Source organism: Streptomyces sp. EDA2-14 (assembly GCF_054963755.1).
This window is the reverse complement of sequence record NZ_JBUEGE010000004.1, coordinates 113,944-222,131: the sequence shown is the minus strand read 5'-3', so window position 1 is coordinate 222,131 and position 108,188 is coordinate 113,944. Positions and strand designations below refer to the sequence as shown.

108 protein-coding genes, 1 pseudogene and 1 riboswitch (2 of these 110 only partly in view) are annotated in these 108,188 nt (G+C 71.9%); of the genes and pseudogenes, 62 read left to right on the top strand and 47 right to left on the bottom strand.

Going from position 1 to position 108,188, the window contains the following annotated elements; translation table 11 throughout:
• From ACY34M_RS13940 to ACY34M_RS13930, 3 genes are all read left to right on the top strand, one after another.
• Nucleotides 1-116: the 3' portion of an ABC transporter substrate-binding protein gene (locus tag ACY34M_RS13940; protein WP_462717925.1), read on the top strand. It extends 943 nt beyond the left edge of the window; only the last 116 of its 1,059 coding nucleotides appear in the window; its start codon lies off the left edge, out of view; the stop codon is at nucleotides 114-116.
• Between the two features lie 4 nt (nucleotides 117-120).
• Nucleotides 121-1,290, top strand: a complete 1,170-nt coding sequence (locus ACY34M_RS13935) for an LLM class flavin-dependent oxidoreductase (protein ID WP_462717924.1) — start codon at nucleotides 121-123, stop codon at nucleotides 1,288-1,290.
• Nucleotides 1,291-1,351: 61 nt separating this feature from the next.
• Nucleotides 1,352-2,482, top strand: coding sequence for an NAD(P)-binding domain-containing protein (locus tag ACY34M_RS13930; protein WP_462718239.1), 1,131 nt, complete (start codon nucleotides 1,352-1,354; stop codon nucleotides 2,480-2,482).
• A 30-nt stretch (nucleotides 2,483-2,512) separates the two neighbouring features.
• Here ACY34M_RS13930 and mltG read toward each other — a convergent pair whose 3' ends face one another.
• Both mltG and ACY34M_RS13920 read right to left on the bottom strand, forming a co-directional pair.
• A complete protein-coding gene (gene mltG, locus ACY34M_RS13925) occupies nucleotides 2,513-3,346 on the bottom strand; it encodes an endolytic transglycosylase MltG (protein WP_462717923.1) in 834 nt (277 codons plus the stop codon).
• A 131-nt stretch (nucleotides 3,347-3,477) separates the two neighbouring features.
• The gene (locus tag ACY34M_RS13920; RefSeq protein ID WP_462717922.1) at nucleotides 3,478-5,292 is read right to left on the bottom strand and encodes an ABC transporter ATP-binding protein; all 1,815 of its coding nucleotides are present in this window, start codon (nucleotides 5,290-5,292) and stop codon (nucleotides 3,478-3,480) included.
• Nucleotides 5,293-5,430: 138 nt separating this feature from the next.
• Here ACY34M_RS13920 and ACY34M_RS13915 point away from each other — a divergent pair, with 138 nt between their 5' ends.
• A complete protein-coding gene (locus tag ACY34M_RS13915) occupies nucleotides 5,431-5,874 on the top strand; it encodes a MarR family winged helix-turn-helix transcriptional regulator (RefSeq protein ID WP_462717921.1) in 444 nt (147 codons plus the stop codon).
• A gap of 19 nt (nucleotides 5,875-5,893) precedes the next feature.
• On the top strand, nucleotides 5,894-8,812 hold the full coding sequence (locus ACY34M_RS13910) for an FAD-binding and (Fe-S)-binding domain-containing protein (RefSeq protein WP_462717920.1): 2,919 nt from the start codon (nucleotides 5,894-5,896) through the stop codon (nucleotides 8,810-8,812).
• A gap of 21 nt (nucleotides 8,813-8,833) precedes the next feature.
• Here ACY34M_RS13910 and ACY34M_RS13905 read toward each other — a convergent pair whose 3' ends face one another.
• The gene (locus ACY34M_RS13905) at nucleotides 8,834-9,589 is read right to left on the bottom strand and encodes a L,D-transpeptidase family protein (RefSeq protein WP_462717919.1); all 756 of its coding nucleotides are present in this window, start codon (nucleotides 9,587-9,589) and stop codon (nucleotides 8,834-8,836) included.
• A gap of 190 nt (nucleotides 9,590-9,779) precedes the next feature.
• On the opposite strand from ACY34M_RS13905, the gene ACY34M_RS13900 reads away from it, so the two are divergent.
• Together ACY34M_RS13900 and ACY34M_RS13895 are read left to right on the top strand one after the other, a co-directional pair.
• Nucleotides 9,780-11,660, top strand: a complete 1,881-nt coding sequence (locus ACY34M_RS13900) for an ABC transporter transmembrane domain-containing protein (protein WP_462717918.1) — start codon at nucleotides 9,780-9,782, stop codon at nucleotides 11,658-11,660.
• Nucleotides 11,657-13,456, top strand: a complete 1,800-nt coding sequence (locus tag ACY34M_RS13895) for an ABC transporter ATP-binding protein (RefSeq protein ID WP_462717917.1) — start codon at nucleotides 11,657-11,659, stop codon at nucleotides 13,454-13,456. Before ACY34M_RS13900 ends, ACY34M_RS13895 begins: the two co-directional genes overlap by 4 nt.
• Before the next feature lie 59 nt (nucleotides 13,457-13,515).
• Here ACY34M_RS13895 and ACY34M_RS13890 read toward each other — a convergent pair whose 3' ends face one another.
• Entirely contained in the window at nucleotides 13,516-14,064 is a 549-nt protein-coding gene (locus ACY34M_RS13890; protein ID WP_462717916.1) for a COG4315 family predicted lipoprotein, read from the bottom strand.
• A gap of 120 nt (nucleotides 14,065-14,184) precedes the next feature.
• Here ACY34M_RS13890 and ACY34M_RS13885 point away from each other — a divergent pair, with 120 nt between their 5' ends.
• Nucleotides 14,185-14,778, top strand: a complete 594-nt coding sequence (locus ACY34M_RS13885; protein ID WP_462717915.1) for an RNA polymerase sigma factor — start codon at nucleotides 14,185-14,187, stop codon at nucleotides 14,776-14,778.
• Complete coding sequence (locus ACY34M_RS13880; RefSeq protein ID WP_462717914.1) at nucleotides 14,759-15,412, top strand: cupin domain-containing protein; 654 nt, start codon at nucleotides 14,759-14,761, stop codon at nucleotides 15,410-15,412. The genes ACY34M_RS13885 and ACY34M_RS13880 overlap by 20 nt, the downstream gene beginning before the upstream one ends.
• A gap of 29 nt (nucleotides 15,413-15,441) precedes the next feature.
• Here the strand turns inward: ACY34M_RS13880 and ACY34M_RS13875 are convergent, their stop codons facing one another.
• Entirely contained in the window at nucleotides 15,442-16,236 is a 795-nt protein-coding gene (locus ACY34M_RS13875) for a metal-dependent hydrolase (protein WP_462717913.1), read from the bottom strand.
• A 193-nt stretch (nucleotides 16,237-16,429) separates the two neighbouring features.
• On the opposite strand from ACY34M_RS13875, the gene ACY34M_RS13870 reads away from it, so the two are divergent.
• Both ACY34M_RS13870 and ACY34M_RS13865 read left to right on the top strand, forming a co-directional pair.
• Nucleotides 16,430-18,943, top strand: a complete 2,514-nt coding sequence (locus ACY34M_RS13870) for a DEAD/DEAH box helicase (protein ID WP_462717912.1) — start codon at nucleotides 16,430-16,432, stop codon at nucleotides 18,941-18,943.
• An 82-nt stretch (nucleotides 18,944-19,025) separates the two neighbouring features.
• Nucleotides 19,026-19,898, top strand: a complete 873-nt coding sequence (locus ACY34M_RS13865) for an acyl-CoA thioesterase (RefSeq protein WP_462717911.1) — start codon at nucleotides 19,026-19,028, stop codon at nucleotides 19,896-19,898.
• A gap of 51 nt (nucleotides 19,899-19,949) precedes the next feature.
• On the opposite strand, the gene ACY34M_RS13860 is transcribed toward ACY34M_RS13865, so the two are convergent.
• The gene (locus ACY34M_RS13860) at nucleotides 19,950-20,861 is read right to left on the bottom strand and encodes a DUF6397 family protein (RefSeq protein ID WP_462717910.1); all 912 of its coding nucleotides are present in this window, start codon (nucleotides 20,859-20,861) and stop codon (nucleotides 19,950-19,952) included.
• Between the two features lie 176 nt (nucleotides 20,862-21,037).
• Nucleotides 21,038-21,454, bottom strand: coding sequence for a roadblock/LC7 domain-containing protein (locus tag ACY34M_RS13855; RefSeq protein ID WP_462717909.1), 417 nt, complete (start codon nucleotides 21,452-21,454; stop codon nucleotides 21,038-21,040).
• Between the two features lie 119 nt (nucleotides 21,455-21,573).
• Between ACY34M_RS13855 and ACY34M_RS13850 the strand changes: the two genes are divergently transcribed.
• A complete protein-coding gene (locus tag ACY34M_RS13850; RefSeq protein ID WP_462717908.1) occupies nucleotides 21,574-22,002 on the top strand; it encodes a PPOX class F420-dependent oxidoreductase in 429 nt (142 codons plus the stop codon).
• 13 nt (nucleotides 22,003-22,015) lie between these two features.
• Here the strand turns inward: ACY34M_RS13850 and ACY34M_RS13845 are convergent, their stop codons facing one another.
• The 5 genes from ACY34M_RS13845 to ACY34M_RS13825 all read right to left on the bottom strand — a co-directional run bounded on the left by ACY34M_RS13845 (nucleotide 22,016) and on the right by ACY34M_RS13825 (nucleotide 26,860).
• Entirely contained in the window at nucleotides 22,016-22,624 is a 609-nt protein-coding gene (locus tag ACY34M_RS13845) for a GTP-binding protein (protein WP_462717907.1), read from the bottom strand.
• Nucleotides 22,605-22,949 (bottom strand): DUF742 domain-containing protein, encoded by a 345-nt coding sequence (locus tag ACY34M_RS13840; protein ID WP_462718238.1) that lies wholly within the window; start codon nucleotides 22,947-22,949, stop codon nucleotides 22,605-22,607. Before ACY34M_RS13840 ends, ACY34M_RS13845 begins: the two co-directional genes overlap by 20 nt.
• A 68-nt stretch (nucleotides 22,950-23,017) precedes the next feature.
• Complete coding sequence (locus ACY34M_RS13835; protein ID WP_462717906.1) at nucleotides 23,018-23,458, bottom strand: roadblock/LC7 domain-containing protein; 441 nt, start codon at nucleotides 23,456-23,458, stop codon at nucleotides 23,018-23,020.
• Nucleotides 23,455-26,019, bottom strand: coding sequence for a nitrate- and nitrite sensing domain-containing protein (locus tag ACY34M_RS13830; RefSeq protein WP_462717905.1), 2,565 nt, complete (start codon nucleotides 26,017-26,019; stop codon nucleotides 23,455-23,457). Before ACY34M_RS13830 ends, ACY34M_RS13835 begins: the two co-directional genes overlap by 4 nt.
• 67 nt (nucleotides 26,020-26,086) lie before the next feature.
• Nucleotides 26,087-26,860 carry an MHYT domain-containing protein gene (locus ACY34M_RS13825; protein WP_462717904.1) on the bottom strand — a complete coding sequence of 258 codons (774 nt, stop codon included), beginning with the start codon at nucleotides 26,858-26,860 and terminating at the stop codon, nucleotides 26,087-26,089.
• A 241-nt stretch (nucleotides 26,861-27,101) separates the two neighbouring features.
• Between ACY34M_RS13825 and ACY34M_RS13820 the strand changes: the two genes are divergently transcribed.
• Together ACY34M_RS13820 and ACY34M_RS13815 are read left to right on the top strand one after the other, a co-directional pair.
• Entirely contained in the window at nucleotides 27,102-27,701 is a 600-nt protein-coding gene (locus ACY34M_RS13820; RefSeq protein ID WP_462717903.1) for a class I SAM-dependent methyltransferase, read from the top strand.
• 109 nt (nucleotides 27,702-27,810) lie between these two features.
• Nucleotides 27,811-28,038, top strand: a complete 228-nt coding sequence (locus tag ACY34M_RS13815; RefSeq protein WP_462717902.1) for a hypothetical protein — start codon at nucleotides 27,811-27,813, stop codon at nucleotides 28,036-28,038.
• Nucleotides 28,039-28,087: 49 nt separating this feature from the next.
• Here the strand turns inward: ACY34M_RS13815 and ACY34M_RS13810 are convergent, their stop codons facing one another.
• Complete coding sequence (locus ACY34M_RS13810) at nucleotides 28,088-28,840, bottom strand: alpha/beta fold hydrolase (RefSeq protein ID WP_462717901.1); 753 nt, start codon at nucleotides 28,838-28,840, stop codon at nucleotides 28,088-28,090.
• 112 nt (nucleotides 28,841-28,952) lie between these two features.
• Here ACY34M_RS13810 and ACY34M_RS13805 point away from each other — a divergent pair, with 112 nt between their 5' ends.
• The 3 genes from ACY34M_RS13805 (at nucleotide 28,953) to ACY34M_RS13795 (ending at nucleotide 30,923) form a co-directional block, all read left to right on the top strand.
• Nucleotides 28,953-29,486 (top strand): PadR family transcriptional regulator, encoded by a 534-nt coding sequence (locus ACY34M_RS13805; protein ID WP_462717900.1) that lies wholly within the window; start codon nucleotides 28,953-28,955, stop codon nucleotides 29,484-29,486.
• 100 nt (nucleotides 29,487-29,586) lie between these two features.
• On the top strand, nucleotides 29,587-29,892 hold the full coding sequence (locus ACY34M_RS13800; RefSeq protein ID WP_462717899.1) for a hypothetical protein: 306 nt from the start codon (nucleotides 29,587-29,589) through the stop codon (nucleotides 29,890-29,892).
• A gap of 179 nt (nucleotides 29,893-30,071) precedes the next feature.
• Nucleotides 30,072-30,923 carry a hypothetical protein gene (locus tag ACY34M_RS13795; RefSeq protein ID WP_462717898.1) on the top strand — a complete coding sequence of 284 codons (852 nt, stop codon included), beginning with the start codon at nucleotides 30,072-30,074 and terminating at the stop codon, nucleotides 30,921-30,923.
• An 83-nt stretch (nucleotides 30,924-31,006) separates the two neighbouring features.
• Here ACY34M_RS13795 and ACY34M_RS13790 read toward each other — a convergent pair whose 3' ends face one another.
• Complete coding sequence (locus ACY34M_RS13790; protein WP_462717897.1) at nucleotides 31,007-31,189, bottom strand: hypothetical protein; 183 nt, start codon at nucleotides 31,187-31,189, stop codon at nucleotides 31,007-31,009.
• Between the two features lie 146 nt (nucleotides 31,190-31,335).
• Entirely contained in the window at nucleotides 31,336-32,391 is a 1,056-nt protein-coding gene (locus ACY34M_RS13785; protein ID WP_462717896.1) for a fatty acid desaturase family protein, read from the bottom strand.
• A 343-nt stretch (nucleotides 32,392-32,734) separates the two neighbouring features.
• On the opposite strand from ACY34M_RS13785, the gene ACY34M_RS13780 reads away from it, so the two are divergent.
• Together ACY34M_RS13780 and ACY34M_RS13775 are read left to right on the top strand one after the other, a co-directional pair.
• Nucleotides 32,735-35,536: a DEAD/DEAH box helicase gene (locus ACY34M_RS13780; protein WP_462717895.1), complete on the top strand. Its 2,802-nt coding sequence runs from the start codon at nucleotides 32,735-32,737 to the stop codon at nucleotides 35,534-35,536.
• On the top strand, nucleotides 35,533-36,825 hold the full coding sequence (locus tag ACY34M_RS13775; protein WP_462717894.1) for an SWIM zinc finger family protein: 1,293 nt from the start codon (nucleotides 35,533-35,535) through the stop codon (nucleotides 36,823-36,825). The genes ACY34M_RS13780 and ACY34M_RS13775 overlap by 4 nt, the downstream gene beginning before the upstream one ends.
• Before the next feature lie 13 nt (nucleotides 36,826-36,838).
• Here ACY34M_RS13775 and ACY34M_RS13770 read toward each other — a convergent pair whose 3' ends face one another.
• The gene (locus ACY34M_RS13770) at nucleotides 36,839-38,065 is read right to left on the bottom strand and encodes an acyl-CoA dehydrogenase family protein (protein WP_462717893.1); all 1,227 of its coding nucleotides are present in this window, start codon (nucleotides 38,063-38,065) and stop codon (nucleotides 36,839-36,841) included.
• Nucleotides 38,066-38,232: 167 nt separating this feature from the next.
• Between ACY34M_RS13770 and ACY34M_RS13765 the strand changes: the two genes are divergently transcribed.
• A complete protein-coding gene (locus ACY34M_RS13765; protein WP_462717892.1) occupies nucleotides 38,233-38,886 on the top strand; it encodes a TetR family transcriptional regulator in 654 nt (217 codons plus the stop codon).
• A 68-nt stretch (nucleotides 38,887-38,954) separates the two neighbouring features.
• On the opposite strand, the gene def is transcribed toward ACY34M_RS13765, so the two are convergent.
• Nucleotides 38,955-39,494: a peptide deformylase gene (def, locus tag ACY34M_RS13760; protein ID WP_462717891.1), complete on the bottom strand. Its 540-nt coding sequence runs from the start codon at nucleotides 39,492-39,494 to the stop codon at nucleotides 38,955-38,957.
• Nucleotides 39,495-39,635: 141 nt separating this feature from the next.
• Here def and ACY34M_RS13755 point away from each other — a divergent pair, with 141 nt between their 5' ends.
• The 5 genes from ACY34M_RS13755 (at nucleotide 39,636) to ACY34M_RS13735 (ending at nucleotide 44,175) form a co-directional block, all read left to right on the top strand.
• Nucleotides 39,636-40,874 carry a MurT ligase domain-containing protein gene (locus ACY34M_RS13755; protein WP_462717890.1) on the top strand — a complete coding sequence of 413 codons (1,239 nt, stop codon included), beginning with the start codon at nucleotides 39,636-39,638 and terminating at the stop codon, nucleotides 40,872-40,874.
• A 36-nt stretch (nucleotides 40,875-40,910) separates the two neighbouring features.
• Nucleotides 40,911-41,642, top strand: coding sequence for a type 1 glutamine amidotransferase (locus ACY34M_RS13750; RefSeq protein WP_462717889.1), 732 nt, complete (start codon nucleotides 40,911-40,913; stop codon nucleotides 41,640-41,642).
• 179 nt (nucleotides 41,643-41,821) lie between these two features.
• The gene (locus ACY34M_RS13745) at nucleotides 41,822-42,847 is read left to right on the top strand and encodes a 6-phosphofructokinase (RefSeq protein ID WP_462717888.1); all 1,026 of its coding nucleotides are present in this window, start codon (nucleotides 41,822-41,824) and stop codon (nucleotides 42,845-42,847) included.
• A 112-nt stretch (nucleotides 42,848-42,959) separates the two neighbouring features.
• Entirely contained in the window at nucleotides 42,960-43,913 is a 954-nt protein-coding gene (locus ACY34M_RS13740) for a cytochrome c oxidase assembly protein (RefSeq protein WP_462717887.1), read from the top strand.
• A gap of 103 nt (nucleotides 43,914-44,016) precedes the next feature.
• A complete protein-coding gene (locus tag ACY34M_RS13735) occupies nucleotides 44,017-44,175 on the top strand; it encodes a hypothetical protein (RefSeq protein ID WP_326020160.1) in 159 nt (52 codons plus the stop codon).
• A gap of 19 nt (nucleotides 44,176-44,194) precedes the next feature.
• On the opposite strand, the gene ACY34M_RS13730 is transcribed toward ACY34M_RS13735, so the two are convergent.
• The gene (locus tag ACY34M_RS13730; RefSeq protein WP_462717886.1) at nucleotides 44,195-44,590 is read right to left on the bottom strand and encodes an SSI family serine proteinase inhibitor; all 396 of its coding nucleotides are present in this window, start codon (nucleotides 44,588-44,590) and stop codon (nucleotides 44,195-44,197) included.
• Nucleotides 44,591-44,809: 219 nt separating this feature from the next.
• Between ACY34M_RS13730 and ACY34M_RS13725 the strand changes: the two genes are divergently transcribed.
• Together ACY34M_RS13725 and ACY34M_RS13720 are read left to right on the top strand one after the other, a co-directional pair.
• A complete protein-coding gene (locus ACY34M_RS13725; RefSeq protein ID WP_462717885.1) occupies nucleotides 44,810-45,526 on the top strand; it encodes a lysophospholipid acyltransferase family protein in 717 nt (238 codons plus the stop codon).
• 75 nt (nucleotides 45,527-45,601) lie between these two features.
• Nucleotides 45,602-46,636, top strand: coding sequence for an NAD-dependent epimerase/dehydratase family protein (locus ACY34M_RS13720; protein ID WP_462717884.1), 1,035 nt, complete (start codon nucleotides 45,602-45,604; stop codon nucleotides 46,634-46,636).
• A 15-nt stretch (nucleotides 46,637-46,651) separates the two neighbouring features.
• Here ACY34M_RS13720 and ACY34M_RS13715 read toward each other — a convergent pair whose 3' ends face one another.
• The 8 genes from ACY34M_RS13715 to ACY34M_RS13680 form a co-directional block, all read right to left on the bottom strand.
• Complete coding sequence (locus tag ACY34M_RS13715) at nucleotides 46,652-48,283, bottom strand: alpha/beta hydrolase (protein ID WP_462718237.1); 1,632 nt, start codon at nucleotides 48,281-48,283, stop codon at nucleotides 46,652-46,654.
• Nucleotides 48,284-48,413: 130 nt separating this feature from the next.
• Nucleotides 48,414-49,178, bottom strand: a complete 765-nt coding sequence (locus ACY34M_RS13710; protein ID WP_462717883.1) for an urease accessory protein UreD — start codon at nucleotides 49,176-49,178, stop codon at nucleotides 48,414-48,416.
• Nucleotides 49,175-49,852: an urease accessory protein UreG gene (gene ureG, locus ACY34M_RS13705; protein WP_356383195.1), complete on the bottom strand. Its 678-nt coding sequence runs from the start codon at nucleotides 49,850-49,852 to the stop codon at nucleotides 49,175-49,177. The genes ACY34M_RS13710 and ureG overlap by 4 nt, the downstream gene beginning before the upstream one ends.
• Nucleotides 49,853-49,975: 123 nt before the next feature.
• A complete protein-coding gene (locus tag ACY34M_RS13700; RefSeq protein WP_462717882.1) occupies nucleotides 49,976-50,650 on the bottom strand; it encodes an urease accessory protein UreF in 675 nt (224 codons plus the stop codon).
• A gap of 31 nt (nucleotides 50,651-50,681) precedes the next feature.
• Nucleotides 50,682-52,403, bottom strand: coding sequence for an urease subunit alpha (locus tag ACY34M_RS13695; RefSeq protein WP_462717881.1), 1,722 nt, complete (start codon nucleotides 52,401-52,403; stop codon nucleotides 50,682-50,684).
• Nucleotides 52,396-52,707, bottom strand: a complete 312-nt coding sequence (locus ACY34M_RS13690; RefSeq protein WP_462717880.1) for an urease subunit beta — start codon at nucleotides 52,705-52,707, stop codon at nucleotides 52,396-52,398. The genes ACY34M_RS13695 and ACY34M_RS13690 overlap by 8 nt, the downstream gene beginning before the upstream one ends.
• 16 nt (nucleotides 52,708-52,723) lie before the next feature.
• The gene (locus ACY34M_RS13685; protein WP_326020178.1) at nucleotides 52,724-53,026 is read right to left on the bottom strand and encodes an urease subunit gamma; all 303 of its coding nucleotides are present in this window, start codon (nucleotides 53,024-53,026) and stop codon (nucleotides 52,724-52,726) included.
• A gap of 213 nt (nucleotides 53,027-53,239) precedes the next feature.
• Complete coding sequence (locus tag ACY34M_RS13680) at nucleotides 53,240-53,530, bottom strand: type II toxin-antitoxin system Phd/YefM family antitoxin (RefSeq protein WP_462717879.1); 291 nt, start codon at nucleotides 53,528-53,530, stop codon at nucleotides 53,240-53,242.
• An 86-nt stretch (nucleotides 53,531-53,616) separates the two neighbouring features.
• Here ACY34M_RS13680 and ACY34M_RS13675 point away from each other — a divergent pair, with 86 nt between their 5' ends.
• The 4 genes from ACY34M_RS13675 to ACY34M_RS13660 all read left to right on the top strand — a co-directional run bounded on the left by ACY34M_RS13675 (nucleotide 53,617) and on the right by ACY34M_RS13660 (nucleotide 56,136).
• Entirely contained in the window at nucleotides 53,617-54,252 is a 636-nt protein-coding gene (locus ACY34M_RS13675; protein ID WP_462717878.1) for an ATP-dependent Clp protease proteolytic subunit, read from the top strand.
• A gap of 7 nt (nucleotides 54,253-54,259) precedes the next feature.
• Nucleotides 54,260-54,568, top strand: coding sequence for a hypothetical protein (locus ACY34M_RS13670; protein WP_462717877.1), 309 nt, complete (start codon nucleotides 54,260-54,262; stop codon nucleotides 54,566-54,568).
• 437 nt (nucleotides 54,569-55,005) lie between these two features.
• Nucleotides 55,006-55,137, top strand: a riboswitch (cyclic di-AMP (ydaO/yuaA leader).
• Nucleotides 55,138-55,140: 3 nt separating this feature from the next.
• The gene (locus ACY34M_RS13665; protein WP_462717876.1) at nucleotides 55,141-55,614 is read left to right on the top strand and encodes a C40 family peptidase; all 474 of its coding nucleotides are present in this window, start codon (nucleotides 55,141-55,143) and stop codon (nucleotides 55,612-55,614) included.
• Between the two features lie 48 nt (nucleotides 55,615-55,662).
• On the top strand, nucleotides 55,663-56,136 hold the full coding sequence (locus ACY34M_RS13660) for a DUF6328 family protein (RefSeq protein WP_462717875.1): 474 nt from the start codon (nucleotides 55,663-55,665) through the stop codon (nucleotides 56,134-56,136).
• A 7-nt stretch (nucleotides 56,137-56,143) separates the two neighbouring features.
• Here ACY34M_RS13660 and ACY34M_RS13655 read toward each other — a convergent pair whose 3' ends face one another.
• Complete coding sequence (locus ACY34M_RS13655) at nucleotides 56,144-56,602, bottom strand: ATP-binding protein (protein WP_462717874.1); 459 nt, start codon at nucleotides 56,600-56,602, stop codon at nucleotides 56,144-56,146.
• 285 nt (nucleotides 56,603-56,887) lie between these two features.
• On the opposite strand from ACY34M_RS13655, the gene ACY34M_RS13650 reads away from it, so the two are divergent.
• Complete coding sequence (locus ACY34M_RS13650; protein WP_462717873.1) at nucleotides 56,888-57,739, top strand: helix-turn-helix domain-containing protein; 852 nt, start codon at nucleotides 56,888-56,890, stop codon at nucleotides 57,737-57,739.
• A 50-nt stretch (nucleotides 57,740-57,789) separates the two neighbouring features.
• Nucleotides 57,790-58,032: a DUF397 domain-containing protein gene (locus ACY34M_RS13645; protein ID WP_462717872.1), complete on the top strand. Its 243-nt coding sequence runs from the start codon at nucleotides 57,790-57,792 to the stop codon at nucleotides 58,030-58,032.
• Here the strand turns inward: ACY34M_RS13645 and ACY34M_RS13640 are convergent.
• A complete protein-coding gene (locus ACY34M_RS13640) occupies nucleotides 58,016-59,185 on the bottom strand; it encodes an 8-amino-7-oxononanoate synthase (RefSeq protein ID WP_462717871.1) in 1,170 nt (389 codons plus the stop codon). The two genes, ACY34M_RS13645 and ACY34M_RS13640, sit on opposite strands and share 17 nt — an antisense overlap.
• A 155-nt stretch (nucleotides 59,186-59,340) precedes the next feature.
• Between ACY34M_RS13640 and bioB the strand changes: the two genes are divergently transcribed.
• From bioB to ACY34M_RS13620, 4 genes are all read left to right on the top strand, one after another.
• The gene (gene bioB, locus ACY34M_RS13635) at nucleotides 59,341-60,504 is read left to right on the top strand and encodes a biotin synthase BioB (RefSeq protein ID WP_462717870.1); all 1,164 of its coding nucleotides are present in this window, start codon (nucleotides 59,341-59,343) and stop codon (nucleotides 60,502-60,504) included.
• The gene (locus tag ACY34M_RS13630) at nucleotides 60,497-61,783 is read left to right on the top strand and encodes an adenosylmethionine--8-amino-7-oxononanoate transaminase (RefSeq protein ID WP_462717869.1); all 1,287 of its coding nucleotides are present in this window, start codon (nucleotides 60,497-60,499) and stop codon (nucleotides 61,781-61,783) included. The genes bioB and ACY34M_RS13630 overlap by 8 nt, the downstream gene beginning before the upstream one ends.
• 8 nt (nucleotides 61,784-61,791) lie before the next feature.
• Complete coding sequence (gene bioD, locus ACY34M_RS13625; protein WP_462717868.1) at nucleotides 61,792-62,514, top strand: dethiobiotin synthase; 723 nt, start codon at nucleotides 61,792-61,794, stop codon at nucleotides 62,512-62,514.
• Nucleotides 62,515-62,677: 163 nt separating this feature from the next.
• A complete protein-coding gene (locus ACY34M_RS13620; protein ID WP_462717867.1) occupies nucleotides 62,678-63,322 on the top strand; it encodes a class I SAM-dependent methyltransferase in 645 nt (214 codons plus the stop codon).
• Nucleotides 63,323-63,340: 18 nt separating this feature from the next.
• On the opposite strand, the gene ACY34M_RS13615 is transcribed toward ACY34M_RS13620, so the two are convergent.
• On the bottom strand, nucleotides 63,341-63,679 hold the full coding sequence (locus tag ACY34M_RS13615; RefSeq protein ID WP_462718236.1) for a fic family toxin-antitoxin system, toxin component: 339 nt from the start codon (nucleotides 63,677-63,679) through the stop codon (nucleotides 63,341-63,343).
• Nucleotides 63,680-63,731: 52 nt separating this feature from the next.
• Complete coding sequence (locus tag ACY34M_RS13610) at nucleotides 63,732-63,971, bottom strand: toxin-antitoxin system HicB family antitoxin (protein WP_462717866.1); 240 nt, start codon at nucleotides 63,969-63,971, stop codon at nucleotides 63,732-63,734.
• Between the two features lie 174 nt (nucleotides 63,972-64,145).
• Between ACY34M_RS13610 and ACY34M_RS13605 the strand changes: the two genes are divergently transcribed.
• The 3 genes from ACY34M_RS13605 to ACY34M_RS13595 are packed head-to-tail and all read left to right on the top strand — an operon-like array spanning nucleotide 64,146 to nucleotide 68,447.
• Nucleotides 64,146-64,937, top strand: a complete 792-nt coding sequence (locus ACY34M_RS13605) for an ABC transporter ATP-binding protein (RefSeq protein WP_462717865.1) — start codon at nucleotides 64,146-64,148, stop codon at nucleotides 64,935-64,937.
• A gap of 2 nt (nucleotides 64,938-64,939) precedes the next feature.
• Nucleotides 64,940-67,504, top strand: a complete 2,565-nt coding sequence (locus tag ACY34M_RS13600; RefSeq protein WP_462717864.1) for an ABC transporter permease — start codon at nucleotides 64,940-64,942, stop codon at nucleotides 67,502-67,504.
• A 52-nt stretch (nucleotides 67,505-67,556) separates the two neighbouring features.
• A complete protein-coding gene (locus ACY34M_RS13595) occupies nucleotides 67,557-68,447 on the top strand; it encodes an LLM class F420-dependent oxidoreductase (RefSeq protein WP_462717863.1) in 891 nt (296 codons plus the stop codon).
• Between the two features lie 21 nt (nucleotides 68,448-68,468).
• Here the strand turns inward: ACY34M_RS13595 and ACY34M_RS13590 are convergent, their stop codons facing one another.
• A complete protein-coding gene (locus ACY34M_RS13590; RefSeq protein ID WP_462717862.1) occupies nucleotides 68,469-68,888 on the bottom strand; it encodes a GNAT family N-acetyltransferase in 420 nt (139 codons plus the stop codon).
• Nucleotides 68,889-69,026: 138 nt separating this feature from the next.
• Nucleotides 69,027-70,256: a serine hydrolase domain-containing protein gene (locus ACY34M_RS13585; RefSeq protein WP_462717861.1), complete on the bottom strand. Its 1,230-nt coding sequence runs from the start codon at nucleotides 70,254-70,256 to the stop codon at nucleotides 69,027-69,029.
• 219 nt (nucleotides 70,257-70,475) lie between these two features.
• On the opposite strand from ACY34M_RS13585, the gene ACY34M_RS13580 reads away from it, so the two are divergent.
• From ACY34M_RS13580 to ACY34M_RS13565, 4 genes are all read left to right on the top strand, one after another.
• Complete coding sequence (locus tag ACY34M_RS13580) at nucleotides 70,476-71,360, top strand: LysR family transcriptional regulator (protein WP_462717860.1); 885 nt, start codon at nucleotides 70,476-70,478, stop codon at nucleotides 71,358-71,360.
• 200 nt (nucleotides 71,361-71,560) lie between these two features.
• Entirely contained in the window at nucleotides 71,561-73,027 is a 1,467-nt protein-coding gene (locus tag ACY34M_RS13575) for a hemolysin family protein (RefSeq protein ID WP_462717859.1), read from the top strand.
• Nucleotides 73,024-74,037, top strand: a complete 1,014-nt coding sequence (locus ACY34M_RS13570) for a hemolysin family protein (protein WP_462717858.1) — start codon at nucleotides 73,024-73,026, stop codon at nucleotides 74,035-74,037. Before ACY34M_RS13575 ends, ACY34M_RS13570 begins: the two co-directional genes overlap by 4 nt.
• A gap of 35 nt (nucleotides 74,038-74,072) precedes the next feature.
• Nucleotides 74,073-75,785 carry an ABC-F family ATP-binding cassette domain-containing protein gene (locus ACY34M_RS13565; protein WP_462717857.1) on the top strand — a complete coding sequence of 571 codons (1,713 nt, stop codon included), beginning with the start codon at nucleotides 74,073-74,075 and terminating at the stop codon, nucleotides 75,783-75,785.
• On the opposite strand, the gene ACY34M_RS13560 is transcribed toward ACY34M_RS13565, so the two are convergent.
• Nucleotides 75,749-76,027, bottom strand: coding sequence for a holin (locus tag ACY34M_RS13560; protein ID WP_462717856.1), 279 nt, complete (start codon nucleotides 76,025-76,027; stop codon nucleotides 75,749-75,751). The two genes, ACY34M_RS13565 and ACY34M_RS13560, sit on opposite strands and share 37 nt — an antisense overlap.
• Nucleotides 76,028-76,138: 111 nt before the next feature.
• On the opposite strand from ACY34M_RS13560, the gene ACY34M_RS13555 reads away from it, so the two are divergent.
• The gene (locus tag ACY34M_RS13555; RefSeq protein WP_462717855.1) at nucleotides 76,139-76,933 is read left to right on the top strand and encodes an SGNH/GDSL hydrolase family protein; all 795 of its coding nucleotides are present in this window, start codon (nucleotides 76,139-76,141) and stop codon (nucleotides 76,931-76,933) included.
• Between the two features lie 61 nt (nucleotides 76,934-76,994).
• On the opposite strand, the gene ACY34M_RS13550 is transcribed toward ACY34M_RS13555, so the two are convergent.
• Both ACY34M_RS13550 and ACY34M_RS13545 read right to left on the bottom strand, forming a co-directional pair.
• Nucleotides 76,995-77,408: a 2-keto-4-pentenoate hydratase gene (locus tag ACY34M_RS13550; protein WP_462718235.1), complete on the bottom strand. Its 414-nt coding sequence runs from the start codon at nucleotides 77,406-77,408 to the stop codon at nucleotides 76,995-76,997.
• A gap of 42 nt (nucleotides 77,409-77,450) precedes the next feature.
• Nucleotides 77,451-78,374 carry an NADP-dependent oxidoreductase gene (locus ACY34M_RS13545; RefSeq protein ID WP_462717854.1) on the bottom strand — a complete coding sequence of 308 codons (924 nt, stop codon included), beginning with the start codon at nucleotides 78,372-78,374 and terminating at the stop codon, nucleotides 77,451-77,453.
• Nucleotides 78,375-78,507: 133 nt separating this feature from the next.
• On the opposite strand from ACY34M_RS13545, the gene ACY34M_RS13540 reads away from it, so the two are divergent.
• On the top strand, nucleotides 78,508-79,335 hold the full coding sequence (locus ACY34M_RS13540) for an aldo/keto reductase (RefSeq protein ID WP_462717853.1): 828 nt from the start codon (nucleotides 78,508-78,510) through the stop codon (nucleotides 79,333-79,335).
• 34 nt (nucleotides 79,336-79,369) lie between these two features.
• Entirely contained in the window at nucleotides 79,370-80,377 is a 1,008-nt protein-coding gene (locus tag ACY34M_RS13535; RefSeq protein WP_462717852.1) for a TIGR03571 family LLM class oxidoreductase, read from the top strand.
• Nucleotide 80,378: 1 nt separating this feature from the next.
• Here the strand turns inward: ACY34M_RS13535 and ACY34M_RS13530 are convergent, their stop codons facing one another.
• Nucleotides 80,379-81,869: a long-chain-fatty-acid--CoA ligase gene (locus ACY34M_RS13530; RefSeq protein ID WP_462717851.1), complete on the bottom strand. Its 1,491-nt coding sequence runs from the start codon at nucleotides 81,867-81,869 to the stop codon at nucleotides 80,379-80,381.
• 196 nt (nucleotides 81,870-82,065) lie between these two features.
• Between ACY34M_RS13530 and ACY34M_RS13525 the strand changes: the two genes are divergently transcribed.
• The 6 genes from ACY34M_RS13525 to ACY34M_RS13500 all read left to right on the top strand — a co-directional run bounded on the left by ACY34M_RS13525 (nucleotide 82,066) and on the right by ACY34M_RS13500 (nucleotide 87,975).
• Entirely contained in the window at nucleotides 82,066-83,088 is a 1,023-nt protein-coding gene (locus ACY34M_RS13525; protein ID WP_462717850.1) for an AraC family transcriptional regulator, read from the top strand.
• Between the two features lie 93 nt (nucleotides 83,089-83,181).
• The gene (locus ACY34M_RS13520) at nucleotides 83,182-84,252 is read left to right on the top strand and encodes a beta-keto acid cleavage family enzyme (RefSeq protein ID WP_462717849.1); all 1,071 of its coding nucleotides are present in this window, start codon (nucleotides 83,182-83,184) and stop codon (nucleotides 84,250-84,252) included.
• Nucleotides 84,252-85,223 carry a quinone oxidoreductase family protein gene (locus tag ACY34M_RS13515; protein WP_462717848.1) on the top strand — a complete coding sequence of 324 codons (972 nt, stop codon included), beginning with the start codon at nucleotides 84,252-84,254 and terminating at the stop codon, nucleotides 85,221-85,223. Before ACY34M_RS13520 ends, ACY34M_RS13515 begins: the two co-directional genes overlap by 1 nt.
• A 15-nt stretch (nucleotides 85,224-85,238) precedes the next feature.
• The gene (locus ACY34M_RS13510) at nucleotides 85,239-86,111 is read left to right on the top strand and encodes a TauD/TfdA dioxygenase family protein (RefSeq protein ID WP_462717847.1); all 873 of its coding nucleotides are present in this window, start codon (nucleotides 85,239-85,241) and stop codon (nucleotides 86,109-86,111) included.
• Nucleotides 86,111-87,397 (top strand): MFS transporter, encoded by a 1,287-nt coding sequence (locus ACY34M_RS13505; protein WP_462717846.1) that lies wholly within the window; start codon nucleotides 86,111-86,113, stop codon nucleotides 87,395-87,397. Before ACY34M_RS13510 ends, ACY34M_RS13505 begins: the two co-directional genes overlap by 1 nt.
• On the top strand, nucleotides 87,394-87,975 hold the full coding sequence (locus tag ACY34M_RS13500; protein ID WP_462717845.1) for an RBBP9/YdeN family alpha/beta hydrolase: 582 nt from the start codon (nucleotides 87,394-87,396) through the stop codon (nucleotides 87,973-87,975). The genes ACY34M_RS13505 and ACY34M_RS13500 overlap by 4 nt, the downstream gene beginning before the upstream one ends.
• Before the next feature lie 6 nt (nucleotides 87,976-87,981).
• Here the strand turns inward: ACY34M_RS13500 and ACY34M_RS13495 are convergent, their stop codons facing one another.
• From ACY34M_RS13495 to ACY34M_RS13475, 5 genes are all read right to left on the bottom strand, one after another.
• On the bottom strand, nucleotides 87,982-89,334 hold the full coding sequence (locus ACY34M_RS13495; protein ID WP_462717844.1) for an MFS transporter: 1,353 nt from the start codon (nucleotides 89,332-89,334) through the stop codon (nucleotides 87,982-87,984).
• Between the two features lie 343 nt (nucleotides 89,335-89,677).
• Nucleotides 89,678-90,997, bottom strand: coding sequence for a histidinol dehydrogenase (hisD, locus tag ACY34M_RS13490; RefSeq protein WP_462717843.1), 1,320 nt, complete (start codon nucleotides 90,995-90,997; stop codon nucleotides 89,678-89,680).
• Between the two features lie 137 nt (nucleotides 90,998-91,134).
• Nucleotides 91,135-92,142 (bottom strand): LacI family DNA-binding transcriptional regulator, encoded by a 1,008-nt coding sequence (locus ACY34M_RS13485; RefSeq protein ID WP_462717842.1) that lies wholly within the window; start codon nucleotides 92,140-92,142, stop codon nucleotides 91,135-91,137.
• A gap of 92 nt (nucleotides 92,143-92,234) precedes the next feature.
• On the bottom strand, nucleotides 92,235-92,654 hold the full coding sequence (locus ACY34M_RS13480; RefSeq protein ID WP_462717841.1) for an SRPBCC family protein: 420 nt from the start codon (nucleotides 92,652-92,654) through the stop codon (nucleotides 92,235-92,237).
• Nucleotides 92,655-92,689: 35 nt separating this feature from the next.
• The gene (locus ACY34M_RS13475; RefSeq protein WP_462717840.1) at nucleotides 92,690-93,700 is read right to left on the bottom strand and encodes an aldo/keto reductase; all 1,011 of its coding nucleotides are present in this window, start codon (nucleotides 93,698-93,700) and stop codon (nucleotides 92,690-92,692) included.
• Nucleotides 93,701-93,882: 182 nt separating this feature from the next.
• Here ACY34M_RS13475 and ACY34M_RS13470 point away from each other — a divergent pair, with 182 nt between their 5' ends.
• From ACY34M_RS13470 to ACY34M_RS13455, 4 genes are all read left to right on the top strand, one after another.
• Nucleotides 93,883-94,824: a LysR substrate-binding domain-containing protein gene (locus ACY34M_RS13470; RefSeq protein ID WP_462717839.1), complete on the top strand. Its 942-nt coding sequence runs from the start codon at nucleotides 93,883-93,885 to the stop codon at nucleotides 94,822-94,824.
• Nucleotides 94,825-94,927: 103 nt separating this feature from the next.
• Nucleotides 94,928-96,367, top strand: coding sequence for an adenylosuccinate lyase (gene purB, locus ACY34M_RS13465; protein ID WP_462717838.1), 1,440 nt, complete (start codon nucleotides 94,928-94,930; stop codon nucleotides 96,365-96,367).
• Entirely contained in the window at nucleotides 96,364-96,915 is a 552-nt protein-coding gene (gene mug, locus ACY34M_RS13460; RefSeq protein WP_462718234.1) for a G/U mismatch-specific DNA glycosylase, read from the top strand. Before purB ends, mug begins: the two co-directional genes overlap by 4 nt.
• Nucleotides 96,916-97,003: 88 nt before the next feature.
• On the top strand, nucleotides 97,004-98,029 hold the full coding sequence (locus tag ACY34M_RS13455; protein WP_462717837.1) for a bile acid:sodium symporter family protein: 1,026 nt from the start codon (nucleotides 97,004-97,006) through the stop codon (nucleotides 98,027-98,029).
• Between the two features lies 1 nt (nucleotide 98,030).
• Here ACY34M_RS13455 and ACY34M_RS13450 read toward each other — a convergent pair whose 3' ends face one another.
• From ACY34M_RS13450 to ACY34M_RS13440, 3 genes are all read right to left on the bottom strand, one after another.
• Nucleotides 98,031-98,828, bottom strand: a complete 798-nt coding sequence (locus tag ACY34M_RS13450) for an SAM-dependent methyltransferase (protein ID WP_462717836.1) — start codon at nucleotides 98,826-98,828, stop codon at nucleotides 98,031-98,033.
• An 86-nt stretch (nucleotides 98,829-98,914) separates the two neighbouring features.
• The gene (locus tag ACY34M_RS13445) at nucleotides 98,915-99,655 is read right to left on the bottom strand and encodes an ABC transporter permease (protein WP_462718233.1); all 741 of its coding nucleotides are present in this window, start codon (nucleotides 99,653-99,655) and stop codon (nucleotides 98,915-98,917) included.
• On the bottom strand, nucleotides 99,652-100,575 hold the full coding sequence (locus ACY34M_RS13440; protein ID WP_462717835.1) for an ABC transporter ATP-binding protein: 924 nt from the start codon (nucleotides 100,573-100,575) through the stop codon (nucleotides 99,652-99,654). The genes ACY34M_RS13445 and ACY34M_RS13440 overlap by 4 nt, the downstream gene beginning before the upstream one ends.
• Before the next feature lie 108 nt (nucleotides 100,576-100,683).
• Between ACY34M_RS13440 and ACY34M_RS13435 the strand changes: the two genes are divergently transcribed.
• From ACY34M_RS13435 to ACY34M_RS13425, 3 genes are all read left to right on the top strand, one after another.
• Entirely contained in the window at nucleotides 100,684-101,901 is a 1,218-nt protein-coding gene (locus ACY34M_RS13435; RefSeq protein WP_462717834.1) for a sensor histidine kinase, read from the top strand.
• Nucleotides 101,902-101,915: 14 nt separating this feature from the next.
• Nucleotides 101,916-102,566 carry a response regulator gene (locus tag ACY34M_RS13430; protein WP_462717833.1) on the top strand — a complete coding sequence of 217 codons (651 nt, stop codon included), beginning with the start codon at nucleotides 101,916-101,918 and terminating at the stop codon, nucleotides 102,564-102,566.
• Nucleotides 102,567-102,660: 94 nt separating this feature from the next.
• Nucleotides 102,661-103,839: an ROK family protein gene (locus ACY34M_RS13425; RefSeq protein WP_462717832.1), complete on the top strand. Its 1,179-nt coding sequence runs from the start codon at nucleotides 102,661-102,663 to the stop codon at nucleotides 103,837-103,839.
• 47 nt (nucleotides 103,840-103,886) lie between these two features.
• On the opposite strand, the gene ACY34M_RS13420 is transcribed toward ACY34M_RS13425, so the two are convergent.
• Nucleotides 103,887-104,648 carry a GntR family transcriptional regulator gene (locus ACY34M_RS13420; RefSeq protein ID WP_462717831.1) on the bottom strand — a complete coding sequence of 254 codons (762 nt, stop codon included), beginning with the start codon at nucleotides 104,646-104,648 and terminating at the stop codon, nucleotides 103,887-103,889.
• 215 nt (nucleotides 104,649-104,863) lie between these two features.
• Nucleotides 104,864-105,694 (bottom strand): RNA polymerase sigma factor SigJ, encoded by an 831-nt coding sequence (gene sigJ, locus ACY34M_RS13415; protein WP_462718232.1) that lies wholly within the window; start codon nucleotides 105,692-105,694, stop codon nucleotides 104,864-104,866.
• A gap of 203 nt (nucleotides 105,695-105,897) precedes the next feature.
• Between sigJ and ACY34M_RS13410 the strand changes: the two genes are divergently transcribed.
• Entirely contained in the window at nucleotides 105,898-106,728 is an 831-nt protein-coding gene (locus ACY34M_RS13410; protein WP_462717830.1) for an alpha/beta fold hydrolase, read from the top strand.
• Nucleotides 106,729-106,821: 93 nt separating this feature from the next.
• Here ACY34M_RS13410 and ACY34M_RS13405 read toward each other — a convergent pair.
• Nucleotides 106,822-107,610: pseudogene (locus ACY34M_RS13405) on the bottom strand (EamA family transporter); the annotation flags it as partial.
• Between the two features lie 114 nt (nucleotides 107,611-107,724).
• Here ACY34M_RS13405 and pdxR point away from each other — a divergent pair.
• On the top strand, nucleotides 107,725-108,188 hold the start of the coding sequence (pdxR, locus tag ACY34M_RS13400) for a MocR-like pyridoxine biosynthesis transcription factor PdxR (RefSeq protein ID WP_462717829.1). It continues 976 nt past the right edge of the window; only the first 464 of its 1,440 coding nucleotides appear in the window; its start codon is at nucleotides 107,725-107,727; the stop codon falls past the right edge of the window.

Genomic DNA, 108,188 nt, shown 5'->3' with positions numbered 1-108,188 from the left:
CGAAGCTGAAGCTGATTCCGCGCGAGGTCGACTTCTCGAAGTACGTCGACACGCGCTTCAACGGCCAGTTGCCGCCCTCCACCACCGCCCCGCGGACGTACGGCAAGGAGTCCTGACCTCATGAACGTATCCCTGCACTGGTTCCTGCCGACGGGCGGCGACGGACGCACCCTCGTCGATCGGCACGCGTTCAGCGGAGGGGCGCTGGAGCGCTCGTCGGCCGGGCCGATCGCCGGAGTGCGCGCGCCCGACCTCGACTATCTCGTGCAGATCGCCAAGGCTGCCGAGCAGTTGGGGTTCGAGGCCGTGCTCACGCCCACCGGGACGTGGTGCGAGGACGCGTGGCTGACGACGGTCGCGCTCGCCCAGCACACCGAGCGCCTGAAGTTCCTCGTGGCGTTCCGGCCGGGGGTGATCTCGCCGACGCTCGCGGCGCAGATGGCGTCGACGTATCAGCGGCTCACGAACGGGCGGCTCCTGCTCAATGTCGTCACCGGCGGTGACTCCGCCGAGCAGCGGCGCTTCGGAGACCACCTCGACCACGACCACCGGTACGCGCGCACCGACGAGTTCCTTTCCGTGGTGCGGGGTGTGTGGGGCGGCAGTGCGCGGGAGCCGTTCGACTTCGCCGGGGAGCACTACCGGGTCGACGGTGGCTACACGGCGCTTCCGCCCGACCCCCTGCCCGAGGTCTTCTTCGGTGGCTCGTCGGCGGCCGCGGGGCCGGTGGCGGCGCGGCACTCGGACGTGTATCTGACGTGGGGCGAGCCGCCGCAGCAGGTGAAGGAGAAGATCGACTGGATCCGCTCGCTCGCCGAGCGGGAGGGGCGCACCGTGCGGTTCGGGATCCGGCTGCACACGATCTCGCGCGACTCGGCGCGCGATGCGTGGGCCACCGCGGACCGGCTGCTCGACGATCTCTCACCCGAGACGGTCGCCGCCGCGCAGGCCGCGCTCGCCCGCAGCGAATCGGTCGGGCAGCAGCGGATGCTGGCGCTGCACGGCGGCGACCGGGAGGGCCTGGAGATCTCGCCCAATCTGTGGGCCGGGGTCGGCCTGGTGCGCGGTGGTGCCGGGACGGCGCTCGTCGGCAGCCACGCCGACGTCGCCGACCGGATCGAGGAGTACCACTCGCTGGGCATCGAGCACTTCGTGCTCTCCGGATATCCGCATCTGGAGGAGGCGTACTGGTTCGGGGAGGGTGTCATTCCCGAACTGGCCGCGCGTGGGCTCGTCGAGCCGGCGGGCCGCAGGACCGGTGTGCCGCTGTCGGTCGCGGGCGGGCGCTGACCCGATCCGTACGGGCGGGAAGATCTCGCTCCCCGATGGAGTTAGTAGAAACGTGAACGACATCGGGGTACGAGACACCGCCCACGCCACCGACGCACGCGTGGACGCACGCGAGGGCGTGCGCGAGGTCGACGTGGTGGTCGTCGGCGCCGGACAGGCCGGTCTTTCCGCCGCCTACCACCTGCGCCGTGTGGGATTCGAACCGGAACGCGACTTCGTCGTCCTCGACCACGCGCCCCGCCCCGGCGGCGCCTGGCAGTTCCGGTGGCCCTCGCTCACGTACGGCAAGGTCCACGGGATGCACTCGCTGCCCGGCATGGAGCTGACCGGCGCCGACCCCGCACGCCCTTCGTCGGAGGTCGTCTCCGGGTACTTCACCGATTACGAGGAGCGCTTCGGCCTGCGCGTACGGCGCCCGGTCGACGTGCGGACGGTGCGCGAGGGGGCGGAGGGCCGGCTGCTCGTCGAGACCTCGGACGGGGTCTGGTCCACACGCGCCCTGATCAACGCGACCGGCACCTGGGACCGGCCGTTCTGGCCGCGCTATCCGGGACAGGAGACCTTCCGCGGGCGGCAGTTGCACACCGCGCAGTACCAGGGGCCCGAGGAGTTCGCCGGTCAGCGCGTCGTGGTGGTCGGCGGCGGGGCGTCCGGGACACAGCACCTGATGGAGATCGCCCCGTACGCCGCCTCGACGACCTGGGTGACGCGCCGGCCGCCCGTCTTCCGTGACGGCCCCTTCGGCGAGGAGCAGGGACGGGCCGCCGTGGCGCTGGTCGAGGATCGGGTACGTCAGGGGCTCGCGCCGCTGAGCGTGGTGTCGGTGACCGGGCTTCCGCTGAACGACGCGGTGCGGGCGGCCCGCGCGAACGGTGTCCTCGACCGGCACCCCATGTTCGACCGGATCACACCGACCGGCGTGGCCTGGGACGACGGGCACGAGGTGGCGGCCAATGCGATCCTCTGGGCCACCGGGTTCCGCGCCTCGATCGAACATCTGGCGCCGCTGAAGCTGCGGGAGCCGGGCGGCGGAATCCGCCTGGAGGGCACGCGCGCGGCGCTCGATCCCCGCATCCACCTGGTCGGCTACGGCCCGTCGGCGAGCACGATCGGCGCAAACCGCGCGGGCCGCGCCGCGGTACGGGACATTCAGCGCCTGCTGGGGCGGCGGACGGTCCCTGTCGTGGCCTGAGCCTCCCGGGCGCGGCGGCGGCCCGCCCGCTCAGCCGTCCTTCTTGGCCTCCGCCTGGTTCTTGTTGAACTCCGACACATTCTTCTCCTGCTGGCTCAGGTCCGCCGTGAAGCGCGTGTCCCCCGGCTTGACCGTCACGAAGTACAGCCAGTCGCCCGGCGCGGGACGGGTCGCCGCGCGCATCGCCTGCTCCCCCGGATTGCCGATCGGGGTGGGCGGCAGCCCCTTGCGCGCGTAGGTGTTGTACGGGCTGTTGGTCTTGGTGTCGGCGTGGGTGGTGTCCAACGTGGAGCGGCCGAGCGCGTAGTTGATGGTGGAGTCCATCTGCAGCGCCATGCCGTGGTCCAGCCGGTTGTAGATGACGCGGGCGACCTTGCCCATGTCCTCCTTGTTGTCCGCCTCGGCCTGGACGATGCTCGCGATGATGACGCGCTGGTACGGGTTCACGGCGTTGCGCTCGGCGCCCGCGGTGGTGCCGCTGCCGCCGAACCTCTTGTCGGCCGTCTCGACCATGTACGACAGCACCGACTGCGGAGTCGCGTCGTCGTCCAGGGGATACGTCGCGGGGAACAGATAGCCCTCGGCATTGGCACCGGCCTCGCCCGGCAGCTTGAGGTGCGCCTTGGGTGCGGCCTTCTTCGTGGTGCCGGCCGGTACGTCGAGCGCCTTGTCGACGGCCTCGTACACCTGGCCCGAACGCCAGCCCTCCGGAATGGTCAGAGCCCGGTCCGCCCCGTCCTCGCCCGCCAGTGCCAGCGGCACCGCGACGGCGGTTGCCGCCACGACCGCACCGGTCGCCGTCATGGCGACGCGTCCTCTGCGCGTGAGTCGCATCGTGCTCCGTCGCGGAGTCTGGGTCTGCATGCGGGAACGGTAACCCCTGCCTCAGATCATTCCAGACATATCTCCGCTCACTCCGGCTTCCCTCACCGTCTCTCTTCCCACTGTTCGCGCAGGCGTCATGGTGGGGCCGCCCGGCGCCCTGCCTCCGCAGGTCAGGCCGCCGCCTCCACGCGCGCGTCCCGCTGCACCAGTGACGCGTAGCGGCCCTGCCGGTCGAGCAGTTCCTCGTGCGTGCCGCGCTCGGCTATGCGGCCGGAGTCCAGGACCACGATCTGGTCGGCGCCGCGGACCGTGGAGAGGCGGTGCGCGATCGTGAGCGTCGTGCGGTTGGCCGAGAGCGCGTCGATGGCTTCCTGCACGGCGTGCTCGGTACGGGTGTCGAGTGCGCTGGTCGCCTCGTCGAGGATGAGCACCGGCGGGTCCCGCAGGATGGTGCGGGCTATGGCCAGGCGCTGCTTCTCGCCTCCGGAGAAGCGGTGTCCGCGCTCGCCGACCACGGTGTCGTAGCCGTCCGGCAGGGAGGCTATGTGCTCGTGGATCTGGGCCGCGCGGGCCGCCGCGTACAGCTCCTCGTCGGTGGCCTCGGGCTTGGCGAACCGGAGGTTCTCGGCGACCGAGGCGTGGAAGAGGTACGTCTCCTGAGAGACGACGCCGATCGCGCGCGCGAGGGTGTCGAAGTCCAGGTCCCTGACGTCGACCCCGTCGAGGGTGACGCGCCCGCCCGTGACGTCGTAGAGCCGCGGCACGAGGTAGCTGAGCGTGGATTTTCCGGAGCCGGTGGGGCCGACGACGGCGAGGCTGCCGCCCGCGGGGACGGTGACGTCGATGCCGTCGAGGATCGCGTCGTGCCGCTCGTCGTCGGTGTCGTAGCGGAACTCGACGTTCTCGAAGCGGACCTCGCCCTTGACGGTGTCGAGGCGGACCGCGTCCTCGCGCTCGGTGATGTCGACCGGCAGGTCCAGGTACTCGAAGATGCGCTGGAACAGGGCGAGCGAGGTCTGGATCTGCACGCCGGTCTGCAGCAGGCTCACGGTCGGCCGGAACAGCCCCTGCTGCAGCGAGACGAACGCGACGAGCGTGCCGATGGAGACGGTGGGGCCGCCGAACTGGAGGGCGATGCCGGCAGCCCAGTAGATGACCGCGGGCATGGCGGCCATGACGATGCTGATGACGGCCATCCGCCAGCGCCCCGCCATGTTCGACCTGACCTCCAGGCCGACCAGCTCGTCCGACTCGTCGGCGAAGGACTTGGTGAGGGAGTCGGCGCGGCCCATGGTGCGGCCGAGCAGGATGCCGCTGACGGAGAGCGACTCGGTGACCGTGGCGGCCATCGCGGCCATCTGCTTCTGGCGCTGCGTGGCGATCTTTTTGCGCTCGCGGCCGACCCGGCGGCTGATCCACACGAAGACCGGCAGCAGAAGCAGGGAGACGATCGTGAGGCGCCAGTCGAGGGCGACCATCGCGACGATCGTGGCGACGACGCTCGTCAGGTTCGAGACGAGGGACGTCGCGGTGGAGGTCACGGTCGCCTGCATGCCGCCGATGTCGTTGGCGATGCGGGACTGGACCTCGCCGGTGCGGGTCTTGGTGAAGAAGGCGAGGGACATGCTCTGCAGCCGCCCGTACACGGCGGTGCGCAGGTCGTGCATGACGCGCTGGCCGACGGTCGTCGAGATGAGCGTCTGCAGGACGCCGAAGACACTCGTCACGACGGCGCTGACGATCATGCCGAGGGCGAGCAGGCTGAGCAGCCCGGTGCGGCCCTGCGGGATGGCGACGTCGAGGATCTCCTTGAGCAGGAACGGTGTCGCTACCGTGACCAGGGACGCGGCGCAGACCAGCAGCCCGACGAGGGCGAGTCGGCCGCGGTAGGGACGGAACAGGGACAGGATGCGTCGGATCTGCCGCGGCTGACCCGATGCACGGGCATCGGGAGGCGGAGTCCAGGGGATTTCTTCGCGGGGCATGGGCCTCCTAGGCATGGGGAGAGCCCGGCGTGCGCATCTCGCCGGGTACCGGCGGGGCAGCAGTCGAGCTCGACACGAGGAGCATAGTGCATTGTTACCTCTATTCACAATGCACGAGGTCCTGCTAATGTTCCCGGCATGAAGACACCGGACGCCGACGGTTTCCTCGCCGAGCAGTTGCTGCGACTGACCCGCCGCCTGCACCGCATCCAGCGGCGCCAGCTGGAGCCGGTCGGGATCACTCCAGCGCAGTCCCGCCTGCTGCGCACGCTGGTGCACTACGAGACGCCGCCGCGCATGGCCGATCTGGCGCAGCGCCTCGAGGTGGTCCCGCGCGCCGTGACGACGACGGTGGACGGCCTGGAGGCGGCCGATCTGGTGCGCCGCGCGCCCGATCCCACCAACCGCCGGGTCATCCGGATCGAGCTCACCGACAAGGGCCGGGCCGCCCTGCGGGAGCTGCGCAGCGCGCGCCGCGCGGCGGCAGAGGAGATCCTGGCACCGTTGGACGCGAAGCAGCGCGCGGAGCTGACGGTCTTGCTGAACGCGCTGTTCGAGTCGCCGCGCACACCGGAGTGCTGACCGCGATCAAGGAGAGGCCATGCCGCTGCTGGAGCCGAAGCCGGAAGCCCTGCGCCCCGGAGCCCGCTCGTCGGGTCCCGCGCCCGACCGGGTCGCGGACCGGCAGGCCGGCGGCACGCCCGAGCCGCTGCGCTCGGAGCTGACGCGACTGCTCGGCGCGGACAAGGTGCTCACCAAGATCTCGGACCTGGTGCGCTACGCGTCGGACGCCAGCCCGTACCGCTTCGTCCCGCAGGTCGTGGTGGTGGCGGAGGACATCGACGACGTGTCGGCCGTGCTCTCGTACGCGCACGGCAAGGGCCGCGAGGTCGTCTTCCGCGCGGCGGGCACGTCGCTGAATGGGCAGGCGCAGGGTGAGGACATCCTCGTCGACGTCCGGAAGTTCTGGGCGGGCATCGAGGTGCTCGGCGACGGCTCGCGCGCGCGGATCGGCCCCGGCACGACGATCGTGCGGGCGAACGCCACGCTCGCGCGGCACGGGCGCGTGCTCGGCCCCGACCCCGCCAGCGCGATCGCCTGCACGGTGGGCGGCGTGGTGGCGAACAACGCGTCGGGGATGACGGCTGGCACGACCCGGAACTCGTACAGGACGGTCTCCTCGCTGACCTTCGTGCTGCCGTCCGGCACGGTCGTCGACACGGCGGACCCGCGCGCGGACGAGGATCTCGCACATGCCGAACCGGCGCTCTGCGAGGGCCTGTTGGCGATCAAGCGGGAGATCGAGGAGGACGCCGAGCTCACGCGCAGGATCCGCGCCAAGTACGAGATCAAGAACACGAACGGGTACCGGCTCGACGCCTTCCTCGACAGCGACACCCCGGCGCAGATCCTGCGCGGACTGATGGTGGGCTCGGAGGGCACCTTCGGGTTCATCTCCGAAGTCGTCTACGACACTCTGCCGCTGGACCGGAAGGTGTCGACCGCGCTGCTGTTCTTCCCCTCGCTGCCCGCGGCGGCAGCGGCGGTGCCCGTCTTCAACGAGGCGGGGGCGCTGGCCGTGGAGCTGATGGACGGCAATACGCTGCGCGCCTCGGTCAGCGTGCAGGGCGTGCCGCAGGACTGGGCGGAGCTGCCCAAGGAGGCGACGGCGCTGCTCGTGGAGTTCCGCGCCCCGGACGAGGCTGCGCAGGGGGCCTACGAGGCGGCGGCCGCGAAGGCCCTCGAGGGTCTCGAACTCGTGGCGCCGGTCGCCTCGGTGACCAATGAGTTCACGCGCGACGCGAAGACGATCGCGGGCTACTGGAAGGCACGCAAGGCGTTCGTGACGGCGGTCGGTGGCTCGCGCCCTTCGGGCACGACACTGATCACGGAGGACTTCGCGGTGCCGCCCTCGCGTCTCGCGGAGGCGTGCGAGGAACTGCTCGACCTCCAGACGCGGCACGGTTTCGACGCGGCGGTGGCGGGTCATGCCGCCCACGGCAATCTGCACTTCCTGCTGGCGTTCGACGCGGCGCAGCCCGAGGACGTGGAGCGGTACGCGGCATTCATGGACGAGTTCTGCCGCCTCACGGTCGACCGGTTCGACGGGTCCCTGAAGGCGGAGCATGCGACGGGCCGCAACATCGCCCCGTTCCTGGAGCTGGAATGGGGCCCGCGGGCCACGGAGTTGATGTGGCGCACGAAGCAGGTCATCGACCCCGACGGGGTGCTCGCCCCGCGCATCGTGCTCGACCGCGACCCGAAGGCCCATCTGCGGGGCCTCAAGACGATCCCCAAGGTGGAGTTGATCGCCGACCCGTGCATCGAGTGCGGCTTCTGCGAACCCACCTGCCCCAGCGAGGACTTGACGACCACACCGCGCCAGCGGATCGTGCTGCGCCGCGAGATGATGCGCCAGCCGTCCGGCTCGCCGGTCGAGGACGAGCTGATCGACGCCTACGGGTACGACGCCGTGGACACCTGCGCCGGTGACTCCACGTGCAAGCTGGCCTGCCCGGTCGGCATCGACACCGGGGCGTTCATGAAGGGCTTCCGGCACGCCCGGCACTCGCCGCGCGAGGAGCGGACGGCGGCGCTGGTCGCGAAGAACTTCAAGGCGGTGGAGGCCTCGGCGCGGCTCGCCGTGGCGGCGGCCGAGAAGATCGGCGACCGTCTCCTCACGTCCGTGACGGACGCCGCGCGCAAGGCGGTCAGGCCGGATCTGGTGCCCGAGTGGCTGCCCGAGATCCCTGCCGCGGCGGCCCGGAAGCTACCGCGCACCGCGCGCGTGGGTGCCACGGCCGTCTACTACCCGGCGTGCGTGAACCGCATCTTCGGCACCCCCGGCGACGTATCGCTGCCCGAGGCCGTCGTCGCGGTTTCCGCGCGCGCGGGCAAGCCGGTGTGGATTCCGGACAATGTGGCCGGGACGTGCTGCGCCACCATCTGGCACTCCAAGGGCTACGACGAGGGCAACAAGGTGATGGCGAACCGGATCGTCGAGGCCGCCTGGGCCTGGACCGGAGGCGGCCGGATCCCCCTCGTAGTGGACGCCTCCTCGTGCACGCTGGGCATCGCGCACGAGGTCGTGCCGTATCTCACCGACGACAACCGGGAGTTGCACGCGGAGCTGACCATCGTGGACTCCCTCGTGTGGGCGGCGGAGGAGCTGCTGCCGCGGCTCACCATCGAGCGCACGATCGGCTCCGCGGTACTGCACCCGACGTGCTCCATGGAACACCTGGGCGACGTGGCGCAGTTGAGGGCCGTCGCCGAGGCCTGCGCCGACGAGGTGGAGATCCCGGACGACGCGGGCTGCTGCGGATTCGCGGGCGACCGCGGCATGCTCCACAAGGAGTTGACCGAGTCCGCCACGGCGAAGGAGGCCGCGGCGGTCACCTCGCGCGCGTACGACGCCCATCTGTCGGCGAACCGGATGTGCGAGGTCGGCATGGACCATGCGACGGGCCGCTCGTACTACTCGGTGCTCGTGGAGCTGGAGCGGGCCACCAGGCGATAGGACGTCGCGGGGAGGCCGGGCTCAGGCCGCCTTGAGTTCGGCCTTGTCGCCCATGACGACCACCGGGTGCTGCTTCGGGTCGAGCGTCTTGAGCAGATACTCCATGTCCACCTTCGACTGGCTCACGCACCCAGAGGTGCCGCTGCCGTGGTCCATGTGCAGCCAGATGCTGCCGCCCTTGGACTGGCCCTGCGGTCGGGTCGGGTCGTTGGGCGGGGTGCCCTTGGCGCGGTTGTAGTCGATGGCGATGACGTAGTCGAAGTCGTGCCAGTGCGACTTCGCCCAGTAGTGCGGGGCCTGGATCGAGGCCGTCTGCGTGTACGGCAGCTTCGCGCCCGGATCGGCGAGAACACCACCGGCGTCGCTGAGCGTGAAGACACCGACGGGGCTGCGCTTGTCGCCCTCGTGGTGGCTGGTCGTCCAGCCCTTCTTGCCGTTGTGCCCGGACCAAGCGCGCTGCTTCTTCCAGGTGTCGCCGCTCTTGGTGTAGAGCGCGATGCTGGAGCCCGTGGCGTCCTTGTCGTCCCCGTACACGGCGAGGACCTGCCGGGCGTTCGCCGGGATCTGCTTCTGGTAGCGGTCGCCCACGCCCGGGATGCGCTTGAGGTCCACCGCGCGCGCCTCTGCGCCCCGGGACTCGCCTCCCGAGGCGTTCGCCCCCGCCGTGGACTTCTGCCCGCTGTCGCCGCCGTCGGCGCCACAGGCGGCCACCGTCGTCAGCAGGACACCGCAGGCCGCCATCGCGACGCCCACCCTGATCGCACCCGCACTACGCATGCGTTCCATGGTCGCACCCCGGCCCGCGAAACTCGGGATCGACCCTGACCACCTCGGACAATCCCGGCCGATTCTTTGCCCGGCACCGGAAAACCGTTTGCCTCGGCTCGGTACGGGACGCGAACCTTTCACGGTTTGCTGCCCTTGAGTCCGCTTCTTCGATCCACCCCGCTTCGAGTCCTGGGACGTCATGCAGATCTCCGACCTTCCGTATCCAGACCCCGGTGTGCCGGACGCACGCTCCGGCCCCCGGTTCCTGCTCTGGCTCGGCCGGAACCAGCTCGGTGGTCAGGCCAAGTCCCTTGTCTGGGGCCTGATCCACTTCACTTCCGTCGCCGGTCTCGCGTACGGCGTCGGGTACGCGGTGCAGGCCGTCGTCGACCGCTCCGGCGCGGGTCTCGCCAAGGCCGCCGCGCTGATCCTGCTGCTCGGCGTCGGCGTCGCGGTCGGCGACACGATGCTGCACCGCACGTCCGTGACGAACTGGATCACCGCCGCCGCCCGCGTTCAGCAGCTCCTCGCCCGCAAGACGGCGGCGCTCGGTGCCGCCCTGACCCGGCGGGTCGCCGCGGGCGAGGTCGTCGCGGTGTCCACCGGCGACGTCGAGAAGATCGGCTGGTTCGTCGAGGCACTCTCCCGGTTCACCGCCGCCGCGCTCACCGTAGTCATCGCCTCCGTGGGGCTCCTGATCTACCAGCCCGCGCTCGGCGTCGTCGTCGCGCTCGGCATGCCGGTCCTGGCCCTCGCCGTACTGCCGCTGCTCCCCCGCGCCACCCGGCGCGCGGACCACCAGCGGGAGAAGGCGGGCCATGCCACCGAACTCGCCTCGGACACCGTCGCAGGACTCCGCGTCCTGCGCGGCATCGGCGGCGAGGAACTGTTCCTCGACCGCTACCGTCGCGCCTCGCAGGACGTGCGCCGGGCAGCCGTGCGCAGCGCGCGCATGTGGTCGCTGATCTCCGCGATCCAGGTCCTCCTTCCGGGCCTGCTGACGATCGTGCTCGTCTGGTACGGCGTCCACCTCGCCAGCGAGGGCCGGATCACCGTCGGTGAACTGGTCACCGTGTACAGCGGCGTGATGCTCCTCAACTACCCGCTGCGGCACTTCGAGGAGATCGCCATGGCGTACTCGTTCTCCCGGCCGTCCGCACAGCGCGCCTCCAGGGTGCTGTCCCTGGAGCGCGTCACCGAACCGGACGGCGGACTGCGCGACGCCAAGGCGCCGACCGGTGACGTGTACGACCCGGCGACCGGTCTGCTGGCCCCGGCGGGGCTGCTCACCGCCGTGGTGTGCGGGGACCCGGACCTGGCGGGGCGGCTCGCCGACCGGCTCGGTGGGCATCCCGCCTCCGGCTCCGACGAGGCGGGCGAGGCGGCGCCGTCGGTACTGCTCGACGGTGTGCCGCTCGACGAACTGCCCCTGGACGTGGCGCGGACGGCCGTGCTCATCCAGGACAAGGACCCGGTGCTGCTGTCGGGCACGCTCGCCGAACTCCTCGACGTACCGTCCTCCGGAGCCGTCGCACCCGAGGACGCGCTGGCCGCGGCCCAGTGCTCCGACGTGCTCGACGCCCTCACCCAGGCCGCGCTGGACGACGACCCGACGACCGCCCGCATCACCGAACGCGGCCGATCCCTCTCCGGCGGCCAGCGCCAGCGACTCGCCCTGGCCCGGTCCCTGGTCACCGACCCCGAGACGCTGGTGCTCGACGAGCCGACGTCCGCCGTCGACTCGCACACCGAGGCCCGTATCGCCCAGGGCGTGCGCACGCTGCGGCGTGGCCGCACGACGGTGGTGCTGACCTCTTCGCCGCTGGTCCTCGACCGCGCCGACCGCGTGGTGTTCGTCCACGAGGGCGAGGTCGCCGCGGTCGGCGAGCACCGCGAACTGGTGCGTACCGAACCCCGGTACCGCGCGGTCGTCACCCGCGAGACCGACGAGGAGAAGGACTCCCCCGGCGCCGCGTCGCTGCCGGGCAAGAAGGGCCGGCACACCGGCACCGGCACTGGCACTGGCACTGGCACTGGCACTGGCACCGGCATCGAGATCGACATCGAGGAGACGGCATGATCGGCGTAGCGCCCCCGGCCTACGATCCGGCGGCCCCCACCACGGCGAACACCCTGCCGGTCGGCGCCCCGGCCACGGTCCGCGCCTATGTGCGCGAGCTGTACCAGCGCCACCGGCGCGAGTTCCTGCTGCTCATCGGCGTGAACACGGTCGCCGTCGTCGCGTCGATGGCCGGCCCCTATCTGCTCGGCGGCCTGGTGCAGGACGTCTCCGAGAAGCCGGGCGGCGCCGGCGCGCTGGAGGGGACCGAACTGGCCCGCACCATCGGCCTGTTCGCGCTGGCCCTGGTGGTCCAGGCCGTGTTCATCCGGCAGGTGCGGCTGCGCGGGGCGATGCTCGGCGAGCGGATGCTGGCGGATCTGCGGGAGGACTTCCTGGTGCGCTCCGTGGGTCTGCCGCCGGGCGTACTGGAGCGGGCCGGCACGGGCGACCTGCTGTCGCGGATCACCACGGACATCGACCGGCTCGCGAACGCGATGCGGGAAGCCGTGCCCCAGCTGTCCATCGGTGTCGTCTGGGTGGCGCTGCTCATCGGTGGACTCGCGGTGACCGCGCCGCCGCTGGCGCCCGCACTGCTCGTCGCGGTGCCGGTCCTGGTGCTCGGCTGTCGCTGGTACTTCAAGCGGGCGCCGTCGGCGTACCGCTCGGAGGCCGCCGGGTACGCGGCCGTCGCCGCCGCGCTCGCCGAGACCGTGGACGCCGGGCGCACCGTCGAGGCGCATCGGCTCGGCGCCCGTCGCGTCGAGCTGTCGGACCGGCGCGTCAAAGAGTGGACCGCTTGGGAGCGCTACACGCTTTACCTGCGCTCCATGTTCTTCCCCGCGATCAACGCCGTGCACGTGCTCGTGCTGCTGTCGGTCCTGGTGATCGGTGGGGTCTTCGTCCTCAAGGGCTGGATCGGCGTGGGGCAGCTGACCACGAGTGCGCTCATCGCGCAGATGCTGGTGGACCCGATCGGCCTGATCCTGCGCTGGTACGACGAGTTGCAGGTCGCGCAGGTGTCGCTGGCCCGGCTCGTCGGTGTGCGGGACATCGAGCCGGACGCGGGCGACGCCTCCGTGCGGCCCGACGGCCGTAATGTCCAGGCGGACTCGGTGCACTTCGGCTACCGCGAGGGCGTCGACGTGCTGCGCAAGGTGTCGCTGGAGGTCGCGCCCGGCACCCGGCTCGCCCTGGTCGGCCCTTCGGGTGCGGGCAAGTCGACGCTCGGGCGGCTGCTCGCCGGGATCTACGCGCCGCGCACCGGGCAGGTCACGCTCGGCGGCGCGGAGCTGTCCCGGATGCAGGCCGAGCGCGTGCGCTCCCATGTGGCCCTGGTCAACCAGGAGCACCACGTCTTCGTGGGCTCGCTGCGCGACAACCTCCGCCTCGCCCGCACCGGCGCCGAGGACGCGGAGCTGTGGGCCGCCCTCGGCGCGGTCGACGCGGACGGCTGGGCCCGTGGGCTCTCCGGCGGCCTCGACACGGAGGTCGGCTCCGGCGGCGTCGCCCTGACTCCGGCGCAGGCCCAGCAGATCGCGCTGGCCCGCCTGGTCCTGGCCGACCCGCACACGCTGGTCCTGGACGAGGCGACCTCGCTGCTCGACCCGCGGGCGGCCCGCAACCTGGAGCGCTCGCTCGGCCGGGTCCTCGACGGCCGCACCGTCGTGGCCATCGCGCACCGGCTGCACACCGCGCACGACGCGGACGTGATCGCCGTGGTGGAGGAGGGCCGGATCCGCGAGCTCGGCAGTCACGACGACCTGGTCGCGGCCGACGGCGCGTACGCGGCGCTGTGGCGGTCCTGGCACGGCTGACGCGAGGGCGGCGGCGGTCGGGGGCCCTCCCTTGCGGGTGGTTCCCGACCGGCGGCGCCTCAGTACCCGGAGCCACCGCTGCCCTCGTCGCCCTCCTCCCCGCCGCCTCCGGGTGCGGCCTTCTTGATCGCCTTGCCGTGCGGGTCCACGACGTACCAGATCGTGTCGATGCCCTGGCCCTTCGTGTCCCCCGCCTTGTGGTCGTCGGCGTAGTAGTAGAGCGGGTGTCCGGCATACGTCGCCTGCGCCGTGCCGCTGCCCTGCGTCGTCGCGATGAGGTTCGCCTCGACCCCGGCGCCCGCCTTCGGCCTGCCTTCCATGTGCGGCCACTCCTTGATGCACTCCGCGCCGCACTTCATGGAATTGCTGTTCCTGCCGTCGCTGGTGAACAGGTACAGCGTGCGTCCCCTGCCGTCGACAAGGATCTTGCCCATCGGGGAGTCGCTGGTCGTGAGCGTCGCGGAGCCCTTGGCCGCGGGCGTGCCGCCACTCGTGCCACCGGTTGAGCTGCCGCCACTGCCGCCACCCCCGCCACCGCCTCCGCAGCCGGCCAGCGCGGTAGCCGCCACGAGCGCGCACCCGGCCACGGCGATCCTGATTTTCTTCATGGTCGTTCCGTCCCTTCTCGCGGAGGTTGTACGGCCGGAGGACACCGAGGGATTGTGCCGTCCGACGGAACGCGGATGCCGTGGTCAATCTCTTCACCTCTTTCGTGCGTACAAGGGGGCGTGGAACTGTTCTCGCGTGCGGACCGCGCCGACGACGCGTCGCTCGTCGCGGGGTTCGCCCTGGGTGACGAGCAGGCGTCCGTCGCCTTCGTGCGCCGTTTCCAGGACGCGGTGTACGGGCTCGCGCTGTCGGTCACCCGGGACTCGGGGCTCGCGGAGGATGTGAGTCAGGAGGTGTTCGTGCGGGCCTGGCGGGCCGCGGGCAGCTACGACGCCCGCCGGGCCTCGGCTCGCACCTGGCTGCTGACGATCACGCGCAACGCCGCCATCGACTCGGTGCGCGCCCGCAGGCCCGTGCCGGTCCTGTCCGAGACGCTGGAGCGGCTGCTCGACGTGACGCTGCAGAGCGAGAGCCCGGAACGCCTCGCGCTGGTCTCGCTGGAGAGCGACCGCGCCGTCCGTCGGCTGCGCGCGCTGCCGGTCGAGCAGGCCCGCGCGGTCGCCCTGGCGGTGCTCGGCGGATGCACGGCGCAGGAAGTGGGTCGGCACGAGGGCATCCCGCTCGGCACCGCGAAGTCCCGGATCCGGACCGGTCTGCGGAGGCTGCGTGAGGCGTCGAAGGAGGAGAGCCGCGATGGCACGCCACCCCGATGAGGACGAGCTGGTCGCCCTCGCTCTCGGCACGCTCCCCGGAGGGCAGAACGCCCCTCTGCGCCACCTCTCCCTGTGCCCGGGCTGCCGCGCCACGTACGACGACCTGGCCTCGGCCGTCGACAGCGTGCTGCCCGCGGCGCCCGCGTTCGCCGCCCCCGCCGGGTTCGACGCACGAGTCCTGGAACGCCTCGACGTACGCCGTCCCGCGCGGCGCCGTGTGCTGCGGCGGCCGGCCCTGCTCGTCGCCGCGGCCGCGCTCGCGGGCGTGTGCGCGGGCGGCGTCGGCGCCACGGTCCTCGGCCGTCTCGGCCAGGGGGACCCGCCCTCGGTCACCGCCAGCGAGTACGGCGCGGAGCTCGTCACCGGCTCCGGTGCGACGGTGGGCACGGTCGAGCCCAGCCGGGTGGGCGACCGCAGCGTGGTGGTTTTGCAGATCGCGGAGGGTGGCCGGGGCGGCTACTACACGTGCCGGCTCCTGCTGAAGGACGGCACCGTCCGGGACGCCGGCCGCTGGTGGCTGCCGGAGTCCGGGCGGGCCACCTGGATCGCCCATGGCGCGGCCCGTTCGATCGACCGGGTCGACCTGGTGGACGCCGCCGGCCGCGTCTGGTCGTCCGCGGACCTGGACGGCTGACGCCCGCCCGTGGGCGGGCCGCCGCTTCGTCAGATGAAGTTCAGCGCGGCCGCGCAGCCCACGCCGCCGGCCAGCATGAAGACCGGCATGAGGACCTTCAGCTCGATCCAGCTGCCGGCCCGGAACCGCATCGGCTTCGGCGGTCCGAGCGGGTACCAGCGCTTGCGGCCGATCGGGATGGGCCACAGGATCGGGCAGCCCGAGACGGTGAGCGCGTCCCCGATGTCGTGCACCAGCGCGCCGAGCACGATCGGCAGGCCCAGCCACAGGTACTCCTGGCCGGGGTCCGTGAACAGCCAGTCCGAGCCGCTGCCCGGCTGGTCCAGGATGCCCGCGAGGATCCATGCGCTGGTGGCCGCGAGCAGCCATACGAGGAGGTCGCTGCTGTGACCGCGGGCCGCCCGCCACAGCAGGCCCTCGATGGCGAGCACCATGTGCACGAAGAGGATCCCGAGGACGGCCCAGCGGCCGCCGAAGATCGCCAGGGCCGAGGTGCCCGCCCCGATGAGGACCGCCCACACCCACGTGTGGGTGAGCGTGCGGTGACCGCCCGAGCGCCGGGGGTCGCCCTGCATGCGGGTCGCCTTGTAGACGGCGTACGAGAGTTTGTCGACGATCTCGCAGAGCCCGCGGGAGATCGGGCCGAAGGCGCCCGAGATGGTCGCGGACTTGTGGTCGAGGTCGGGGGCGAGTGCGGCGCCCGCACAGATCAGTGCTCCGACGAGGAGGACCGGCCACGGCATCGGGTACCCGGCCGCCGTCGTCGCCGCCCCCACCCCCAGCCAGGCCGCCGCTCCTGACAGCGAGTGTGCCGGTCCCATCATGGCTGTGATCCGCCCCTGTTTCTGTTGTGCCGGCCGCGCGCGATGTGCCGACATGTTCCTTGGTGCCGCGTCGAGTTGCCCCGGCAGGGCCGCGCGCTTCCTGACGCCCCGTCGACGGACCAGCGTAGCCTTCGTGATCTTCGCTCCGACATCCGATTGCCGGATCGGGACGGAAGGCAGGCAAGATGGTGCTGTGACCCTTATCGATCAGCTCCCGCAGACCGCCGACCCGGACACCCTCTACGACGCTTTCGAGTCGTGGGCCGAGGAGCGTGGGCTCACCCTCTATCCCCACCAGGAGGAGGCGCTGATCGAGGCGGTGTCGGGCGCGAACGTGATCGTTTCGACGCCGACCGGGTCCGGCAAGTCCATGATCGCCGCCGGTGCGCACTTCGCCGCGCTCGCGCGGGACGAGGTCACGTTCTACACGGCGCCGATCAAGGCGCTGGTGTCCGAGAAGTTCTTCGAGCTGTGCAAGCTCTTCGGTACGGAGAACGTCGGCATGCTGACCGGCGACGCGTCCGTGAACGCGGACGCGCCCGTCATCTGCTGCACCGCCGAGGTCCTCGCCTCCATCGCGCTGCGCGACGGAGCGCAGGCCGACATCGGCCAGGTCGTGATGGACGAGTTCCACTTCTACGCGGAGGGGGACCGCGGCTGGGCCTGGCAGATTCCGCTGCTGGAGCTGCCGCAGGCGCAGTTCATCCTGATGTCGGCGACGCTCGGCGACGTCTCCATGTTCGAGAAGGACCTCACGCGTCGCACCGGCAGGACCACGTCGGTGGTCCGCTCGGCGACGCGCCCCGTTCCGCTCTCCTACGAGTACCGGGTCACGCCGCTCACGGAGACGCTGACGGAGCTGCTGGACACGAAGCAGGCGCCCGTCTACATCGTGCACTTCACGCAGGCGCAGGCCGTCGAGCGCGCGCAGGCGCTGATGAGCATCAACATGTGCACGCGCGCGGAGAAGGACCAGATCGCCGAGCTGATCGGCAATTTCCGGTTCACCACCAAGTTCGGCCGCAACCTGTCGCGTTACGTGCGACACGGCATCGGTGTGCACCACGCCGGCATGCTGCCGAAGTACCGCCGTCTCGTGGAGAAGCTCGCCCAGGCGGGTCTGTTGAAGGTCATCTGCGGCACGGACACGCTGGGCGTCGGCGTCAACGTGCCCATCCGTACGGTCCTTTTCACGGCCCTCACCAAGTACGACGGCACGCGCGTGCGGACGCTGCGCGCGCGGGAGTTCCACCAGATCGCGGGCCGCGCGGGACGCGCCGGGTTCGACACGGCGGGCTTCGTCGTGGCGCAGGCACCCGAGCACGTCATCGAGAACGAGAAGGCCCTCGCGAAGGCGGGTGACGACGCCAAGAAGCGCCGCAAGGTCGTCCGCAAGAAGGCTCCCGAGGGCTTCGTCGCCTGGACGGAGAACACCTTCGAGAAGCTGATCGGCTCCGACCCGGAGCCGCTCACCTCCCGCTTCCGCGTGACGCACACGATGCTGCTGTCGGTCATCGCGCGTCCGGGCAACGCCTTCGAGGCGATGCGGCATCTCCTGGAGGACAACCACGAGCCGCGCAAGGCGCAGCTGCGGCACATCCGCAGGGCCATCGCGATCTACCGCTCGCTCCTGGACGGCGGCATCGTCGAGAAGCTGGACGAGCCGGACGCCACGGGCCGTATCGTGCGCCTCACGGTCGACCTGCAGCAGGACTTCGCGCTGAACCAGCCGCTGTCGACGTTCGCCCTCGCCGCGTTCGACCTGCTCGACAAGGAGTCGCCCTCGTACGCCCTCGACATGGTGTCCGTCGTGGAGTCCACGCTCGACGACCCGCGGCAGATTCTGCACGCCCAGCAGAACAAGGCGCGCGGCGAGGCCGTCGCGGCGATGAAGGCGGACGGGGTCGAGTACGAGGACCGCATGGAGCGCCTCCAGGACATCAGTTACCCCAAGCCCATGGAGGAGCTGCTCTTCCACGCCTACGACACGTACCGGCAGAGCCACCCGTGGGTCGGCGACCACCCGCTGTCGCCGAAGTCCGTGATCCGCGACATGTACGAGCGGGCCATGTCCTTCACGGAGTTCGTGTCCTTCTACGAGCTGGCCCGCACCGAGGGCATCGTCCTGCGCTACCTGGCGAGCGCGTACAAGACGCTCGACCACACGGTGCCGGACGACCTGAAGTCGGAGGACCTGGAGGACCTCATCGCCTGGCTGGGCGAGATGGTGCGCCAGGTCGACTCCAGCCTCCTGGACGAGTGGGAGCAGCTCGCCAACCCGGCGGAGATGACCGCCGAGGAGGCCCAGGAGAAGGCCGACCAGGTCAAGCCGGTCACGGCGAACGCGCGCGCCTTCCGGGTCCTCGTCCGCAACGCCATGTTCCGCCGCGTGGAACTGGCGGCGCTCGACAACGTCGAGGAACTCGGCGAGCTGGACGGCGACTCGGGCTGGGACGCGGACGCCTGGGGCGACGCGATGGACAAGTACTGGGACGAGTACGAGGACCTGGGCACGGGCCCCGACGCGCGCGGCCCCAAGCTGCTCATGATCGAGGAGGACCCGGAGCACGGGCTGTGGAAGGTGCGCCAGACCTTCGCGGACCCGAACGGCGACCACGACTGGGGCATCAGCGCCGAGGTCGACCTCGCCGCCTCCGACGCCGAGGGCCGTGCCGTCGTCCGCGTCACGGACGTCGGCCAGTTGTAGATCCGATGGCGGTCGGACGCTGGACTCCGGCCGCACCCCCGGGCCGGACGCGTCCGGCCGCACACACGAGAGAGAACCATCCATGACGAATCCTGCGGAGCGGCTCGTCGACCTGCTCGACCTGGAGCAGATCGAGGTCAACATCTTCCGCGGACTGAGCCCGGACGAGTCCCTCCAGCGCGTCTTCGGCGGGCAGGTCGCGGGGCAGGCGCTGGTGGCGGCGGGACGCACCACCGAGGGCGACCGCCCCGTGCACTCGCTGCACGCGTACTTCATCCGCCCCGGCCGTCCGGGCGTGCCGATCGTGTACCAGGTCGAGCGGATGCGCGACGGTCGCTCGTTCACCACACGGCGCGTCACCGCCGTGCAGCAGGGTCGCACGATCTTCAATCTCACCGCCTCCTTCCACAAGCCCGAAGAGGGTGCCTTCGAGCACCAGTTGCCGCCGGCACGGCAGGTGCCGGACCCGGATTCGCTGCCGACGATCGCCGAGGAGGTGCGGGGTCACCTCGGCGCGCTGCCCGACGCGCTGGAGCGGATGGCCCGCCGCCAGCCCTTCGACATCCGCTACGTCGACCGGCTGCGCTGGTCGCCCGAGGAGATCGAGGCGGCCGAGCCTCGCAGCGCCGTGTGGATGCGCGCGGTGGGCCCGCTCGGCGACGACCCGCTCGTGCACACCTGCGCGCTCACCTACGCGAGCGACATGACGCTGCTCGACGCGGTGCGGCTGCCGATCGAACCGCTGTGGGGCCCGCGCGGATTCGACATGGCCTCGCTCGACCACGCCATGTGGTTCCACCGTCCGTTCCGCGCCGACGAGTGGTTCCTGTACGACCAGGAGTCGCCGATCGCGACGGGCGGCCGGGGCCTGGCCCGTGGCCGTATCTACGACACGGAGGGGCGCCTGCTGGTCTCCGTCGTCCAGGAAGGGCTGTTCCGCAAGCTCGAAGGCTGACGGGACCGCCTGGGCCGACCGGGAGCGAACCGGCCAGGTGGGCGCGGGAGTTCAGCCTCTCCTACCGACGAGCCGCGCCCACAGTCCGCGCGACCGCTCCTGCGCGGGAACGGACACGGACACGGGCACAGGCACAGGCGCCGGATCGAGAGAGGGATCGAGTACGGGCACGGGTGCGGGCCCCGGCCTCGCCGCCGCGGGTTCCTCGTGCCCCTCCGGCCGTGGCGCCGGGCGCCGCCTTCGCGCCTCCCCCATGTTGAGCAGCAGGTTCCCACGCAGCCAGCTGATCTCGTCCGCGTGGTCGGCAGTCAGGATGCGCTGGACGATCGCGGCGTTCGGCGACTCCGGCGCCCCGTACCAGAACGCGTCGGGCCGCAGCCGGTTCAGGTGGGCGCGCTCGTAGGGACTCGGCACGAGCTCCGCGAGCTGCGTCGGGTCCAGGAGGGTGGCGACGGCGGCCGCCCGCTCCCAGGGGCCTTCGGCCTGGCCGAGCAGGTATCCGGCGTGCCTGGCCCGCCAGTTCTTCGGCCGCAGATCCTCGCCGGCCCGCAGCCGGGCGCGCATCTTGTCGGGCGCCCGGCCCGTCAGGAGCGGCCTGTTGACCTCGGCCGCCGCGAACTCCTTGAGCTCCTGGGCGAGATACATCCACACCACGGTCCGGTACCGGTTGACGTAGAAGCTCGCGGGCGTCAGCATCCCGGCGCGGGCGAGCCTGGTGAAGCGGGTCGACGGAATGTCCATCAGCTCGGCGCCCTCCGCCGTGCCCACGACCCGAACCTGCTCGCGCAGCGCGTCCGGGAACCCCTCGGCCTCGCGGATGCGCTCGATCTCCTCGCGCGGGACCCGGCGTCGGCCACCGCCCGGCGCCGGGACGGTGCGGATGCGGCCCAGCCGGACGGCGAGATCGAACTCGCCCCGCTTCAAACCCAGTTCACGCGCCGCACTGCTCTGCGGCCTGGTCATGATGTCGCCTTGCACGGTTCTCCCCCGTCTTCCCCATGAGACACGGTCACTCTCCGTGACCGATGGGAAGAACCGTAGCCTGATCGCCCCTCGCCGTGCGAGCCTGTGGATAACTCCACAGGCCCTCGAATCACAGCAGCTCAGAGCCCCACTCGGCGCCCCGCTCGGCGACCCGATCAGAGGTCCGCTATCGAGCTCCGCTCCGGATTTCGCACGTCGACGGTGAGTTGCTCGCCGACCCGGTGCACCAGCAGCGTCATCTCGTACGCGACCTGGCCGATGTCCGCCTCGGCCGCGCTGAGCACGCACAGGCAGCTGCCCTCACCCGCCGCGGTGACGAACAGCACCGCCTCGTCGAACTCGATCATCGTCTGGCGCACCTTGCCGGTGCCGAAGTAACGGCCGGACCCCTTGGCAAGACTGTGCAGTCCGGACGAGACCGCCGCCAGGTGCTCGGCGTCCTCGCGACGCAGCCCCGTGCTCGCCCCCGCCACGAGGCCGTCATTGGACAGGACCAGAGCGTGCCGGACATGTTCGACGCGCTGCGTCAGGTCGTCCAGCACCCAGTCGAGCCCTTCGTACTGCTGCCCCATGATCCCCTGTCCCCGCTTCCCTGTGGCTCCCCACCCCGGAGGGGATCCGCTCCCCTGCCCGGAGGATCTCTCTCGCCAGCCTTCCCCACGGTTGGGATCCGGGCAAGCAGGATGGGCGCATGGCACACAAGATGACCGATGAGCAATGGAAGGCCTTCGTCTCCGAGGGCACACACACCGCCAAGCTGTCGACCGTGCGGGCCGACGGGAGTCCGCACATCGCGCCTGTCTGGTTCATTCTCGACGGCGACGACATCGTGTTCAACACCGGTAAGGAGACGGTCAAAGGCCGCAATCTGGCACGGGACGGGCGGGTCGCCCTCTGTGTCGACGACGAACGGCCGCCCTTCTCGTTCGTCTCGATCCAGGGCCGCGCCGAACTCAGCGAGGACCCGGACGCACTACTGGATTCAGCCACTCGGATCGGTGGCCGGTACATGGGCGCGGACCGCGCCGAGGAGTTCGGCCGGCGCAACGCGGTGCCGGGCGAACTCGTCGTCCGCGTACGGGTCGAGAAGGTCGTGGCGCTGGGCGACATGACCGGCTGACCGCCGCCGGGGGTCAGCCCACCGAGTCGAGCAGCCGGGCGGTGTGCATCCGCCCGGCGTACTCGACCAGCCTGATCAGCACCTCCTTCCCCGAGTCACGGTCGCGCGCGTCGCACAGCACCACTGGGGTGCCGCGGTCGAGGTCCAGGGCGCGGGCCACTTCGTGCGCGCCGAAGGCCTTGCTTTCGGCGAAGCAGTTCACCGCCACGACGAACGGGATGCGCCGGTGCTCGAAGTAGTCCACGGCGGGGAAGCAGTCCTCCAGTCGCCGGGTGTCCGCGAGGACGACGGCGCCGAGCGAGCCCTGCGAGAGTTCGTCCCACAGGAACCAGAACCGGTCCTGGCCCGGCGTGCCGAAGAGGTAGAGCGACAGGCCGGATCTGATGGTGATGCGGCCGAAGTCCATGGCGACGGTCGTGGTCGTCTTGCGCTCGACCGACTCGGTGTCGTCCACGTGCAGGCCCCGTTCGCTGAGCCGTTCCTCGGTGCGCAGTGGTCTGATCTCGCTGACCGCGCCGACCAGGGTGGTCTTGCCCACCCCGAATCCGCCCGCGACCAGGATCTTCAGGGCCAGCGCCGCGTTGTGTCCTTCGGCCGTGGTGTCAGAGTGCTCTGAGCCCATCGATGACTTCTCTCAGGATGTTCTCGTCGGGTAGTTGTGCGGGCGGCGCCGGCCTGCCGACCTTCACGCAGGCCAGTTCGAGCAGGTCACCGAGGAGCACCCGGACCACGCCCACGGGTACGTCGGTGCCCGCGGCGAGTTCGGCGACCGTCTGGGTCTCCGTGCGGCACAGTTCGATGATCGACCGGTGCTCGGGGCCGAGGGCGGTGTCGTCGTGGGCGGCGGGCGCCCCGGTGTCGAGGGACACAAGGGCGATCAGGTCGAAGTGCGCTCCCCCGCTCCCCGGTGCGGTCCGCCCACCGGTCACCGCGTACGGGCGGACCATCGGCCCGGCCTCCTGGTCGAACCATTGGCCGCCGGGATCGTTTTCGTTCACGTCGCCGACCGTGCCCGTCAGCCCGCGGTGGGCGGCTGCCCGGCGGTCCTGGGGGCCGTGTAGAGATGCTCGCGGACCCGCTTGACCAGGCGCGCCATCTCGTAGGCGACGAGCCCGATGTCGGCCGCGGCGGTGCTCAGGACGGCGAGGCAGGAACCGTCTCCCGCGGCCGCCACGAAGAGGAAACCTTCATCCATCTCGACCATGGTCTGCCGCACTCCGCCGGTTCCGAAATGCCGCCCGGTGCCTTTGGCGAGGCTGTTGAAGCCGGAGGCGACGGCCGAGAGGTGTTCGGCGTCCTCCTGGCGGAGGCCGCTGGAGGAGCCGACGGCGAGCCCGTCGTTGGAGAGGATCACGGCGTGTCGCAGTTCGGGCACTCGCCGCACCAAGTCGTCGAGGAGCCAGTCGAGTTCGCCGGCACCGTGGGGCGCGCCCGTGGTGCTCGGTTCCTTGATCATGCGGGGTCTCCTTCATGGGTGTCGGTGCCGGGCGGACGACCGCCGCCTCGGGCCCAGCCGTCCCGGAAGGAGGCCATCCGGGCCCGGACCTGTTCGGGGGTGCGCTCGTCCGCCGCGGGCACGCGCGCGGGGGGCGTCGGTTCGGCGGGACGGCCCCGCAGTTGGGGCGCCAGATGGGCCTGGCGTACGCGGCGTGGGAGACCGTCGGGGGGCGGGGCCGGGGCGGCCGCACTGCTCTCGGCGTGCCCGTTGTTCTCAAAGGGCTCGACGTGCTCGGTCCGCTCGGCGTGTTCCGGCTCCGGTGATGTGCGCAGGCGCAGTGCGGTCACGCCGGGTGGGTGCCGGGGACGCTCGGGCTCCACCACGGAGGGGGCGAGGGCCGGGCGCGGCGGCGGTGCGGGGACGGGGTGGGTGTCAGTCATCGGCGCTGCTTCGGGTTCGGGCACGCGCGCGTAGCGGCGCTCTTCCTGGGACAGTTGGTGGTCGTCACGGGCGCTGGGCCCGATCTCGGCGTCCTTGTGGAGCAAGGGGGTGGGCAGCAGGACGACCGCGGTGGTGCCTCCGTACGGGGACGTGCGCAGGTGCACCTTGATGTCGTGGCGTCCGGCGAGCCTGCTGACCACGAAGAGGCCGAGCTGGTCGCTGTCGAACAGATCGAGGGCCTCCGAGTCCTCGATGCGCCGGTTCGCCTCGGCGAGGGTCTTCTTGCCCATGCCGAGTCCGCGGTCCTCGATCTCGATCGCGTACCCGTTGCCGACGGGCTCGCCGCTGACGCGCACCTTGGTGTGCGGTGGCGAGAACTGGGCGGCGTTCTCGACGAGTTCGGCCACCAGGTGGGTGAGGTCGGCGACGGCGGCGCCGGTCACCCGGGCGTCGGAGAGCTGCCGCACCTCCACGCGCGCGTAGTCCTCGATCTCGGAGACCGCGGCCCGTACGACGTTCGTCAGGGCGACGGGCCGGCGCCAGGCGCGGCCCGGTGCGGCTCCGGAGAGGATGATCAGGCTCTCCGCGTGGCGTCGCATCCGCGTGGTGAGGTGGTCGAGTCGGAACAGGTCGCCGAGTTCGCCCGGATCGTCGGTGCGGCGCTCCATGCTGTCCAGGAGACCGAGTTGGCGGTGGACGAGGACCTGGCTTCGGCGGGCGAGGTTGACGAAGACCCCGGAGATTCCGCTGGCGAGTTCGGCGCGCTCCACGGCGGCGTACAGGGCCGCGCGGTGCACGGTGGTGAGAGCTTCGGACACCTGGCCCGTCTCGTCCTCGGCCGGTGGTCCCTGAGGCGCCTCGACGGCCACGTCGATCTCCTCGCCGGAGCGCAGTCTGCGCATCGTGTCCGGCAGTTTGCGGCGGGCGATCTCCAGTGCGGTGTTGCGCAGGCCGACCAGTTCGACGACGAGGCCGCGGCCGATGCGTACGGAGATCACCAGCGAGGCCGCCACGGCGACGAGCCCGAACAGGACGGCCGCGCCCGCCGGAGTGAGCAGTCCGCGGGTGAGCGGGTCCGCACGGTCCGCGGCGCCGCGTGCGGCGTCCGTCTCGATGGCGCGCAGCCCGTCCCGCACCGTCGCGTGGGCCGGGCCCCAGGTGTCGGCAGACGCGGCGGCGAGCGCGTCCCTGCCCGGTTCCGCGATGAGGGTGCGGTCCTCGATGGCGCGTACGTCGCCGTAGGCGCGGCCCGCCACCAGGTGCGTCAAGGCGGCTCGTTCGGGTCCGCGCAGGTCGTTCGCGGCGGTGTCGAGCAGGCTCCTGCGGGTGTCCACGGCTCCGGTGAACAGCCGCAGCCGCTCGCCGTCCAGGGAGTCGGTGAGGCGGGCGCCGGCGAGCACCGAGTTCTCGCGGGCGAGCATCTCGGTGGAGCGGCCGAACTCCAGGACCACGCGCGCGTCGGAGCCGAGTCGCGAGTCCTGGATGCCGGTGAGCGAGCCGCTGACGGCGAAGGCGCTGTCGACGGAATTCGTGTACTGCCCGTACGCGGAGTCCCAGCCTGTGCGTTGTTCGAGGACGGCCGTGCGCACCCTTCGCAGGTGCTCGGCACCGGTGACGAACGACTTCAGGCGGCCGGTCACCGCGCGGGGAAGGTCCGCTCCGTCGGCGACCGTGCCGTGCCCGACGATGCGCAGGGCGGATACGGCGGTGTCGGTGGCCGCGGCACGTCTCCTGAGGTCTTCACCGCGACCGGCGGTGGGCTTGGTGGCGTAGGAGACGGCGGCGGTGCGCTCGGCCTGGAGGGCGGCCACGGCAGCGCCCACCGGTTCGCGCACCACCTCGTCGACCCGCTGCGCCTGCCGAAGCCGCGCGACGTCCCGGGCCGTGCTCACGGTGGCGTAGCCCCATAGGGCGAGCAGTGAGACGACGGGCACCATCAGGAGGCAGATGATTTTCGCCCGGACCGTACGGGGGCGCAGATTGACGGCTCCCCCGCGCGCGGGGGGCTCCCTGTCGGGCTCCGGATCTGCCTGGAGGTCTTCCTCGGCGGGCGGCCCGGCGTGTGCGCGCCGTCCGCGCACCGGGGGCCGACTCGGCTGCGGAGGAACGGAACTGGACGTTCTGCGGGGCGGGCGCATGGCCTCCTCGGTGGGGGGATCGGGGCACCTTCACGTGCCGGGCTGGTGTCGACGCAGGCAGGGGTGGTCAGTGCGTCAGGTGCTCCAGGGGGCGCTGAGCGGACCTGGATGCCTCCTGTTCGTCGGCGGTCGGGGACAGTGCGACGAACGCCGAGGTCAGGAAGAGGTAGGCGCCGAGCCCCACGGCCAGCGGGAAGATGAACTGCATCGCGGAGGCCCCGGCGGGTTCCGCGGTGGACGGCGTCACCCGCACGCTCACCGCCATCATTCCGGTGTAGTGCATGCTGCTCACGGCGCCGCCCATGACGAGGGAGGCGACCGCGACGCCGCCGGGCGACTTGATGTGGAGACCGGCCCAGAGCGCGACGGTCGCCGCGCCGACGGCGCTCACCACGGAGACGGCGACCAGCAGCGGGTCGTAGGCGACGTGCCCGTGCAGGCGCAGGGCGGCCATCCCCAGGTAGTGCATGCCGGCGATGCCGAGGCCCGTGGCGAGGCCGCCCAGCACCAGGGCACGTCCACTCTCCCGCTGCCGGGCGACCACGAAGATGCCGACGCCGACGACGGCCACCGCGACGACCAGGCTGAGGATGGTCAGTGGGACGTTGTAGCGGATCTCGGTGCCCGTGACGCCGAAGCCGAGCATCGCCACGAAGTGCATGGTCCAGATGCCGGTGCCGATGGCGGAGGCCGCGGTGAGCAGCCAGTTGCGCCGCGCACGTCCCGTGGTGTCCAGCGCGCGTACGGTGCAGCGCAGTCCGAGCGCCGCTCCGATGCAGGCCATCGCGTACGACAGCACGGGGGTCAGCCAGCCGAAGGCGGCGTGGTCCAGGTGTCCCATGGGTCAGGGACGGTATGCCGGTGGGGGCGCACAACAGGGGCGCAGTTCGAAAGGTTTTGGAATACGCCGGAGATGCGATGGGGAACGATCGCGGGAAAGTCGAACATGCGCACCGCACGTGCATGCGATGTCTTCGGCGAACAACGGGACCTTTCGATCCTCTGCCACCCGTCTGTCACCCACTCGTGTCACAGCACGCGCCCGGGCGCCGCTGTCAGTGCGCTGCGCAATCATGGAGCGCATGAACGATGACGCCACACGTGTGCAGGAGTTCTTCACGGCCAGGGCCGCCGACTGGGACGCGCGTTTCCCCGACGACGGCCCTGCCTACGCGTCCGCGGTGGCCGCGTTGGAGCTGCGCCCCGGGAGCCGGGTGCTCGACGCCGGTTGCGGCACGGGCCGGGCGCTGCCGCCGCTGCGCGCGGCCGTGGGGCCCTCCGGCACGGTCCTGGGCGTCGATCTGACCCCGGCCATGCTGGAGCAGGCCGCGCGGGCGGGTCGGGACGCCGACGGGCGGTTGCTGCTCGCGGACGTGGCGCGGCTGCCGTTGCGCGAGGGCGCGCTGGACGCGGCGTTCGGCGCGGGACTCATCTCGCACCTGCCGCAACCGACCGAGAACCTGCGCGAGTTGGCGCGCGTGGTGCGCCCCGGCGGCCGGCTCGCGCTCTTCCACCCCATCGGCCGGGCCGCCCTCGCCGCCCGCCACGGCCGCGATCTCACCCCGGACGACCTGCGCGCCGAGCCCAATCTGCGTCCGCTGCTCGCCGGCGCCGGCTGGCGCATGACCTCGTACGTCGACGAGGACGAGCGCTTCCTGGCGCTGGCGGTCCGGGAGGGCTGAGAGGGCCGAGCCGTTCGGCGCAATCGACGGCGGTGCAAATGTGGTGCACCTTCGGTGCTTATTTGGTTCACTCGTGGGAGTGGTTCACAGCGAAACAGGAGGCACCACCATGTCCGGACACCCCGACCATCCGCCGAGCGAGCGCTTCTCCGTCACCCTGGCCCCGCCCGCGGTCGTCGCGGTCAACGAGCTGGCGGAGAGCGGCCGGGTCAGCAAGGCCGATGTCATCAACCGCGCCGTGCTGCTCCTCGGCCTCGTCGAGAGCGAGCGGGCCAAGGGCAACGAGCTGATGATCCGCACGAAGGACGGCGACCTGGAGCGCATTCACATCCTGTGACGCCGCCCGACCGGCCGCCAGACCGACCGGCCGCCAGACCGATCGGCCGTCAGGCCAGGAGCGCGGCAGCGAAAGCGTCCGGGTTGTCGAACATGACGACGTGCCCGGCATCGGGGACGTCGACCACCCGGACGCCCGCGGCCACAAGACCGGCCCTGCCGGGGAGTTCGCCACTCAGCTCGCCCTGGAGATAGACCCGGTCGATCGAGAGCCCTGCCAGCATCTCCCGCATGGTGGGCTCGGTGCCGCGCACGAGCCCGGTCGCGCTGCGGTGCAGGGCCCGCGGATCCGTGAGGCGCAGGGTGGACGCGTACAGCGACTCCATCTCCTCCAGCACGCGCGCGTGGCCGCCGCCCGACACGTACGCCTCTTCTTCATAAGAAGCGATCCGCCTGCTGCCCGCCGAGTCAGGCGGAAACGGGTCGAGGTTCCCCTCGGCGACGACAAGGCGGGAGACGAGATCGCCCCGCCGGTGCGCCAGGACGATCGCCACCGAGCCGCCCATGCTGTGCCCGACGAGCTCCGCCCCGCTCACCCCCGCGGCATCGAGCGCCGCCGCCAGCGCGTCGGCATGCTCCTCCAGCGTGTACCCGAAGTCGGCGGGACGGTCGCTGATGCCGTGCCCCGGCAGGTCCACGAACAGCGTGCGCCGACCGGCCAGTTCGGGCCGGGCCGCGATGTGCGCGTGGTAGACGGTGGACGCCGCACCGAGCCCGTGGACGTACACGCGCGCCGGTCCGTCGCCGGCCACCTCGATCCAGCGAATCCGGCTCCCCTGCTCGTCGAACGGCGTCTGCCGCATGTCGCCCTCCTCGTTCGGTCTCGCGATCTCCCTTCGCATTACAATACATCGGGGCCGCAGTACTACGTCAACGATGTACTTCGCGAGCGCAGACATGGGCCACAATGAGGGCATGCTGGAGCTCGCGATCCTCGGTTTTCTGTACGACGCACCCCTGCACGGCTACGAGCTGCGCAAGCGCATCACGGCGCTCACCGGGCACGTCAGGCCCGTCGCCGAGAGCACGCTGTATCCGGCGATCAAGCGCCTGGAGAAGGCGGGGCTGCTCGCACGCGAGACGCAGCCGGGCGCGGTGGCGGCGCCGCGGCACGTCCTCAGCCTCACCGAGAAGGGCCGCCAGGAGCTGCGCGACAGGGTGCGCGAGCCGGCGCAGTCCGACATCACCGACGTGAACCGCTGGTCCACCGTGCTCGCCTTCCTGCGCCATCTGGACGCCCCGCGCGAACAGGCCGCTGTGCTCCGGCGCAGGCTCGACTTCCTGGAGGAACCCGCGAGCTTCTTCTACGACGGCGACCGGCCGTTGCGCGCGGAGGAGCTGGACGATCCCTTCCGGCGCGGCATGCTGACGATCGCCCGCGCGACCGGCCGTGCCGAGCTCAAGTGGCTGCGCGCCACGATCGAGGAGCTGCACCCGGAGGGCCGCTGAAGGCGTACCGCGCGGGATCCGCTCCGCTCCCGGTTCTGTCACCATGGCTGCAACTGCGCGACACATGTCGGCGGTTACGGGCAGGGGGACGGTGGTGCTCATGATCGACCGGGTCCGCAAGGCGTGGAGCACATGGCGCAAGAACATCGCGCGACACGAACACGCCGGTACACGCGACAGGAGTGAGCGTGCGCACAACCTCTTCGACGCGGCGGCCTCCTACGTGGTGGCGTGCGTCGAGGACGACCAGGAGCGCGCCGACGAGGCGGCGGGCTGGGTGGAGCCGAGCGCGCTGGTCTTCGGGGTCAACGAGCTGGCCTGCAGGGCCGTCATCGCCCTCGCCCGGGAGCGCGACGAGCCGCCGCGGACCGTCGCCCGCACCCTCCTCGGGCTGCCCGTCGGCTGACCCGCACGCGCGCGAGGCACACACGGCGCACACGGGATGTCGACACGCTGTTCACCACTGGACCGCCGCGGCTCAACTGCCGCCGACTTTCCTGGTCATCGACCGCGGACCCCCCTGTACGGCGCCGTCGGGCACTGGCTAAGGTCTCGCCGGTGGAACGAAGTTCAGGGGAGGCAGGCGTGGCCGGAGTGGACGAAGCGGCGGTCGAGGAGGACGACGCGCTGTACGTGCTGACGGCGGTGTTGCTGACACCTGCGAAGTTCCCGAGCGTGCTCGGTGACGACTACCCGGAGGCCTGCTCGGCGCTGGGCCTCGCGCCGCTGGCCGAGGGGTACGGGCTGGTGCTCGGCCAGGACGGGCAGGGCGCCCGCTGGACCGTCGTGGTCGACGACGTGTCGCTGGTCGCCGTCGCCATCGCGTCGTGGGACTGCGGCATGGAGTACGAACTCTCGCCGGACGAGAACAGCATGGTCGCCGCGCTGCCGGGCTGGCCGCTCGCGCTCGCCGTGGCCGCCCCGGGCGTCCCCGCGCCGCACGATCCGGAGCCCGACCCCGAGTACGACGACACGCGGCCGCTGACGCCGCCCGACACGGAGACGTGGGGCCCGGCCCAGCGACGCCTGGGAGCGGACGAGATAGCGCTCCAGTGGGCCGTCTGGCGGGAACAGCTCGACGACTCCCAGTTCGCCACGGAGGAGGACACGGAGGACGACTCCGGGGCCCCTCAGGAGGGCGACGGCACGGACGCCGGGTCGGGCGGTTCGCACTCGGGCATCAAGCGGGTCCTGGCCGAGGTGCGTGGGTACGTGGACGCGCCGCCACCCCTGGGTCGCGTGCGCTCCGCGTTCGCCTCGGGCGACTCCCGGACACTGCGCGCCGACGGGCCCGGCTGGTCGATGGTCGCGCGGACCGACGACATTGCCTTCGTACTCCTCGACGACGAGCCGGGCGAGGTGCTGCCGGTCGGCCGGGGCCGGGAGCTTCCGGGTCTCCTCGAAGCGCTCGACAAGATGGCCGTACGTCCTACGTGACGACGGCCGTACGCCCGGTGTGAACCGCCGGGGCCGCACGGGACGCCCGCACCCCGTACAGCCCCGAGCACCGCATCCGCCCCTCAGCGCCCCAGTTCCTTGCGCGACACCCGGCGCAGCCTGCGCCGCTGTCCGGGGTCGAGCATCAGGTACGCCGCGGTGGGCACGCCCAGCACGATGAGCAGGGCCGCCCACCAGGGCAGCCAGATCAACAGGATGATGCCGGCCGCCACGCCTCCCGCGGCGATCTTCGCGTTCCTCGACATGTGTGGCCTCCTTCGGGACGCCCGCCCTCGCCTGAGTGGGGCGGGTCCGCCCTCTGCTGTGAAAAACGGGCCCGCGTCGCCCGCAGTTCCTTCGGGTGACCCTGATACATCCCTGATTCCGTGCCCCCGCGCACGGCCGGGACACCTCAGATGTCGGCCCGCAGCGGCTCTCCCACTTCATACATGTGCCGCAGTGCCTGACGGTAGGAGTCGACGAGCCCTGTCTCCACGAAGGGGATGCCGAGTTCGCGGCAGTGGGCCTTGACCATGGGCTGGGCGAGGCGCAGGTGGGGGCGCGGCATGCTCGGGAACAGGTGGTGTTCGATCTGATAGTTGAGCCCGCCGAGGAACCAGTCGGTCAGGGCGCCGCCCTTGATGTTGCGCGAGGTGAGGACCTGGCGACGCAGATGGCCCCACTTGTCGCCGTCCGGGTCGGGCATCTCCATGCCCTTGTGGTTGGGGGCGAACGCCATGCCCAGGTGCAGCCCGAACAGGGCCTGGTGGAGCGCCGCGAAGACGAGGGCGTGGCCGAGCGGCATGGTGATGAGCAACAGGGTGAGGTAACCGGCCACGTGCGCGACCAGGAGGGCGCCCTCCACGAGGCGTTCGCGGCCGCTCTGGCGGCGCAGGTCCTGGAATCCGTAGATCTTCAGGGCGAGGCCTTCGAGCAGGGTGAGCGGGAAGAAGAGCCAGGCCTGGTGGCGGGTGAGCCAGCCGCGGAACCCCGCGCGCGTGGCGGCCTGCTTGCTGGTGAAGACGAGTACGTCGGCGGCGACGTCGGGGTCCTTCTCGATGTGGTTCGGGTTGGCGTGGTGCCGGTTGTGCTTGTCGTTCCACCAGGAGTAGCTCATTCCGAGCAGCAGGTTCCCGTGGACCAGGCCGATCAGCCGGCTCACCGAGCGGTTACCGGTGATCTGGGCGTGGCCCGCGTCGTGCCCGATGAAGGCGGTGCGCGCGCCCAGTACGGCGAGGACGGGCGCGAGGGCGAGCACCCACCACGAGCCGCCCAGGAGGGCCACGCCCGTGACGACGGCGCCGAGGCAGAGGGCATTGACCGCGATGGTGCGCACGTACCAGCCGGTGCGCCGCTCCAGCAGGCCCTGCCCCTTGACGACGCGCAGCAGTGGAGTGAACTCGCTTCCCCCTTCGGAGGGGGCGCGCCTCGTGGCGGATTCCGGCAGGGTTCCGACGGCCGTGGGCATGGCGGTTCTCCGGTCTGTGGTGGGTGGGCTCCGAGCGGCGGGCTGCACGTCGCCCGACCACTGGGAACCTATGGATCACGGACCTTGATCGACCATGGCGCCACCACCCGAGTACCGCCGCGGTTCACCCCCGCTCGACAGGGGGGTAAGCCCCACCCTTAAGGGTGGGGTGACTCAGATCACGACATACGCAGACGCGTCCGACGGATCGGGAGGTGTACCCTCGGCGCCTCCAGGGTGAGTAGTCAAGTTTGATGAATACGAGGAAGTCGCCATCACCGAGCACACCCGCACCGCGCCGCCCACCCCCACCGAGACCGCCGAACTCGCGCGCTGCGGCGTCGTGTTCTCCCCCGCCGATCCGGCCCGCACCTCGACCGTGGCCTTCTGGCGGCCCGACGGCGCCGAGCCGCCGCTGCCGGACGCGGGCACCCGCACCGAGCTGCGCCTCGCGCTGCCCGGCGAGGGCGCCGTGGAGCCCGTGACGGTACCGGCCGTCGCCCTGCCCGTGCGTGCCGCACTGCCGGTGCTCACCCGCGCGCGTACCACCGCGGACGCCGACCCGACCGCGGCGTTCTGGGGCGCGGCCGGGCTCCTGGCGCTCCAACTGGTCGCCCGTGGGCTGCTGTTGCCTGGGGTGAGCGCCGAAGGACACGACGCGTGGCGTGCCGGTCCATTGCGGGCCGACGACCTCGACCGGGTCGGGGAGCTGTCCGCCGCGATGCCGCCCGAGGCGCACGCCGTGGTGCTGGACGGGTTCGAACCGCCGCGCCTGCACGCTCCGGAACGGCTGTTGCGCGCGTTCCTGGACGCGGTGGCCGACGCCCTGCCCCGCTCCCCCGCCGCCGCGCACGCCGCGGGCGGCCCGGCGTTCGCGGCGCGCACGCCACGGCGGGTGCCCGAACTGCGCCCCTGGGCGGGGGACGTCGCGGCGGGGCACGACGCGGGCGTGCGGATCTCGCTGCGCGTGGAGGTGCCGGGCCTTGAGGAGAGCGTGGACGACGAGGCCCGCGTCCCGTTCCGCGCGGTGCTCCAGTTGCACAGCGTCAGCGATCCCACGGTGATCGCGGACGCGGCACAGGTGTGGGCGGGGACGGGTGCGGCGGGGCGGGCCTTCGGCGACCGGGCCCGCATGGACGCGTTGTTGGCGCTGCGTCGCGCCACGCGCGCGTGGTCACCGCTCACTCCGCTGCTCTCCGCGACCGTGCCGGACGCGGTCGAGCTGGCCGACGAGGAGGTCACGGAGCTGCTCGGCGAGGGCGCGCGGGCGTTGTCCGCGGCCGGTGTCGAGGTGCACTGGCCCAAGGAACTGGCCCGCAAGCTGACGGCGCGTGCGGTGATCGGTCCCGCCGAGGACGAGGACCCCGACGGGCTGTCCTCCGACACGCCTTCCTTCCTGTCCGCGGACGCCCTCCTTGCGTTCGACTGGCGGTTCGCCCTGGGCGACCAGGAGTTGAGCCGCGCGGAGCTGGACGTGCTCGCCGAGGCGAATCGTCCCGTCGTACGACTGCGCGACCAGTGGGTGCTGATCGATCCCGCGGAGGCCCGGCGCGCCCGCTCCCACCAGGACCGCAAGGTCACCCCCGTCGACGCCCTGAGCGCCGTCCTCACGGGCTCCACGGAGGTCGAGGGCCGCCGGGTCGACGTGCGGCCCACAGGCTGGCTGACGGCCCTGCGGGACCGCCTCGCCGAACCCGAGGGCATGGAGCCGGTCGGCCAACCGGACGCGCTCGCCGCGGACTTGCGCGACTACCAGCTGCGCGGACTGAACTGGCTCGCCCGCATGACCTCGCTCGGGCTCGGCGCCTGCCTTGCCGACGACATGGGTCTGGGCAAAACCATCACCCTGATCGCGCTGCACCTGCACCGCCAGACCTCTTCGGAGAGCGCGGGGCCGACCCTCGTGGTCTGCCCGACGTCCCTGATGGGCAACTGGCAGCGCGAGATCGAGAAGTTCGCCCCCGGCACCCCCGTACGCCGCTTCCACGGCGGCCGCCGCTCCCTGGAGGGCCTCGCCGACGGCGAGTTCGTGCTCACCACGTACGGCACGATGCGCCTGGACGCCGCCCACCTCGGCACCGCGCCCTGGGGGATGCTCGTCGCCGACGAGGCGCAGCACGTGAAGAACCCGTACTCGGCGACGGCCAAGGAGCTGCGCACCATCGGCGCACGCGCGCGCGTGGCGCTCACCGGCACCCCGGTCGAGAACAACCTCTCCGAACTGTGGGCCCTCCTCGACTGGACGACACCCGGTCTCCTCGGCCGCCTCGGCACGTTCCGTACGCGCTACGCCCGGGCCGTCGAGGGCGGCAAGGACCCGGCCGCCGCGGAGCGGCTGGCCAAGCTCGTGGGGCCCTTCCTGTTGCGCCGGCGCAAGTCGGACCCCGGCATCGCACCGGAGCTGCCGCCCAAGACGGAGACGGACCGCGCGGTGTCCCTCACCGCCGAGCAGGCGGGTCTCTACGAGGCCGTGGTGCGCGAGACGCTCGCGGAGATCGCCGGGGCGGCCGGATTCGAGCGGCGCGGTCTGATCGTCAAGCTCCTCACGGGCCTCAAACAGATCTGCAACCACCCGGCGCAGTACCTCAAGGAGGACAAGCCGCGCATCACCGGCCGCTCCGGGAAGCTGGAACTCCTCGACGAACTCCTGGACACGATCCTCGCCGAGGACGCGAGCGCGCTGGTCTTCACGCAGTACGTGCAGATGGCCCGCCTCGTGGAACGGCACCTGGCAGCCCGCGGCGTGCCGGTGATGTTCCTGCACGGAGGTACCCCGGTCGCGGAGCGCGAGGCCATGGTGCGGCGCTTCCAGGAGGGCGAGGTCCCGGTGTTCCTGCTCTCCTTGAAGGCGGCCGGCACGGGACTCAACCTCACGCGCGCGGAGCACGTCGTGCACTACGACCGCTGGTGGAACCCGGCCGTGGAGGCGCAGGCCACCGACCGCGCGTACCGCATCGGGCAGACCCGGCCGGTACAGGTGCACCGGCTGATCGCCGAGGGCACCATCGAGGACCGCATCGCGGAAATGCTGCTCCGCAAGCGGGAGTTGGCGGACGCCGTGCTCGGCTCCGGAGAGGCGGCACTGACCGAACTGAGCGACGCGGAGCTGGCGGACCTGGTCGAACTGCGAGGGGGCACCCGATGAGTCACACGGACGACGAGATGCGCACCTTCGCGGCGCTGCCGCCCGCGCGTGGGCGGGCCTTCGCCCAGACCTGGTGGGGGCAGGCCTGGCTGAAGGCGCTGGAGGACACCGCGCTCGACACCGCGCAGCTGAAGGCGGGGCGCAGGCTCGCGCGCGCGGGAGCGGTGGGCGCGGTGTCGGTCCGGCCGGGGCGGATCACCGCCGTGGTGGAGGACCGGGGCGGCGCGACCTACCGCTCCGACGTACTGCTGCAGTGCCTCGACGAGGACGCGTGGGACTGCTTCCTGACGATGGCGGCCGAGCGGGCGGGGCACATCGCGGCGCTCCTGGACCGCGACATGCCGCCGCATCTGGTGGAGGACGCCTCGGCCTCGGGGGTGGAACTCCTGCCGGGGATCGGCGATCTGGAGCCGCACTGCGACTGCGACGCCTGGGACCACTGCGCGCACACGGCGGCCCTGAGCTATCAGCTCGCCCGCCTCCTCGACCAGGATCCGTTCGTCCTGCTCCTGCTGCGCGGGCGCGGTGAACGCGCACTGCTCGACGACCTTCAGGTGCGCAGCACAGGGGGTGCCGGGCCTGCGGAGCCGCGCGGGGAGGAACAGGAGGCCGAAGGCGTGGACGCGGCCGAGGCGTACGCGTCGGCGATCGTGCTGCCTCCGCTGCCGGGGCCACCGCCGCTGCCCGAGGAGCCCGGCCTGCCGCCGTCGCTCGACACGGAGACACCGCCGCCCGCGGGCACGGATGTGGAGGCGCTCGGCTTCCTGGCAGCGCAGGCGGCGGCCGAGGCGCACCGACTGCTCGCGGACGCACTGTCGCCGGGGCACGAACAGCGGGCCGTCCCGCCGGAACCGGCCGTGGGGCAGGACGCCGTACGCCTGGCCGCCGCCTTGCCCGCACCGCACGTCCGGGCCCGGCTCACCGAGGTCGGGGACCGCGGCCGGGAGGGGCTGGCGCTCGCCGTGCGCGCCTGGGAGTACGGAGGCGCCGCCGCACTCGACGTGCTGGACGAGGAGTGGACCCCGGACGCGGACGGCGCGCTACGCGCGCGTGCGGCGCTCGACGCGGCCTGGGACGACGACGAGCGCCCCGCGCTCAAGGCCGCCCGCAGCCGCTGGAGCACCACCGACGGGCAGGCCCAGCTGCGGCTGGGCCGTGACGGGCGCTGGTGGCCGTACCGCAAGCGGCGCGGCCGCTGGACGCCGGCGGGACCGGCGTCGGCCGACCCCGCCGCCGCGCTGGCCGGAGCGATCGGCTCCGCCGACGACGACGCGCGGGTCGGCCACTGAGGCCCGCGGGGAACTAGCGGATCGGCATGCCGGAGAGGGTGCGGGCGATGACCAGGCGCTGGATCTCGCTCGTGCCCTCGAAGATCGTGTAGATCGCGGCGTCGCGGTGCATGCGCTCCACCGGGTACTCACGCGTGAAGCCGTTGCCGCCGAGGATCTGGACGGCCTGGGCGCTGACCTTCTTGGCGGTCTCGCTCGCGAACAGCTTGGACATGGAGCCCTCGGCGTTCTCGAACTTCTTGCCCGTGGACGCCATCCAGGAGGCACGCCACACCAGGAGACGCGCGGCGTCGATCGAGGTGCGCATGTCGGCGAGCTGGAAGGCCACGCCCTGGTTGTCGATGATCGGGCGCCCGAACTGCTCGCGGGTCTTCGCGTACTCCAGGGCCTCCTCGTAGGCGGCGCGGGCCGTGCCGACCGCCATGGCACCGACGGCGGGACGCGAGGCCTCGAAGGTGGCCATCGCGGCGTTCTTCACGCGCTCGCCGCCCTTCTTGGCCTTCTCCCGCGCACGGGCGAGGCGCTCGTCGAGCTTCTCCTTGCCGCCGAGCAGGCAGGAACCGGGAATCCGGACGTTCTCCAGGACGACCTCGGCGGTGTGCGAGGCGCGGATGCCGTGCTTCTTGAACTTCTGGCCCTGGGACAGGCCGGGGGTGTTCGGCGGCACGATGAAGGAGGCGTGCCCCTTGGAGCCGAGCTCCGCGTCCACGGAGGCGACCACCACGTGGACATTGGCGATGCCGCCGTTCGTCGCCCACGTCTTGGTGCCGTTGAGGACCCACTCGTCCTTGGCCTCGTCGTAGACGGCACGCGTACGCATGGAGGCGACGTCGGAGCCGGCGTCCGGCTCGGAGGAGCAGAAAGCGGCCACCTTCACGTCGTTCACGTCGCCGTACATCTGCGGGATCCAGGTGCCTATCTGCTCCTCGGTGCCGTTGGCGAGGACGCCGACCGCGGCGAGGCCCGTGCCGACGATGGACAGGCCGATGCCCGCGTCGCCCCAGAACAGCTCCTCCATGGCCATCGGGATGCCGAGGCCCGACGGGTCGAAGAACTGCTGCGCGTAGAAGTCCAGGGAGTAGATTCCGAGCTTGGCCGCTTCCTGGATGACCGGCCAAGGGGTCTCCTCGCGCTCGTCCCACTCGGCGGCCGCGGGGCGGATCACATCGGCGGCGAAGCCGTGAAGCCAGTCACGGACTTCCTTCTGCTCGTCGTTGAGATCCATGGTGAACTCGGCCATAACCCCTCCAGGGCGCACGCACTGCTGTGTTACTTAAGGTAACCCGAGTCTGTTACTGGCGAGTAGCCTCTGTCAACCTCCGAGTACGCGTTCGATACCGGATTGCCATCGGGTGTTACCTTTCGCGTGCGTCAGGCAATCGCACGCAGGGGCGGGGAGAAGAGTTCATGGAGACCACACAGCGCACCGAGCAGCGCGCGGACCAGCAGTCCGCCGCCGAGCGTCGGCGGCGCGAGCTGCTGGAGGCCGCGGACCGCGTGGTGCTCCGGGACGGCCCCGGCGCCTCGATGAACGCCATCGCGGCAGAGGCCGGGATCACGAAGCCGATCCTCTACCGGCACTTCGGCGACAAGGGCGGCCTCTACGCGGCGCTGGCCACGCGCCACACGGACGCGCTGCTCGCCTCGCTGCGGGCCGCCCTGGACGCGCCCGCGGAGCGGCGCGAGCGCGTGGAGGCGACGCTCGACACCTACCTCGCGGCGATCGAGGCCCGTCCTCAGGTCTACCGCTTCCTGATGCATCCGGCGGAGGGCTCCCCCGTCGAGTCCGGGTTCGACGTCGGGCGGCACTCGGCGCCGCTGCTACGCCGCATGGGCGAGGAGCTGGCCGAGGTGATCGAGGAGCGCGTGGATCTCGGTCCCGGCAGCCAGCAGCTGGCGCGCGTGTGGGGGCACGGGATCGTCGGCATGATGCACGCGGCCGGCGACTGGTGGCTGGGCGAACGTCCGTGCTCGCGGGCCGAATTGGTGCGCGGACTCGCGGACCTGCTGTGGGGGCGGCTCGCCGCGGCCGGCGACAAGGTGGGCGGCCCGGGCTTCTGATCCGGGGCACCCGCGCCTCAACGCCTCAAGAGGCCCACGAGCGCCGCCTCCTCAAGCCCACGAACGCCTCAGGAGGCCCACGGCGCCTTCGCGGCCTGGCGCAGGACCCTCCTGCGCCGCCACCCGGTGACCCGCTCCGTGTACGTCCGCCCCTCCAAGTGGTCGCACTCGTGCTGGAGGCAGCGGGCGAACCAGCCCGTGCCGTGGATCACCAGGGGTTCGCCGTCGGCGTCGTACCCCTCCACGCGCGCGTGGTCGAAGCGGGGCGTGCCCGCCTCCAGACCGGGGAGCGACAGGCAGCCCTCGGGGCCGCGGATCACCTCGCCGTCGGCCTCGACGAGGCGCGGGTTCACGACATGTCCGATGTGGCGCACTTCGTCGTCGTCCTCACAGTCGTAGACGAAGACGCGCAGTCCCTTGCCGATCTGGTTCGCGGCGAGGCCGACGCCCTGCGCCGCGTACATCGTGGCGAACATGTCCTCGATCAGGCGCCCCAGCGAGTCGCCGAAGTCCGTGACCTCTGCACAGGGTTGGTGCAGCACGGGTTCACCGAGCAGGGTCAGGGGTCGTACGCGCCCCGAGGCGCCCGGGATCGAGCCTTGTCGCATGCGGGTAAGGGTACGGTCCGGGGCGCACCACGAAGTGCTGGTGGTGCCGCGGTTCGGGCTTGTCGGAGGATCTCGATAGGCTGAGCCCATAAACGATGCCGGGGGCAGGCGCGGCGCCGTACGCAAGGAGGACCCAGGAAGATGGCAGGCAACTCGGAGCCGATGACTCCGCGCGCCAAGCTGGCCGTGACGGCCGGCCGGGCCGCGGCCGCGGTGTCGCGGGCGGCGGGCCGCGGCAGCGGATCAGTGATCGGCGGCAAGGTCGCGCTGCGGCTCGACCCCGAGCTGCTCGCGCGGGTCGCCCAGCACTTGGACGTGGTGCTGGTCTCGGCCACGAACGGCAAGACGACCACCACGCGACTGATCGCGGAGGCCCTGCGCGCCAGCGGCCCCGTCGTGTCGAACGCGCTGGGGGCGAACATGCCGGCGGGCATCACCTCCGCCCTCGCGGGCGGCGGCGAGTCCAAGTACGGCGTGATCGAGGTCGACGAGAAGTACCTGGCCGGTGTCGCCCGCGACACCGAGCCGAAGGCGATCGCGCTGCTCAACCTCTCCCGCGACCAGCTGGACCGCGCCGCGGAGACCCGCATGCTCGCCGAGAAGTGGCGCGAGGGTCTGGCCGGTTCCAAGGCGATCGTGATCGCGAACGCCGACGATCCCCTGATCGTCTGGGCCGCCTCCTCCTCGCCGAACGTGGTGTGGGTCGCCGCGGGCCAGGAGTGGAAGGACGACGCCTGGTCCTGCCCGGCGTGCGGCGGCGTGATGCAGCGCCCCGGTGACGACTGGTTCTGCGGCGAGTGCGGATTCCGCCGTCCGCTCGCGAGCTGGGCGCTCCAGGGCGACCACGTCATCGACCCGCACGGCTCGGCCTGGCCGATCCACCTCCAGCTGCCGGGCCGCGCCAACAAGGCGAACGCGGCGACGTCCGCCGCCGTGGCCGCCTGCTTCGGCGTGCCCCCGCAGGTCGCCCTGGAGCGCATGTACCAGGTGCAGGCCGTCGCCGGGCGCTACGACGTCGTGCAGTTCCAGGAGCGCGACCTGCGGCTGCTGCTCGCCAAGAACCCGGCGGGCTGGCTCGAAACGTTCACTCTGATCGACCCGCCGCCGACCCCGGTGATCCTCTCGGTGAACGCGCGGGGCGCCGACGGCACGGACACCTCCTGGCTGTGGGACGTGGATTACACGCGTCTGGCCGGGCACCCGATCTGCGTGATCGGCGACCGCCGGCTCGACCTCGCGGTCCGCCTCGAGGTCGCGGGCCTGGACTTCCGGGTCTGCGACACCATTGACGAGGCGGTGCAGATGTCGCCTCCGGGACGGATCGAGCTGATCGCCAACTACACCGCGTTCCAGGACGTCCGTCGGCGTGTGGGCAACTGACCCCGTTCCTGCGAGGACCAGCGAAGGATCATGAGCATGAGTGACAACAGCCTGCGTCTCGTGTGGGTCTACCCCGACCTCCTGAGCACCTACGGCGACCAGGGCAACGCCCTGGTGGTGGAGCGCCGCGCGCAGCAGCGCCGCCTCCAGGTCGAGCGCTACGACGTGCGCAGCGACCAGGCGGTGCCGACCTCCGGCGACATCTACCTGATCGGCGGCGGCGAGGACCGGCCGCAGCGCCTCGCGGCGGAGCGGCTGCGCCGCGACGGCGGCCTGCAGCGCGCGGTGGGCAACGGCGCGATCGTCTTCTCCGTGTGTGCCGGCTACCAGATCCTCGGCCACGAGTTCGTGAACGACCTCGGTGAGCGCGAGTCCGGGCTCGGCCTGCTCGACGTCGTCTCGACGCGCGGCGAGGGCGAGCGCTGCGTCGGTGACGTCCTGGCCGACATCGACCCGGAGTTGAACCTCCCGCAGCTGACCGGCTTCGAGAACCACCAGGGCGTCACGCACCTCGGCCCGTCCGCCCGCGCCTTCGCCCGGACCCGCTTCGGCAAGGGCAACGGCACGGGGGACGGTACCGAAGGCGCCTTCAACGACACCGTGTTCGGCACGTACATGCACGGTCCCGTGCTCGCGCGCAATCCGCAGATCGCCGACCTGCTGATCAAGCTGGCGCTCGATGTGAACGCGCTGCCGCCGGTGGACGACCGGTGGTACGAGGAGCTCCGCAACGAGCGGATCGCGGCGGCCACGGCACAGCCCGCCTGACCCCTTCAAGGGCCCCTCCGGAGGGGCCCTTTAGGGCGCCCCCGCGCCCATGTGAGCAGGCCAGTCCACCAGTCGGACGCCCCGTGCGAACGGGCCCCCGGACGCCGATAAGGTACGGGGGTCCAGCCGGACGACGCAGTCCGGTCATCGGCCCACGTTTGCAAAGGTATTCCGGGCTTATGCGTATTGGTGTCCTCACCTCCGGCGGAGACTGCCCCGGTCTGAACGCCGTGATCCGTTCGGTCGTGCACCGTGCCGTCGTCGACCACGGCGACGAGGTCATCGGCTTCCACGACGGCTGGAAGGGCCTGCTCGAGTGCGACTACCGCAAGCTGGACCTCGACGCGGTGGGCGGCATCCTCGCCCGCGGCGGCACCATCCTCGGCTCCTCCCGCGTCCAGCCCGCGCATCTGCGTGACGGCGTCGAGCGGGCCAAGGGCCATGTCGCGGACCTCGGCCTGGACGCGATCATCCCGATCGGCGGTGAGGGCACCCTCAAGGCGGCCCGGCTCCTCTCGGACAGCGGCCTGCCGATCGTCGGCGTACCGAAGACGATCGACAACGACATCGCGGTCACCGACGTGACGTTCGGCTTCGACACGGCCGTCGGTGTCGCCACCGAGGCGCTCGACCGCCTCAAGACCACCGCCGAATCGCACCAGCGCGTGCTGATCGTCGAGGTCATGGGCCGGCACACCGGCTGGATCGCGCTGCACTCCGGGATGGCCGCGGGCGCGCACGCCGTCGTCGTGCCGGAGCGGCCCTTCGACATCGACGAGCTGACCAAGAAGGTCGGCGAGCGGTTCGAGGCCGGCAAGAAGTTCGCCATCGTCGTCGTCGCCGAGGGCGCCAAGCCCCGGGTCGGCTCGATGGAGTACGACGAGGGCGGCAAGGACGTCTACGGCCACGAGCGCTTCGCGGGGATCGCACGGCAGCTCTCCATCGAACTGGAGCAGCGCCTCGGCAAGGAGGCCCGCCCGGTGATCCTCGGTCACGTCCAGCGCGGCGGCACCCCCACCGCGTACGACCGCGTGCTCGCCACCCGCTTCGGCTGGCACGCCGTGGAGGCCGTGCACCGCGGCGAGTTCGGCCGGATGACCGCGCTGCGCGGCACCGACATCGTGATGGTGTCGCTCGCCGAGGCCGTGGAGACGCTGAAGACGGTGCCGGACGAGCGGTACGCCGAAGCCGAGTGCGTGCTCTGATCCGCTTCCCCGGCTCAACCTCGTAGAACTGCCCCCGGCCGATACAGCGGCCGGGGGCAGTTCTACTCTGGTTGCGCACAATCCGTACGAAACGAGCAACAGGAGCCGGCGGATGGATCACAGCGGGCACGGCATGAACATGGATCTGCCGCCGTTCACGCTGGGGCGTGGGCTGGAATGGTCGGCCGACCCCTTCTTCCTCGTCGGGTGCCTGCTGGCGCTCGCCCTCTACGGATGGGGCGTGCTGCGCCTGACCCGGCGCGGTGACGCCTGGCCGGTGGCCCGGACGATCTCGTACGTCGTGGGCGTGCTCACCATCGGCCTGGTGATGTGCACCAAGCTCAACGACTACGGCATGGTCATGTTCAGCGTGCACATGGTGCAGCACATGGTCATCAGCATGCTGTCGCCGATCCTGCTGCTGATGGGCGCCCCGATCACGCTGGCGCTGCGGGCGCTGCCGGTCTCCGCGAAGCGCGGCAGCAAGGGGCCGCGCGAGCTGCTCCTGGCGCTGCTGCACAGCCGCTACATGCGGATCATCACGCACGCGGCGTTCACGATCCCGCTGTTCATCGCGTCCCTGTACGCGCTCTACTTCACTCCGCTCTTCGACTTCCTCATGGGGTCCAAGATCGGGCACATCGCGATGATGGTGCACTTCCTCGCCGTCGGCCTGGTGTTCTTCTGGCCGATCATGGGCGTGGACCCGGGTCCGCACCGGCCCGGCTATGTGATGCGGATGCTGGAGCTGTTCGCGGGCATGCCGTTCCACGCGTTCTTCGGGATCGCGCTGATGATGGCGTCGACGACGATGGTCGGCACGTTCGAGAATCCACCGGCCTCGCTGGGCATCGATCCGCTCGCCGACCAGACGGCGGCGGGCGGCATCGCCTGGGCCTTCAGCGAGGTGCCTTCGGTCCTGGTGCTGCTCGCCCTGCTCTTCCAGTGGAAGAAGTCCGAGGACCGGCAGGCGCGCCGCAAGGACCGGGCCGCGGACCGGGACGGCGACAAGGAGCTGGAGGCGTACAACGCCTACCTGGCCTCCCTCAACGCGCGCGGCCAGTAGCGCCACACCGCGCGTGGCAGTAGCGCCACTGCCCCGTTACGGGTGAGTATGGCCTCCTGGTCGCGGCTCGGACATGGTCCGGCTGCTGGGAGGAGGGTGTGTGATGCCCGGTTCCACGAAGACGATGGGTGCGTTCACCGTGGGCGGCCTGGTGGCCGTGACCGCCTACACGGTGGCGCTCGGCAGCAACGGGTGGTTGTGGTTCGGCTGGGTGGTGCTCGGCCTGCTCACCGTCGCCATGGTGGCGTCCCGCAGCAGCTGACGGCCCCGGCCGCCGGGGGTCAGAAGCGGAAGACGTAGCCGGTCGCCGCCGACATCTCGCAGGCGCTCCCGAAGGTCTTGTGCCAGCCGATCGGCCGGTCGCGATGCGTGCCGACCGCCTCGACCGTGACCGGGCTGTACTCCTTGGTGCACATCCGCCGGTCGGCGGGGAGCGCGTCCAGGTCGCCGTCCGCCGCGTCGAGGGCGGCGCAGGCCTCGGCGGCGTACGGGTGGCGGCCCGAGGGCTCGGGTGCGCAGTCGAGACGGACGCCGCGCATCCAGGTGTGCTCGGCGCCGGAGACGGTCAGGAAGAGGCCGCTCTCGGGCTCCGGCCCGGGCTCGGCGGTCGCGGCGTGGGCCGGGGCGGCCGCGGCGAGGGACAGGAGCGCGGCGGCGGCCAGGTGGACGGGGCGCATGCGGGAAACCTCCGGGGCTGGGACGTCGAGGTGGGAACAGCGCACCTGCCGGGGCCTCCCCCGCCAAGCGGACGCGCCGTGCGGGCCGCCGACTGGGCCCGATCGGGCTCTCGCGTCGGCGCTGACGATTGGTTACTGTGCGCACGCACGGGGCGGTGAAAGGTCACTGCGGTACCGCGCTGCAGCGGTCCATGTGGTTCGTGGGGGAAGGCGATCGGGATGTTCTACCGGCTGCTCAAATACGTGATCCTCGGGCCGCTGCTGCGGCTCATGTTCCGGCCCAGGATCGAGGGCCTGGAGCACATACCGGAGGCCGGCGCGGCGATCGTCGCCGGCAATCATCTGTCGTTCTCCGACCACTTCCTGATGCCCGCGATCATCAAGCGGCGGATCACGTTCCTGGCGAAGGCCGAGTACTTCACCGGACCAGGCATCAAGGGCCGCCTCACCGCCGCGTTCTTCCGCAGCGCGGGCCAGATTCCGGTCGACCGCTCGGGCAAGGAGGCCGGGCAGGCGGCGATCCGCGAGGGCCTCGGGGTGCTGCGCCGCGGCGAGTTGCTCGGTATCTACCCGGAGGGCACGCGCTCGCACGACGGGCGCCTCTACAAGGGCAAGGTCGGCGTCGCGGCGATGGCGCTCAAGGCGCAGGTGCCGGTGGTGCCGTGCGCGATGATCGGCACCTTCGAGGCGCAGCCTCCGGGCCAGAAGATTCCGAACCTGCGCCGGGTGACCATCCGCTTCGGGGAGCCGCTGGACTTCTCGCGGTACATCGGGATGGACGGCGAGAAGGCGGTCCTGCGGGCGGTCACCGACGAGATCATGTACGCGATCCTGAAGCTGTCCGGGCAGGAGTACGTCGACAAGTACGCGGCCCTGGTGAAGGCGGAGGCCGAGGAGGAGAAGGCCCGGAGGTTCCCGCGGCTGCCGCTGAGTTGATCTCCGGGGGGTTCCGCGCTCTGCGCAGAGCAGATTCCGGGGACCGGGCGGCCCGCAGCGACGTACGGTCCGGTCATGAAGAGAGCTTTGGTGATCGGTGCGGCGGGGCAGATCGGGCGGCCGACGGTGCGGGCGCTCGCGGAGGACGGCTGGGAGGTGACGGCGGCCTCGCGCGGCGGCGGCCGGGACGCGGGGTGGCCCGACGGGGTGCGGGCGGTGCGGCTCGACCGGGAGGACGGGGACGCCGTCGCGGCGCTCGTCGGGGACGGGGCCGACCTCGTCGTGGACCTCGTCGCCTTCACGCCGGACCACGCGCGGCAGCTCGCGGGGCTCGCCGACCGGATCGGTTCGGCGGTCGTGGCCTCCAGCGCGGCGGTGTACGAGGACGAGCAGGGGCGCGGCTTCCACACGCAGGAGGAGCCGGACGGCTGGCCGTACTATCCCGTGCCGATCCCGGAGACCCAGCCGACGGCGGCGGCGGGCGACGGCCTGCGAGCGCGCAAGGTGCGGATCGAGCAGGATCTGCTGGCTCTCGGCGAACGGCTGCCGACGACCGTGCTGCGACCGTCCGCCGTGCACGGCCCGTACTGCCGCACCCCCCGGGAGCTCTACTTCGTCAAGCGGAACCTGGACGGTCGCCGTACGCGCGTTCTCGCGTACAACGGCGAGAGCCGCTTCCATCCGGCGAGCGTACGGAACCTGGCGGAGCTGGTACGGCTCTCGGCGGCGCGGCCCGGATCCCGGGTCCTGAACGCGGCGGACCCCGACCATCCCTCGGTCGCCGGGATCGGCGCGATGATCGACGAGCTGATGGGCGTCGAGACGGAGACGGTGCTCGTGGACGGTCCTCCCCCCGCGCCGAACGTCGGGGACAGCCCGTGGTCGGTGCCGCGGCCCCTGATCCTCGACATGTCCGCCGCCGAGCGGGAGCTGGGCTACAAGCCGGTGACGACGTACGCCGACGCGCTGCCGGAGACGGTCGAGTGGCTGACCGCGCGGCTGCGGGAGCGGGACTGGGAGGCCGGCTTCCCGAAGATGGTCGCGTCGTACACGACCGGGATCTTCGACTACACGGCCGAGGACGCCTGGCTGGCGTCCCGGGCCGCGTAGCGCGCGACTAGCCGGTTACGGCTTGGGCGTGGCGTGCGGGGCGCACGTCACGTCCTTGCCGTCGGTCTTGCCGGTGAGCAGGTAGGTGTCGACCCGGTCGTTGACGCAGGGGTTGGTCAGACCGGTGACGCCGTGCGAGCCCGCGTCCTTCTCGGTGATGAGGCGGGAGCCCTTGAAGCGCTTGTGCAGCTCGACGGCGCCCTCGTACGGGGTGGCGGCGTCGCGCTCGGACTGCACGATCAAGACCTGCGGCAGGCCCTTGCCGGTCTTCACGTCCAGCGGCGTCTGCTGCTTGGTCTTCCAGGTGGCGCACGGCAGGTTCATCCACGCGTTGGCCCACGTCATGAACGGGTACTGCTTGTGGAGCGCGGTGTTGTCCTTGTCCCACTTGGACCAGCTGGTGGGCCACTTGGCGTCGGCGCACTCGACGGCCGTGTAGACGGCGTTGCTGTTCTCCGAGGCTGCGTTGCCCGCGGTGTCGGACATGTCCGGGGCGGCGGCGTCGACCAGGGCCTGCGTGTCACCGGCGACGTACTTGCTCCACACCTGGGCGGTGGGCACCCACGCGGAGTCGTAGTACGGCGCGCTCTGGAAGAAGGCGATCAGCTCGGCCGGGCCGAGGACCCCGCCGATGGGGTTCTTCTTCGCGGCGGCGCGCAGCGTCTCCCACTGCTGCTGGACCTTGGCGCGGGTGTCGCCGAGGTGGTAGGTCGCGTCGTTCTTGGCGACCCAGTCCTGCCAGTCCTTCCAGCGGCCCTCGAAGGCGATGTCCTGGTTCAGGTTGGCCTGGTACCAGATGTTGCTCTTGGCCGGGTTGACGACGCTGTCGACGATCATGCGGCGGACGTGGCCCGGGAAGAGCGTGCCGTAGACGGCGCCCAGGTAGGTGCCGTAGGAGACGCCGAGGTAGTTGAGCTTCTTCTCGCCGAGGGCGGCCCGGATGACGTCGAGGTCGCGCGCGGTGTTCGGCGTCGTCATCTGCGGCAGCATCTCGGCGCTCTTGTCGTAGCAGCCGTCCGCGTACTCCTTGGCGAGCTTGCGCTGGGCGAGCTTGTCGGCCTCGGAGTCGGGCACCGGGTCGGCCTTGGGCGCCTTGACGAACTCCTGCGGGTCGACGCAGGAGATCGGCGCGGAGTGGCCGACGCCGCGCGGGTCGAAGCCGACGAAGTCGTAGGCCTTCGCCATCTTCGCGTAGATCGGGTTCTTGGTGGTCACGCGCGTCGGGAAGCGCATGCCGGAGCCGCCGGGGCCGCCGGGGTTGTAGACGAGGGAGCCCTGGCGCTCGTCCTTCGTGCCGGTGCTGCCGATGCGGTCGACGGCGAGCTTGATCTGCTTGCCGTTCGGCTTCGTGTAGTCGAGCGGCACGCTGACCCAGCCGCACTGGATGGGCTTGGCGAGGCCCCAGTCCGCGGGACAGTCCTTCCAGTCGACGCCGGCCTTCGCGGCCTTGGCGGCGGCGAGGACGGCGCCGCGCGCCTCGCGGTCGGCGCTGCTGCCGGACTTCGGGGCGTCGGCCTGGGCCGCGGGGGCGGTGACCGCACCCGCTATCAGCGCCGCGGCGGCGAACGCGCCCGCGGAACCGATCACCGCCTTCCGGCTGCCGCGCGCTGTCTGTCTGGTCCGTCTCAAGTGGGGCCTCCCGCACATCGATTCGATCCGTACGTCGATCGTGTTGCTGATCGGTACGCGGATCCTGCCGCGTGCGGGGCCCCTTGCAACAGACAAGTCCGAGTTCTTGACCAAACCGATAAACGGTGTGGGCCGACCCGGTGAGCGGTCAGCCCAGTCGGCCGAGCGCCTCGTCGAGCGTTCTGCGCAGCCGCAGCGCGTCCGGCGCGACCGCCGTGACCAGCACGGCAGGGCCCGCGAGGGGCGTGAGCGCGGCCGTTCCCGCGTCGTCGAGGACCGCGGCGGAGGGCTTGTCCGTATCGAACTCCGGACGGACGACAACCAGTTGCCCGAGGGCCCGGTGACCGGCCAGCACGGCCGGGCCGTCCCAGCCGCCCGGCGCGCCCGGACCGCAGGCCAGCTCCTGGTCGAGCAGCGGCCGACCTGCGCGGTACACGGTGAGCCGGCTGGTGAGCCGCCCCGGCTCCTCCGCGACCCGCCCGAGCACCTGCTCCTCGCGGAGCACGAGCCGGGCACCCGGCGCGAGATCGGCGCGCGTGGTCACCCGCAGATCGCTCCCGCCGGCCGAGATCAGCTGCTCGGGCAGCCAGTCGAGGCGCGCCCCGTCGGCCACGTCGAGCCGTACGTCGTAGTGGGCCTCGCCCTTGGCCTGCCCCGGCAGGGCGATGGTCGCGGCGATCGAGCCCACGTGCAGATGGGCGCCTTCCTCGGCACGTGCCTCCACGGTGAAGCGGTCGCCGCCGAGCGGGCCGCTCATGGCGCCGACGAGCATGACGCGGGCCTCGTCGGCGCTCGCGCCGCGCGTACGGCGCAGCGCGAACGAGCCCTCGCCCTCCAGGACGGGCAGCACGGTGCCGCCCCGCCCGTTGCCGCGGGCGGCGATCCGGGCGGTGGACCGGACTCCGGCGCTCACGCGGTCCACGCGGCGAGCTGCGCCCGCACCCAGGCCGCGACGTCCCCGACGCCGACCTCGGAGCGCAGGGACTGCAGCACGACGGGGAGTTCGGCGCGCGCCTCCTTGGCGTCGGCCTCCATCCGCGCGAGGTCGGAGCCGACGTACGGGGCGAGGTCGGTCTTGTTGATGACGAGCAGGTCGGCGGTGGTGACGCCGGGGCCGCCCTTGCGCGGGATGTCGTCGCCGCCGGCGACGTCGATGACGAAGATCTGCGCGTCGATGAGCCCCTTGGAGAAGGTGGCGGTGAGGTTGTCGCCGCCGGACTCGACGAGGATCAGGTCGAGCGGGCCGACCTCGTCCTCCAGGTCCTCGACGGCCTCCAGGTTCGCGGAGATGTCGTCACGGATCGCGGTGTGCGGGCAGGCGCCGGTCTCGACGGCGGCGATCCGCTCGGGCGGCAGCACGGCCTCGCGCAGCAGGAACGCGGCGTCCTCGCGCGTGTAGATGTCGTTGGTGACGACGGCGAGCGACAGTTCCTCGCGCAGCGCGCGGCACAGCGCGGCGACGGTGGCGGTCTTGCCCGAGCCGACGGGCCCGCCGAGCCCGATCCGCAGCGCCCGCCGGGTCCCGTCGGGCCGGTGGGCGTCGGCGGAGACGGCGGAGGCTTCGTCGTGGGTGTGTCCGAGGTGCATGGTGATCCACGGCTCCAATCTGTTCTGTGCGGGCCTTCCAGCCCGCCTTTGTACGAGAGGCACGAGGCCGTTCAGGCCGAAAGGGGGTCCGGGGGCGAAGCCCCCGGGGTGCGGCGGACCCCGCTAGGACGCGAACAGCCGCACAGGCCAGGCCGCATGCGCCTCTGCGCCGATCTCCAGCAGCGGCGCGGACCCGGCCGGCAGCGCGTCGACACCGAGCTCGACGGCCCGCCGCGCCGCCTCCACGGCGTCCGCGACCACCCGGTCGACCTCGGGCGCGAGCCGCGCCAGCGCCCCGGTGGCGTCGAACGGGTCGAGGCTCAGCAACCGCACCACCGCGGTCGCCGCCCCGCCCACCCCTTCGTACGCGGAGCAGTACGCGGCGTCCTCGGGTCCGAGGCCGGCCGCCCGTGCGGCGAGCCCGAGCACGACCGGCTGGTGCGCGCCCTTGGGGAACTGCCGCGCCAGGGCGTCGAGTTCGGGATGCGGCCAGGTGGCGCGGGCGGCCCGCATCATCTGCCGACCGAGCTTGCGCGCGGTGACCCGCAGCGCGGCCGAGGGCGTACGGGCGTCGGCGGCCGTGTCGAGGGTGACGGGGTCGATGCCGAGGGCGGCCGCCGCGGCGAGGGCGGCGGTCACGGCGCCGCTGGTGTGCAGGCGACCCCGGCAGAAGTCCTCCAGGCTCGCCGCGTCGGTGATGCGCCCCGCCTTGACGGCGGCCTCCGCCCCGCCGGAGTGGGCGTGCCCACCGGCGGGGAAGCGGCCGTCGGCCAGGACGAGCAGTGCGGCGCGCGTCATGACGTACGCGCCCGGTTCACTCGAACCCGCATCAGAACAGGAAGTACCGCTGCGCGAGCGGCAGTTCGGCGGCAGGGGCGGGTTCGACGAGCTCGCCGTCGATGGTCACGGCGAACGAGTCGGCGGCGACCTCGACGCGCGGCAGCGCGTCGTTGTTGACCATGTCGGACTTGCCGCGGCCACGCGTCGAGTGGATCGGCACGAAGGACCGCCCGAGCCCGAGCCGCTCCGGCAGCCCGTCCTCGATGGCCCACTCGCTGGTGAAGTTGACCGAGTTGGACTGCGGCGCCTTGCCGTACGCCCCGTACATCGGGCGCGGCAGGACCGGCTGCGGCGTGGGGATGGACGCGTTGCCGTCGCCCATCTGCGCGTACGCGATCTGCCCGCCCTTGACGACGAGCTGGGGCTTCACGCCGAAGAACTTCGGGTCCCAGAGCACCAGGTCGGCGAGCTTGCCGGGCTCGACGGAGCCGACCTCGTGCTCGATGCCCTGCGAAACGGCCGCGTTGATCGTGTACTTGGCGACGTAGCGGCGGGCGCGCGCGTTGTCGGCGCGGGTGTCGCCGGGCAGGAACCCGCGGCGGCGCTTCATCACGTGCGCGGTCTGCCAGGTCCGCATGATGACCTCGCCGACGCGGCCCATGGCCTGCGAGTCCGAGGACATGATCGAGATGGCGCCGAGGTCGTGCAGGATGTCCTCGGCCGCGATGGTGGTGGGCCGGATGCGGGACTCGGCGAAGGCCAGGTCCTCGGGCACCGCCGGGTTGAGGTGGTGGCAGACCATCAGCATGTCGAGGTGTTCCTCGACGGTGTTGACGGTGTGCGGCCGGGTCGGGTTGGTGGAGCTCGGCAGCATGTTGGGCAGCGACACCGCGGTGATCATGTCGGGTGCGTGTCCGCCGCCCGCGCCCTCGACGTGGAAGGCGTGCAGGGTGCGCCCGGCGACCGCGTCGAAGGTGTCCTGGACGAAGCCGGCCTCGTTCAACGTGTCGGAGTGGATGGCGAGCTGGACGCCGGACTCCTCGCAGACGTCGAGGCAGGCGTCGATCACGGCCGGGGTCGCGCCCCAGTCCTCGTGGATCTTGAAGCCGATGGCCCCGCCGCGCAGCTGGGCGCGCATCGAGTCCTTCGACATGGTGTTGCCCTTGCCGAGGAAGCCGATGTTGACCGGGCTGTTCTCCATCGCCGCGAACATCCGGGCGAGGTGCCAGGAGCCGGGGGTGATGGTGGTGGCCTTGGAACCCTCGGCGGGGCCGGTGCCGCCGCCCACGAGCGTGGTGACGCCCGAGGCGAGGGCCTCGTCGAACTGGGTCGGCGAGATGAAGTGGATGTGGGTGTCGATGCCGCCCGCGGTGACGATCTTGCCGTTGCCCGCGATGATCTCGGTGTCCGGACCGAGGACGAGGTCGGGGTGGACGCCGTACATGGTGTCCGGGTTGCCGGCCTTGCCGATGGCCGTGATGCGGCCGTCGCGGATGCCGATGTCGGCCTTGACGATGCCCCAGTGGTCGATGATGACGACACCGGTGATGACCGTGTCCGGGGTGCCGTCGGCGCGGGTGGCGCGCGACTGGCCCATGGACTCACGGATGACCTTGCCGCCGCCGAACACGGCCTCGTCGCCGGAGAGTCCGGGGCCGCCGGAGCGGTCCTCCTCGATCTCGACGAGCAGATCGGTGTCGGCGAGCCGTATACGGTCGCCGGTGGTGGGACCGAACAGATCGGCGTAGGCGGCACGGGACAACTCAGGCATCGAGGGCACCTCCGGTCTCGCCGCGCAGGCCGGTGACGATGCGATTGCCTGCGAGGTCTACGAGTTCGACGTCTACGGGGATGCCGGGCTCGAAGCGAACGGCGGTGCCCGCGGCGATGTTCAGCCGCTTGCCGCGGGCGGCGGCGCGGTCGAAGTCGAGGCCGGGATTGGCCTCGAAGAAGTGATAGTGGGAGCCCACCTGGATGGGCCGGTCGGCGGCGTTGAGCACCGTCATACGCAGGACGTCGCGGCCCTCGTTGTAGGCGACCGGCTCGTCGGCGAACAGTATTTCTCCGGGAATCATGACTTCCGCGCCCCCGTCAGACGATCGGCTCGTGGACGGTGACGAGCTTGGTGCCGTCCGGGAACGTCGCCTCGACCTGCACGTCGTGGATCATCTCGGGGATGCCGTCCATGACGTCGTCGCGCGTGAGCAACTTGCGGCCGGATGCCATGAGTTCGGCGACGGTGCGCCCGTCCCGGGCGCCTTCGAGAATGTGCGAGGTGATCAGTGCGACCGCCTCGGGGTGATTGAGTTTGAGACCCCGGGCCCGACGCTTCTCGGCGACGTCGGATGCCACATGGATGAGCAGTCTCTCCTGCTCGTGCGGGGTCAGTTGCACGAATCCCACCTCACAGTCCTTCACGCCGGGCCGTGCGGGTCCGGCTGCCGCGGCCACCGCGACGGCTCTAGATGTAACACACAAGGAATCCGCACAACTGTGCCGACCCCTGGCATGAAAAGCCGTCGATGACCTGGGACGTAAGGCTAATTGGGGGGAGTTTCAACGACGTTAACCGTCGCTTGACCCTCTTATTGCTGAACGCCGACCGCGCTACCTGATCTCGGGGCCACGATGCTCGGCGGCAATACCGAACCTTTGCTGTTCGCCGGGAGCGGACGGAAGCGACCCGATCCGTGACACAGACGTGATCACAGCTTCATCCACGGGGTCGCCCGCGGACTCCCCCATCGCCTCGAGTCGCTCCAGGTCGGCGGCGGAGACCAGGGCGACGAGCGGCTTCCCGTGCCGGGTGACGACCACACGGTCGCCGCCGTACACGACGCGGTTGATCAGATCGGCGAGCTCAGCCCTGGCTTGCGTCACCGGAATCTCGTAGGCCATGCTCCCATCGTACGTCATGTACGTCCTGTACATTTTTACAGGAGGCAGCGTCCTGAGCGTCGTTGCGAGCGTCTTGAGGAGGCACCATGACCCGTCCGTCCGGCCGCTACGTCCTGCCCGAGTTCACTGAGCGCACCAGCTCGGGGAGCCGCACCCTCGACCCGTATTCGAAGCTCCTGGAAGAGCGCATCGTCTTCCTCGGGACGCCGATCGACGACATCTCGGCGAACGATGTGATGGCGCAGTTCATGCACCTCGAGTACCTGGCGCCCGACCAGGACATCTCCCTGTACATCAACTCGCCGGGCGGCTCGTTCAGCGCGATGACCGCGCTCTACGACACGATGCAGTTCGTCAGTTGCGACGTGTCGACGACCTGCCTGGGGCAGTGCTCGTCCGTGGCGGCGGTGCTGCTCGCGGCGGGGACGCCGGGCAAGCGGATGACGCTGCCCGGCGCGCGCGTGGTGATCGACCAGCCCGCGCTGCCCGAGCCGACCCAGGGGCAGCCGAGCGACCTGGAGATCTACGCGAGCGAACTGACGCGCATGCGGGACCAGTTGGAGGAGCTGCTCGCCCGGCACTCGGCGCACAGCAAGGAAGAGGTCAGCGCGGACATCGAGCGGGACACCGTACTGACGGCCGAGCAGGCCCTCCAGTACGGACTGGTCGACCACGTCGTGGAGAACCGGACGGCGACACTGCACTCCCCCGGTACGAGGTGACCGGCCGATGTATCCACCCGAACTTCCACCGCTGCCCGCGCTCACCCGCGCCGAGTGCGAGCTCGTGGACCGCTACCTGGAGGTGGTCGACCTCATCGCGCGGATCAACCCGGCCAGGGGCGACGACACGTACAGCGGGCTGCGCGCGGCGCAGGCGCTGGTGAGCCGGGCGACGGAGCTCCGGGACGCGCTGACCCTGATGCACCAGAGGGGCGAGAGCCGGGTGCACGCACACACGCTGGCGCGGGCGCTGCGCGTCCTCGACGGGGAGCGGCGCACCCAGCGGGTCACCCTGCCGCCAGAACCCGTCAGTTGAAGTCGGAAAACATTCACCGGGCAAGCAAAAGGCGACCTGAATCGTTCCGCCGCGATCCGAACCGTCCCGCGGGCGATCCAAACGACCCAGATGGGGTACCCCGTACGGCCTAGCCCCCCGTACGTCGACGAGCCCGGCAGAGTTGCGCACACGCTGTGGGCGTACATCGGAATTCGATGTTCCGCCCCTGGTGCGGGGCTCGTCGTGTCTCGCCGAGTGCGGGCGAATGCCGCACCGTCCACCTGAATGGGTCAAGGGTGACGAGCCTCACTTACCGCCGGTTCAGCTCGGTTTTCACGTCGGCCTTGCGTGAAGATCCCTTGCGACGACAAGCCCCCGCCACCGCGGCGGGGCGGTCCGCACGGACGCCGAGTCCTGCCGCCGTGCGGATGCCAGGTCGACAGGAGTGCATCGGCAGGAGTGGAGGACCCGAGCACGACGGGCCCCCGCCGCACCTCTTCAGAGGCCGCGACGGACGGTCCTTGGGGTGAAGCCGCACCACGCGGCCGGGCAACTTCGCCGGCCCGAACCCGACAGGTCATCCTTCACAGGCGGCTGACGAAGGGTTGCGCATGACTGCGCTGAATCGTGTTCCGTCGCTGCTGACCCGGGCGAGTGCCGCTTCCGCCCTCTCCATCGCCGTCGCCGGCGCGGGGCTCATGGTCCCCGGCGCCGCCACCGAGGCATCAGCAGCCTCGGCGTCCGTCAGGGCACTGCACATCGCGGCGTCCAAGAAAGGTGCGCCATACCAGTGGGGCGCTACCGGGCCGCACCGGTTCGACTGCTCCGGCCTCACGCTCTACTCGTTCAAGCGGGCCGGCAAGAAACTGCCCCGCACCGCGGCTCAGCAGTACAACAAGACCCGGCACATCGCGAAATCCCATCGCACCCGTGGTGACCTGGTGTTCTTCCGTTCCGGCAGGAGCATCTACCACGTCGGGATCTACGCGGGAAAGGGCCGGATCTGGCACTCTCCGAAAACCGGCTCCGTGGTCCGGCTCGAGCGGATCTGGACGAACAGCGTCTCGTACGGCCGGGTGCGGTGAGCGGCAGCGCTCGCGCTTGAGGGCTGCTTTCGCGGATACTCGTAAGAGATGCACGAGCGCAACGAGACGCCTCTGGAGCGCGCCGATCGGAACTTCGGCGAGCTCCTCCAGGAGCTCCGGGTCACGCAGACCGGAGTGCAGTTCCTGTTCGCCTTCTTGCTGACGCTCGCGTTCACTACGCGTTTCCCGTCGCTCGACGAGGTCCAAAGGGCCACGTACGTCGCGACACTGCTGCTCACGGTCATCGCGGCCGCGCTGCTCACGGCGCCGGCCGCGGTGCACCGGATGCTGTTCCAGCTGGGTGCGAAGCGGCAGATTGTACGGGTGTCCTCGCGGCTCGCCGCCTACGGGATGGCGGCACTCGTGCTCGCGCTGAGCGGGTCCGTACTGCTCGTGGTCGATGTGACGGTCGGCAGGGCGGGCGGGGTCGCGGCGGGCGCGGGGACATTCTGCTTCTGTACGGGACTGTGGGGGCTGCTGCCGTGGCTGATGCGGCGCGCGCTGCTCAAGCGGGACGGCTGAGCCGCCGTCACCGGACGGCCTTCGCCTGCCCGTTGTCCCCGCTGGCCAGCACCATCCAGGGCAGCGCGATCCACACCGTCTTTCCGCCCTCGGGCGTCGGGCGCACGGACAGGCTGCCGCCGCACTCCGCCGTGAGACAGCGGATGATGACCATGCCTCTGCCGTTGTCCTGCTGGACCGCCGCGGGCAGCCGCTTGGGGTAGCGGGGGTGACTGTCGGTGACGCCGATGCGCAACTGCTCGTCACGCTCCAGCTCGATGCCGACGGTGAACGTGGGTGACTGGCCGAGGGTGTGCTGCACCGCGTTGGTCGCCAGTTCGGAGACGATCAGGCGGATGGTCTCCGCCACCTCCGACCCGACCGGCATGCCCCATTCCGCCAGTACGGTACCGACGTACCTGCGGGCCGTGGAGACCGAGGCGGGATCGCTCGGCAGCGTGACGGATGCTTCCTGGTGATCTGCCATGACGACGTGTCCCTTTCCCGCCGAGGTGGCTCGTCCGGCCTCGCGGATCGCTGGCGCGCGGGCCCCGGCAACTGCTTCGCGCCAGATTGCCACTTGGACCTACCAGTGTGGTGGCGATCCCCCAAGATATGCATATATCTGTCGCTCGATGCGGTGAACTCTGCGACGGTAGACCGTATTTGGGTCGGCGCCCGCTCCTTCCTCTACCGTCTGCTCAGAAACGCGCCCCCGAGTGGGCCGGGAGGGAGCCCGGCCGGGTGGCGCGAGGAGCCGGAGGAGTCCTCCATGAAGTACGGTCCCGCGGTACGTCGTCGCAAGCTCGGTGCCGAACTGCGGACGCTGCGCGTCCAGGCCGGCCTCACGAGCGGGGAGGCGGCGAGGCTGGTCGGATGGCATCAGTCGAAGGTGAGCAGGATCGAGACAGGGCGCAGTGGCGTGAAGCCGTCGGACGTACTGCGCCTGCTCGACGCGTTCGAGGCGCGCGATCCCCAACTGCGCGAATTGGTCGTTGCGTTGGCCGGTGGCAACGAGGCCGGCGGGCACCATTGGTGGCACGCGTACCGGGGGCTGCTGCCGCCCGCGTACCGGGATTTCATCAGCCTGGAGTCACAGGCGTGCCGCATCAGGACCCTGGAGACCAGCGTCGTGCCGGGTCTGCTGCAGACACCCGAGTACGCGTACGCGGTGACGCGCTCGGTGCTGAACGGGGCGCCGGACCGGCACATCAACGCGCTGGTGGAGGTGCGGCTCGCGCGGCAGGACGTGTTGCGCGCCGAGCCGCCGCTGCGGCTCACCGCGGTGCTCGACGAGGCGGTACTGCGCCGGGAGGTGGGCGGAAGCGGCGTACTCCGTAGGCAGTTGGTGCACCTGGCGGAGGCGGCGGCCATGCCGCATGTCCGGATTCATGTGCTGCCGTTCTCGTCAGGGGGCCATATCGGCCTGACCGGACCTTTCGTTGTGTTCTCTTTTCCGAACACTTCTGATCTGGATGTGGTTGTTCTCGACCATTTGACGAGTAGCCTCTACCTCGAACGGAAAGAAGACCTCAAGGCGTATACAGACGCCTTCGACGCTCTTCTGCTCCATGCCAGGTCACCCGAGGATTCCTTGGAATTCATCGCAGAGATTGCCGGGTAAGCGAGGTCGCCGACACCTCGTCGTGCGCCGGCAGCGCGAGAGGAGGCACCATGACCGCACTGCCTCGGTATGTTCCGTCCGTTCCTACCGTCGCGTGCAGTACGTCGCTCACCGGCGTCCGATGGCGGCGCAGCAGCCGCAGCACGGGCGCCAACAACTGTGTGGAGGCGGCCCCGTTGAGCACGAGCGCCACGGCCGGCCTGCTGGCCGTCCGTGACTCCAAGCGCACGACGGGACCCGCACTTCTGTTCACGTCCACGACGTGGCGGAGGTTCGTCAACTCCCTGCGGTAACCGCTCCCTCGGGAGCATTGCGGCTGATCACCCGGACGGCCTCGGCGACCTCGGTCGCCGTCAGGTCGGCTCGGGCGGTCAGCCGCAGTCGTGCGATGCCGTCGGGCACGGACGGCGGCCGGAAGCACCCCACCGAGAGCCCCTCATCGCGGCAGTCCGCCGCCCAGCGCACCGCCGCGTCGGGCGAGGGGGCACGCACGGAGACGACCGCGGCATCGGGCCGTACGGCCAACAGCCCTTCAGACGTGAGCAGTTGGTACAGAGAATCCGCTACGTCCCGTGCCCGCGCAGCACGCTCGGGTGCGCGGCGCAGCAGCCGCAGGGCCGCGAGGGCAGCGCCGCACGCGGCCGGGGCGAGTCCCGTGTCGAAGATGAAGGTGCGGGCCGCGTTGACGAGATGGTCGATGACATGGGCCGGGCCGAGCACCGCGCCGCCCTGGCTGCCGAGGGACTTGGAGAGGGTGACGCTGACGACGGTGTCGGGGCCGCCCGCGAGGCCCGCCGCGTGCGGGACGCCGCGCCCACCGGGGCCGACCACGCCGAGACCGTGCGCGTCGTCGATGATCAGCCCCGCCCCGGCCTCCCGCGCCACTCGCGCGAGTTCGGCGACGGGCGCCTGGTCGCCGTCGACCGAGAACACCGAGTCGGTGACGACGACGGCGGGCCCCTCGTGCGTGCCGAGCGCCTTGCGAACGGCTTCCGGGTCCGCGTGCGGGGCCACCTGCGTGACGCCGCGGGCGAGCCGGCAACCGTCGATCAGCGAGGCGTGGTTGCCCGCGTCGGACACGATCAGCGAGCCGTGCGGGGCGAGCGCGGTGACGGCGGCGAGATTCGCCGCGTACCCGGAGGAGAAGACGAGGGCCGCCTCGAAACCGCAGAACTCGGCCAGTTCGCGCTCCAGCTCGGCGTGCAGTTCCGTGCTGCCCGTGACCAGGCGTGACCCGGTGGCGCCGCCGCCCCACCGGCGGGCGGCCGCCGCCGCGCCCTCCACCACCTCCGGGTGGCGGGCGAGCCCGAGATAGTCGTTGCTCGCGAGGTCGAGCACCTCGCTCTCCGCTGGGCGCGGGCGCAAGGTGCGCACGAGACCGGCGGCCTCGCGGGCGCCGCGCTCCGCGCCGATCCAGCCGAACGCGCGTGTGTGGGCCGTCGTCATGGCTCCCCCGTCGAGTGCCGCGGTTTGTAGGTAATGCACAGACACTAGCCGCCGTGCCACAGGGGCAGGGTGTGGCAATACCCACACGTCATCCGCCGTCCTTTGTAGAGAGTCTCCTTTCCACGGGAGCACGGGATAGGCAAGGATCAGGGCCCATGAACCTGCTGAACACGCTGGTGGACAAGGGGCTTCGGCGCGAACTGCCGAGCCGTGAAGAGGCGCTCGCGGTACTGGCGACGCCGGACGACGAACTGCTCGACGTGGTGGCCGCGGCCGGCAAGGTGCGCCGCCAGTGGTTCGGGCGACGGGTGAAGCTCAACTATCTGGTGAACCTCAAGTCCGGACTGTGCCCGGAGGACTGCTCGTACTGCTCGCAGCGCCTCGGTTCGAAGGCGGAGATCCTCAAGTACACGTGGCTGAAGCCCGACGAGGCCTCGAAGGCGGCGGCCGCCGGGGTCGCGGGCGGCGCCAAGCGGGTGTGCCTGGTGGCGAGCGGGCGCGGGCCGACCGACAAGGACGTGGACCGGGTCGCGCGGACCATCGACGCGATCAAGTCCGAGAACGAGGGCGTGGAGGTGTGCGCCTGCCTCGGCCTGCTCGACGACGGACAGGCCGAGCGGCTGCGCGGCGCGGGCGCCGACGCGTACAACCACAACCTGAACACCTCCGAGGCGACGTACGGCGACATCACCACGACGCACACGTACGCGGACCGCGTCGACACCGTGAAGAAGGCGCACGGGGCGGGCCTTTCCGCCTGTTCCGGCCTGATCGCGGGCATGGGCGAGAGCGACGAGGACCTGGTCGACGTCGTCTACGGGCTGCGTGAGCTCGACCCCGACTCGGTGCCGGTCAACTTCCTGATCCCGTTCGAGGGGACACCGCTGGCCAAGGAGTGGAACCTGACGCCGCAGCGGTGTCTGCGGATCCTCGCCATGGTGCGGTTCGTGTGCCCGGACGTGGAGGTACGGATCGCGGGCGGCCGTGAGGTGCACCTGCGGTCGATGCAGCCGCTCGCGCTGCACATCGCCAACTCCATCTTCCTCGGCGACTACTTGACGAGCGAGGGCCAGGCGGGCAAGGCCGACCTGGACATGATCGCGGACGCCGGGTTCGAGGTGGAGGGCACCGACCGGGTGACCCTGCCGGAGCACCGGGCCGGTGGCGGATGCGGATCGGCGTGCGAGCCCGCGTCCTCGTCCTCGTGCGGGTCGTCCTCGTCCGAGGATGAGGCGGAAGCCGGAGCCGAGACGGCTCGGACCGACCTCGTGGCCGTACGTCGTCGGGGCGCGGGGACGGATCTGGCGCCCAATGCCTGAGTCGAACGTGGCCGAACTGCTCGACCTGGACCGGCGCCACGTCTGGCACCCGTACGGTCCGATGCCCGGCACGCAGGCACCCCTGGTCGTCGAGTCGGCGGCCGGGGTGCGGCTGCGGGTCGCGGGCCACGGCGAGCTGGTCGACGGGATGTCGTCGTGGTGGTCGGCGATCCACGGCTACCGGCACCCGGTCCTCGACGAGGCGGCGCACGGGCAGTTGGGGCGGATGAGCCATGTGATGTTCGGCGGACTCACGCACGAGCCGGCGGTACGGCTCGTGGAACGCCTTGTCGACATGTCGCCGGAGGGCCTGGAGCATGTGTTCCTCGCCGACTCGGGGTCCGTGTCGGTCGAGGTCGCCCTGAAGATGTGCCTGCAGTACTGGCGTTCGCTCGGCCGCCCGGAGAAGCGGCGGATGCTGACGTGGCGCGGCGGCTACCACGGTGACACCTGGCAGCCGATGTCCGTGTGCGACCCGGAGGGCGGGATGCACGGGCTGTGGGCGGGGGTGCTGCAGGAGCAGATCTTCGTCGACGCGCCGCCGAGCGGGTTCGACGCGTACGACGCGTCGTACGCGGAGCAGTTGCGGGAGGCGATCGGACGGCACGCGCACGAGGTGGCGGCCGTGATCGTGGAGCCCGTGGTGCAGGGAGCGGGCGGGATGCGGTTCCACTCCCCCGCGTATCTGCGGGCGCTGCGGGAGGCGTGCGACGCGCACGACGTGCTGCTGGTGTTCGACGAGATCGCCACGGGGTTCGGGCGGACCGGGGAGCTGTTCGCGGCCGACCATGCGGGGGTGGCGCCCGATGTGATGTGCGTCGGGAAGGCGTTGACCGGTGGCTATCTGACGATGGCGGCGACGCTGTGCACGGCGCGGGTCGCCGAGGGGATCTCGCGGGGCGAGGTGCCGGTGCTCGCGCACGGGCCGACGTTCATGGGGAATCCGCTGGCGTCGGCGATCGCCTGCGCCTCGATCGATGTGCTGCTCGGGCAGGACTGGCGGGGTGAGGTGAAGCGGATCGAGACCGGGCTGAGCGAGGGCCTGGCGCAGGCGCGCGGGGTGAACGGGGTGCGGGACGTCCGCGTGCTCGGCGCCATCGGCGTCGTCCAGCTCGACCACGAGATCGACATGGCGGCGGCGACGCGGGCCGCGGTCGCGGAGGGCGTGTGGCTGCGGCCGTTCCGGGACCTCGTCTACACGATGCCGCCGTACGTCACGAGTGACGAGGATCTGGCACGGATCGGTCGCGCGGTGTGCGCGGTCGCGCGGGAAGGGTGAGTGGTGACGTGAGCGTGTTGGTGGTGACCGGGACCGGCACCGAGGTGGGCAAGACGGTGACGACGGCCGCGGTGGCGGCCGTCGCGGCGCGGGCCGGGCGTTCGGTGGCCGTGCTCAAACCGGCGCAGACGGGCGTCGCGCCCGGCGAGCCGGGGGACGTCGACGAGGTGGTGCGGCTCGCCGGGGACGCGGTGACGGGGATCGAGCTGGCGCGGTATCCGGAGCCGCTCGCGCCGGGCACCGCGGCGGCGCGGGCCGGGCTCGCGCCCGTGCGGCCGTGGCAGGTGGTCGAGGCCGTGGAGAAGTTGGCGGCGTCGCACGATCTGGTGCTGGTGGAGGGGGCGGGGGGCCTGCTCGTGCGGTTCGACGAGGAGGGCTCCACGTTGGCGGACGTGGCGGCGGAGCTCGGGGCGCCGGTGCTGGTGGTGGCGGCGGCCGGGCTCGGAACGTTGAACTCCGTGCAGTTGACGGGTGAGGCGTTGCGGGCGCGGGGGCTGCGCCAGGCGGGGGTCGTCATCGGCAGCTGGCCGGCAGAACCGGGCCTCGCGGAGCGCTGCAACGTGGTGGATCTGCCGGTGGTGGCCGGGGCGGACCTGGCGGGGGCGGTGTCGGCGGGGGCCGGAGCACTGACGCCGGAAGCGTTTCGGGGTACGGCGGAGCAGTGGCTCGGGGCGGACCTGGGTGGGGTGTGGGACGGAGGGGAGTTCAGGGCACGCGAGGGGGCGTCCTAGGGGCGCGGGTGGGTGGGCGACGGGGCTCACTCACCCGCAAGGATCCGCACCGCCCGACACGGGGAAGAAAGGAGGGTGAAGGGCAGTTCGCGGAGGAGGCGGTGACGTGGGGATCGGGAAGCAGGGGACGGTGGTCCGGCGGGGTGGGCGGCGGGGGGATGCCGTGCACCATCCCGTGTTCGCGCGGTACTACGCGCAGGCCGTCGAGCGCGTCGAACCCGTCATGGCCCCCGTACGGAAAGAGCTCGTCGCCGGGCTCTCCGGGCGGGTGCTGGAAATCGGCGCGGGGACCGGAATCGGGTTCGCGCACTATCCGGCCACGGTCTCCGAGGTCGTCGCGATCGAACCGGAGCGCACCCTGCGCCGGCTCGCCGTGGACGCGGCGCAGCGCGTGGACGTGCCGGTCGACGTGGTGCCGGGCGCCGCGGAGGCGCTGCCGGTGAAGAGCGAGGGGTACGACGCCGTGGTGCTCTGCACCGTGCTGTGCAGCGTGCGGGACGTGGCCCGGGCGCTCGGTGAGGTGCGGCGCGTGCTGCGTCCGAGCGGCGAGGTCCGGTTCTTCGAGCATGTGCGGGCTCCGGGGCGCGGCATGCGGCTCGTCCAGGGCGCCCTCGACCGGACCGTATGGCCGCTCTGTGTCGGCGGCTGCCACCTGCGACGGGACACGCTGGGTTCGCTGCGCGCGGCCGGGTTCGAGCTCGGCGCCCACCGCACGCTGACGATGCCGGGGCACGGGTCCCGGCAGCCGATGTCGACGTGCGTCCTGGGCACGGCCCGGCGCCCCGCAGAGGCCGACGGCCGCTCCTGACCTCACCGGAACCGGGCGTCACAGACTCCAGGTGCGGAGTTCCTTCTCGATGTCGTGGACCGTCGCCGTGCCCGTCTTCACCAGCCGCGCCAGATCGCGGATCTGCTCCGGTGACGTGACGATCTTCAGCCCGCTGGCGACGAGGTACGCGTAGGCGACGCCCGTCGCGAACATGATGTTCGAGCGCTCCAACGCCGGTACATGGATCAGGAGTTGGAGGAGCGACGCGGCGCGCGCGTACGGGGTCTCGTAGACGGGGACGTCGAATATCGCGGCCCGGTGGCGGGCGACCGCGCTCACGAGGGCGCCCCAGTCGGTGACCTGCGGGTCACCGGGCGTCTTCTGCTCCGCGACCATGAGCAGCCAGGCGAGGTCGATGGTGAGACGCGGCGGCTCACTCGACGAGGGTTCACTCAACGGGACGGCGCCGGCCTTCCGCTTCCGTACCGAACTCCTCGGCGAACACCGACTCGTACTGCTTCATGAAGTCGGCGGCGGCGTCGACGAACGTCCGCCCCTGCTCGCCCGCGTCGCGCTGCACCAGTTCCTCGATGTACCGGTTCACGCTCACCCCTCGGGCGAGCGCGCGCTCACGGGCGGCGCGGGCGGTGCCCTCTTCCACCCTGACGTTCAGCTGCGTCTTGGCCATGACTCCACGCTAGCGCTCTCGTGCTAGCACCGGCAAGGCGCGGACGATCGATCGCCTGTGCGACTCCCGCGCGGACCTCAACACTCTGACGGACGCTGTTGCACCGACCGGCTATCCTCGGGACCCTGACATCGAACCCGGTGCGCAACTGGCTTACAGAGTAAGGGAGTTGGGGTGGGGGACACGGGTGTGGTCAAGGATGCCGCGGTGGCCGCGCGGGCCCGGGACCTGACGAAGGCGTACGGCTCGGGCGAGACGCGGGTGCTCGCTCTCGACGGGGTGGACGTGGACATCGCGCGCGGCCGGTTCACGGCCGTGATGGGCCCTTCGGGCTCGGGAAAGTCCACGCTGATGCACTGCCTGGCGGGGCTCGACACGGTCTCGGCGGGACAGGTGTGGCTCGGTGACACGGAGATCACGGGGCTGAAGGAGCGCGAGCTGACGCGGCTGCGGCGGGACCGAGTGGGCTTCATGTTCCAGTCGTTCAACCTGATCCCGACGCTGAACGCGGCGGAGAACATCACGCTGCCGATGGACATCGCGGGCACGTCCCCCGACCGGCCGTGGCTGGAGCAGGTGATCGACACGCTCGGGCTGCGGGACCGGCTGAGCCACCGGCCCGCCCAGCTCTCCGGCGGGCAGCAGCAGCGCGTCGCGTGCGCGCGGGCGCTCGCCGCGCGCCCCGAGCTGATCTTCGCGGACGAGCCGACGGGGAACCTGGACTCGCGGGCCGGGCTCGAAGTCCTCGGATTCCTGCGCCAGGCCGTCGACGAGCTGGGCCAGACCGTGGTCATGGTGACCCACGACCCGGGCGCCGCCGCCCACGCCGATCTGGTCCTCTTCCTCGGTGACGGCCGCCTCGTGGACGAGATGCGGGAGCCGACCGCCGAGGCCGTCCTGGAGCGCATGAAGCAGTTCGACGTCGCGCGCCAGGCCGTCGCCGAGCAGCAGACCCCGCGGGCGTAGCCATGCTGAAGGCGACGTTGCGGAGCTTTCTCGCGCACAAGGGGCGCCTCGTCCTGTCCGCGCTCGCCGTCGTCCTGTCGGTGGCGTTCGTCGCGGGCAGCCTGATCTTCTCGGACACCGTGTCGCGCACCTTCGACCGGCTCTTCGCGTCGACGTCGGCGGACGTGCGGGTGGGCCCCAAGGCGGACGACTTCGACGAGTCCGTGCCGTCGGGCAGGGTGCGTACGGTGCCGGCCGCGCTGGCCGGGCGGATCGACCGGGTCGAGGGCGTGGCCGCCACGCACATTGACGCCGGGGTCGAGAACATCACGGTCGTCGACCGGCACAACAAGTCGGTCGGGCCGACCACCGGCGCGCCCACGATCGCCACCAACTGGGAGCCCACGGACCGCAGTCCGGTGCGCCTGACGTCGGGGAACGCCCCGCGCGGCCCCCGGCAGGCGCTGCTCGACGCCGACACCGCCGACAAGAAGCACGTCCGTATCGGGGACCCGCTCACCGTCATGGCGAAGCCCGGCTCGTTCAAGGTCGAGGTCGTGGGCATCGCCACGTTCCGTACGACGAACCCGGGCGCGGCCCTCGTCTTCCTGGACACGGCCACCGCCCAGCGCAGGCTGCTCGGCGGCACCGGTCGGGCGACGAGCATCGCGGTGGACGCGGCGCCGGGCGTCTCCGACGCGGCCCTGAAGCGGCGGATCGGCCGGGAGCTGGGCGGCGGCTACGACCTGAAGACGGCCGACGAGGAAGCGAAGTCGGCGGCCGAGGACCTGGGCGGGTTCCTCGACGTCATCAAGTACGTGATGCTGGGCTTCGCCGGGATCGCCGTGCTCGTCGGCGTGTTCCTGATCGTGAACACGTTCTCGATGCTGATCGCCCAGCGGACACGGGAGTTGGGGCTCCTCAGGGCGCTCGGCGCGGACCGCAGGCAGGTGCGCCGCTCGGTTCTCACGGAGGCGGTGCTGCTGGGTCTCGTCGGCTCGGCGACCGGTCTCGCGCTCGGTGTGGCGCTCGCGTACGGGCTCATCAAGCTGATGGGCGTCTTCGGGATGAACCTCAAGTCCACGGAGATGGTCGTGACGTGGGTGACGCCTGTGGCGTCGTTCGTGGTCGGCGTCGGGGTCACGTTCGTGGCCGCGTATCTGCCGTCCCGGCGCGCGGCCCGCGTCTCCCCCATGGCCGCCCTTGCCGATGCGGAGATCGCCGGTGTGGGGCGGCCCCTGCGGGTACGGGCGCTGGTCGGGGCGGTGATCGGCGCGGCCGGCGCCGCCGCGCTGATCGGGTGCTGGACGGCGGACGAGACCGGGCCCGCGGCCTCGCTGCTCGGCCTCGGCATCGTCCTCACGCTGATCGCGACGGTCGTCGCGGGGCCGCTCCTCGTACGTCCCGTGATCCGGGTCCTCGGCGGCGCGTTCCCCGCCGTGTTCGGCTCGGTCGGCCGGATGAGCCAGCGCAACGCGCTGCGCAACCCGCGCCGCACGGGCGCCACGGCCGCCGCCCTGATGGTGGGCCTCGCCCTCGTGGCGGGGATGTCGGTGGCGAGCGCCTCCATGAGCAAGTCGTTCGACCAGCAGATCGACGACACGCTGGGCGCCGACTTCACCGTGCAGAACGCCAACTTCATGCCGTTCCCGCAGGAGGTCACCCGGAGGATCCGGGCGACCGACGGCGTGGGCCTCGTCGTGCGCCAGCGGTTCACCGCGCTCGCCGTGCGCATGCCGGACGGGAAGCGCGTGAAGACGACGGCCGCCGCCTGGGACCGGCGCGTCGACGACGTCGCGCACGTCACGTACGCGCGGGGCGGCAGCGCCACCGGGCTCGCTCCCGGGCATCTGCTGCTGCAGAAGGAGTTCGCCGACGAGCACGGGGCGCGGATCGGCAGCGTGCTGCCCGTGGAGTTCCCCGGCGAGCGGCGCACGGAGCTGACCGTGGGCGCGCTGACCGACCAGGAGGCGAACGACTTCGGCATGTCCGGCGGCTTCGCGATGGGCATCCCCACGCTGAACCGGTACGCGCCGGGCGGCCAGGACTCGGCGGTGTACGTGAACGCAGCCTCCGGCACCTCCCCCGACACGCTGCGCGCCCGCCTGGAGAAGACGCTCGACCCGTATCCGCAGGTGCAGGTGCGCGACCTCGCCGACTACAAGGAGCTGGTGCACGGGCAGATCGCGGTGCTCCTGTACCTGGTGTACGCACTCCTTGGCCTGGCGATCGTCATCGCGGTGCTCGGCGTGGTCAACACCCTTGCCCTGTCGGTCGTGGAACGGACGCGGGAGATCGGGCTGCTGCGGGCGATCGGCCTCGCACGGCGCCAGTTGCGGCGCATGATCCGCCTGGAGTCGGTGGTGATCGCCGTGTTCGGGGCGGTGCTCGGGCTCGCGCTCGGCCTGGTGTGGGGCGTGGTCGCACAGCGGGTGCTCGCCCTGGAGGGCATGAAGGCGCTGGCGATTCCCTGGTCGACGATCGTCGCGGTGGTGATCGGCTCGGTGGTCGTGGGGCTCGCGGCGGCGCTGCTCCCGGCGCTGCGGGCGTCGCGGATGAACGTACTGGCGGCGATCGCGCACGAGTAGCGGGGCGGACGTAGGGTCGGCAGGGCAACTGGCCGCGTTCCGAGGAGAGTTCATGGGTACGGAAGGTCCGCAGGCGACACGCCCGTTCCGCTTCGGGGTCAATCTGGTGACCCCGGCGCCCGACGACGCGTGGCGCGCCAAGTGCCGGCGGGCCGAGGAGCTCGGCTACGACGTGCTCCTCGTGCCCGACCACCTGGGCGCCCCGTCACCGTTCCCGTCGCTCGTGGCGGCGGCCGACGCGACGAGCCGGCCGCAGGTGGGGACGTTCGTCCTCAACTGTGCCTTCTGGAACCCGGTGCTGCTCGCCCGGGAGGTCACCACCACCGTCGCGCTCACGGGTGGCCGCCTCGAACTCGGCCTCGGCACCGGCTACGTACGCGAGGAGTTCGAGCAGGCCGGGCTCGACTGGGGCACGCCCGGCAGCCGTGTGGACCACCTCAGGCACACGATCACGGAGCTCGACCGGCTGCTGTCCGCGCCCGACCAGGGCCCCCGGCCCCCGCTGCTGATCGGCGCGAACGGCGACCGGATGCTGCGGACCGCCGCCGAGCACGCCGACATCGCCGCGTTCACCGGGGCGCGGGCGCCCGCGGGGAACGCGGGCGGACTGGAGCCGCTGAGCGCCGAGGAGCTGGCGGAGCGGGTCGCCACGTACCGGAAGTTCGCCGCCGACCGGCCGGAGAGCGCCGAACTCAATCTGCTGGTGCAGCTGGTGGCGGTGACGGACGACCGGCCCGCCGCCGTCCGGCCCCTCCTGGAGCATCTGCCGGGCCTCACCGAGGAACAGGTCCTCGACTCGCCCCTGCTGCTCGTCGGCACGGTCGAGGAGATCACGCGCCAACTCCTGGAGCGGCGCGAGCGGTTCGGGTTCTCGTACATCACGGTCCTGGAGCCGTCCATGGAGGCGCTCGCCCCGGTGATCGAGGCGCTGCGGGGCCGCTGAGTCCGCCGCCCGCCGAGGCGGTTACAGGGACTTCACCCAGCGCCGCCAGTGGTCCGCGCGCTCGTAGCCGGAGGCCGACCACGCGCCGTGGGCACGTGTGTTGGCCTCCAGGACCATGGCGTCGACGCGCCGTCCGCCGAGCGCGGCGAAGCGCTGCTCGGCCGCCTCCAGGAGAGCGCTCGCGATGCCCCGCCGACGGTGGTCGGGGTGCACGGCGAGCCGGTAGGCCGAGCAGCGCCAGCCGTCGAATCCGGCGATGACGGTGCCCACGAGCGCCCCGTCGCGCTCCGCGAGGATCAGGGCGTCCGGGTCGCGCTCGATGAGCAGCGTCATACCGTCGTGGTCGTCGGTGATGCTCGTGCCCTCGGCCGCCTCGCGCCAGAACGCGAGGACAGCGTCGATGTCGTCGGCCGTGGCGGAGCGCATGTTCAGATCGGTCACCCGAGAAGTGGACCACGGCGGCCTGTGCCGGGCCAAGGCGTTTTGGCCGGGCACAGGCCGCCGGTCAGGGTCCTGCCGCCCAGCTACGGTGGCGCGCAGTTCCGGCCGGTCCTGCTCGGTCAGGGACTGGTCATGTGCTCAGTCCTCGATGGCTTGGTAGAGAGTGGTCCAGACGTCGTTGTGCAGCCGGACCGCGTGCCCCACGGACGTGCCGACCTGGGTGAGGACGATGCCGGTGACGTCGTTCACGGGGTCGGCGTACGTCGACGTACCGCTGCCGCCGTCCCAGCCGAACTGGCCGAGCGGGGCGTAGTCGCCGACGTACGTGCGCACCGCCATGCCGAAGCCCCAGCCGCCCTGCTGTCCCTGGCCGAACGACACGTGGACGTTCTCGGTGGCCAGGGTCGTCCGGGCGGCCTGCTGCTCCGGGGTGAGGCGGTTGGTGGTCATCAGCCGCACGGCCGGCTTCGACAGGATCCGCTCGCCGCCGTGCGTCCCGCCGTTCAGGAGCATCCGGAAGTACGCGTGGTAGTCGTCGGCCGTGGAGTTCAGCCCGCCGCCACCCCCGGGGAAGGCCGGGGGCGCGCTCCACCGGCCGCCCTCGGCCTCGTCCCACACGTGGAACTCGCCGGTCGCCGGGTCGGGCGCGTACAGCGGCGGCAGCCGGTGGATGTCCTCGGCCGGCACGTGGAAACCGGTGTCCTTCATGCCGAGCGGCTCGAAGACGCGCTCGCGCAGGAACGAACCGAAGGACTGCCCGGAGACCCGCGCGACCAGCACGCCGAGCAGGTCACTGGCGATCTGGTACTGCCAGCGCTCGCCGGGCTGGTGCATCAGCGGCAGCTCGCCCAGGCGCTTGATCCACTCGTCGGGCGCGGGCATCGGCTCCGGGAGGTTCGGGATGATCCCCTTCTCCGCGATCGCGCCGAAGACCGGGGTGCCGATCGCGGTCATGTCCATCCCGAGCCCGAAGGTCGACGTGAGGACGTCCCGCACGGTGATCGGCCGGCGCGCCGGGACGGTGTCGTCCAGCGGTCCGTCGACCCGCTTGAGCACCTGCCGGTCGGCCAGCTCCGGCAGCCACTCCTCGACCGTGTCGTCGAGGCGCAGCCGGCACTCGTCCAGCAGCACCATGCCCGCCGCGACGGAGACGGGCTTGGACGTCGACGCCATACGGAAGACGGTGTCCCGGCTCATCGACGCGCCGCCCTCGTGCCGCGTCGTCCCCAGCGTCTCGACGTACGTCTCCTCGCCCCGGCTGTAGAGCACGACGAGGCCGGGGATCCGGCCCGACTCGACGTGTCGCGCCAGCACATCACGGATCCTGCGCTGTCCCGCCTCGGAGAAGCCACCGCTGATCTGTCCCATCGCCCACCCCGTCGCCCGGGCCCGTACGAGCGGGCCCGCTCTCGATGTCCACGCAGGCCACGGAGGTGTCCGGGCCGGTGGGCATCAGCCTGAGTCCCGCCGGGGCCCTGATCAACGACGAGTTCGGCAAGGCTGTGTTGCCCACCGGGACATCAATGCGCGTTGTGTCACCGCACAGTTGACCGCTAGGTTCACGGTCACCGGGGAGACGGGGGACCGATGGAGCTGCGGGACATAGAGATCTTTCTGACGCTGGCGGAGGAGCTGCACTTCGGGCGGACCGCCGAGCGGCTGCACATCACGCCGTCCCGCGTCAGCCACGTCATCAAGAAGCAGGAGCGCCGGCTGGGTGTGCGGCTCTTCGAGCGGACCTCGCGCTCGGTGCTGATCACCCCGCCCGGCGAGCGACTGCGCGACGAGCTGCTCCCGGCCCATCGACGCATCCTCCAGGCCCTGGACCGGACCGCCGCCGAGGGCCGGGCCGAGGCCGGTGAACTGCACGCCGGATACACCACGCCCTGGCTGGCCGAACTCCTGCTGCGTGCCGCAAAGGAGCTGCGCGGCCGTCACCCCCAATGGTCCGTACGGATCAGGGAGCTCCAGCACAGCGATCTCTACGGGCCGCTGCACCGCGGCGAACTCCAGTTGCAGCTCGCGGAGTTCCCGGTCGTCGAACCAGGTGTCACCGCAGGACCCGTGCTGCTGCGCGAGCGCAGGGCGCTGATGCTGCCTGCGGACCATCCGCTGGCCGCCCGCGACACCGTGTCCATGGAGGATCTGGTGGAGGTGCCGCTGCTCCGGCTCCAGGGGGACCACCTGAAGCCTCTGATGGACTTCCACGTCCCGGCGCGCACACCGCTGGGACGCCCGGTGTCCCTCGGGCCCTGTGCGACCTCCTGGCACGAGATCCCGGTACTGGTCGCCGCCGGGTTCGGCGCCTCGATCGTGGCCGCACGGGCGGCGGCCTACCACGCCCGGCCCGGCATCGCCTTCGTCCCGCTGCGGGACGGCCCCACACTGGACTACGGCGTGCAGCTGCCCGCAGCCGACCCGGCGCCGCTGGTTCCGGCCTTCGTGGACCTGCTCCGCGCGCTCGCCGACTGAGCCGTGCGTCGGCCCCGCCGCTGCGGCACACCGTGCTTTGCCGCTCCTTTACCATGGAGGAATTACTCGAACTCCTTCGAAAGGTGTGAGCGTCCGCCCATGGGCGAGCCCCCCAGTCTCCGCTCCGTCCCCCCGCGCGGCCCCCGCGAGCGCGCATCGGTCCCCGCTCTGGCCGACCATGGGACGGAGGTGACGACCCGATGACCGAAGTGCTCCTGCTCGCCGTCGCAGTACTGCTGGCGCTTGCCTGCGGCGCGTTCGTGGCGGCGGAGTTCTCGCTCACGACCGTCGAGCGCGCCGATCTCGAGGCGGCGGTCGAGCGCGGTGAGCGCGGCGCCGCCGGCGCCCTGCGGGCCGTCAAGAACCTCACCTTCCAGCTGTCCGGCGCGCAGCTCGGCATCACCGTCACCAACCTGGTCGTCGGCATGCTCGCCGAGCCGTCCATCTCCAAGCTCCTGGCGGGCCCGCTGGAGTCCCTCGGCCTGTCCGCCGGGGCCTCCACCTCGGTCGCCCTGGTGCTCGGCACCGCCCTGTCGACCGTGTTCCTGATGGTCGTCGGCGAGCTGGTGCCGAAGAACTGGGCGATCTCCTCGCCGGTGGCCGTGGCCAAGAAGGTGGCGACGCCGCAGCGCCTGTTCAGCGCGGCGTTCCGCCCGTTCATCACGCACCTCAACAACACCGCGAACCGTCTCGTGCGCCGCTTCGGCATCGAGCCGACCGAGGAGCTGGCCTCCGCGCGCGGACCGCAGGAGCTGATGGCGCTCGCCCGGCACTCCGCGAAGGAGGGCGCCCTGGAGGCGGACACCGCCGAGCTGTTCGTACGCACCCTGAACCTCGCCGACCTCACCGCCGAGAACGTGATGACGCCGCGCGTCCAGGTCATGGCCCTCGACCTCCAGGCCACCTGCGAGGACGTGGCGAACGCGACGCGGGCCACCGGCCTGTCCCGCTTCCCGGTCTACCGCGGCAGCCTCGACTCGGTCGTCGGCGTCGTCCACATCAAGGACGTCCTCGCCGTCCCCGACGATCTGCGGGCCCGCAAGGGCGTCGCCGATCTGCTGCGCGAGCCGCTGCTCGTACCGGAGACGCTGACCGTGGACCGGCTGCTCGACCGGCTCTCCGGCAAGCGGACGATGGCCGTCGTCATCGACGAGTACGGCGGCACGGCCGGGGTCGCGACCCTGGAGGACATCGTCGAGGAGGTCGTCGGCGAGGTCCGTGACGAGCACGACCCGCACGAGACCCCCGACATCGCGGCCGCGGGCACCGACCCCGAGGGCCGCACGCTCTACTCGGCCGACGGCGCCGCCCGCACCGACCAGCTCGCGCGGGTCGGCCTGCGCGCGCCGGACGGACCGTACGAGACGCTGGCCGGGCTCGTCGCGACCGAGCTGGGCCGGATCCCCGACATCGGCGACAGCGTCGAGATCGCCGGGTGGCGGCTCGACGTCGTGGACGCGCACGGACACCGCGCGGCCCGCGTCCTGCTGCACGCGCCGCTGATCCTGGACACCGAGACAGGCAGGACGGCGGACGAGGCGAGGACCAGCCGGTCGACCGCCAAGGCCGAGAAGGCCGCGAAGACCGCCAGGACCGACAAGGCCGCCAGGGACGAAAAGGCTGCCAAGGCCGACAAGGCTGCCGAGGAGAAGGGGGCGGCCCGATGACCGCGGTCCAGTTGTTGATCGGTCTGGCGACGCTCGTCGTCAACGCCTTCTTCGTGGGCGGCGAGTTCGCCCTGATCTCGGTGCGCCGCAGCCAGATCGAGCCGCACGCCGAGGAGGGGGACCGGCGGGCGCGCAGCGTCCTGTGGGGCCTCGAACACGTGTCGGCGCTGCTGGCGGCGGCGCAGCTCGGCATCACGCTGTGCACGCTGGTGCTCGGCATCGTGGCCGAGCCGGCCATCGCGCATCTCCTGGAGCCCGCGTTCGACGGGGTCGGGGTGCCGCACGGCCTGGTCCACCCGATCTCGTTCGTGATCGCGCTGACCGTGGCGACGTATCTGCACATGCTGCTCGGCGAGATGGTGCCGAAGAACATCTCGCTCGCCGAGCCGGTCCGCTCGGCGCTGCTGCTCGGCCCGCCGCTGGTGGCGATCGCGCGCGCCCTGCGCCCGGTGATCTTCGCGATCAACGCCTTCGCGAACGGACTGCTCAAGCTGCTCCGCGTCGAGGCGAAGGACGAGGTGGCGGCGACGTTCTCGGACGACGAGCTGGCCCGCATGGTCAAGGACTCCTCCGACGCGGGCCTGATCGACGACCGGGCGCAGGAGCGGCTGCACGACGCGCTCGAACTGGGCCGGCGGCCCATCAAGGACGTCGTCCTGCCGATCGAGAAGGTCGTCTACGCGCGCGTGGGCGTCACGCCCGAGGAGCTGGAGCGGCTATCCGCCGAGTCGGGTTTCTCGCGCTTTCCCGTGGTGGACGAGGGCCGGCGGATCGTCGGCTACCTTCACGTGAAGGACGCCCTGGACGCGACGCCGCGCGATCTGCCGTTCCGGGTACCCGACATGCGGTCCATCGCGCGCGTGCGGGAGACGACGCCGCTGGACGACGTACTGACCGCGATGCGCGGCAGCCGCACGCACGTCGCGGCGGTGCTCGGCGCGGACGGCCGGCTCGCCGGTCTGGTGACGATGGAGGACGTGCTGCGGGAGCTGTTCGGCCAGCCGGTGTGACCACGGGCGCGGTCCGGTGAAGGGGAAGGGGATCCATGAGCCAGCTCGCCCTGAAGGACGTGACGTACGGATACCCGGACCGGCCCGTCCTGGAGCGGATCTCGCTGTCGGTGCGGCCCGGTGAGAAGGCCTGCGTCATCGGCGAGAACGGCTCGGGCAAGTCGACGCTGCTGCGGCTGATGGCGGGCGAGCTGGCCCCCGCCGACGGCACCGTGGTGGTCGACGCCGACGGCGGCACCGGCTACCTCGCCCAGACGCAGCCGCTGCCGCCGCGGGCCACGGTGCAGGACGCCGTCGACGCGGCGCTCGCCGAGCTGCGCGACCTTGAGCGGCGCATCGCGGAGGCGGAGGCGTCGCTCGGCTCGGCCGGACCCGGCGCGCTGACCGCCTACGCCGACCTGGTCTCGGCCTTCGAGGCGCGCGAGGGCTACCGGGCCGACGCCCGCCTCGACGCGGCCCTGCACGGGCTCGGCGTCCCGCACCTGGCGCGCACGCGCACGCTCGGCTCCCTGTCGGGCGGCGAGGCGGCCCGGCTCGCGCTCGCCTGTGTCCTGGCCCCGCAGCCCGAGCTCCTCCTCCTGGACGAGCCGACGAACCACCTCGACGACCAGGCGCTGAGCTGGCTGGAGGACCGGCTGCGGGCGCACCGCGGCACCGTCGTCGCCGTCACCCACGACCGTGTCTTCCTCGACCGGGTGGCCGGCGCGATCGTCGAGGTCGACGGCGACCGGCGCTCCGTCGCCCGGTACGGCAACGGCTGGCACGGCTACCTGGAGCAGCGGACGACCGCGCGGCGCCGCTGGGAGGAGCGGTACCGGGCGTGGACCGACGAGGTGGACCGGCAGGAACGCATCGCCGAGGACACCTCGGCGCGCCTGTCCGGCGGCTGGCGGATGCGGGACAGCAGCACGTTCGCCAAGTTCTCCAAGCACCAGCGGTCCGTGGAGGGCCAGGTCTCCGGCGTGGTCCGCAACGCACGCGAGCGCCTGCGGCGGCTGCGCGCGGACCCGGTGCCGAAGCCGCCGGAGCCGTTGCGGTTCCGGGTGGGCGAGAGCCCCGCCCAAGGGGGCCTCGAAGAAGGTGGCGTCCCAGCAGGCGGCGTCCCAGCGGCCGGAGTCCTCGAAGGCGGGGTCCTCGAAGGCGGAGTCCTCGAAGGCGGTCGCCACCCCTTCCTGCGCCCCGTGGAGCTGACCGACGTCGTCGTCGAGGGGCGGCTCGCGGTCGAGCGGCTGGTGCTGGAGCCGGGCTCGCGCACGCTCGTGACCGGACCGAACGGGGCGGGCAAGTCGACGCTGCTCTCGCTGCTCGCCGGGCGGCTCGCGCCGGACCGCGGGACGGTCCGGCTCCCGCCCCGGATCGGGTACTTGACGCAGGAGGTCGCGCACGACGGCGCCGCGCAGCCGCTCCTCGACGCGTTCGCGGCGGGGCTCGGCGGGCTGCCCGAGGACCATGCCGAGGCCCTGCTGGCGCTCGGCCTGTTCCGCGAGGAGGACCTGGCCGTGCCGGTGCGGGACCTGTCCGTCGGCCAGCGCCGCCGCCTCGATCTGGCCCGGCTCGTCACGCGCCCCGCCGATCTGCTGCTCCTGGACGAGCCGACGAACCACGTCTCCCCCGCGCTCGCGGAGGACCTGGACGCGGCGCTCGCCGGTTACGCGGGCACGCTCGTCGTGGTCTCGCACGACCGCAGGCTCCGGGCCCGCTTCGAGGGCCGTCAGGTGCGGGTGACGGGCGGGTCCGTCGTGGGGTGAGGCGCGGGCTCCGGCGTCGACGTCGGCGTCTCCAGGATGCCGGGTCCGTGCGGACCGACGCCCGCGGTGCCGACCGCCGTGAGGACCGCGAGCAGTGCGGCGAGGCCCGCGGTGCCGAGGGCCGCGGCCCAGTCGACGTTCAGCAGGTTCGTCGCGCCCGCGACCAGCACGGCGGCGAGCGCCTGCGCGAAGGTCCTGACCGCACGCTCCGCGGTGGCTTTCCAGAAAGCGATGTTCCACATGACGTACTCCCCCGTTCGCCGTGTCCGTTCCTGGCATACCGCCGCCGGGCCCGGCTGCCCAGACCCGCGGCGCGCACCACTTCGTTGCCTCGGGATACGATCTACGCAGCCATGCACACGAACCCTGACCACACCAGCCTCGTCGCGCTCGGCGACTCCTTCACCGAAGGCATGTCCGACCTGCTGCCGGACGGTTCCTACCGCGGGTGGGCCGACCTGCTCGCCGCCCGGATGGCCGCGCGGACGCCAGACTTCCGCTACGCGAACCTCGCCGTACGGGGCAAGCTCATCGGCCAGATCGTCGACGAGCAGATCGACGTCGCCGCCGCCATGAAGGCCGACGTGGTGACCCTCGTCGGCGGGCTCAACGACACCTTGCGCCCCAAGTGCGACATGGTCCGCGTCCGCGATCTGCTGACGCAGTCCGTGGAGACGCTGGCCCCGTCGTGCCGGCAGCTCGTCCTGATGCGCAGCCCCGGCCGCAACGGCCCGGTGCTGCAGCGCTTCCGGCCGCGCATGGAGGAGCTGTTCGACTGCATCGACGACCTCGCGGCGAAGCACGGCGCGCTCGTCGTCGACCTGTACGGGGAGCCGGCCCTCGGCGACCAGCGCATGTGGGACGTGGACCGCCTGCACCTGACGGCCGAGGGCCATCGCCGGGTCGCCGAGGCGGTCTGGCAGTCGCTCGGCTACGAGGCGGAGTCCGACTGGCGTGCCGCGCTGCCGCCCTCCGCCCCGCCGAACTGGGTGACGCGCCGCGTCGCCGACGCCCGCTTCGCCAAGCAGCACCTCGGGCCGTGGATCGGCCGCCGCCTGACGGGAAGGTCGTCGGGCGACGGCCGGGCCCCGAAGCGCGCCGAGCTGAGCCCGTACGCCGAGGACCCGCGCAACGGCACCGGTTCCTAGGGCCTGTCGCCGCGGGGCGACAGGCCCTGTGGCACCACGACTGTGCCGTTCACTCCACGTCTCACTCCACGTCGAGTTCGATGCCGCCCAGCGCGCCGAGGTCGGCCACGAGGTGGTCGCCCTTGGTGATGGCCGTGGGCGTGCAGATCGTCCCGCTCAGCACGATGTCCCCGGCTTCGAGACCCGCGCCCCCGCTCGACAGGTGGCGGGCGAGCCAGGCGACCGCCTCGGCCGGGTCGCCCATGACCGCCGTGGCGTCCCCGCTCGCCGTCCGCGCGCCGACCGACAAGGTGGCGGTGACGTTCCGCAGGTCCTTCGGCGGCGGTGTCATCTCGGGGCCCAGGGAGATCCAGGCCGCGTAGGTGTTGTCGGCGACGAGCATCGGCAGGGTGCGCGCGCCGCCGCGCCATCTGCTGCCGACGATCTCGAAGGCCGGCGCGACGGCGACCGTGGCACGCAGGACGTCCTCGGCGATGACATGCGGACCGGAGAGTGCCTCGCCGAGGACGACGTCGGCTCAGACGGACAGCACGAGCTTGCCCCGCGTATGCCCCTCGGCGTTGAGCCGCCACGCCTCCGCCGCCTCGGCGAGCGGCAGCACCCGCGCGATCGGCACGGTCAGCTTCCCCGCGTCGGCGAGGCCGGCGAGGGCCGTGAGGTCGGCCGAGTCCGGGCGGACCCATACGTAGTGGCCGCCCTTCTCCGCGGCCTCCGCCTCGACGATGGACGCGAACCGGTCGGGCCGGTCGAGCAGGCGCAGCGAGGTGTCGACGGCTTCCGCGCCACCGACGAAGTCGAGGGCCGCGTCGATGCCCTCGGGCGCCAACTCCGTGACGCGGCCGTCGAGTCCGGGACCGTAGGCCACCGGCTCCGCGCCCAGCTCCCGTACGAAATCGTGGTTCCGCTCGCTCGCCGTGCCGATCACGCGGGCGCCGAGCGCCGCGGCGATCTGGACCGCGAACGAGCCGACGCCGCCCGCTGCCGCGTGCACCAGGACGGTGTCACCGGAGCCGACGCCCACGCGCTGAATGGCCTGGTGGGCCGTGAGCCCGGCGAGCGGGACGCCCGCGGCCTGCTCCCAGGAGAGCGCGGCGGGCTTGCGGGCCAGCATCCGCACGTGCGCGGAGACGAGTTCGGCGTAGGCCCCCAGCTGGGCGACGTCCTTGCGGATGTAGCCGAAGACCTCGTCCCCCGGCGCGTACTCCTCGACGTCGAAGCCGACGCGCTCGACGGTCCCGGACACGTCCCAGCCGGGGACGAGCGGGAAGTGCGTCTCCATGATCGGGTCGAGTCCGCCCGCGGCGAGCTTCCAGTCGACCGGATTGACCCCGGCGGCCTTGACCCGGATCAACACCTCACCGGGCGCCACCTTCGGTTCGGCGAGGTCGGTGAGCTGCAGCGTTTCGGGGCCGCCGTATCCGTTCAGGGTGATGGCTCTCATGGGCCCAATGATTGCACGCAGAGGTAAATGCAGGCCACCGATACATGCGTTTGCAATTATCCCGCGCATGCAAGTACTGTCGTTCGGCGTAAGCACCCGTAAGGCCCGAACCACCCGAAAGGCCGCACACACCATGGCACCCTCCATCCCCACCGTCACCCTCAACAACGGCGTCGAGATCCCCCAGCTCGGCTTCGGCGTCTTCCAGGTGCCGGACGACGAGACCACCGCCGCCGTGACCGCCGCCCTCGAGGCCGGCTACCGCTCCATCGACACCGCCGCGATCTACGGGAACGAGGCGGGCGTCGGCCACGCGCTCGCCGCCTCCGACATCGCCCGCGAGGACCTGTTCATCACGACCAAGCTGTGGAACGCCGACCAGGGCCACGACGCCACCCTGAAGGCCTTCGACGCGAGCCTCGCCAAGCTGGGCCTCGATTACGTCGACATGTACCTCATCCACTGGCCGACCCCGGAGCGCGACCTCTACCGCGAGACCTGGAAGGCCATCGAGACGCTGGTCGCCGACGGCCGGGTCCGCACCGCGGGCGTCTCCAACTTCCAGCCCGCGCACCTGCGCCGCCTCATCGACGGCTCGGAGCTCGTCCCCGCCGTCAACCAGGTCGAGCTGCACCCGGGCCTCCAGCAGAGCGAGCTGCGCGCCGTCCACGCCGACCTCGGCATCGCCACCGAGGCGTGGAGCCCGCTCGCCCAGGGCACCGTCCTCGGTGACGAGGCGATCACCACGACCGCCGCCCGCCACGGCAAGTCGCCCGCCCAGGTCGTCCTGCGCTGGCACCTGCAGCTCGGCAACATCGTGATCCCCAAGTCCGTGACCCCGGCCCGCATCCGCGAGAACCTCGACGTCTTCGACTTCGCCCTCACGGACGACGAGATGGCCTCGATCGCCGCGCTCGACCGCGATCTGCGCACGGGCCCGCACCCGGACGAGCTGAACTAGGCCCTGGTCCGGCGACGCGAAAGCACCACCTGTGATGTCTGTTGCTCCCACCGCCCTCGACCGGCTCGTGAACCCCGCGGGGGGACTGCCGACCCTGGGCCTCGAACTCCCCCTCGACCACGACTGGGGCGGCACCCGGCTCCGTGCCGACCGGGCCGCGGGGCGCCCCTTCGGCGTCCCCGACCTGACCCGGCACGCCGAACTCGCCCGCCTCGCCGACGAACTGGGCTTCGCGGCGCTCTGGGTGCGGGACGTCCCGCTGTACGACCCGGAGCACTTCGGTGACGCCGGTTCCGTGTTCGAGACGTTCACGCACCTGGGACATCTGGCCGCCGTCACCGAGCGCGCCGTGCTCGGGACCGCGGCCGTCGTCCTGCCGCTGCGGCAGCCGCTGTTGGTCGCGAAGGCGGCCGCCAGCGTCGACGCACTGTCCGGCGGCCGGTTCGTGCTCGGCCTCGCCAGCGGGGACCGGCCGGTCGAATACCCCTTGTTCGGCGCGGACTTCCACGCCCGCGGCGCCGCGTTCCGCGAGGGCGTGGAGATCCTGCGCGCGGCCTGGGCCGGGCGCTTGGGGGACGAGGGCATGAGCCTGCCCGGGCTCGGCCTCGACGCCGGCCGCCGCCTGGACGTACTGCCCAAGCCGACGGCCCCGACCGTCCCGATCGCCGTCGCGGGGCACGCCCAGCAGTCCGCGGAGTGGATCTCCCGGAACGCCGACGCGTCCCTCAACTACCCCCGCCCGCTGGGGGCGTTGCGCCTCAAGACACAGGAGTGGCGGCAGCTGACGGGCGAGGATCCCAAGCCGTACCTCACCCCGATGCAGCTGGACCTCCTGGCGGACCCGGCCGCCCCTGCGACCGCCATCCGCCTCGGCCTCCGTACCGGCCGCGAGGCGCTGGTGGAGCATCTGCGGGCCATGGGCGACCTCGGCGTCTCCCACGTCTCCTTCAACCTCCGCCCCAGTGACCGCCCGATCGACGAGGTCCTCCGGGAACTCGCCGAAACGGTCCTGCCGCACTTCCCCGCGCAGGGCACGGAGTAGCTCAACCGACGAACCCCTCGGCGAGACCGCGCTTGAGGATCTTGCCTGTCGCCCCCTTCGGCAGGGCGTCCACGATCCTCACGTGGCGCGGGTACTTGTAGGCGGCGATCCGCTCCCGCACGAACTCCCGTACGGCGTGGGCCTCGGCGCGCTCACCGGCGCGCAGGCTCACGACGGCGACGACCTCCTCGCCGTGGGTCTCGTGCGGGACGCCGATCACCGCGGCCTCCGCGACGGCGGGGTGCTGGTGGAGGACCTCCTCGACCTCACGCGGATAGACGTTGTAGCCGGAGCGGATGATGAGGTCCTTCTTCCGGTCGACGACGTAGTAGTAGCCGTCGTCGTCGACGCGGGCGAGGTCACCGGTGCGGAACCAGCCGTCCGTGAAGGCCTCGCGGGTCGCCGCCGCGCGGTTCCAGTAGCCCTTCATCACGTTGTCGCCGCGGATCACGATCTCGCCCACCTCGCCGGGCCCGACGGACTGCCCGGCATCGTCGAGAAGGCGGAGCGCGACGCCGTCGACGGGCAGTCCGATCGAACCGGGGCGGCGTGGCCCGTCCGGCGGATTGAACGTGGCGACCGGCGACGTCTCGGACAGCCCGTACCCCTCCAGGATCGGCACCCCGTACGCACGCTCGAAGGCGCGCAGCGTCTCCACCGGCAGGGAGGCGCCGTCGGAGACGGCGAGCCGCAGCCGTCCGGGCCGTACGCCCGCGCCGCCGTGCAGCAGGGCCGAGTACATCGTCGGTACGCCGAGGAAGAGGGTGACTCCGTCGCGCGCCATGATCTCCAGCGCGGCCACGGGGTCGAAGCGGGGCAGCAGCGTGAGCGTGGCGCCCGCGCTCACGGCGGCGCCCAGCGCGCAGGTCTGGCCGAACGCGTGGAACAGCGGGAGCCCGCCGAAGACCACGTCGTCCCGGCCGATCCGGAGGATGGTGCGTGCGACGGTGAGCGCGTTGGCGGCCAGATTGCGGTGGGTCAACTCGGCGCCCTTGGGCGCTCCGGTCGTCCCCGAGGTGTAGAGGATCACCGCCGTGTCGTGGTCGGCTCGCTCGGCTGTCGACCTCATCGGCCGCACCCTGCTCAGCTGTTGCGCGAACTCCCCCGTGCCCACGGTCAGGCACGGTGTGCCGGCCGGCGCGGCGGCGGCAGCGACCTCGTCCGCGCACGACGCCGCCGTCACCACCGCACGGGGCCCGCAGTCTCCCAGCACGTGGGCGAACTCCCCGCACTTCAGCAGGGGGTTCAGCGGGACGACCACCGCGCCCGCGGCGAGGATCCCGTAGTAGGCGACGGGGAAGTCGACGACGTTGGGCACGGCCATGGCCACCCGGTCACCGGGCCGCACGCCCCGCTCCCCCAGCAGCCCGGCGAACCGGGCACATGCGTCGCCCAGCTGCGCGTAGGTGAGACGGTCCCCGCCCTGCCGCACGGCCGGCCGGTCGCCGTGTTCGCGGACGGATGCGACGAGGAGGTCGGCGAGGTTGGTCATGCGGCTCCTTCGAGGGCTGATCTTCGGCCGGTGCCTTGTCAACGCGCTGTCCGGCCGGTTTCCTGGCGTTCGGTACTCCGTTGCCGGGTGGCCCCGGGTCCGTCGCGGCGCTGCCACGCTAGGTCGCGCCACGGCCCCCCGCTTGCCCTCCCGTGACGTGCGACTTATCCGACGGGGACAGGCAAGGAGCGTGCCCATGAAGCCCCGCGTCCGCAGCGCCGCGCTCAGCGGCTACGTCCCGCTCGCCCGGTCGCTCGGCCTCGCCCCGGAACCGCTGCTGCGCGAGGTGGGCCTGCGCCCCGCCGAGCTCTCCGTACAGGACCGGTGGATCCCCGGTCCCGCCGTGACCCGGCTGCTCGAACGGTCGGCCGCCGCGGCCGGCCGCGAGGACTTCGGGCTGCTGCTCGCCGGCCGGCGGCGGTTCGCGAACCTGGGGCCGATCAGCCTGGTGGCGCGCGAGGAGCCGACCCTGCGCAGCGCGCTCGACCTGCTGATCCGGCACGAGGACGCGTACAACGAGATGCTGCACGGGCGGCTCGACGAGTCCCGGGGGCGGTCGGTGCTGAAGGTGTGGCTGGAGCTGGGCGAGCCGGCCCCCGCACGGCAGGCCACGGAGCTGGCCGTCGCCGTCTTCCACCACGTCGTACGGGAGATTCTGGGCGATCGCTGCCGCCCGGCTGCCGTCTGCTTCACCCACGCGGCGCCCACGGAGCTCGCCACGCACCACCGCCTCTTCGGTCCCGCGGTGGAGTTCGGCCGCGCGTTCAACGGCCTGGTGCTGCACGCGCGTGACCTCGATGCCCCCAATCCGCAATCGGACCCGCTCCTGCACGCCTACGCCCGCCAGTACTTCGAATCGGTCACCGAGCCGCGCGGGGCCGCCCTCGTCGACCAGGTGCGGGAGCTGATCGAGACGCTGCTGCCGACGGGGCGCTGTTCCATCGAGGAGGTCGCGCACAGCCTCGGCGTGGACCGCAGGACGGTGCACCGGCATCTGGCGTCGGCGGGGCAGACGTTCTCCTCGCTGCTGAACGCCACCCGCGCCCGCCTCGCCGAGCAGTTGGTGGCGAATCCGCACCAGCCGCTGACCGAGGTAGCGCTCCTCCTCGGCTTCTCCGCGCCCAGCGGTTTCTCGCGCTGGTTCCGTGAGCAGTTCGGCTGCACACCGAGGGCCTGGCGGGCCCGGCGCACCGGTGATTCAACTCCTGTCCCCAAGTGACAAGTTGGCTGTCCCTTTCGGTTAAGCGGGCCGCGTAACCCGTCCTTAACGTGGCGGTGGTAGGCGAGAAACCGCACCGAAGGGTACGAATCCATGCATTTCCACGATGACTCCCTCTACCCCGAGAACCAGCAGAAGCTGGTCATCCAGGCGGCGCCGTACGGCCCCGAGTGGCTGCCGGGCGACGCCGACGACCTGCCGCTGACGATGGACGAGCACGTCCAGGCCGCCGTGGACTGCTACCACGCGGGCGCCACCGTCCTGCACATCCACGTACGCGAACTCGACGGGCACGGCTCGAAGCGTCTGTCGATGTTCAACGAGCTGATGGGCAGGCTGCGCGAGGCCGTGCCGGACATGGTGCTCCAGATCGGCGGCTCGATCTCCTTCGCCCCGGAGGACGAGGGCGGCGACGCGCAGTGGCTCAGCTACGACACCCGCCACATGCTGGCGGAGGTGTCACCGGCTCCCGACCAGGTGACCATCGCCATCAACACCAACCAGATGAACATCGTCGAGCTCTTCGACGACGCCGACATCGAGGGCACGTCCATCGCCAAGCCGGGCTACTACACGGCGTACCGGGACATGGTGGTCGAGGCGGGACCCGAGTTCTACCTGGAGCACCTGAAGCGGCTGCGGGCGGGCGGCATCCAGCCGCACTTCCAGCTCGCCAACCTGTCCCAGCTGGAGACGGTGGAGCGCCTCGTCCGCAAGGGCGAGTACCACGGGCCCCTCGTCCTCAACTACGTGGCGATCGGCGGCGGGTTCGCGGGCCGGCACCCCGCCGACCTGGTCGAGTTCATCCGCCGCGTGCCGGACGGCGCCGTCCTCACGATCGAGGCCTCGATGCGCGCGGTGGCCCCGATGAACGCGGTCGGGATCGCGCTCGGTGCCCATGTCCGCGTCGGCAACGAGGACAACCTGTGGAGCCGCAAGGGCGAGCGGATGTCGTCCGTGCAGCAGGTCGAGCAGATGGTGCGGATCGCCGACGCGGTCGGCCGCGAGGTGGCTTCCGGGCCCGAGGCGCGCGAGATCTACCGGCTCGGCGAGTGGTACGACAGCACCGACGAGACCCTCGCGCAGCTCGGCATGGTGCCCAACCGCCGCCCCGGCCAGCGCGGTGCGATGCTGCGTTCCACCGCGACCGAGGGCGGCCGCTGATGGCGTACGCGGTCCGCTTCCACGAGACCGGCGGCCCGGACGTGCTGCGCTGGGAACAGGTCGCGGTGGGCGCCCCGGGGCCCGGCGAGGTGCGCATCCGGCATCAGGCGGTCGGCCTGAACTTCGCCGACACCTACTTCCGCACCGGTCTGTACCCGGCGCCGCTGCCCGCGGGGCTCGGCGTCGAGGGGGCGGGCGTCGTCCTGGCCGTCGGCCCCGGCGTGACGGGGTTCGCCGCGGGCGACCGGGTCACGTACACGGGCAGTCCGCTCGGCGCGTACAGCACCGAGCGCGTCATGCCGACGGACTCCCTGATCAAACTGCCGGACGCGATCGGCTTCGACACGGCGGCGGCCATGACGATGCGCGGACTGACCTCCGCGTATCTGCTGCGCCGCATCCACCCGTTGAAGGCGGGCGACACGATCCTCCTGCACGCGGCGGCCGGTGGGGTCGGGCTGATCCTCACCCAGTGGGCCAAGCTGCTCGGCATCACCGTCATCGGCACGGTCTCCACGGAGGAGAAGGCGGCCGTCGCCCGCGAGCACGGCTGCGACCACACCATCCTGTACCGGCGCGAGAACGTCGCGGAGCGCGTCCGTGAACTCACCGGCGGCGAAGGCGTTCCGCTCGTCCTGGACAGCATCGGCAAGGACACGGTCGAGGCGTCGATGGCCTCGCTGCGCCGCCGCGGGCTCCTCGTCTGCTTCGGCACGGCGTCGGGTGTGCCGCCGCTCGACGCCATGCAACTGGCCGTCCACGGCTCGCTGTTCGTGACCCGGCCCGCGCTCGCCGACTACATCGCAGACCCGGCCGAACGGGCCGCGCTCGCCGGTGAGTTGTTCGACCACGTGGCGGCCGGCCGGATCACGGTCCGGATCCCGCAGCGGTTCGCGCTGCCGGACGCGGTGGACGCGCACCGCGCCCTGGAGTCGGGCCGCACGACGGGCTCGTCCGTCTTCGTCCTCTGAACCATGGGAGTCCCGATGTCCGTAACCACCCGTACATCCCTCACCGTCGAACCCCTGACCTGCACCCTCGGCGCCGAACTGCGCGGGGTTCAGCTGGGCGACGCCGCCCGCGACGACGCACTGTTCACCGAGATCCGCCAACTCCTGCTCCAGTACAAGGTGTTGTTCCTGCGCGACCAGGACATGACGCGGGCCGAGCACGTCGCGTTCGCGTCCCGCTTCGGCCCGCTGGAGGACCACCCCGTGGCGGGCAGCGACCCCGAGCACCCCGGCCTCGTCCGCATCTACAAGGACCTCGACAGCCCGCCCGAGCACTACGAGAACGCCCTGCACTGCGACGCGACCTGGCGCGACTGCCCGCCCATGGGCGCCGTGCTGCGCTGCGTCGAGGGCCCGGCGGTCGGCGGCGACACGATGTGGGTCGACATGGCCGAGGCCTACCGGCGCCTGCCCGACCGGGTCAAGCGGCGCATCGAGGGACTGCGCGCCCGGCACAGCATCGAGGCGACGTTCGGCGCGGTCATGCCGACGGCGGAGCGCCACGCGCTCAAGGCGCGCTTCCCGGACCCGGAGCACCCGGTGGTGCGCACCCACCCGGAGACCGGCGAGAAGATCCTCTTCGTCAACGCCTTCACCACGCACTTCGTGAACTACCACCGCCCCGAGAACGTGCGCTTCGGCCAGGACTACGCGCCCGGCGCCGCCGACCTCCTGCGCTACCTGATCAGCCAGGCCGCCGTGCCCGAGTACCAGGTGCGCTGGCGCTGGACCCCGAACTCCGTCGCGATCTGGGACAACCGCTCCACCCAGCACTACGCAGTCCAGGACTACTGGCCCGCCGTGCGCCGCATGGAGCGCGCCGGCATCACCGGCGATCGTCCGTTCTGATGGCCGGGTCCGTGCTGACGCCGCGGGCGGTGGGCGCCCCGCCGGCGGTGTCACGTCGTTACGCGTGGCTGGTGTTCGCGCTGAGTTTCGCCCTGCTGCTGTCCGACTACATGTCACGGCAGGTGCTCAACGCCGTCTTCCCGATGCTGAAGGCCCAGTGGCTGCTCTCCGACGGCCAGTTGGGGACACTGAGCGGCATCGTCGCGCTGATGGTCGGCGTCCTGACCTTCCCCCTGTCGCTGCTCGCCGACCGCTGGGGGCGGGTGCGCATCCTGGTCGCCGCGGCCGGCGTCTGGAGCCTGGCGACGCTGGGCTGCGCCGTCGCGGCGGGCTACGGCGAGATGTTCCTGGCCCGCTTCGTCGTCGGCGTCGGGGAGGCGGCGTACGGCAGCGTCGGCATCGCGGTCGTGCTCAGTGTGTTCCCGGTGGGTCTGCGGGCGACGCTCGCCGGGGCGTTCATGGCCGGGGGTTCGTTCGGGTCCGTCCTCGGCGTCTCCGTCGGCGGCGTCGTGGCACAGGCGCACGGCTGGCGCTGGGCGTTCGGCGTGATGGGCCTGTACGGGCTCGCGCTCGCGGTCGTCTACGGACTCGTCGTCAAGGAACGCAAGCTCGGCGAGCGGCGCCCCCGGGGCGCCCGACGCCCGCCGATCCGACCGCAGTTGGCGCACCTCTTCAACTCGGTGTCCGTCGTCTGCGCCTACGTCGGCAGCGGCCTGCAGATGTTCCTGGCGATGGCGCTGCTGACGTGGATGCCCAGCTACCTGGACCGGGCCTACGGTCTGCCGACGAACAAGGCGGGCCTGGCGGCGGGCGTGTTCGCCCTCATCGGCGGGCTCGGCATGATCGTGTGCGGAGCCGTCGCCGACCGGCTCGGCCGACGGGCGCGGATCCGCAACTGGACGGTGGCGATCGTCTGCAGCCTCGGCTCACTGACTCTCCTGACCACCGGTTTCCTCCTTCCGACCGGCCCGGCGCAGCTCGTGCTCGTCGGCCTCGGCACGCTGCTCGCCGGTGGCACGTCCGGCCCGGCGGCCGCGATGGTGGCGAGCCTGACCCCCGCCGCCGTCGCCGCGACGGCGCTCGCCACGCTCACCCTCGCGAACAGCCTCATCGGCCTGGCACCGGGCCCCGCCCTGACCGGCGTACTCGCCGACCACCTGGGCCTGGACGGGGCGCTGCGCGTCATCCCGCTGGTCGCGCTCCTCGGTGCCACGGCCTTCGCCGTCGGCCGGCACACGTACGAGAAGGACCTGCGCCGACTGACCACTTTGGAGCCCTCGTCATGACCAGCCCCGAACAGCCCACCGTGGTGATCGTCCCCGGCCTGCGGGACCACGTCCCCGACCACTGGCAGACCCACCTCGCGCACGAACTCCCCCGCACCCGCACCGTCCCGCCCCTGGAGCGCGACCGGCTCAGCCGCGCGGCCCAAGTGGCCGCATTGGACGCGGAGTTGGCCGACACTGCGGCGCCCGTCCTGCTGGTGGCGCACAGCGCGGGCGTGCTGACCACCGTCCACTGGGCGCGGCAGTGCGGCGCACGCGTCGTCGGAGCGCTGCTCGCCGCCCCACCGGACTTCGAGACCGAGCTGCCGGACGGCTACCCGTCCCGCAAGGAGCTGCGCGAGCACGGCTGGACACCGGTCCCGCGCGAGCGGCTCCCCTTCCCCAGCATCGTCGCCGCGAGCAGGAACGACCCCTTGGCATCCTTCGACCGGGTGAGTTCCCTGGCGGCCCACTGGGGCAGCCGTCTGGTGGACCTCGGCGCGGTGGGTCACCTCAACCCCGCGTCCGGCCACGGTCGGTGGCCTCGCGCGATGGGCCTGCTGAGCGAACTCGGTGTCACGTACCGGGCCTTCGCGTAGGGCCGGTCAGTGCGCGGGCACCGGCTGCGCGTCACGCTCCGGCGCGGCCCCGACCTCCGACAGCTCCCGGTCCCGCAGGTCCGGGGCGAAGGCGATGGCCACCATGGAGATGATCGTTGTCACGACGGCGAACGCGATCACCATCCAGAGGCTGCCGTCGGCCCACAGCACCATCGCGCCCGCCAGCGCGGGGGTGAAGCTCGCCAGGAGGATCGAGGCCATCTGGTAGCCGATGGAGATGCCGGAGTAGCGGACCGCCGTGGGGAACATCTCGCAGTACAGGGCGGGCAGCGGCGCGTACACCATGGCGTGGCCGAGGGCGAGGAAGAGGACCACGCCCGCGACGATCGCCCAGAGGCGGCCCGTGTGCACCAGCGCGAAGATCGGCCAGGTGGTCAGCACGATCAGCGCGCCGCCGATGAGGAAGGTGCGCACGCGTCCGATGCGGTCGGAGACGGCGCCGAACACCGGGATCATCACGATGTTCACCGCGGCGCCGATCATCGACGCCGTCAGCCCGTAGCTCTTCGGCGCGCCGAGCGTGCTCGTGACGTAGGACAGGATGAAGGTCGTGAACAGGTAGTAGTTCCCGGCCTCCGCGAAGCGGCCGAAGACCGTGATGAGCAGGGCCTTGCGGTGGTCGCGGAAGACGACCGCCGCGGGCGCCTTGCGGCGCTCCAGCTCCGCGTCCATCTTCCGCTTCTCCTCCAGGAACGCCGGGCTCTCGGTGGCCCGCAGGCGGATGAAGAAGCCGACCGCGGCGAGGATCACGCTGAGCAGGAACGGCAGCCGCCAGCCCCACGTGTCGAAGGCGTCGCCGGAGATCCAGGAGGCCAGCGAGACCGCCGCCGTGCCGAGCAGCAGGCCCGCGGAGACCCCGATCTGCGGCCAGGCGCCGAAGTAACCGCGCCGCTTCTTCGGCGCGTTCTCGACCGCGACGATCGCCGCGCCGCCCCACTCGCCGCCGACCGCGAAGCCCTGCGCGAGACGCAGCACGCACAGCAACAGCGGTGCCGCGACGCCTATCTGGTCGTAGGTCGGCACGAGGCCGATCGCCGCGGTGGCCACCGTCATGATCGAGAACGTGAGGATCAGCGTGGACTTGCGGCCGATCCGGTCCCCGAGGTGTCCGGCGACGAACGCGCCGATCGGGCGGGCCAGGAACCCCACGCCGAACGAGGCGAGCGAGACGATCTGGCCGACGCCGGGCGACAGGTTCGGGAAGAACAGGTGCCCGAACACCAGGGCCGCGGCGGTGCCGTAGATCGTGTACTCGTACCACTCGACGATCGCGCCGATGGTGCCGGACTGCAGTGACCGGCGCCGGAGCTGCTCCGGTGTCGGGGTGGCGGTGGGCATGGGGATCTCCGTTGATCGGGGTGAGCGGGGCGGGGCCGCGGGACCGGACCCGGTCCGGTGGCCGCCCGCCCGGCGACGGACGCGACGGGCACGGCGAGTGCGACGGGCACGGCGAGTGCGGCAGGCACGGCGAGTGCGGCAGGCACGGCGAGTGCGGCAGGCACGGCGAGTGCGGCAGGTGCGGCGGACATCGAGAGGCCCGCCCGGGCCGCGCGGAGAGCGCGGCCCGGTGGTGCGGCGCGTGACGCGGCTGGGGCGCCGGGGCCGCCCGGCAGCCGAGGCGCTCGGCGCAGCGTGAGCGTGGGCGCCGGGCCGCACGGCGCGGGCGTGGGGTCGCCCGGTCTCAGGCGCGGGCCGCCTCGTAGTGGTCGGTCCACGGCAGCGTGGCGCCGGCGTACTTGGCGGCGCGGACGTCGCCGGAGCGGGCGTGACCCTCGAACAGCTCGACGCGGGCCGCGCGACCGCACAGCTCACCGAGCTCGGCGGAGGACTTCTCCTCGCGCACCTCCTGGTATGTGACGGTGCGCAGGTACATGCCGACCCACAGGCCGCCGGTGTAGCGGGCGGCGCCACGGGTGGGCAGCACGTGGTTGGTGCCGATCACCTTGTCGCCGTAGGAGACGCAGGTGCCCTCGCCGAGGAACAGGGCGCCGTAGGCGTGCATCTTGTCCAGGGCCTCGCGGGGGTTCTCGGTGAGGATCTGGACGTGCTCGTACGCGAACTCGTCGGCGACGCGGTACGCCTCGTCGAGGTCGTCGACCAGGACGATCTGGCCGTGGTCGCGCCAGGCCGGGCCCGCGATGTCGCCGGTCTGCATGCCGGGCAGGATCTCGTCGATGTGCCGCTGCACCTCGTCGGCGACCTGCTGACTCGTCGTGATCAGGGCGGCGGGCGAGTCCGGCCCGTGCTCGGCCTGCGAGAGCAGGTCGACGGCGGCGACGAACGGGTCCGCGTGCTCGTCCGCGACGACCAGGATCTCGGTCGGCCCGGCGAACAGGTCGATGCCGACCTCGCCGAACAGCTGGCGCTTGGCCTCGGCGACGAACGCGTTGCCCGGCCCGGCCAGCATGTTCACCGGCTCGATGGTCTCGGTGCCGACGGCCATCGCGGCGACGGCCTGGACGCCACCGAGCACGTAGATCTCGTCGGCGCCCGCGAAGTGCATGGCGGCGATGGTCGCGGCGGGGATCTCGCCGCGGATCGGCGGGGTGCAGGCGACGACGCGCGGCACGCCCGCGGCCTTGGCGGTCACGATCGTCATGTGCGCGGAGGCGGTCAGCGGGTAGCGGCCGCCGGGGATGTAGGCGCCGACGGACTGGACCGGCACGTGGCGGTGGCCGAGGAAGACGCCCGGCGCGGTCTCGATCTCGATCTCGGACATCGAGTCGCGCTGCGCCTCGGCGAAGCGGCGGACGTTGGCCTGGACGGTCTTGATGTCCTCGACGACCTGCGGGTCGAGAGTGCCGATGATCTCGGCGAGGCGCTCGCCCTCCAGCCGGAAGGACTCCGGCTCCCAGCGGTCGAAGCGCGCGGACAGCTCGCGGACGGCCTCGTCACCGCGGCCGCGTACGTCGGCGATCAGCTCGCGGACGGCACGTCCGACGGTGTCGTCACCGGACGGCGCGGTGGACGGGGTGGTGGCGGCCTTGATGGTGCGGGACACGCCCAGCTCCTCACTCGTTGTGGATACGTATCCATTGGATACGTATCCACAGGATGGAAGACGAGGGGCGGAACGGTCAAGAGGGGTTGGCCGAGGATTTTGACCGAGGATTTGGCCGAGGATTTTGGCCGCGGGATTTACGAAGGGATGTGCGCGGGGCCCGTGGTGGAGCGTCCGACGAACTCCACCGGCAGCACCTCGTGCCGGTACGGCAGGTCCGGGTCCTCCAGGCGGGCGAGCAGCAGTTCCACGCCGACCTGCGCGATCCGCTCCAGCGGCTGGCGCACGGTCGTCAGGTCGATCCGCTCCCACGCCGACAGCGGCACGTCGTCGCAGCCCACCACGCTCAACTCGCCCGGCACGGCGACGCCTTCGGCCGCGGCGGCGTTGAGCGCGGCGTACGCCATGATGTCGTTGTGGCAGTAGAGCGCCGTGGGCCGGGCTGAGGCGGCGAGCAGCGTGCGCACCGCCTCGTACGCGGTGGCGTAGTCGTAGTCGCCGTCGATCTCGACGAGGTCGGCGTCGCCCGCGGCCCGCATCCGCTCGCGGAAGCCGCGGCCGCGCTGCTGGGCCGTGCTCGATCCGGCGAGGCCGCAGACCATGCCGATCCGTCGGTGCCCGAGGCCCAGCAGGTGCCCGGCCGCGAGGTCACCGGCGGTCGGGTTGTCGGCCTCGACCTGGTCGGCGGGGAAGTCCGCGAGGGTGCGGTGGACCAGCACGACGGGGATGCCGTGGCCCGCCATGCGGTGTGCCAGCGGCTCGTCCTGCACCGCCGAGGTGAACACGACCCCGTCGACGCCTTCGCGGCGCAGTTGCGCGAGCCCCTCCTCGGCGGTCATCACGTCCGTGACCAGCGTGAGGCGCATGCCCTGCTCGTGCAGGACGCGCTCCATCGCCTTGACCATGACCGGGTAGAACGGGTTGGTCAGATCGCGGATGACGACGCCGATCAGGCCGGAGCGTGAGCCGACGAGGCTGCGCGCGGCCTGGCTGGGCTGGAAGTCGTACTTGGCGACCACGTCGAGCACCCGGCGGCGCGTCTCGGGCGCCACGCTCCCGCCGTTCAGGACGCGGGAGACGGTCGACTGCGCCACTCCGGCCTCGCGGGCGATCTGCACGCTGGTGACGGTCGGCCGCCGCGCCATGGGTCCTTACCTCCGGGTCGGGTCGAGGCAAGGATACGGATCGCCGGGTGCCGGAGGCATTCCGCCTCCGGCGCCCGGCGTCGGTGTGTCCGTCAGACCTGAACGGTCTTCAGGAGCGCGGCGAGACCGTCGGCGTAGATGCCGTGGAACAGCTCCTCGACCTCGGCGACGCTCGCGCCGTCCGGGGTGAACGAGCCGGACCACTCGACGCGGGAGGCGTCCGGGCTGCCGGGGACCTCGTGCACCGTGATGGTGGAGAGGTAGCCGGTGACCGGGAACGGCGCCTGCTCGATGGCGTACGAGTAGCTGCGCGCGTCCTGGTCGAAGGCCTGGAGGCGCTCGACGATGACGCCACCGTCCGCGTTGGTCAGACGGCGCACCCGGCCGCCCTCACCGAGCTCGCTCTGCGGGATGTACGGGAGCCAGTCCGGCAGCGAGCCGAAGCCGCCGATGAGCTGCCAGACGCGGTCGGGGCTCTGCGGAATGTCGAGGGATGCGGTGGTGGAAGCCATGACAGGCCTCACTTTCACGTTCAAGTAGTGCTGGTTCAGGCGTTGTTCGGGAGCGGAGCGGCCGGGCTGACGAGGCCCTCGGCGCGCAGGTCGGTCCAGAACGCGGCGGGGATCTCCTCGGCGAGGGCGGCGGTGTCCTCGGCGATGCGGCTGGGGCGGGTGGCGCCGGGGATCACGGCGGCGGAGGCCGGGTGGGCCAGGGAGAACTGCAGGGCGGCGGACTTGATGCCGATGCCGTGCTTCTCGGTGAGGGCCTTGAGGCGGCCGACGCGCTCGATGATCTCGGCGGGGGCCTCCTGGTACTCGAAGTGGGTACCGCCGGCGAGGATGCCGGAGCTGTAGGGGCCGCCCGCGACCATGTCGACACCCTGCTCCTGCGCCATCGGCAGCAGGCGGGTGAGGGCGTGCTCGTGGTCGAGGAGGGTGTAGCGGCCGGCGAGCAGGAATCCGTCGGGCTTCGGCTCGTCGAGGGCGAGGGTCAGCTCGATGGGCTCGGTCTTGTTGACGCCGAGGCCCCAGGCCTTGATGACGCCCTCGTCGCGCAGCCGGGACAGGACGCGGAAGGCGCCGGTGCGGGCCTCCTCGAACTTCTGGATCCACTCGTCGCCGTGGAAGTCCTGGGCGATGTCGTGGACCCAGACCATGTCGAGGCGGTCCGTGCCGAGGCGCTTGAGGCTGCCCTCGATGGAGCGCTCGGTGGCGTCGGCGGTCCACTCGTGGAGGATCTTGTTCGGGTTGCCGTGCTCGAACAGGCCGCCCTTCTCGCCGAAGTCGGGGACGTCCGTCTCGTGCTCGTCGAGGATGACGCGGCCGACCTTGGTGGACAGGACGTAGGAGTCGCGGGGCTTGGTGGCGAGCACCTCGCCGAGGCGCTCCTCGGCGAGCCCGGCACCGTAGAAGGGGGCGGTGTCGAAGTAGCGGATGCCGTGGTCCCAGGCCGCCTCGACGGTGGCGCGGGCCTCGTCGTCGGGGATCGCGCGGAACATGTTGCCGAGGGGGGCGGTACCGAAGCCGAGCTTGCCGGGGAGGAGGGACTTGATGCCCATGGAGAGAGTTCCTTGCCTTGGTGCGTGACGCCGTGGTGCTCGACGCCTTGGTGGCTTACGCGGCCTGAGGAGTTTTGTGCTGGTTTCTCCTGCTCCGCGCCTCTTGCTCCTCCGAGGTTAGGATCAACGGGTAAGACTGTCCAAGACTTACTTGGACACACTTGAGTCCCCCGAGGTCCGACATGCTTGACCTGCGACAACTTCGTTATTTCGTGGCCGTGGCCGAGGAGGAGCACGTCGGCCGGGCCGCCGAGCGGCTGCACATCTCGCAGTCGCCGCTGAGCCGGCAGATCGCGCAGCTGGAGAAGAACCTGGGTCTGACCCTGTTCGAGCGCAGCCAGCAGCGCATCCGGCTCACCTCCGACGGCCGCGTCTTCCTCACCGAGGCGAGGGCGCTGCTGCGGCACGCCGCCCGCCTGGAGAACCTCGGCCGCCGCCTCGGCCGCGGCGAGGAGGGCGGCCTGTGCGTCGGCTACGTCGGCGACGCCATGCACACCGGCCTGCTGCCCAGCGCGCTGCGCAACCTGAACGAGGAGCGGCCCGGTATCCACGTCGCCCTCTACGACATGACGGCGCACGAGCAGTTCGAGGGCCTGCGTCAGCGCAGCCTGGACATCGCGCTGGTCCCGGAGGCGCCGCCCGAGGACGATCCGGACCTGCGCAGCGCGCTGCTCCTTGAGGACCCGCTGCTCCTTGCCGTGCCCAGCGCCCATCCGCTGGCCCGTGCGGACGAGGTGCGGCCCGAGGACCTCGACGGCCAACCGTGGATCGCCGTCGAGGACGGGCAGGACCACGTGTGGCGGGACGATTTCGTCGCGGCGTGCGCCGCCGCCGGGTTCACCCCGGACATCCGCTTCGAGGCACCCGAACCGCTCACCGCGGTGGGGTTGGTGGCGTCGGGGCTCGGTGCCGCGTTCGTCCAGCGCAGCATGCTGCACGAACGCGGCACCGAGGGCGTCACCGTGCGCGAACTCCCCTGGTTCCGCAGGTCCGTTCGCCTGTGGGCCGTATGGCACGAGGTCGACCTGCGCCCGGTCGTGTCCTCGTTCCGCGGGACGGTCCTGGCCTGCGGGACCGTGGACTCCGGGAGCGAGGGTGCCAGTGGTCCGGGCGGCGGCCACTGACCGTGCGGTGCCTCACGCCCGGCGCCGCCCGCCGCGACCTGTACGTTCCTACATTCGGACGACGGTTCGGAGCCTGTAGGGACGGCCGGTAAACTTCCTCCACGTGACTGCGCCTGCAAAGCCCCGTATCCCGAATGTTCTCGCCGGCCGCTATGCCTCCGTCGAGCTCGCCACCCTCTGGTCCCCCGAGGAGAAGGTGAAGCTGGAGCGACAGCTCTGGCTCGCCGTGCTGAAGGCCCAGAAGGACCTCGGGATCGACGTCCCGGACGCCGCCATCGCCGACTACGAGCGGGTGCTCGACCAGGTCGACCTGGCCTCCATCGCGGAGCGCGAGAAGGTCACGCGGCACGACGTGAAGGCCCGCATCGAGGAGTTCAACGCGCTCGCCGGGCACGAGCAGGTCCACAAGGGCATGACGTCCCGCGACCTGACGGAGAACGTCGAGCAGCTCCAGGTCCGGCTCTCCCTCGAACTGGTCCGCGACCGCGCCGTCGCCGTCCTCTCCCGCCTCGGCAAGCTGTCCGGCGAGTACGGCGAGCTGGTCATGGCCGGCCGCTCGCACAACGTCGCCGCGCAGGCCACCACCCTCGGCAAGCGCTTCGCGACCGCCACCGACGAGCTGCTCGTCGCGTACGGCCGGGTCGAGGAGCTGCTGAACCGCTACCCGCTGCGCGGCATCAAGGGTCCGGTCGGCACCGCCCAGGACATGCTCGACCTGCTCGGCGGCGACGCCGACAAGCTGGCCGACCTGGAGCAGCGGATCGCGCAGCACCTCGGCTTCTCGCAGGCCTTCACCTCCGTCGGCCAGGTCTACCCGCGCTCGCTCGACTACGAGGTCGTGACCTCGCTGGTGCAGCTGGCCGCGGCCCCGTCCTCGCTGGCCAAGACGGTCCGCCTGATGGCCGGGCACGAGCTGGTCACCGAGGGCTTCAAGCCCGGCCAGGTCGGCTCCTCCGCGATGCCGCACAAGATGAACACCCGCTCCTGCGAGCGCGTCAACGGCCTCATGGTGATCCTGCGCGGCTACGCGTCGATGACCGGCGAGCTGTCGGGCGACCAGTGGAACGAGGGCGATGTCTCGTGCTCGGTGGTGCGTCGCGTGGCCCTGCCGGACGCGTTCTTCGCGCTCGACGGTCTCCTTGAGACGTTCCTGACCGTGCTCGACGAGTTCGGCGCCTTCCCCGCCGTCGTCGCCCGTGAGCTGGACCGCTACCTGCCGTTCCTCGCCACCACGAAGGTGCTCATGGCGTCGGTGCGCGCGGGCGTCGGCCGCGAGGAGGCCCACGAGGCCATCAAGGAGAACGCGGTGGCCTCGGCCCTCGCGATGCGCGAGCAGGGCGTCGAGCGCAACGAACTGCTCGACAAGCTGGCCGCCGACTCCCGGATCCCGCTGGACCGCGCGCAGCTCGACGAGCTGATGGCGGACAAGCTGTCGTTCACGGGCGCCGCCGCCGGTCAGGTCGCGCAGATCGTGGCCCGCGTCGAGGAGATCGTGAAGCAGCGCCCGGAGGCCGCCGGTTACACGCCGGGGGCGATCCTCTGACCTCCCGCCTCACTCAAGCGGACCTGGAGGCCGCTCGCGACCGTCTCGTTCCGGACGTTGTCGCGGGCGGCCTTCGGGTTCTGTTCTGCGGCATCAACCCCGGCCTGATGACGGCCGCGACCGGCCACCACTTCGCCCGTCCCGGCAACCGCTTCTGGCCGGTCCTGCACCTCTCCGGCTTCACGCCCCGGCAGCTGAAACCGTCCGAGCAGCAGGAACTGCTGACGTACGGGCTCGGGATCACGAACGTCGTCGCGCGGGCCACGGCGCGGGCGGACGAGTTGAGCGCGGAGGAGTACCGGGAGGGCGGCCGCGCGCTTGAGGAGAAGGTCGCCGAACTGCGGCCCGCGTGGCTCGCCGTGGTGGGCGTGACCGCGTACCGCTCGGCCTTCGGCGAGCCCAAGGCGAGGATCGGCCCGCAGGAGCGGACCATCGGCGGCGCCCGCGTGTGGGCCCTGCCCAACCCCAGCGGTCTGAACGCGCATTGGACGGCGGCGACGATGGCCGAGGAGTACGCGCGGCTTCGCGAGGCGGCGGCCGCGCGGTAGCCCGTTCCTGGCAATCCGGGTGAGAGCTTGGTCAAGTCGCCGCCAACACGACCGGACCTCACGCACGGTCACGCTTACGCTCCACCGCGTGAAGACCGTGATCGCCGCCGTGCACCGCCGGCTGCTGCTGTTGATGTTGCTCTGCTACCTGCTCGCCGGGGTCCTCCCGGCCCCCGGCGAGCGGCTGCGGGAGTCCGCGCCGCACGTGCCGACGGCGCTGCTGGCCGTGATGCTGTTCAACGCGGGGCTCGGGGTACGCGTCGCCGAGCTGCGCGCCGTGGCGGGGCGGCCCGTGCGCCTCGCCCTCGGAATCGCCGCCAACGCCCTGCTGCCCCTGGTGGTGCTGCCGGTCGTCGCCCTGTGCCTGCGCACCTGGCCCGATCCGACGGAGGCCGAGGGACTCGTGGTCGGGCTGTTGCTGGTCCTCGCGATGCCGATCGCCGGGGGCGCCGCGTCCTGGGGCCAGACCGCGGGCGGCAATGTCCCGCTGGTCGTCGCGATGGTCATGGGCTCCACGCTGCTGAGCCCGCTCACGGTCCCCTTCGGAATCCAGGTGGCCGGTGCGCTCGTGGGCCCCGGCGGCACCGGGGCCCTCGACGACACGGCGCGGATCGACGCCGTCGCCCGGACAGGGGCCGGGGTGTTCGCACTGGTGGCCGTGGTGCTGCCGTGCCTGGCCGGGATCGTCGTACGGATCGTGCTCGGGGAGGACCGGGTGCGCGGGGTGCTGTCCCCGGTCAAAGCGGTCAACCTCGTGAACATCCTGCTGCTCTGCTACATCAACGCCGCCGGCGCCCTGGGGCGGGCGCTGTCCCGGCCCGACCCCGACCTGCTGATGCTGGCGCTCGCCCTGTCCGGCACGGTGTGCTGCCTGACGTTCCACTGCGGGCGCCGGCTGTCGCGCTGGACCCGGTGCGACCGGCAGGACACGGTCTCGCTCACCTTCGCCACCGGCATGAACAACAGCAGCGCGGCGGCCGTGCTCGCCGGCGGCTGGTTCTCGCACCGACCCGAAGTGCTGCTGCCGATCCTCTCCTACAGCCTGCTGCAGAAGGTCGTGGCCGGGGCGGCGGGACGGCTGCCCCGGCCCCGGGTCCGCGAGGCCGCCGCGTAGCTCACGGCTTGCGGGCCACCACGCCGTACTGGGCGACCTGCGTGGCGTCGCCGTCGCGCCAGCGGGCGCACGAGACGAGGCCGGGCTCGACGAACTCCAGGCCGTCGAGGAACGCCGCGATCTCGGCGCCCGTGCGGGCGGTGATCGGCGGCTTCGCGTTCTCGTTCCAGAACTTCATGGCCTCCTCGTTGCCCTCGCCGCCCAGTTCGAGGGTGGGGTGGGTGAGGACCACGTAGCTGCCGGAGGGGACGGCGTCGACGAGGTGACGCACGATCGACGCGGCCTCCTCCGTGTCGAGCACGAAGTTCAGGATGCCGAGGAGCATGACCGCGACCGGCTGGTCGAAGTCGAGCGTCTCGGAGGCCGCCTCGACGATCTCCCGCGGGTCGCGGGCGTCCGCGTCCACATAGTTGGTGCGGCCCTCGGCGGAGCTGGTGAGCAGCGCGCGGGCGTGGGTGAGGACGATCGGGTCGTTGTCCACGTAGACGACGCGCGCGTCCGGCGCGATCCGCTGCGCGACCTCGTGCGTGTTCTCGACGGTCGGCAGGCCCGTGCCGACGTCGAGGAACTGGCGCACGCCCGCCTCGCTGGCGAGGAAGGTGACGGCGCGGCCCAGGAACTTGCGGTCGGCGCGGGCGACCTCGCCGATGCTCGGGTACATGGACGTCACCATGTCGCCGACCTTCTCGTCCACCTCGTAGTGGTCCTTGCCGCCCAGCCAGTAGTTCCACACGCGCGCGTTGTGCGCGATGTGGCTGGCGATGCGCCCCTCCGGCCTGGCCCCGTCGGCGTCGCTCATGCGCTCTCCCTCGTCTGTTCCCGGTCCCGACTCAAGATCCCATAGTGGCACGGGAGTTCGATGTGGCGCGCGAGGGGCCCGCCGCGTCATGCGTCCCTGCGCCGCACGCACCACCATCCGGCGAGCACGGCGGCCGTCGCCCACAGCGCGGTGACGGCGAGCCCGGCCCACGGGCCGAGGGAGCCCTCGGCGTGCTGGCGGAGGATCTGCTGGCCCGCGCGGTCGGGCAGGAAGTCGGCGGCCGAGCCGGCGACGTCCCCGACGACGAAGGACACGATCAGCAGGAACGGCACCAGGATGCTCAGCACGGCCACCGCGCTGCGCAGCACCGCCGTGAGCCCGGCCGCGAACAGCGCCATGAGCGCGAGGTACACACCGCCGCCGACGCAGGCCCGCAGCGCCCCCGGATCGCCGAGGCCGAGTGCGTACGGGCCCATGAACGCCTGGCCCACGAGGAACGCGGCGAAGGTCGTGACCACCCCCACGACGAGCGCGCCCGCGCCGACGACCGCCATCTTGGAGGCGTAGAGGAGGTTCCTGTTCGGCACGGCGGCGAGGGAGACGCGCAGCGCGTTGTTCAGGTACTCGGACGAGACGGCCGTGGCGCCGAAGGCGAGCGCCGCGATCTGGCCGAAGTTCAGGGCGTAGAAGGCCCCGAAGAGCAGGTCCCCGCCGTCGTCGGCCTCGGCCTGGCCGATCGTGGCGAACGCGAGGGTCGTGACGGCGAGGGTGGCGACGAAGACGGCCAGCAGCGAGCCGAAGCTGCCGCGCAGCGACCTGACCTTGATCCACTCGGAGTGCAGTACGGCGGTGGGTGACACGGTCAGACCTCCTGGAGGGGCGTGGCGGCGAACTCGGTGTCGTTCGCGGTGAGGGCGAGGTAGGCCTGCTCCAACGAGGCCTGTTCGTCGACGAGTTCGAGGACGGGGACGCCCTCGGCGGCGGCCAGCGCGCCCACGTCGGCGGCGGTGACGCCCTCCACGTCGCAGCGGCCGTCGTCGGCGAGCGTCACCGTGTGCCCCGCGCGCACGAGTGCGGCGCGCAGCCGGGCGGGGTCCGTGGAGCGCACCCGTACGCGGCGGGCACTGTGCGCGGCGATGAACTCGGGCATCGGGGTGTCGGCGAGGAGCCGCCCGCGGCCGAGGACGACGAGGTGGTCGGCGAAGGTCGCGGTCTCGTTCATGAGGTGGCTGGAGACCAGGACCGTGCGTCCGGCGCGCGCGAGGTCGCGCAGCAACTCGCGGATCCAGATGATGCCTTCGGGGTCGAGCCCGTTGGACGGCTCGTCGAGCAGCACCACTTCGGGGTCGCCGAGCAGCGCCGCCGCGATGCCGAGCCGCTGCCGCATCCCGAGCGAGAACGTCTTGACGCGCTTCTTCGCCACGGCGGCGATCCCGGCCTGCTCCAGCACCTCGTCGACGCGCTCGACCGGGATGCGGTTGCTGACGGCGAGCGCCCGCAGGTGCTCGCGCGCGGTGCGGGCGCCGTGCGCCGCCTGCGGGTCGAGCAGGGCGCCCACCACGCGCAGTGGTTCGTCGTACGTCGTGTAGGGGCGGCCCCCGATGAGCGCGGTCCCGGAGGTGGGGCGGTCGAGGCCGAGCGCGAGGCGCATGGTGGTGGACTTTCCGGCGCCGTTCGGGCCGAGGAAGCCGGTGACGCGGCCGGGCTCGACCTGGAAGCTCAGGCCGTCCACGGCGCGCGTCGTCCCGTACACCTTGGTGAGGTCCTGGACGTCGATACTGGTCATGGCTTCAGCGTCGTCCGCACCAGGGGCGCCGGGCCTCCCCCGCCCGTGGAGTTCGCCTCCCCCGCACGGGGGAGCCGTGGGGTGCGGGGCGGCTGGCACGATGACGGCATGCCCCGCTTCCTGAGACCGCCGGCGCGCGCGGTGACGTACACGCGTTGGCTGCATCTGCTGTGCTCGTCGGTGATCGCCTTCGTGTTCGCGATGGTGTCCCCGGGGCTCTCCTCCCCCACCGTGCACGACTGGGTTCTCGTCTACCTGACGCCCATGCCGCTGCTGCTCGTGCTCGGCACGGTTCCGGTGATCCGGCGCTCCGAGGGGTTGCAGGCGCGGATGATGCTGTTTCCGGGCAAGCACGCGCGCGGGGCCGACGCCGGTGCGGAGCGCGAGATCTCGGTGGCGCCTTCGGCGTCGTGGCGGGACCGCGGCAGGACGTCGGTATGGCTGGTGCTGCGGCTCTTCCTTGGGCTCACGGTCGCCCTGTTCTCGGGCCAAGTCTTCTCCTGGACGATGGAGTTGGCGGCCGCTGCCATGGGTGTGCGGTCCGAGGATCTGTCGCCCCTGCCCGTGCCGGAGGCGGACTGGCTGTGCGGGCCGACGATCCCCGTCGTCCTGCTCTTCCTGGTGTACGCGGTGGCGGGCGCAGGATGGCTGACGGCCCGCACGGCCCGGGTGTTGCTCAGCCCGTCCGGGGCGGAGCGGCTGGCGGCGCTGGAGGAGCGCACCGAGCAGCTGCTGGAGCGCAATCGCATCGCCCGCGAGCTGCACGACTCCATCGGCCACGCGCTGACCGTCGCCGTGGTGCAGGCGGGCGCGGCGCGGGCGGCGGGCGATCCGGCGTTCACGGACCGGGCCCTGAGCGCCATCGAGGAGACCGGCCGGGCCGCCCTGGAGGATCTGGAGCGCGTGCTCGTGGTGCTGCGCGAGGCGGAGCGGCCGGTGGGCAGCCGCCCGACGCTCCAGGAGGCGGACCGGCTGCTCGACTCGGCGCGGGCCTCGGGGACGAAGGTGGAGGTGACGGTCTCCGGAGCGCTGGAGACGGTGCCGGGACCGGTGTCACGCGAGGGCTACCGCATCCTCCAGGAGGCGCTCACGAACGTGCTGCGGCACTGCGGAACCGTGCCGGTCACCGTGACCCTCCAGGTCGCGGACAAGCGGCTCGTCCTCGACGTGCGCAACGCGCTGCCTCCGGGTCGCACGTCGGACGCGGCGGGCACGGGCAGCGGACTGCGCGGAGTCAGGGAGCGGGCGGCGCTGCTCGGCGGGCACGCCCGGACGGGACCGGTCGGCGACGAATGGCAGGTTCACGTCGAACTGCCCGTCGGGTGATCTAACCTGACCGGGTGCCGCTCACCGTGCTCCTCGTCGACGACGAACCCCTGGTCCGCGCCGGCCTGCGCGCGGTCCTCGAAGCGCAGCCCGACATCACGGTGGTGGGCGAGGCCGCGGACGGCGCGGCGGTCGTCCCCCTGGTCCGCGAGCTGCGCCCCGACGTCGTGGCGATGGACGTCCGGATGCCGCTGCTCGACGGGATCGAGGCCACGCGCGCGGTGCTGCGCGGCGCGGAGCGCCCGCCGAAGATCGTCGTGATCACGACGTTCGAGAACGACGAGTACGTGTACGGGGCGCTGCGCGCGGGCGCCGACGGCTTCCTGCTGAAGCGGGCACGCCCCGAGGAGATCGTGCACGCGGTGCGCCTCGTCGCCGCGGGCGAGTCACTCCTGTTCCCCGCGGCGGTCCGCAAGCTGGCGGCGGAGTACGGGAGTTCGGCGGCCCGCGAAGCGCTGGAGCGGGCGGCCCTGACCGAGCGCGAGGGCCAGGTGCTGCGGCTGATGGCGCGCGGACTGTCGAACGCGGAGATCGCCGCGGACCTCGTCGTCGGCACCGAGACGGTCAAATCGCACGTCAGCGCCGTCCTGACGAAGCTGCGCGCGCGGGACCGGACGCAGGCGGTGATCGCGGCGTACGAGTCGGGGTTCGTGGCGCCCGGCTGAGCGGCACGCGTCCCAGAAGTGCACCCTGGTCTCGCTGCTGTCGGTGGCTGCGGGTACCATCCGGCGAACACGCGCGACGGCGGGGAGGACGACGGTGGGTCGACTGACCGGCGGGGATCCCTCTCTGCTCAGGCGGATCAATTCCGCGGTGGTGCTGCACGCGCTGCGCTCCACCGAGTTCGCGACGCTCACCGAGGTCACCCGGGTCACCGGCCTGTCGCGGCCCACCGTGGAGGGTGTCGTCGAGGGCCTCATGGAGGCCGGGCTCGTCGTGGAGACCACCGTCGAGGAGCCGGGCGCACGCAAGCAGGGCCGGCCCGCGCGCAAGTTCCGCTTCCGGGCCGAGGCCGGGCATCTGCTCGGCCTGGAGATCGGCCCGCACCGGGTGGCCGCGGTGCTCTCCGCGCTCGACGGCAGGGTGCTCGGTTCGGGTGCCAAGGACGTCGACGAGGCCGCGTGCGCGGACGAGCGGCTCGACAAGCTGCGCGGCACCGTCGCCGAACTGCTGCGGCGGGCGGGCGTGGCCCGTGACTCGCTGTGGGCGGTCGGCGTCGGCAGCCCGGGGATCGTGGAGGCGGACGGGACGGTGCGGCTCGGGACGGCGCTGCCGGGCTGGACCGGGCTGCCGCTCGGTGAGCGGCTGCGGCGCTCGTTCAAGTGCCCGGTCCTCGTGGAGAACGACGCGAACGCGGCGGCCGTCGCCGAGCACTGGAAGGGTGCGGGCGCGGACACGGACGACATGGTGTTCGTCCTCGCCGGGCTGAGCCCCGGCGCCGGGGCCCTGATCGGCGGCCGGCTGCACCGGGGCTACGGGGGCGCGGCCGGCGAGATCGGGGCGCTGCACCTGCTGGGCCGCGAGGTGCGGCCCGAGGCGCTGCTGTCCACGACGGACGAGCCGCTGCACCCCCTGGACGAACTCGCCGTGGCGGAGGTGTTCCGGCTCGCGCGCTCGGGCGACGCGCGGGCGGCCGAGGCGGTCGAGCGGTTCCTTCAGCGGCTCGTGCACGACGTGGCGGCGCTGGTGCTCGCGCTCGATCCGGAGCTGGTCGTGGTGGGCGGCTGGGCCACGGGCCTGGACGGCGTGCTCGAACCGCTGCGGCGGGAGCTGGAGCGGTACTGTCTGCGCCCGCCGCGGGTGGCGCTGTCGACGCTGGGCGGGGCGGCGGTGGCCACGGGTGCGCTGCGGCTCGCCCTCGACCACGTCGAGGAGCAGCTGTTCGCCATGGAGAGCACGGTCACGGCGGGTCGGAGCACGGTCGCGGCGCGCCGCTGATCGGGCGCACCGCTGAACAGGCGCGCCGCCGATCATCGGTCGCGGCGCTACGAAGCCTTCGTCTGCGGGGCGTGGTGGATCTCCACGCCCGCGGTGTCGCCGAAGGTGAGCCGGCAGGTGTCCGCGCGGTAGGTCGCCACGGAGACGGCGGCGGTCGCGCCACGGCTGAAGTAGCGGGTCGTGACGACGAGGACGGGGGCGCCGGGCAGCCGGTCCAGTTCCTTCGCGTCGTCGGCGCGCGCCGAGCCCAGCTCGACCGCACGGTCCTCGCCGTCGAGCCCGAGGCGCTGCAGCTCGCGCAGGACCGCACGCGCGCGTGCCGCGCCGGACGGGGCGTCGATGGCCGTCAGGTCGGGGGCCGAGGAGGCGGGTACGTAGAGCAGCTCGGCCGCGACCGGCTGGCCGTGCGAGCCCCGCGTGCGGCGCAGGACGTGCACCTCGGTGTCGGGAGCGGTCTCCAGGGCGGCGGCGACGGCGCTCGGCGGTACCTCGACGGCGGAGTCGACGGCCTGCCACGCGTCCGCGCTGCCACCGGGCCACTCCCGGTCGTTCGACGCGACGGCGACGCCCACGCGGGGCGGCGCGACCGTGGTGCCGACGCCACGGCGGCGCTGCAACCGGCCTTCCAGCTCCAGCTGCTCGAGGGCCTGGCGGAGCGTGGCACGGGCGACGCCGAAGCGGGCCGCGAGGTCCCGCTCGTTCGGCAGGATCTCGCCCACCGCGAACTCGGAGTCGAGCGCATCGGTGAGCACGGTCTTCAGATGCCAGTACTTCGGCTCCGGTGCCGCTTCCAACTGCGTGGTCCCCACCCTGTCCTCCGCAACAGCCGTGCCCTGGCGGCTTTTTGTCGCCCTTGTTTATTAAAGGTTCCTGCCTTATCCCAGCGAGCGTATGGCCGCCCTCGGAACTTGGTCAATACCAATCGTCGACGGTTCTCACGTGGTGGAACGCGGGGGCAAGCGGAAGGCCCGCCCCCACATGCGTGTCGGGAGCGGGCCTCGCGGTCCGGAGGACGGGGCCGCGGCTAGCCGAGCGAGCCGAGCTTGTCCGGGTTGCGCACGATGTAGATCTGCTGGATGCGGCCTTCGTGGACGCCCAGTTGGAGGACGGCGTCCGGCTTGCCGTCGCCCGTGACGAGCACGCCGAGCGTGCCGTTGAACTCCACGAGACGGAACTCGAAGCCGCCACCCCTTCCCTGCCGCACGGCGCCCTCCACGAACCGGCCCACCTTGTCGGCGGTCTCGATGACCCGCAGCGGCGCCCTGGCCTTGCCGCCGCTGTCGCCGACGAGCCGGGCGTCCGGGGCGAGCAGGGCCATGAGCCCGTCGAGGTCGCCGTCGGTCGCGGCGGCCAGGAAGCGCTCGGTCAGATCGCGCTGCTGGACCGGGTCGACGTCGAAGCGGGGCCGCCGCTCGTCGACGTGCTTGCGCGCGCGGGTCGCGAGTTGCCGCACGGCGGCCTCGCCCCGCTCCAGCGTGCCGGCGATCTCCGCGTACGACAGGCCGAAGGCCTCCCGCAGGACGAACACGGCGCGCTCCAGCGGCGAGAGCGACTCCAGGACGACGAGGACCGCGAGCGACACGGAGTCGGCGAGCACGGCCTGCTCGGCGGTGTCGGGCACCGTGGGCCCGAAGTCGGTGACGAGCGGCTCGGGCAGCCAGGGTCCCACGTAGGACTCGCGGCGGGACTGGACCTGGCGCAGCCGGTCGAGGGCGAGCCGGGTGGTGATGCGGACCAAGTAGGCGCGCGGTTCACGGACGTCGGACCGGTCAGCGCGGGACCAGCGCAGCCAGGCGTCCTGCACCACGTCCTCGGCGTCGGCGACCCGGCCCAGCATCCGGTAGGCCACGCCCATGAGGACGGGGCGGTGCTCTTCGAAGTCATCGATGTCGATGTCGGTGGCCACCCACCCATCCCATAGGACGCGTCGCACGCTGTCCAGCGGGCGTCGGACTACTTCCCGTACGCCCCTTGAACTGAAGGCTACCGGGCGGTAATTGTTGCTGACAGGGAGTCTAAGAAACCGTCGCGGTGTGGCGGGGAGAGGGAACGGGCGACATGGCGACAGAGGCGTCCTTCAGCATCGAGAGCGCCGGAGGGTCCCAGACCGTGCGGCTCGCGTACGAGCGCACGGGCTCCGGCGAGCCGCTGCTCCTGCTGCACGGGATCGGGCACCACTGGGAGGCCTGGCAGCCGGTGCTGCCGATCCTCGCGACGGAGCGCGACGTGATCGCGGTGGATCTGCCGGGGTTCGGCAAGTCGCCCGCCCTGCCGGACGGGCACGCGTACGACCTGGCCGGTGTGGTGCCCGTCCTCGACGCGTTCTGCCGCCACCTCGGGATCGAGCGGCCGCACGTGGCGGGGAACTCGCTGGGCGGGCTGCTCGCGCTCGACCTCGGCCGGGAGAAGCTGGTGCGGTCCGTGACGGCGCTCTCCCCCGCCGGGTTCTGGACCGAGGCGGAGCGGCGGTACGCCTTCGGGACGCTGCTCGCGATGCGGGCGGGCGCGCGGGCCATGCCGGTGCCGGTGATCGAGCGGCTGTCCCGTACCGCGGTCGGGCGCGCGGCGCTCACCAGCACCATCTACGCCCGGCCCGGCCGCCGTTCACCCGAGGCGGTCGTCGCGGAGACGCTGGCCCTGCGGGAGGCCGCCGGGTTCCGCAAGACGCTGGAGGCGGGGCGTTCGGTGCTGTTCCGGGACGACATCGAGGAGCTGCCCGTCACCATCGCGTGGGGCACCAAGGACCGGCTCCTCGTGCGCCGCCAGGGCGTCCGCGCCAAGCAGGTCATCCCCCGGTCGCGGCTGGTCAGGCTCCCCGGTTGCGGGCACGTCCCGATGAACGACGACCCGGCGCTCGTCGCGCGGGTGATCCTCGACGGCAGCCGCTGACGTACGCGGCGGTCGGCCGAACACCCCTGAGCCCAGGGCGACCCCGGCGGCGACGAGCGCGCTGCCCGCGCCCTGGGCGACGCCGTACGTCCCGGAGCCCACCAGCGGCGCGGTGCAGGCCGCCGCGACGGGGATGAGCCCGGAGAACAGCGTGGCCCGCTCGGCGCCGATCCGCTGGATGCCCGAGTACCAGCACACGAAGCCGACGACCGTGACGACCACGGCCTGCCATGCCAGGGCCGCCAGTTCGGCGCCGTCCGGCCCGCGCAGCCAGCCCGCACCGTCCACGACGAGCCCGACGACGGCCGCCTCCAGCGCGGCAATCCCGCACACCGCGCAGGACAGCAGCCGGGGGCCGAGCGGGCGCAGCACCGGTACGGCGAGCACGGCGAAGCCGACCTCGCCCGCGAGGGCGCACACGGAGAAGGCGATCCCGGTGGCGTCCGCACGTCCCCAGCCCTGGACGGTGAAGGCCCCGGCCGCCACGAGCAACGCACCGTAGAGCACCGCCCGTTGGGGCCTGACCCCGCCCACCATGGGAACCAGCACGGCGACGACCACGGGCGCGCATCCCACGAAGACGCCGGGTACCGCCGGTTCGGCGGAGCGTTCCGCGGCGAGGATCGCGAGGTTGAAGCCGACCATGCCGACGGCGGCGAGCAGCGCGAGCCTGGCCCACTGGCGCGCCGCGAGCCGCCGCAGCGGATGCAGACCGCCCTTCCCGACCAGCGGCAGGAGCAGCAGGCACGCGACGGCGTAGCGGAGGAACTGGCCGCCCGCGTACGGGTAGTGGCCGAGGACGCTGTTGGCGGTGAACGAGCCGCCCACGAGGACGCAGGCGAGCGTGGCGAGCAGGGAGCCCCGCAGTGAAGTGGCGTTCATGGGGGCGACGTTAGGAAGGGCGGGTGGTCCGCCACGAGGTCCACTTGAGGAGCCCCGTCGGGGACCAATCGGCCGAGCGCGGGACTCCTCCCTCGGGGCCTTAGGGTCCTCGGCATGACCCGATCGCCCGCGCCGGAAAGCCGTGATCTTCCGTCACCCGCCTGGGAGTTGCTGCTGCCCGCCACCTCCGCACCGGCACGCGCGCGTGGTCGTGCGTTGCAGTCCGCGCTGCGGGAGGCGGTGCGTTCGGGGCGGCTCGCGGGCGGCACCCGGCTGCCGTCGAGCCGGGATCTGGCGCGGGATCTCGGGGTGTCGCGGGGCCTGGTCACGGAGGCGTACGAGCAGTTGACCGCCGAGGGGTACCTGCGCGCCGGGCGGGGTGCCGGGACGTGGGTCGGGGAGGCGGCGCGGGCCGCGCCCACCGGTGCGAGCGATCTGGCGCCGCGCCCGGCGACCGGTGTGCGCGTCGACTTCGTGGCGGGGAGCCCGGACCTGTCGCTGTTCCCGCGCGCCGCGTGGTCGGCGGCGCAGCGCGCGGTCCTCTCCGAGCTGCCGCATCCCACGCTCGGTTACCCGGA

Excerpts from the sequence above, each read along its gene's own strand:
- ACY34M_RS13615 (WP_462718236.1), bottom strand. The coding sequence starts at position 63,679 with ATGGTCGCGGAGCAGAAGACGCCCGGTGACCCGCAGGTCACCGACTGG.
- ACY34M_RS13855 (WP_462717909.1), bottom strand. The coding sequence starts at position 21,454 with ATGGGGCAGCAGTACGAAGGGCTCGACTGGGTGCTGGACGACCTGACG.
- ACY34M_RS13515 (WP_462717848.1), top strand. The coding sequence starts at position 84,252 with ATGGCGTACGCGGTCCGCTTCCACGAGACCGGCGGCCCGGACGTGCTG.
- ACY34M_RS13750 (WP_462717889.1), top strand. The coding sequence starts at position 40,911 with ATGAGTGACAACAGCCTGCGTCTCGTGTGGGTCTACCCCGACCTCCTG.
- ACY34M_RS13785 (WP_462717896.1), bottom strand. The coding sequence starts at position 32,391 with ATGCCCACGGCCGTCGGAACCCTGCCGGAATCCGCCACGAGGCGCGCC.
- ACY34M_RS13530 (WP_462717851.1), bottom strand. The coding sequence starts at position 81,869 with ATGACCAACCTCGCCGACCTCCTCGTCGCATCCGTCCGCGAACACGGC.
- ACY34M_RS13480 (WP_462717841.1), bottom strand. The coding sequence starts at position 92,654 with ATGGCTTCCACCACCGCATCCCTCGACATTCCGCAGAGCCCCGACCGC.
- ACY34M_RS13815 (WP_462717902.1), top strand. The coding sequence starts at position 27,811 with ATGTCCGGACACCCCGACCATCCGCCGAGCGAGCGCTTCTCCGTCACC.
- ACY34M_RS13630 (WP_462717869.1), top strand. The coding sequence starts at position 60,497 with ATGCCTGAGTCGAACGTGGCCGAACTGCTCGACCTGGACCGGCGCCAC.
- ACY34M_RS13910 (WP_462717920.1), top strand. The coding sequence starts at position 5,894 with ATGCCGCTGCTGGAGCCGAAGCCGGAAGCCCTGCGCCCCGGAGCCCGC.
- ACY34M_RS13840 (WP_462718238.1), bottom strand. The coding sequence starts at position 22,949 with ATGGTCCGCCCGTACGCGGTGACCGGTGGGCGGACCGCACCGGGGAGC.
- ACY34M_RS13845 (WP_462717907.1), bottom strand. The coding sequence starts at position 22,624 with ATGGGCTCAGAGCACTCTGACACCACGGCCGAAGGACACAACGCGGCG.
- ACY34M_RS13860 (WP_462717910.1), bottom strand. The coding sequence starts at position 20,861 with ATGACCAGGCCGCAGAGCAGTGCGGCGCGTGAACTGGGTTTGAAGCGG.
- ACY34M_RS13470 (WP_462717839.1), top strand. The coding sequence starts at position 93,883 with ATGCTTGACCTGCGACAACTTCGTTATTTCGTGGCCGTGGCCGAGGAG.
- ACY34M_RS13695 (WP_462717881.1), bottom strand. The coding sequence starts at position 52,403 with ATGCCTGAGTTGTCCCGTGCCGCCTACGCCGATCTGTTCGGTCCCACC.
- ACY34M_RS13775 (WP_462717894.1), top strand. The coding sequence starts at position 35,533 with ATGAGTCACACGGACGACGAGATGCGCACCTTCGCGGCGCTGCCGCCC.
- ACY34M_RS13835 (WP_462717906.1), bottom strand. The coding sequence starts at position 23,458 with ATGATCAAGGAACCGAGCACCACGGGCGCGCCCCACGGTGCCGGCGAA.
- ACY34M_RS13920 (WP_462717922.1), bottom strand. The coding sequence starts at position 5,292 with ATGCCCCGCGAAGAAATCCCCTGGACTCCGCCTCCCGATGCCCGTGCA.
- ACY34M_RS13580 (WP_462717860.1), top strand. The coding sequence starts at position 70,476 with ATGGAGCTGCGGGACATAGAGATCTTTCTGACGCTGGCGGAGGAGCTG.
- ACY34M_RS13880 (WP_462717914.1), top strand. The coding sequence starts at position 14,759 with ATGGCACGCCACCCCGATGAGGACGAGCTGGTCGCCCTCGCTCTCGGC.
- ACY34M_RS13740 (WP_462717887.1), top strand. The coding sequence starts at position 42,960 with ATGGATCACAGCGGGCACGGCATGAACATGGATCTGCCGCCGTTCACG.
- ACY34M_RS13900 (WP_462717918.1), top strand. The coding sequence starts at position 9,780 with ATGCAGATCTCCGACCTTCCGTATCCAGACCCCGGTGTGCCGGACGCA.
- ACY34M_RS13690 (WP_462717880.1), bottom strand. The coding sequence starts at position 52,707 with ATGATTCCCGGAGAAATACTGTTCGCCGACGAGCCGGTCGCCTACAAC.
- ACY34M_RS13665 (WP_462717876.1), top strand. The coding sequence starts at position 55,141 with ATGACTGCGCTGAATCGTGTTCCGTCGCTGCTGACCCGGGCGAGTGCC.
- ACY34M_RS13830 (WP_462717905.1), bottom strand. The coding sequence starts at position 26,019 with ATGCGCCCGCCCCGCAGAACGTCCAGTTCCGTTCCTCCGCAGCCGAGT.
- ACY34M_RS13570 (WP_462717858.1), top strand. The coding sequence starts at position 73,024 with ATGACCGCGGTCCAGTTGTTGATCGGTCTGGCGACGCTCGTCGTCAAC.
- ACY34M_RS13770 (WP_462717893.1), bottom strand. The coding sequence starts at position 38,065 with ATGGCCGAGTTCACCATGGATCTCAACGACGAGCAGAAGGAAGTCCGT.
- ACY34M_RS13440 (WP_462717835.1), bottom strand. The coding sequence starts at position 100,575 with ATGACCAGTATCGACGTCCAGGACCTCACCAAGGTGTACGGGACGACG.
- ACY34M_RS13875 (WP_462717913.1), bottom strand. The coding sequence starts at position 16,236 with ATGATGGGACCGGCACACTCGCTGTCAGGAGCGGCGGCCTGGCTGGGG.
- mltG (WP_462717923.1), bottom strand. The coding sequence starts at position 3,346 with ATGCAGACCCAGACTCCGCGACGGAGCACGATGCGACTCACGCGCAGA.
- ACY34M_RS13545 (WP_462717854.1), bottom strand. The coding sequence starts at position 78,374 with ATGAGAGCCATCACCCTGAACGGATACGGCGGCCCCGAAACGCTGCAG.
- ACY34M_RS13715 (WP_462718237.1), bottom strand. The coding sequence starts at position 48,283 with ATGTGCGGGAGGCCCCACTTGAGACGGACCAGACAGACAGCGCGCGGC.
- ACY34M_RS13720 (WP_462717884.1), top strand. The coding sequence starts at position 45,602 with ATGAAGAGAGCTTTGGTGATCGGTGCGGCGGGGCAGATCGGGCGGCCG.
- ACY34M_RS13650 (WP_462717873.1), top strand. The coding sequence starts at position 56,888 with ATGAAGTACGGTCCCGCGGTACGTCGTCGCAAGCTCGGTGCCGAACTG.
- ACY34M_RS13510 (WP_462717847.1), top strand. The coding sequence starts at position 85,239 with ATGTCCGTAACCACCCGTACATCCCTCACCGTCGAACCCCTGACCTGC.
- ACY34M_RS13660 (WP_462717875.1), top strand. The coding sequence starts at position 55,663 with ATGCACGAGCGCAACGAGACGCCTCTGGAGCGCGCCGATCGGAACTTC.
- ACY34M_RS13585 (WP_462717861.1), bottom strand. The coding sequence starts at position 70,256 with ATGGGACAGATCAGCGGTGGCTTCTCCGAGGCGGGACAGCGCAGGATC.
- ACY34M_RS13595 (WP_462717863.1), top strand. The coding sequence starts at position 67,557 with ATGGGTACGGAAGGTCCGCAGGCGACACGCCCGTTCCGCTTCGGGGTC.
- ACY34M_RS13765 (WP_462717892.1), top strand. The coding sequence starts at position 38,233 with ATGGAGACCACACAGCGCACCGAGCAGCGCGCGGACCAGCAGTCCGCC.
- ACY34M_RS13575 (WP_462717859.1), top strand. The coding sequence starts at position 71,561 with ATGACCGAAGTGCTCCTGCTCGCCGTCGCAGTACTGCTGGCGCTTGCC.
- ACY34M_RS13535 (WP_462717852.1), top strand. The coding sequence starts at position 79,370 with ATGTCTGTTGCTCCCACCGCCCTCGACCGGCTCGTGAACCCCGCGGGG.
- ACY34M_RS13890 (WP_462717916.1), bottom strand. The coding sequence starts at position 14,064 with ATGAAGAAAATCAGGATCGCCGTGGCCGGGTGCGCGCTCGTGGCGGCT.
- ACY34M_RS13675 (WP_462717878.1), top strand. The coding sequence starts at position 53,617 with ATGACCCGTCCGTCCGGCCGCTACGTCCTGCCCGAGTTCACTGAGCGC.
- ACY34M_RS13825 (WP_462717904.1), bottom strand. The coding sequence starts at position 26,860 with ATGGGACACCTGGACCACGCCGCCTTCGGCTGGCTGACCCCCGTGCTG.
- ACY34M_RS13500 (WP_462717845.1), top strand. The coding sequence starts at position 87,394 with ATGACCAGCCCCGAACAGCCCACCGTGGTGATCGTCCCCGGCCTGCGG.
- ACY34M_RS13745 (WP_462717888.1), top strand. The coding sequence starts at position 41,822 with ATGCGTATTGGTGTCCTCACCTCCGGCGGAGACTGCCCCGGTCTGAAC.
- ureG (WP_356383195.1), bottom strand. The coding sequence starts at position 49,852 with ATGCACCTCGGACACACCCACGACGAAGCCTCCGCCGTCTCCGCCGAC.
- ACY34M_RS13820 (WP_462717903.1), top strand. The coding sequence starts at position 27,102 with ATGAACGATGACGCCACACGTGTGCAGGAGTTCTTCACGGCCAGGGCC.
- ACY34M_RS13655 (WP_462717874.1), bottom strand. The coding sequence starts at position 56,602 with ATGGCAGATCACCAGGAAGCATCCGTCACGCTGCCGAGCGATCCCGCC.
- ACY34M_RS13730 (WP_462717886.1), bottom strand. The coding sequence starts at position 44,590 with ATGCGCCCCGTCCACCTGGCCGCCGCCGCGCTCCTGTCCCTCGCCGCG.
- ACY34M_RS13735 (WP_326020160.1), top strand. The coding sequence starts at position 44,017 with ATGCCCGGTTCCACGAAGACGATGGGTGCGTTCACCGTGGGCGGCCTG.
- ACY34M_RS13640 (WP_462717871.1), bottom strand. The coding sequence starts at position 59,185 with ATGACGACGGCCCACACACGCGCGTTCGGCTGGATCGGCGCGGAGCGC.
- ACY34M_RS13435 (WP_462717834.1), top strand. The coding sequence starts at position 100,684 with ATGCCCCGCTTCCTGAGACCGCCGGCGCGCGCGGTGACGTACACGCGT.
- sigJ (WP_462718232.1), bottom strand. The coding sequence starts at position 105,694 with ATGGGCGTGGCCTACCGGATGCTGGGCCGGGTCGCCGACGCCGAGGAC.
- ACY34M_RS13810 (WP_462717901.1), bottom strand. The coding sequence starts at position 28,840 with ATGCGGCAGACGCCGTTCGACGAGCAGGGGAGCCGGATTCGCTGGATC.
- ACY34M_RS13560 (WP_462717856.1), bottom strand. The coding sequence starts at position 76,027 with ATGTGGAACATCGCTTTCTGGAAAGCCACCGCGGAGCGTGCGGTCAGG.
- ACY34M_RS13935 (WP_462717924.1), top strand. The coding sequence starts at position 121 with ATGAACGTATCCCTGCACTGGTTCCTGCCGACGGGCGGCGACGGACGC.
- ACY34M_RS13450 (WP_462717836.1), bottom strand. The coding sequence starts at position 98,828 with ATGAGCGACGCCGACGGGGCCAGGCCGGAGGGGCGCATCGCCAGCCAC.
- ACY34M_RS13700 (WP_462717882.1), bottom strand. The coding sequence starts at position 50,650 with ATGACGCGCGCCGCACTGCTCGTCCTGGCCGACGGCCGCTTCCCCGCC.
- ACY34M_RS13725 (WP_462717885.1), top strand. The coding sequence starts at position 44,810 with ATGTTCTACCGGCTGCTCAAATACGTGATCCTCGGGCCGCTGCTGCGG.
- ACY34M_RS13555 (WP_462717855.1), top strand. The coding sequence starts at position 76,139 with ATGCACACGAACCCTGACCACACCAGCCTCGTCGCGCTCGGCGACTCC.
- ACY34M_RS13680 (WP_462717879.1), bottom strand. The coding sequence starts at position 53,530 with ATGGCCTACGAGATTCCGGTGACGCAAGCCAGGGCTGAGCTCGCCGAT.
- ACY34M_RS13495 (WP_462717844.1), bottom strand. The coding sequence starts at position 89,334 with ATGCCCACCGCCACCCCGACACCGGAGCAGCTCCGGCGCCGGTCACTG.
- ACY34M_RS13485 (WP_462717842.1), bottom strand. The coding sequence starts at position 92,142 with ATGGCGCGGCGGCCGACCGTCACCAGCGTGCAGATCGCCCGCGAGGCC.
- ACY34M_RS13520 (WP_462717849.1), top strand. The coding sequence starts at position 83,182 with ATGCATTTCCACGATGACTCCCTCTACCCCGAGAACCAGCAGAAGCTG.
- ACY34M_RS13790 (WP_462717897.1), bottom strand. The coding sequence starts at position 31,189 with ATGTCGAGGAACGCGAAGATCGCCGCGGGAGGCGTGGCGGCCGGCATC.
- ACY34M_RS13850 (WP_462717908.1), top strand. The coding sequence starts at position 21,574 with ATGGCACACAAGATGACCGATGAGCAATGGAAGGCCTTCGTCTCCGAG.
- ACY34M_RS13645 (WP_462717872.1), top strand. The coding sequence starts at position 57,790 with ATGACCGCACTGCCTCGGTATGTTCCGTCCGTTCCTACCGTCGCGTGC.
- ACY34M_RS13800 (WP_462717899.1), top strand. The coding sequence starts at position 29,587 with ATGATCGACCGGGTCCGCAAGGCGTGGAGCACATGGCGCAAGAACATC.
- ACY34M_RS13895 (WP_462717917.1), top strand. The coding sequence starts at position 11,657 with ATGATCGGCGTAGCGCCCCCGGCCTACGATCCGGCGGCCCCCACCACG.
- ACY34M_RS13565 (WP_462717857.1), top strand. The coding sequence starts at position 74,073 with ATGAGCCAGCTCGCCCTGAAGGACGTGACGTACGGATACCCGGACCGG.
- def (WP_462717891.1), bottom strand. The coding sequence starts at position 39,494 with ATGCGACAAGGCTCGATCCCGGGCGCCTCGGGGCGCGTACGACCCCTG.
- ACY34M_RS13755 (WP_462717890.1), top strand. The coding sequence starts at position 39,636 with ATGGCAGGCAACTCGGAGCCGATGACTCCGCGCGCCAAGCTGGCCGTG.
- ACY34M_RS13905 (WP_462717919.1), bottom strand. The coding sequence starts at position 9,589 with ATGCGTAGTGCGGGTGCGATCAGGGTGGGCGTCGCGATGGCGGCCTGC.
- ACY34M_RS13865 (WP_462717911.1), top strand. The coding sequence starts at position 19,026 with ATGACGAATCCTGCGGAGCGGCTCGTCGACCTGCTCGACCTGGAGCAG.
- ACY34M_RS13915 (WP_462717921.1), top strand. The coding sequence starts at position 5,431 with ATGAAGACACCGGACGCCGACGGTTTCCTCGCCGAGCAGTTGCTGCGA.
- ACY34M_RS13505 (WP_462717846.1), top strand. The coding sequence starts at position 86,111 with ATGGCCGGGTCCGTGCTGACGCCGCGGGCGGTGGGCGCCCCGCCGGCG.
- ACY34M_RS13475 (WP_462717840.1), bottom strand. The coding sequence starts at position 93,700 with ATGGGCATCAAGTCCCTCCTCCCCGGCAAGCTCGGCTTCGGTACCGCC.
- bioB (WP_462717870.1), top strand. The coding sequence starts at position 59,341 with ATGAACCTGCTGAACACGCTGGTGGACAAGGGGCTTCGGCGCGAACTG.
- ACY34M_RS13600 (WP_462717864.1), top strand. The coding sequence starts at position 64,940 with ATGCTGAAGGCGACGTTGCGGAGCTTTCTCGCGCACAAGGGGCGCCTC.
- ACY34M_RS13805 (WP_462717900.1), top strand. The coding sequence starts at position 28,953 with ATGCTGGAGCTCGCGATCCTCGGTTTTCTGTACGACGCACCCCTGCAC.
- ACY34M_RS13410 (WP_462717830.1), top strand. The coding sequence starts at position 105,898 with ATGGCGACAGAGGCGTCCTTCAGCATCGAGAGCGCCGGAGGGTCCCAG.
- ACY34M_RS13540 (WP_462717853.1), top strand. The coding sequence starts at position 78,508 with ATGGCACCCTCCATCCCCACCGTCACCCTCAACAACGGCGTCGAGATC.
- ACY34M_RS13525 (WP_462717850.1), top strand. The coding sequence starts at position 82,066 with ATGAAGCCCCGCGTCCGCAGCGCCGCGCTCAGCGGCTACGTCCCGCTC.
- ACY34M_RS13670 (WP_462717877.1), top strand. The coding sequence starts at position 54,260 with ATGTATCCACCCGAACTTCCACCGCTGCCCGCGCTCACCCGCGCCGAG.
- ACY34M_RS13610 (WP_462717866.1), bottom strand. The coding sequence starts at position 63,971 with ATGGCCAAGACGCAGCTGAACGTCAGGGTGGAAGAGGGCACCGCCCGC.